Below are 115343 nucleotides of genomic sequence, written 5' to 3'. Positions count from 1 at the left end.
CAACGTGACCGCGCTGCTGGTCGACTACGGCGGCACGGGCACCGGCACCACCCCGGTGATCGTCACCCGCGGCTGGATCGACCCGCAGAACCGCAACAGCCGCGCCACCAGCGAGAAGGTCGTGCAGGGCACGGAGTACACGCTGAACTTCGCCATGCAGCCCAAGGACTACGTGTTCGCGGCCGGTCACCGCATCGGCCTCGTGGTGATCTCCACCGACTACGACTACACGCTGCGCCCGCCAGCCGGGGCCGTGCTGCGGCTCAACCCGGTCGCCAGCACCCTGACGATCGCGCAGACAGGCCTGACCACCGGCACCGAGTACCCGATCTGGGTGTCCCCGGCGGCGGGCGCGACCAACCCGGGCGGCACCCTGACCGCGACCGTCGCCACGGCGGTGACCGGCGGCACCGTGCAGAACGTGGCGCTGTCGGCGTACGGAATGCCACCGGGGTCGACCGTGTACTTCAGCCCGTCGACCGTGCCGTCCGGCGGTAGCTCCACACTGACCCTGACCACCGCCGCGTCGACCCCGCCGGGCACCTACCAGGTCACCATCACCGGCACGCGCGCCGGCACCACCCACACCACGGTCTACACGCTCACCGTCAACGGGAACCCCGCCTGCAAGGCGACCAACCCGACCGATGTGGCGATCCCGGACGCCGGGGCCGCGGTGGAGAGCACGGTCACCATCAGCGGCTGTCCGGGCACGGCATCGGCGACGTCGAAGGCGGAGGTGCACGTCGTCCACCCGTACCGCGGTGACCTGGTGGTCAGCCTGGTCGCACCGGACGGGTCGAGCTACTCGCTGAGCAACCGCTCCGGCGGCAACGCCGACGACATCCACCAGACCTTCACGGTGAACCTGTCCAGCGAGACCGCCAACGGCACGTGGCGGCTGCGCGTACAGGATGCCGCGGCCGTCGACGTCGGCCGGATCGACACCTGGACGCTGACCCTCGACCCGTAGCCGCAGACAGGAAACGGCACTCACCTCAGGTGGCTCGTCGACGGCGAGCCACCTGAGGTGGCGGCCGTTGCTCTGCTCTGGGCTAAGTCGCTGTCAGCAGATTGCCTTGGTGGACCGCACCCTCGGGCGTGATCGTGGAACGCGAACGACCCGAGGGAACAGGAGCACACACATGGCTGTCACCGCCACCCTGGACGACGAACTCAGCAAGAGACTGCTGCACGAGCGGATCATCGTGCTCGGATCCGACGTCGAGGACGAGATCGCCAACCGGATATGCGCCCAGTTGCTGGCGCTGTCCGCCGAGGACCCGCGCCGCGACGTCGCGCTGTACCTGAACTCGCGCGGCGGGTCCGTGCTGGCAGGGCTGGCCGTGTACGACATGATGCAGCTCATCCCCAACGATGTGATCACCGTAGCGATGGGGCTGGCAGGCAGCATGGCACAGTTCCTGCTGTGCGCCGGTACACCGGGCAAGCGGTTCGCGCTGCCCAGCGCACAGGTCCTGATGCACCAGGGGTCGGCCGGTCTCGGCGGCACCGCGGCCGACGTGGAGATCTACGCCGGGCAGCTGGAGCGGCTCAGCAACATGATGAGCGTGTTGACCGCCGGGCACACCGGCCGGCCGGTGGCCGCGATCGTCGAGGACGGGCAGCGCGATCGCTGGTTCAGCGCGCAGGAGGCGCTCGACTACGGGATGGTCGATCACATCGTCACCCACCTCGACGACATCCGCCCGCGCGTGGTCAAGCAGCGGATGGGGGTCTAGGGCCGTGGGCCAGTACACGATTCCCACCGTCGTCGAGCGGACCTCGCGCGGCGAACGCGCCTACGACATCTACTCCCGGCTGCTGTCGGAGCGGATCATCTTCCTCGGCACGGAGATCACCGACGACGTCGCCAACGTGATCATCGCGCAGCTGCTGCATCTGCAGGCCGAGAGCACCGACATGGACATCTCGTTCTACATCAACTCACGGGGCGGCTCCTACAGCGCCCTGACCGCGATCTACGACACGATGCAGTACGTCCGGCCGGACGTCGCCACCATGTGCATCGGGCAGGCGTCCTCGGCGGCAGCCGTGCTGCTGGCGGCGGGCACGGCCGGCAAGCGGGCGGTGCTCCGCCACGCCAAGGTGGTGCTGCACCAGCCGTCGACCGAGGAGGGCTCCTTCGACGTGGCTCAGGGCTCGCTGCCGGACCTCGCGATCCGGGCCCGCGACGTGTCGCGGGTGCGAGCCGAGATGGACGACATTCTGAGCCGTCACACGGGTCATCCCGCGCCGAAGATCCGGCACGACCTCGACCGGCACAAGACTTTCAGCGCCGCCGAGGCCGTCGCGTACGGCTTGGCCGATCAGGTCATCTCCACCGTGAAAACGACGCCGACAGACTAGGCGGCCAGGGCGTAGGCGTCGCCGGCTCGCCGAGTCGGCGGCGCCGCCACCTCGAACCGCCCCACGGCCGTCCGGCGGACCGGAAGCACCGTGACCGCGCCGTTGCTCGCCGAGATGTGAAACGCGACGGCGACGAGCAGGTCCGACAGCTCGATGCCCAGCGCCGCGCACAACGCCGCGAGCACCTCGGAGGAGACCTCCTTGAGGCCGCGCTCGACCTCGGACAGGTAGGGCATCGAGATCCGCGCTGCCAGCGCGACCTCGGCCAGCGTGCGCCCCTGTTCGAGGCGCAGACGCCGCAGTGCTTCGCCCAGCACCGAGCGCAACAGCACTCGACGCGCAGGTGCCTGGGCGTGTGCCCGCTCCGCCGGATTCAGCATGGATCGTTTATAGCCGGGACGGCCACGACCTGACAGGTGAGTTCGCTACCGGCAGAGCGGGCAACCGGCCGAGGTGCTCCAGGGCGCTCCTGATGCCGCAGTCGCCGATCGCCTGCGCGGGCCGCTGCGCAGCCGACAGCGTCTGAGCCGGCCGACGAGTCAGGTGCCGCGCGGCCATATCATGCCGACATGCGGCCGTTCCCCCGTGTCACCGCGATCGTCTTCCTGCTGACCGCAGTACCGAGCCTGCTGCAGTTCGCCTATCCGTCGCTGGAGACGAGCCTGCGGCGCGATCCTGCTCTCATCGCCGACGGTCAGCTCTGGCGGCTGGTCACGTCCTCGCTCGTCCAGGACAGCGGTGTCCCGGGCACCGTCAGCAACCTGGGCTTTCTGCTGGTGCTCGGATGGCTGGCGGAGCGTGCCGTCGGCCCCGGCCGTTGGCTGCTGTACTTCCTCGGCGGTGTCGCCCTGGGCCAAGCCGGCGGGCTGCTGTTCGACACTGTCGGCGCCGGCAGCTCGATCGGGTTGTGCGGCCTGGCCGGCGGCACCGCGGTCGCGGCATGGCACGGCCGCGACCCGCTGCCCGCAGCGATCGGCGCCGTGTACGCCCTCGCCGTCGCCACGTCGGCCGTGGACGCCCTGTGGTCCTACGTGGCACTCGCGGTCCTGGCGGGGTTGCTCATCAGCCGGCGCGGCCGCGCGCCCCGCTGGACATACTGCCTGGTGGCCCTGATCGTGGGGGTGGGCCTGACGATGGCCGCCGACCTGCACGGCACTGCGCTGCTGGGCGGAATCGCCGCCGGCGGCCTCGCCTACCGCTCCCGGCTGCGGCCATCGCCGCAGCTGGGTGCCGACGTACCCGATGCGGTCTGACCGCGCAGTTGACTCTGCGTCCGGCACTCAGCCTGGTGCTGGCAGCTGGTGTGAGGTTGGGCCAGGGGTGTCCTGCTCTGTCGGAGGCAGCGGCCCGCAGGAGATCGAGAAGTGTGCATCCAGGGTAGCCGCGGAATGTCGGGTAAGCGGAACGGTAGTAGCAGCTCCAGTAGCTCACCACCTGCCGTTGAATGCGTGCGAAGAAGGCCGGGTTGTCCATGATGAACTGCCCGTAAGCGAGGTGGCCGCTGGCGCCAGGCGCAACGAGATCACGAATGTCATCGCAGATGGCGACCAGGATTTCCACGACGTACTCGCCGACAAGTTGCACGACGAACGGGATGACCCACGGGTCCGCAGAGCCAACGATCTTCGCGATGTGGCGCTGCCTGACCCTCCCGTCGCAGTGCCGTGAGTACAGGCAGTGCAGAAGCTGTCGTTGGCGCTGCGAGAGCGACGCCTCCACTTCCGTCGGCGGCTCGTCGTTGTAGAGACGCCCGGGGATACAGACCTGCTGACCCTGGACAACGACCACGAACGGTGCATGGAGCGACAAGCGAGACGCAGGCATGATCGCAAGAACCGCCTCGGCGTCGCGAGCAAGCTCGGCCGGGAACGCCTTGACCAGCGGATCGTTGCTGCCAGAAAGCAACTGCACGATTTGATCATAAGCAGGTGCCCGGGACGCATGGCGGGCCTTTTCCGCCCACGGCCACCTGACCCGGTGAAGGTATGCGGTCAGAGCACCAGTTGGGTGACGACAGCCCCGCGGGCGCCCGCGGTGATCACACGATCGCCGTGCGTCCCGTCACTCATACCGGTACTTCAGCGAATCCGCCTCCGCCTGCTCGATGTCAGCGATCGTCAGCTCCGGCATCCGCAGCTGGGCCAGAGTCACCTCGGCCGAGGTCGGCTGGGCGTCCGCCGGCAGCCACTGCTCCGGCTTCCAGGCCCCACTGCGCAGCAGCGCCTTGGGGCAGTGTGGGTAGACCTCCTCGATCCCCACTACCAGCGCACTGGCCGGCGGCTTGCCCACGGCGGTCAGCTGCGACAGCAACTCGGGGCGAGTGGAGACGCAGGCCCGGCCGTTCACCCTGAGCGTCGTGGCGCGCCCCGGGATGACGAACAGCAGCCCGGCCCGCCCGGTGGCGATGACGTTCTGCAGGGTGTCCAGACGCTTGTTGCCGGTCGCGTCCGGTATCGCCACCGTGCGCGCGTCCAGGACGGCGACGAACCCGGCGGGGCCGCCGCGCGGGGTGACGTCACAGTTGCCCTCGGCGTCCACGCTGGCGACCAGGACCAGCGACGAGCAGCCGATCAACCTCCGGGTCTGCTCGGTGAGTTCGGTCATCTGCTTGCGCACGGCGGCGTCGCTGGGGAGTTCGTAGGCCCGGCGCAGCGCCTCCTGGTCGGGCACGGCGTCCAGGCGCAGCGAGTCGAAGGCACTGGCGGCAACGGCAGGCGTCATGCCGCCGACCCTAATGGACCGGCCTGGCTGACGACCAGACCACTTACCTGCCGTTGCCTGGGCCATTTGACCCGAGGCCAAGGTCAACCCGCTGGTGACACCTGCGCTCGCCGTCCGCCGTAACGCCGTCGGCGAACCGTCATGTCGGCCGACCCGGCAACGCATCCCGGTCATGGCATTCGCGGTGAGCGCGAAGCGCGCCGAGAAGCCACTCGAACGCGGGCACGGCCGGTGCACCGGGATCAGTGCCGTTGAGCACGGCGACAAGCTGCCAGTACCTTTCCACCCGGGCATCAGCGACGACTTCCAGCCAGCCGATCAGGGCGGACGTCTCCTCGACGGGCAGGTCTCGGGGCACGATCCGGTCCAGCACCGCCCGGCCCTCCGGTGAACCGGGCGCGATCGAACGCTTGATCGCGTGGCCCGCGAGCTCCATGACAAGCGGCCTGATGTTCAGCCCGAACTCGAGGCGGTTGTCACCCGCACCGTCGAGCACCATGGACCGGATCTTGGACTGGAAGCCCTCGTCGGTGACCAGTTCGGCGAATTCCAACCAGGCGTCCACCTGCGCGGTCGTCGCATCGTCGGGTAGTTCCGCGGGCACGTCGCGCATCCACGCGGCGATCACCGTGCTGTCATCGTCTGCGGTATCGGCGAATACGCTGTCGACGAAGTCGTCGATGATCCGGCGGCGTTCCCCCGCCGACAGCTTGGCCAACTGGTGCATCAGTACCGTCTCCTCTCTGCTGCTGCTCCGGGCGGCGACAGTGCGCAGGACGGCGCGGCGCAGGCGCAGGGTGCGGATCTCGCCGTCGAGGGCTTCGACCTGCGACTGCGCCAACTCGCCGAGGGTCGCCTGTCCGGCCAGCAGCCGTTGGATCGCCTCGAGCCCGAGACCGAGCTCACGCAGCGTCCGCACCAGGTCGAGCCAGGCCACCGCCGCCACGTCGTACAGCCGATATCCGCCGGTGGACCGCTCCACTGGGGGCACCACTCCGCTGTCGGACCAGAATCGGATGGTCCGGACAGGCATGCCGGTGCGGTCGGCGACCTGCCCGATCGTGTAGAGGTCGAGTGCGTCGTCCATGGACTGAGCGTGCACCTTCCACCGGGTGGAACGTCAAGCCGGAGGGGTCGTTTGGGCAGGGAGTTCCAGGCTCCGTGGCCCGGATTACCACACGTAGGGGACAAGCCGGGCGCGGCACGCGGCAAACTGCCGGTAGCGGTCGCCCAACGCGGCGCTCAGAGCGCATTCTTCGATCCGAAGGCGATAAATCAGGGCGATCAGCAACAAGACGAACGAGCCTACGGCACTGACCCAGTTTCCCAGCATCAAGCCGAATCCAGTGAAGGCGAGCAGTAGACCGGTGTAGCTCGGGTGTCGCAGGACCCGGTATGGACCGCGGTCGACGACGGGCTGGTCGTCACTGGTCTTCACCACCACGGTGAAGTACTCCCCCAGGCTCACAAAAGACCACCAGCGCAGCAGCAGCCCAAGCCACCCGATCACCAGCCCGAGCGCGAAGATCCACACACCTCCGCCGATGACAGCGGCCGGGGCGACAGCCCGGCCGGTGGGCAGCAGCAGGATCGCCCCGACGAACATCACCCTGAACACGGCCTCCGCACGCAAATCGACGAGCTGCGCTCCGCGGCGGCCGCGGCCCGCTTGCAGGAGAGTCCGTAGCAGTTCGCCCGCCGACAAGGCGCCGACACTGACGAAAAAGGCAGTACGCGCCACGTTCGACATCTCTATATACGGCACGGGCACACCGCGATTGTCACACGAGGCGTATCGCCGCGAACAGCCGAAACGCCTCCAGAAGGCCACCACGAACCCGTGCTCTCGTGCAGCGTTCCAGGCTATCGGCATCGGTGACGGTTTGGCGCCTGCCCGAGGTAGGCGATGCGCCGGAGCGCATAGCGCGTGGTCCCCGCCTGGTCTCCGTATCGCGTGTCGCCTGGTGCGGTAGAACTACACGATGATCTCCGACCGGTACCCGCAGCCGCCCAGCAGTACCTGATCCGAGACCCTTTCGGCACCGCCCTGATCAATACCGCATCGTGACCCGCGTCGATCCGACCCGAGCGGAACGACCCGGTTGTCGATCCCAGCTCACCAGCCGAAACGAGGTTGGGACACGCTCAGCATGAGGCGAGGCTGCTAGGGTACGCCCGTTCACTCGGGAACCTGGAGCGCTCCGCCATGAAGTACACCGTCTCGATCGAGATCGCCCTGCCGCGGGAGAGGGTGGCGCAGCTGCTCGCCGACCCGGCGCACCTGCCGAAGTGGCTGCGGGGCATGGTGCTGCACGAGCCGCTGAGCGGGGTGCACGGGCAGATCGGCACCAAGTCGCGGGTCGTGCTGCAGATGGGGCAGCAGAGGATCGAGGCCACCGAGACCATCACCCGCCGGGAACCGGCAGACCTGCGCGGGATCCCGAAGGGCAGCGTCGTTCACTTCGACCGCGAGATCGTCAGCAAGGGCATGTGGAGCGCCCAGCGGGACCGGCTGACCGAAGCCGGTCCGGAGACGACGCTCTGGGTGAGCGAGAGCGAATACCGGTTCAGCGGCTTGCTGATGCGGCTGGTGGGGCTCCTGATGCCCGGCGCCTTCCGCAAGCAGTCGCTCCAGCACATGCAGGACTTCAAGGCGTTTGCCGAGCAGGGACAGGACGTCCGCGAAGCGAAGGGCTGATCTGCTTCCGGACAGCTGCCGGCCGATGGGATCAGTCGCCTCCCCGGGTGGGGGCAGACGGTAGCGTGCTGCCGTATGCAGCCAAACGCGATCATCTTCCACGGCACGGGCGGGTCGCCGGAGATTCTCTGGTTTCGATGGTTGGGCGTGCGCCTCGGTGAACGCGGGTATGCCGTCGACATCCCGCACTACCCCGGCATGAACGCCGAGCCTGTAGCCACCTTGTTGCCGAAGGTGCTGGCCGGCCATCGATTCGATGAGCGAACCGTGCTTGTCGGGCATTCGGGCGGTGCGGCATTCCTGCTGGCTCTGCTGGAACACCTCGACGTCACCGTGGCGCAGGCGATACTCGTGGCGGGGTACTCGACCAAGCCCAACGATTCCGAGGAGCCGGTGCTGCAGGCCGAGTACGACTGGGCCGCGATCAGTGCTCATGTGCGCGACATCTATTTCATCAACTCCACCCGCGATCCGTACGGGTGTGACGCCGCGCAGGGTCGCGTCATGTTCGAGCGCCTCGGCGGTACGCAGATCATCCGCGACGACGGACACTTCGGCGACTACAACCAGCAGTACGACACCTTCGAACTGCTCGACCGACTCATCGACTGAGCTACCCCACCGGTTGGCTGACAGCTTGTACGGCGGCGGTCGCGCGATCGCCCGGCCGGGGCTGAGCGGGTTTGAGGATGGGGGCGGCGATTGCTGCGGTCAGGCAGAAGACCACGGGCAGCAGGAATGTGTGGTTGAGCGGCATGAGGTGGGTCAACGCGCCGATGACGGCGGGACCGGCGAGCATGCCGACGTAGCCGAGGCCGACCACGCGGGACATGTTGGTCGCGGCACCGGCCGGGTCGGTGTGACCGGCCGCGCTGAACAGTTGCGGGACCGAGCCCGACAGGCCGATGCCGAACAGGGCCCAGCCGAGGACGGCTCCCGGCACGGTCGGCGAGACGACGATCAGGGTCATGGCGGCGGCGGCGATGACCGATCCGTAGCGGACGATCGAGACCGGGCCGAACCGGGCCGCGACTCGGTCGGTGAGGAACCGGCCGGCGGTCATCGCGGTGGCGAATGCGCCGTACGCGAACGCGGCGGTGGCCGCGGAGGTGCCGAGCACGTCGCGCATCGCCAGCGCGCTCCAGTCGGCGGCGACGCCTTCGCTGAGCATGAGCATGAGGGCGAGCGCGGCGAGCGCCCAGATGCGTCGCGGCACTGGCTGCCGCACGGACGGGCGTGCGGAGTGTTCGGGCGTGGTCGCGGGTTGTTGCGGGGGCAGCAGGCTGCTCGCGGACACGAGCGTGGCGGCGAGGCCGAGGACGCTGACGGCGGTCAGTGTGGTGGCGGGGCTCCATCCCCAGCTGAGGGTTCGGGCGCCCAGCAGCGCGGCCAGTACTCCGCCGACGGAGAACAATGCGTGGAACGCTGACATGACGGGCCGCTGGTAGGCGGCTTCGACCTGGACGGCGTGGGCGTTCATGCTGACGTCGAGGCAGCCGTTGCCTATGCCGAACACCAGCAGTGCGGCTGCCAGCGTCCAGGCGTTCGTCGCCAGAGACGGCAGTATCAGAGATGCGCTCAGTAGTGCGCCGCTGAGGGGGACGACCCGGCGGGCGCCGAAGCGGTCGGTGAGCGGCCCGGCGACCTGCATCCCGGCGAACGCGCCACCGCCGAGCAGCAGGAGCAGCCAGCCGAGGGTGGCGTGGCTGATACCGGCCCGGTGCTCGATTGCTGGAATGTGCACGACCCACAGGCCCAGGACGACACCGTTGAGGGCGAAGTAGGCGAAGGTGGTCATCCGGGCCGAGCGCAACGAACGTAACATGGTTTCGAACATAACAAACAACTTTCATGTTCGAAACTGGCCTGGAGTGCTGCTCATGGTGTTCAATGCCATGGTGAGCGCTGAGCGACACCGAAAGATCGTCACCGCGGTACGCCAGTCCGGACAGCTGACGGTGGCCCAGCTGGCGGAGCTGACCGACGCGTCGGAGATGACCATCCGCCGCGACCTGGACACCCTCGCCGATCAGGGCGCGCTCGAGCGGTACCGGGGCGGGGCAAGAAGCCTGCTCCTGCGCGGAGAGGAACCCCCGTTCGCGGCACGCGCGCACGAGGGCGCCGAGGCCAAACGCCGTATCGCCGCGGCGGTGGCCGACATGATCGCCGATGGCGAGGCGGTGGTCATCGACAGCGGCACGACCTGCCTCGAGGTGGCCCGCGCGCTGGCCCACCGCCGGTTGACCGTCATGCCGCTGTCGCTGCACGCCGCCAACGCGCTGGCCACAGCACCGCAGCTCAGACTGCTGCTGCCCGGCGGCGAGCCACGCCCTGGCGAACTGTCCCTCATCGGCCCCCTCGCGGAGGCGTCCCTGGCCGCACTGCGCTTCGACACGGCCGTCATCGGGTGCTGCGGCCTGACCGCCGCACAAGGCCTGACCGCCTACGACCTCGCCGACGCCGCCGTCAAACGAGCCATGATCGCCTCGGCCAGGCGCGTCATCGCGGTCACCGAGCCCGCAAAGCTGTCCCGCACAGCGCTGGCCTTCGTCGCGCCGGCATCGGCACTGCACGTCGTCGTCACCACCACCGAGGCCGCCGACGAGGAGGTACAGGCGCTCGCGTCGATCGGCGTCGCGGTGGAGCAGGTCTGAGCAGCGCCTGGAGCTCCGGAAGTCGGCCGAACAGGTCGGGGAGGCCGCGCACGCCGTTGCGCACGGACTCGTGCGACAGCGCAAGCTCAGGGCCGGTGCTCGCCTCGACACCGGCGAGGCAGCGGAGGATGTTCCACCTCGTGAACCCCAGCCAGCCGCCGATCATGAACACGAACCAGCTTGGACCCGACGGCGGCAGCGCCCCGCCCCCCGCGGTATAACCGTCGAGGACCGAGCGGAAGATGGCGGGCTCGATGCCGTCGAAGCCAGGCCCCTTCGCGAGGCTCAGCGCGGTCGAGCCGAGCTCACCGGACAGGTCGAGCAGCCCCGAGAGCTCCCAGTCGAGCACCACCGGCCGACCCTCACGAGCGAGCAGGTTCCACGGTTGGATGTCCCTGTGGGTCAGCACGACGGGGCCCGGCCGTTCGCAGGTGTCGACGAAGTGGGCAATCGCGAGGAACGTCTCGACGTGAGAGGCGAGCTCGTCGGCCCACGGCTGTCCGGTCGCCGACGCCCGCGCGGCGAGCTCGGGCCAGTCCCGTGACGTCGGTTCCTCGATCGGCACCTGGGTCCACGCGACGTCGAGCGCGTGGATACGCGCGAGGATCTCACCGATCTCGCACGCGTACGCCGCCGACACCGGTGCTTCAGGCACCTTCTCTCCCTCGACCCATCGGTGGACGAGCGTGTCGTGGCTGACCGAGATCGGCTCTGGCATCGGGATACCGGCGGCGAAGGCCGCCCGCTCGAACCTGAACACGTCCTCGACGCGATATGTCCAGCGGCGGTCGACGAGGTTCAACTCCTTCACCGCGAACGACCCCTGGTCGGTGTCGAGCCGGTACATCCGGTTGCCGAACCCGCCGTAGATCCGGATCATCGGCCCGATCGGTGCGCCGAGATGCGAAAGGTCCACCTCACGCATTCTAGGGGCCGGCAGTTCATCGATCCATCTTCGCGCCCTCCGCCAGAGATGATCTCGCGCGGAGCGGACATCGCGGTCGCCGCCCCTACATCCCTTCTCGTATAGGCGTTACGCATGGGAACAGCTGCCGATTGCTGAGGCGGGCATTGCGTCGCACAGTGCCTCCAGCGTCCCGGTCCAGGCGCTGTCCGACGGTGCCGCGTAGTTGACCACCAGGCCGTCTCGGGGCGGCTGCGGCGAGCGGGCGTCGGGGGCCTGGTGGGCGAACTGCGCCAGGCCGCTGACCGCCAGTCCCCGCCGGGCCGCCCGCTGGATCACCGAGTTCTCGGTGCCGGGTGGCAGGTCGAGTACGGTTTGCAGGCCCGCAGCCATGCCGGCGACCCGGATACCGGGTGCGCGCTGGTGCAGTGCCGCGACCAGTTGCTCGCGTCGGCGCCGGTAGCGCTGCCGCATCGAGCGCACGTGGCGGTCGTACCCGCCCGAGGTGATGAACTCGGCGAGGGTCAGCTGTTCCAGGGTGCTGGTCATGTAGTCGCCGTAGCCCTTGGCCGCCACGATGTCGGGGATCATCTCGGGGGGCGGCACGATCCAGCCCAGCCGTACGCCCGGGGCCAGGGACTTGCTCGCCGAGCCGAAGTACACCACTCGCTCGGGGTCCAGTCCTTGCAGGGCGCCGACCGGCTGGCGGTCGTAGCGGAACTCCCCGTCGTAGTCGTCCTCCAGCAGCAGGCCTCCGGTGGCACGCGCCCAGTCGGCGGCCGCCGCGCGCCGCTGCGGGGACAGCGCGACGCCGGTGGGAAACTGGTGCGCCGGGGTCAGCAGAACCGCGCCTGCCTCAGGCAGCCGGGCCAGGTCGTCGGTGCACGCCCCGTGCTCGTCGACGGCCAGCGGCGGGGTGTCCAGGCCGGCGTTGGTCAGCAGGTCGCGGTACAGGTCCAGGCCGTACGCCTCGACGGCCACCGCGCGGACCTGCCGCTCCTTGAGCACGTGGGCGATCAGTGCGAGGCCGTGATGGAAGCCGGAGCACACGACGATGCGGTCGGCGTCGGCGTACACGCCGCGGGCCCGCGCGAGGTAGTCGGCGAGCGCGGCCCGCAGTTCGACGCGCCCGCGCGGGTCGCCGTAGCCGAAGGCGTCGTTCGGGGCGGCGGCCAGTGCCCGGCGGGCGGCCGCCAGCCACTGGCTGCGGGGGAAGTTCGCGAGATCGGGTATGCCGGTGAGCAGCCCGTATCGGGGCCGGCGCGAGTTGGGTGCGGCGCTGGGGGGCTCGGGCGTGGCCGGGGGCGGTTCGGTGCGGTCGGCGACCCGGGTACCTGAGCCCTGCTGGGCGGTGAGCCAGCCTTCGGCGACCAGCTCGGCGTAGGAGTTGACCACGGTGTTGCGGGAGACACCGAGGTCGGCGGCCAGTGACCGGGATGCGGGCAGCCGGGTGCCCGGCGCCAGGCGGCCGGTGCGTACGGCGTCTCGCAGGGCGGCGGTGAGCCCGGCGCGCAGCCGGGATCCGTGCAGCTCCAGGTGCAGGTCGGCGCCGGTGACGGGCGGCGGCTGGGCAGAATTGGTCTGCGCTTCTGTCACAGGAATGGACCATACTCTGGTACCACTTCCGCCGTACGGTGGTGGGCATGACGATCAACGAAACACATCACGTGACCCGGCTTCCCGAGCACCCCGCCCGCCTGGACTTCGCCAAGCTCGCCCCCGAGGCGTACAAGGCCCTGATCCGCCTGGACGGCGCCGCCGGGCGCGGCCTGGAGCCGGAACTACTGGAGCTGGTCAAGATCCGCGCATCGCAACTCAACCACTGCGCGTTCTGCCTGGACATGCACAGCAAGGACGCGCTGGCCGCCGGCGAGACCTTCGAGCGGATCATGCAGCTGGGCGCGTGGACGGAGTCACGGCACTTCTACACGGCACGGGAGATCGCGGCCATCGAGCTCACCGAGGCGATCACCGTGATCACCGACGGATTCGTCCCCGACGCCGTGTACGCCAGGGCCGCGGAGCAGTTCGACGAGACCGAACTCGCCCACCTCATCGCCGCGATCGTGACGATCAACGCGTTCAACCGCATCGGGGTGACCACCCGGTCGGTGCCCGGCCACTACACACCGGTCAGCTGAACCACAGCCGACAGCCACACCGCGCCCAGGGCCGCACCGGCGGCCCGCCGCTCGACCGAGTGACAGGACGCCCGATCCGGCGGCCACGGACCCGAGGTGTCCCCGCGCAGCGCCCGGTCACCCGCGTCGGCCCGAAGCGCCCGGATCCGAACACCTGGAGATCTACGTGAGCGCCTCCACCGCTGCCGAGCACAGGCAGATTCTGCTGCGTGCCGCCGACGAGTTCCTGCTCGCCACGGTCCTGCTGTTCCTCGCGGTGACAGTTGTGCGATGGCTGCGCGACCCGGCCTCCGCGCTCTACATCGCCGACCTGCGCGTCGCGCTCGTCGTCATCGGCGCCATCAGCGGGACCATCCTCACCGGCCTGATCCTCAGCCCGCCCGGGCGCCGCAGCGGCGGACACACCAACCCCGCCGTGACGGTCGGACTGTGGCTCATGGACGCCTTCCCCGGCCGCCGGGTCCTGCCCTACATACTCGCCCAGCTCGCCGGATCCGTGGCCGGCACGGCCCTGGCCCGCCTGACCTGGGGCCGCGCGGTCTCCCTTCCATCGGTCGCGCACGCGGCGATCAGGCCCTCCCCGGCCTGGCGACCCGACTCGGTGTTCCTCGCCGAGACCACCGGCATGCTCGTCCTGACCCTGCTGATCGGACTGTTCGTGGCCCGCCCGGGGCTCGTGCGCCTGATGCCCTACACCATCGGCGCGGCCGTCGCGCTGGTAATCGCCGTGTTCGGGCCCCTCAGCGGCGGATCGGTGAACCCGGCCCGCCAGTTCGGCCCGGCCTTGCTCTCCGGCCAGTCCACCGATCTGGCGATCTACCTGCTCGCGCCTATCCTGGGCGCGGCCCTCGGCGCCGCGGTCCACCACCTGCTGGTACGCCGCATCCAGCCATACGGTGAACCCGCGTGACCGCCGGCGGCCGACGAACCCGCCCCGACGCCTGAGCCCAAGGAAGGTGACGCCTGGTCAACCAGGCGTCCGGCTCTCCGAAGGAAACAGGCGACTGTCTCGGATGGACAGTCGCCGCATCCCGGAGCTGCCGGCTCGTTTCCATCGCCGACCAGTGCGATCTCCGTGGTGGCCGCGGGAGCCGACGGGGAAGACGCCCCATCAATGTAATGCTCGCTTGTCACAATGTCATGGACGCTTGACTAAATGGAAGGGACGGCTTACCTTCGTGCCATGACGGAACCAGCACAGCAGAACGAAGTGGCGCGTGCGGCCCGCCGTGCCGTCCTCATCGACGGCCTACCGGTGGTCACGCTGGGCTGGGTGGCCCTGGCACTGGGCAGCAGTCCGGAACAGAGCGCGACCCAGAAGGCATGGTGGATTGCCGCCACCGGCGTGTTCGCGCTCGCCATGGCCTGGGCCATGCTGCGGGCGTTCTGGCGTGCGGACGAATACCTCCGCAAGATTCAGCTGGAGAGCATGGCCATCGCGTTCGCGGTAGTCCTCGTGGCACTGCAGGTGGCCGCCGTGCTCGATTCCGCCGGCGTCATCCAGGTCCACCAGCTCACGCAACTGATCATCATCGGCGGCATGATGATCTGGCATGTGACCGCGGACCTGCGCACCCGCTTCAACCGATGAAGGCACCGCACCGATGAAGAACCGGCTACGCGAACTGCGAGCAGCCCGCCGGTGGAGCCAGGCCGACCTCGCCGACCGGTGCAAAGTCTCCCGACAGGCCATCAACGCCATCGAGACCGAGCGGTACGACCCCAGCCTGCCGCTGGCGTTCACGATCGCCGACATCTTCGGCCTGACCATCGAAGAGATCTTCCTGCCCGACCGGGCCGACACGACGACCCAGGCCGCTGAGTGAGCGGCAACAAAGCTTCTGGTCCGACACGATCACGATTGTCTGAGCATCATCGTGTCCGCCGTGGGCGCCGCGTGCCAGTCGGTGGACGCAGACAGTGGTGAGGTGCGGCGCTGGAGCGGCGCGGGGCCGGGCGATGCAGCGATGGGACACCATCCGCATGGTCGTGGGATGTGGGCACAAGGAGCTGGTCGGCACGCAGGGCCCGGATGGCAGCGCGGATGTGCGGCGGCGGATCGGCGATCGTGAGGTGTACGCCTACTCGCAGCGCACTGGACCGGAACAGCATCAGCACGCTGATTCCCGCAGCGTCGATCGCGTCGAGGCCTGCGCAGTCCACGGTGAGCCGGTCGGTGGGATAGCGGTCGAGCGCGACACCGATCGCTCTTCCCAGCTGGTGTGCGGTGGTCGAGTCCAGCCGCCCGCGGGCGGTCAGGTACACGCCCGCCGACGAGGTGTACAGGCGCAGCTCCAGCTTTTCGGTCATCGGCCGCTCGCTCACATCGTCGTGATGGTCGGATTTCGCTGACGTTTCCCCATACGACGCATCGTTAATCCTCGAAATACGTCACGGTTGAGTAACAAGCCGACAGCCGGTGTGCTCGATGTGCCGGGTCGGCACAGCGACCTCGTTCCCGCTGTCGCTGGCCAGCGAGAGCAACGTCATGGACAACCAGGGTGCGGAGAACGTGTTCGTGCACGAGTTCGGGCACACCCTGCACTACATGTCCCTGCAGCACATCGACCCGGCGATCACGCCTGAGCTCGCCAATGCCTGAAACGCCGCTCGCGCGGCGGGCCTGTGGCGCAACACCTACGCGGGCAGCAACATCGGCGAATACTTCGCCGAAGGCATCCAGTCGTACTTCGTCGTCAACCGACGCGGACCGGCCGGCGGCGACGGCGTGCACAACGACATCGCCACCCGGCCGTGTCTCCCCGCACTATCGGCGAATCAGCCGCTTGCCGTGTTGTGCTTGGCAACCAGGCTCGGAAGTTCGTCCAGCGAATCGATGCGAAACAGGCACTGCTCAGACACGGCTGGCATGTCGAGGATGTGACCCCACGGACCGCGCCGGATCAGGCACGTCTGCATACCGGCCTCCATGGCCGGGCGTACATCGTTGTCGGGCCGATCGCCGACGTACAGGATCGAAGACGCATCGCCACCGCCTTCCCGAATGACGCGCTCGAAAAAGGCCGGTGACGGCTTGGCCACGCCCCAACCATGCGACGTGCCGATCACATCCACGGAGAGGTCGAGAGCGCGCAGGATCGTCTCAGCATGAGCCGGCTGATTGCCGGCCAAGCCCACGAACAGGCCCTGATCCTTCAAAGAGCTCAGGCACGATCGCGCGTCAGGGTAGAGATCCTCTTCGCCGAACGACTCCGGCTTGCCGGCAGCTGCCCGGCGCTCGAGCTCGGCCGCGAGATCGAACCCGGGCCGGAAGGTCCGGAACGTCTCCTGCCAGTCCAGACCCCGGGCGACCACCGCACCGAAGACCGCCGAAAGCGTATGCCGCGGAACGCCGAACCAGTCCGCCCAGGTTTCGAACTCGCGGGACTCGTCGAGAATCGTCCCGCCGACATCGAAAAAGATCGCTTCGATCACTTGCGTCCCCCCGTAACGGCCGCGCTGCCAGTGGATCATAGACGGGATCGCCTGGTCCGACCGGGATCCAGCCGTCCCGCACCCGCGCGAGCAGGTCCAGGTGGGTCTCGTCCTCAGCGAGAACCACCGACCCGGCTGGCAGCGCGGCGATGCGGGGCATGCTGCGCGGTGTCTGACCTGGTCGGCGGGCTGCGGAATGAGGCAGGTCAGCACGGCACCTTGGCGAGGACAACGTGATCTTTGCGGGCTTCGCCGACCATGGCGAATTCGGATCGGTCGACATCGCAACAGAAGCGGAGGTTCCCGGAAAGATCAACGCGTTCGGACGCGGGTAGTCGCGCATAGGCATGAGCATGCTCGGCAGCGCCGTGCATTATGCCCGTGACCAGGTCCGCCCATGCCGGCGCCGACCCGTCGAGAAGGTCAGCCAGGTACCTCGCACAGGCCCAGTCCTCAGCGGTCCGCCCGGTGCAGATGAGCGTGCGCGGAATGTCGGCGTGGTTGCTCGCGATCCATCGTGCGGTGGCACCGACATTCAGCGCCGACACCGCGAGCAGCGCCGCCGGATCCGGACACCGGGCGAGCCCGAGCGTGCCGTTCGATGTCGCCTGGATCAAACGTCGGCCGTCGAGCTGCGCCGTCGACATCTCGAACGGCGAGTTCCCGAAGTCGAAATCTGGGGGCTTGAGCCCGTTGGCCTCCCCGACCAGAAGACGATCCGGATGTAGCCGCCGGAGACCTCGGCCGACCTCGACCGACGGCGCGCAGGCAATTTCTGTCACGCCACGCTCAAAGGCGACCGCGGCCGTCGTGAAAGCCCGGATGACATCGATGACGACGACGACTCCGCCAGTCGCGATTTCGGCATCCATACCTACGATCGACACGGCACTGATCGTTCGCCGTGGAAGTCCGACTTGCAAGGACATTCTCGCAGCGTGAGCTGGCGCGCTGTCATCGGCTAGATCCGGACATGTGGTGCGCTCGCCGCTCTGGCCCGATCTTCATGCGGTGGGCGCCCTGTCCGGCGTCTGCGCTACCTGGCCTACTTGACCAGCGGTCATGATCCCCAGGACGCGAGAACCAGTGACCTCCGCTCATCGCTGAGTCGTCGCACACGAGAAGGATCACGTCGCCGTGACCCAAACCCCGATAAGGCCGCCTGCGGCGGCTCACCCTTGGTTGGCGGCTGCGCTGCGCTACGCCGCCAACAACCGGATCTCCGTCGCTGAACCGTATGCGCTTTATGACTTAGTTGGAACTGCGCTGCCTGATCGCGGTCTCCACGCGCATCAACTGCCCAACGATCAAGAGAACACCGCCCGCGATGAGGAACTTCTCCTTGTCGAGGAAGAAGCCCATACAAAACAGGAACATGCCAAGCCCGAAGAAATAGCGGTCCGGCGAGATTTTCGAGAAGTTCGGTGCCGTGTAGTTCACAGCGGGCAGGGTACGCAGCGAGCGCCATCGCCACTGCCCCGCACCGCAGGCTGGGGGTGACCGGCGATGACGCAAGCCGCTGAAGGGACGCCCGCGGCGGCTCACCCCTGACCGAGCTGTCTGGCGGCACCCCACGGCGGGCACTGCCGGCAAGGAAGTCAGCTAGCCTCTTCGGGGTGGCTGTCCTGTCATCACCCTCGTTCAGTGACCGTGCGCGGCTTGTCGTCATGGCGGCCTACCAATCAGCGGCAAGCCGTGGCCATGACACGGTCGGCACGCGGCACCTGCTGCTGGAGTTGCTCCAAGACGACGGCTGCGCCGCGCATGGGGCGTTGACAGTCCAGGGGGTGACTTACCAAGCCGTCGATCAGCGCGTGGAGTACGCCACGATGGAGCTGTGCCCATCGCGACCACGATTTGAACGCGGGACCGAACAGGCGCTGGTTTACGCACTGCGTGAGGCTCGCCGACTGGGACACGACCTCGCCGGGACCGGACACATCCTGCAAGGCGTGCTGCGCGACAAAAGCGGCTCCGGCCCGCACTTGCTGAGGCTGCTCGGGGTGAATCCCATCCAGGCCCAGTCGCAGCCATTGTTCGCTGAGGACCCGGCTCCAGTTCCCTACCCGCTGCCGATCTTCAAGACCTCGATCGGGCAAAGGGATTTGGCCTTCGTTGATCGCCTTCTCGCTCGATGCTCGGACGCCCTCGGCGAGGAGAACGCTGGGTGAATCGTGGCTCAGCGGAGTCGCAATCCAGCCACCGCATGCTCCACGTCGGCACCGCGACCGGCGGGCCTGCCTGAGCTGCTCGCGTGGTGCGGCTGGCTCTGCCCATCGACCCAGCGGGCCAGCATCGCGGATCACTCACTGGTCGGCGGCCACGGCTCGGCGACCGTAGTCGTATCGGTGCCCGTAGTGCTGCACGCGCCGCTTCAGCTGCGCTGACCAGGGTTCGGAATCAATGCCCTGGAGCAAGGCAGCGCCGGCATCGGCGTTGAGCCAGTCGGCGATGTATCGCAGTCCCGGCACCGCAGACTCTGCCCGCGGCTCGACGCCGATATCGAGCGCTGCCTGATCGAAGGCTTCTGGCATGCCAGGTACCGTAGCCGGTTCCGGAAGCTACTCCGCGCAGCCCCGTGAACATGAACGCGCTGCCGCGGTCACGTCGCATCCGACCGAGCACCTTCGCTGGGCGGCACGGTTCTATGCCTGGGTGCGCTGCCAGTGTTGGCTGGTGCGGGTGCCGCAGGTCCACTGGACGGCCTGAGCGCCGTCGGTGGTGGCGGCGTTGACCACGTCCAGGCATTTGTTGCTGTGGCGGGCGACGAGCTGGAGGTAGCCGCCACCAGCGTCCTGGATGCGCCACTGCTGATTGGTGCCGGTGCCGCAGGTCCACTGCACGACGCGGACGCCGTCGCCGGTGGCGCTCGCGCCGCCGTACACATCCAAGCACTTGCCGCTGTTGAGGCTGACGACGTTGTAGTAGCCTCCGCCGGCGTCACGGAACTGCCACCGCTGGTTGGCTTGCCCGTTGGCGACCCACTGCACGACGTTCGCGCCGTCGGCCGTGGCGGCGTTGTAGACGTCCAGCAGCTTGCCGCTGTGCCGCGCGGTCAGCGTGTATGTGGGAGTCGGCGGTGGCGTCGGCGTGGTGGTCTGCGTCGCGACCCGGTAGAGGCCGGCGCCGTGCGCGGGCAGGGAGCGGGTGAAGGTACCGCTTGCCGTGCCGAGGTTCGCGCCCGACCACAGGTCGGTCACGGTGCCCGACCCGACGCCGAGCTCGGCGAGGTTCACCGACACGTTCGCCGCCGCGCCTTCGCGGTTGAACAGGGCCACGTATTTGTGGTTGCCGCCGGGCACGTCGGCGGTCCACACCTGCCGGGTGCCCGCAGTGACCTGGCGATTGTTGGTGCTGTTCTGATCGACCGCCAGCACCGCGGTATTGGTCATCAAGGCCAGCTCGGCGGCGCGGTTCTCGACCAGGTTCCCGCCCCACATCAGCGGGGCCCGGTTGATCACCCACAGTGTCATGAGGGTGCGTTGCTCGTCGGCGGTGAGCCCGGAATAGCGTGGCGAGCCGACCGGCCCGTACTTCGACAACCGCCCGATCGGGATCATGTCCGGGTCGGGCCAGGCACCCGTCGCCCGGTACGGCGTCCAGGCACGCAGCTGCTCGAACAGCGCGTCGAGCGCCGACCAGTTGTCCCACAGGTCGTTGACGATCCGCCACATGTGCGCGTTGGCCTGCACATGCGAGCCGCTGGCGACCGGCGTCGCCCCGGGCGACAGGCTCAGCACCATCGGTCGGCCGCTGCGCTGGATCGCCAGCCGGTAGCCGTCGACCTCCGCCTGCCGGTATGTCGGCGCCGCGATGTCGTCGACCTTCACGAAGTCGACGCCCCAACCGGCCAGCAGCTGGAACACCGAGTCCAGATAGGCCTGCGCACATGTATTGGACATGTTCAGGCCCCACATCAGGTTGAGCCAGGCCGCGGTCGTGCTGTTGTTGATCTGGTTGGCGCGGCAGCTGGTCCCGAGGATCGGCACGTTGTCGGCCACCGCCTGGCGCGGGATGCCGCGCATGAGATGCACGCCGAACTTCAGCCCCTGCGCATGTACGTAGTCGGCAAGCGGCTTGAAGCCGTTGCTGCCCGTCGCCGACGGGAACCGCGTGGTGTCCGGCAGCAGCCGGCCGTTGGCGTCCATCCGCAGCCGGGGTTGCAGGTTCGCGTCCTGGTTGGGGCTGTTGTTGTGCCGACCCGGGAAGTACCACGCCCAGTCGATCACGATGTACTGCCAGCCGTGCTGGCGCAGGTTGTCGCGCATGTAGTCGGCGTTGGCCCGGACGTCGGCCTCGGTGACGCTCCAGTTGAACGAGTCGTAGCTGTTCCAGCCCATCGGCGGGGTGGACGCCACACCGTTGTCCCACGCGGCGGCAGGCGCTTGCGGGCTGACCGCGAGCCCGACGGCGAGCAGCAGCGCCACAATGGTCAGCACTGCGCTGACCATCCGGCGCTCTTCCGCCGGGCGTACCAGGACACGGCTCATCGGACCCTCCCGAGGACATTCACCCATAGGTCCGCATCAGTGTTAGCGGTCACATTGACGCTGTCAAGTAAAGCGATTCCGTACGAGTAGCGCTGCCGCTACGCGGTCATCTCCCGCTCAGGCCTGGCGTGCACCTCAGAGTCCGCTGACGTCATCGCCGTCGCCGGCCTGCCACGGTCAGAATGTGGCGATCGGGTTGACCGGGCTGCCGGACGTACCGGCGAAGCGGACCGGTGCGACTGCGAGGTGGAAGTCCCATTGGCCGAGTTCGGCAGCCGTCGTCGCGCACGCCTCCAGGTCGCAGTTGTCGAGCATCCACAGGCCCATCGCGACGAGGCTCACGGCGTGAACCGGCATCAGGACGTCTGGGTATCCCGACGGCTGAACGTCCTGGGGGGTGTCGGCGCCGATCAGCGCGACCTGCCGTTCATGCAGCCACGGCAGGCAGGACGCGTGCCAGCCCGCCTGCGTGAAACCACCGGCCTCACCGGCCTCGTGCCGGAAGCGGCCGTAACCGGTCCGCAGGAGCACCGCATCGCCGGGCCGCACCCGCACACCCTGACGACGCTCGGCCTCCTCGAGATCGTCGGGAGACACACCCTGCCCCGGTTCCAACCACGGCACATCGCGGACGCCCGCGATGTCCAGCAGGACACCACGCGTGATGATCCCGTTCGCCGCCGCCGTCACCGCCGCCCACGCCGATCCCGTGGCGGCGTCGACCAACGAGTGCGACCGCCCGTTGTACATCATGCCGTCCCAGAAGATGTGGCACGGCGAGTCGATGTGGGTGAGGGTGTTGCCGTGGAACGCGATGCCGAGCCGCTCGGACGAAAAGCCCCAGCGCCGGTCGGCGTGGAATGCGGCCACCGGCATGTTCTCGGCGCCCGGCATGTCGGCGGCGCAGGGGCACGTCGTCGTCGACCGCTCCATGTCTTCCGGTACGGATACCTCCCACGCGCACGACACACTTTTGCCGTGGCGCACGGCCCGCGCCGCCGCCAGCCGGACGTCGTCGGTGATGTGGTTCAGAGTGCCGAGCTCGTCGTCGACGCCCCACCGTCCCCAGTTAGACAGCGTGTTGAAGTACCCGAGCACGTCGTCCTGGGTGGGCATCGGTCGACTTGCCGTCATCCCAGCGACTCCTCCGGTCACGCGGTTCGAGGCACCGCAGGGGGAATCCCGCCCTCTCCCTCGACATGCCATGGCCCGCTCATGAGCTGGCATGACACTACATCGGCGGGCCGACAGCCGGCCCAGCACCAGGAAACGGGCGACGCGATGAGCGCGAGCGCTGCGGCTGAACCCGAGATAGGGTCCCCGTCTATGGACATGCTGAAGGGCGAGAAGATCGCCGAGGCCAACCTGACCGACTGGCGCAAGCTGGCACAGGGACTGCATGCCCGCTACCGGGTCGGCGACTTCGGCACCGGCGCACGGTTCGTCGCCGCGGTGGGCGAGGCGGGCGACGCGCTCGGCCACCACCCGCGCGTGTCGATCGGCAACGGGTACGTCGACCTCAAGCTGATCACCGACGACGCCGTCTACCGCGACGGCGAGGGCACCGAGCACGTCATCGAATGGGTGACCCAGCAGGATGTCGACCTCGCGCGACGGATCACCGAGATCGCCGCCGACCACAAGGTCGACGCCGACCCGGCCTCGGTAAGCATGATCGAGCTCGGCCTCGACACGGCGCACTCCGCGACCATCGCCCCGGTGTGGGCCGCCCTGCTGACCGGGAACCCCGAGGCCCAGGGCCACGGGTCCCCCAGCGACGAGATCCGGGACGCCACGGGCCGGGTGCCGAACCTGTGGTTCGGGGACGCCGCCGAGCACGAGACCCCGCGTCAGCGGTTCCACATCGAGGTCTACGTGGCGCCCGAGGTGGCCGAGCAACGGATCGCCGCCGCCCTCGCCGCGGGTGGGACCGTCGTCGATGACAGCAACGCACCCTCGCTCACCGTGATCGCCGACCAGGACGGCAACAGGGGAATCGTATGCGTCGACGTGTCCGCTGCGAAGAAGGAGTGAACCGCCGACGTTTGGCTGGGCAGGCGGTTCGCCACTGCCCAGCCACAACGTTGGTGCGCTCGCATGTCGAGGGCGGATGTTACTTCTCGTCCACGCCGGGGTTCGCGCTGATGGACTCCTGGTAGACGTCCGCGTAGGTGCGCGAGTCCTTGATCAGGTCGTCGCAGAAGGCGGCGACGTCGGTGCCGATGAGCTCCAGTACTCCCTTGCCGTCGGCGGCGCCTCCTTCGAAGAAGTCGACGATCCCGGGGAGCAGACGCCCATCAGCAAGGTCGATGGGTCCGACCTTGAACAGGTACTTCTGCATCTCCTTGTAGACGATCTGGTAGTCCGGCGGGAGTGCCTTGACCCGAGCCACGTGCGCCCGCCACTGCTTCTTGCCCTCGATGATGTCTTGGATTCCCACGTCAGCCTCCTAGCCGGCCAAGTTTTCTTGCGACGTTCCTGTTCAACTGCTCGCGCCACCGGTCGCGGTAGGTGCGGGACCCCTCCCCGCCGGCCAGCGCCGTGCAGAAGCCTGGGATGTCGTCGCCGAGCACCTCGTGGATGCTCTGCCCGTCGGCCGATGTCTCCTCGAGCAGCCCGAGGGCGGAGTCGAGGATCGGCAACAGGTTGCGACCGGTGAAATCGCCATAGGGGTAGAGGTTGTTCTTGATCTGTTCCCAGGCCGCCTGGTAGTCGGCCGGCAATGCTTGCGCCCGGACCTCGAACGCCTTCCATTCCCTGGTGAGATCGCTGCCTGTGATGGTTTCCCAGAAGTTCACCTGCCGCCCTCCTTGAGGCTGTCGATGCGTGATGAGACGTATTGCCATTTCGCCCAGAACATCGCGAGTTCTTCGCGGCCGGCGTCGTTGAGCGAGTAGAACTTGCGCGGCGGGCCTACCTCGGATGGTCGTTTCGCCACCTGGACGAGTCCGTTCTTCTCCAGTCGCAGCAGGATGGTGTAGACCGTCCCCTCGACGACGTCGGCGAAGCCGAGGTCGTTCAGTCGGCGCGTGATGGCGTACCCATAGGTCTCCTCGCCACCGACAATTTCGAGAACGCAACCCTCGAGCGTGCCCTTCAGCATCTCTGTCAGATTTTCCATAGCGGCCTCTCTTCGCCACCGGGTACCCCGTAACACCGAGTACCACTATACAGTATCACTTAGTACCACGATGGTCTGCGGCTGCTCGCCATGCCGCCACCTCCCCACGCGGTTCGCCACGCTGAGACGATCCGCCCACTGGCAGGAGCCGGGCAACCATCGGTATGCCGGACCGGTCGCCCGGTGGTCATGGGCGGCCGGTCCGGCCAGGTCAGGCGACCGGTCCGGTCAGGTCAGGCGACCTTGCGGCGGTAGACCCGCATCGCGAACGCGTAGGCGATCACGAGGATGGCTGCGCACCAGCCGAGCGCGATCCAGATGTCGGTGCCGACCGGCTGCTGGTCGAACAGCGCCCGGATCGCGTTGACGATCGAGGTGACCGGCTGGTTCTCGGCGAAGGCCCGTACCGGACCCGGCATCGTGGCGGTGGGCACGAACGCCGAGCTGATGAAGGGCAGGAAGATCAGCGGGTACGAGAACGCGGTGGCCCCGTCCGTCGAGGACGCCGCCAGTCCCGCGATCATCGCCAGCCACGTCAGGGCGAGGGTGAACAGGGCCAGGATCGCGGCCACGGCCAGCCATTCCAGCACTCCCGCCGAGGTGCGGAAGCCCATGAGCAGACCGACGGCGATGATGACGACCACGGAGATGGCATTGGACACCAGCGAGGTGAGCACGTGGCCCCACAGGACCGCCGAGCGTGCGATCGGCATCGAGTGGAAGCGTTCGAAGATGCCGCTCTGCATGTCGTTGAACAGCCGGAAGCCGGTGTAGGAGATGCCGCTGGAGATCGCGATGAGCAGGATGCCGGGCATCAGGTAGTTGGTGTAGTTGCCGGAGCCGGTCTGGATGGCGCCGCCGAACACGAAACGGAACAGCAGCATGAACGCGATCGGCATGATCGTGACGGTGATGATGGTGTCCATGCTGCGGGTCACGTGCCGGATGGACCGCCCGAGCATCACTCCGGTGTTGCTGAGCACGTGCGCGCTCATACCCGCGCCTCCTTGTTTCCGATGATGGCGAGGAAGATCTCCTCGAGGGTGGGCTGGCGTTCGACGAGTTCGGCCTTGGCGGCGGGCAGCAGCTGGCGCAGTTCGGCCAGGGTGCCGGACACGATGATCGTGCCCTGGTGCAGGATCGCGATCCGGTCGGCGAGCTTTTCGGCCTCTTCCAGGTACTGGGTGGTCAGCAGCACGGTGACGCCGCTGTCGGCCAGGGCCTGGATCTCCTTCCACACCTCCAGGCGGGCCTCGGGGTCCAGACCGGTGGTCGGCTCGTCGAGGAAGATGACCGGCGGCCCGCCGATCAGGCTCATCGCGATGTCCAGGCGGCGGCGCATACCGCCGGAGTAGGTCGCCACCCGACGGGCCGCGGCGTCGGTCAGGTCGAAGCGTCGCAGCAGGTCGTCGGCGACCTGGCCGGGGTTGCTCACCTGCCGCAGCCTGGCGACCATGATGAGGTTCTCCCGGCCGGTGAGGATCTCATCGACCGCGGCGAACTGGCCGGTCAGGCTGATCGACTCACGGACCCGCCCGGCCTGGGCCACCACGTCGAACCCGGCCACGCTCGCCGTGCCGGCGTCCGGTTTGAGCAGCGTGGACAGGATACGCACGACCGTGGTCTTACCGGCGCCGTTGGAACCCAGCAACGCGAAGATACTGCCCGGGGCGACACTGAAGTCCACACCTTTGAGGACCTCGAGCTTTCCGTACGACTTACGCAATCCCTTGACCTGGATCGCGGGGGGTGGGGTCTGCATGGGGGGTGCCTCTTCTTATTCGACGATGACGTTGGCGGGAGTGAAACCGAAGCCCTTGAGGGCGGCGTAGGTCAGCCTGCCCATAGAACGCCCTCCTTCCGGCTACTCGGCGTTGCTAGGTACCGGTATAAAGTAACACTGACTACCGGTACCTAGCAACACTGAATACCTGGGGCGAGCTGAAACCCGGGCGATGAGTCTGTTGCGTTCACCCCTGACGTGAACGAGGCCGGGCATTGGGCGTATCGGCAACGCGCCATCTCAACGGCTTCGTGGCTTCCGCCGGACCGTGAACGGGGTCACGACGTGTTCGAGGTCCTGCGCGCCGTCGCCGCCCGACACGAGGTCAGCGTGGCGCGGGTGGCGCTGGCCTGGTTGCCGGCACAGCCCGCAGCGTCATCGTCGGCGCGCGCCAGCGGTGCGGGCTGGCTCTGGACTACGGCTTGACGACGTAAGGGAAGGCAGAAGTGCGGAGTTGTTCGTTGGTCGACGGGCCGAGTGCGCCCGGCGTGGCCCGGCCCAGCACGAGGGAGAACATCACCTCGGGGGCGAAGTCGGCGAGGGTGCGGCCGTTGATGCCGGCGAACCCGAACGTCGCCGGGGTGCCGACCTCGTAGTGCAGCACGTCCGGGAACAGCCGCCGGGCGACCGTCCAGCCGTACCCCTGCGGATCGGCCACGTCGCCTTGCGCGGCGAGGACGGCACTGACCTGGTCGGCTAGGTACTTGCCCGCGCCCTCCAGGTCCTCCGAAGGATGGCGGTCGTTGGCCGGATTCGAGAAATCCGTGTCCGTGGGCCAGAAGATCGGCCACATCATCGGGTGGCCCGCCCGGTTGATCTGCCGCCAGCCGCCCGCGTCAGTGGCCAGCTTCGTGGAGCACCACACGCCCACCTGCGCGCCCGGCCGCAGGATCGGATGCTCGTGGGAGACCTCCACCACGATCGCCTGCACAGTGGTGTTCGCGAACGAGTTCTTCGCCTGCTTCGGGTCCCACTTCGCGCTGTCGACCGCGGTGCCCTTGGCGACCGCCGCGTTGATGGTGAACAGCTGGTCGAGATCGATGTAGAAGGGGTCGGCGACACGATCGGTCCACACCCGTACGCCGCCGCCGGAGATCTGCTCACCGGTCGGGCCGCGTACGAGCAGCGTGCCGGTCGCGCTGTCGTCCCGGGCCTCGTCACCGGTGAGGCTGTGCACGGTGATCTGCTGGCGCCCCTGCGCGTCGGGTTCGCCCTCCGCGGCGATCCGCAATGTCAGCGACTCGAACGCCTCGCCGCCGACATGGACCTTGAACTCGTAGCGCGCCTCGGGGTGCAGTCCCGCCTGCACGTCCGGGCCGGTGATGGTCGAGTTGACGTCCATGATGAGGACCGTCGACCCGTCACCCTGAAACACGTAAAGATCGTCTATATAGAGCCGGCCGTTCTGGCGGGCCAGCGGCGTGTCGAGATGGTGAGACATGGCAGCACCTCCGTCCTCAGGCAGACCCTGCGAACCTAACAACGCAGCTCATCCCCCACCTCCGGAACCCGGATATTCCCCACACCATGGCGGGCGAGTGGGCAGGGTGAGTGTCCGGAAGGTCGCTAAATACGGATACGCGTGCAGCCGAGCTGCGCGATCATGACACTGGCGGTCAACGTGCGGTCATGCCACCGTCGATCGCGAGCGCCGCGCCGGTGATGAACTTGGCCTCGTCGCTGAGCAGGAACGCGACGAACGCGGCGATCTCCTCCGGTTGCGCGATCCGTCCGACCGGGTGCATCGCACCGGCGGCCTTGATGGCCTCCTCCGGGTTGGGGCCCATCGCGCCGCGCAGCAGCGGCGTGTCGACTCCGCCGGTCACAAGCGCGTTGATCCGAACCCCCGAAGTGGCCGTGTCGAGCGCAGCCGAACGGGTGAGCCCGACGACGCCGTGCTTGGCGGCGCTGTAGGAGGCCATGCCGGGCGCGCCGGTGACGCCGAGGTTGGACGAGTTGTTCACGATCGAGCCGCCACCGGCCGCCTGGATCGCGGGGATCTCGTACTTGAGTCCGTAGAAGACGCTGTCGAGGTTGAGCGCCTGGTCTGCGCGCCAGGCATCGGCGTCGATGTCGGCGATCGGGCCGTATGCGGTGGCGGCGCCGACGTTGTTGAACGCGCCGTCGAGCCGGCCGTAGCGCTCGACGGCTTGCCGGACCAGTTCGGCGATCTCGGCCGCAACCGTGACGTCGGTGGGCACGAACAGCGCGTCGTGTCCGGCTGCGCGCAACTGCGCGGCGAAGGCGTCTCCGGCGTCCTTGCCGCGGGCGGCCAAGACGACCTTGGCACCCTCGGCGGCGACCCGCTCGGCGACGGCCCGGCCCATGCCGGAGGTGGCGCCGGTGATCAAAATGACTTTGTCAGTGAAGCGTGCGGACACGGTTGTTCCTCTTTCGGATGTGTCTTTCGGATGCGTCGGACTGTTGTCAGAAGGTCAGGACGAACCGCCCGCGTACCCCGCCTGCCTCGAGCCGGCGGTGGGCATCCGATGCCTGGTCTGCGGGCAGCACCTCGGCGATCCGGGGCGTGAGCACGCCCGAGCCGGCCAGGCGGCGGATCTCGTCCAGCTTGTCGGTGCGGCCGTCGTATTCGGGCACGAACGGCGACAGCACCTTGATGCCGCGGGTGCTGTCGGCGGGGTAGCCGCCGGGCTCCTCGGTCTGCCGGAACCGGATGAAGGTGCCGCCGTCGCGGACGGCGCCGAGTAGCCGGGGCCCGAACAGCGCCACGTCGGCGACCGCGTCCACGCCGTCGGGATACCGCGCCCGGATGCTGTCGACGACCTCGGGGCCTCTGGGCACGACCTCGGTCGCGCCGAGGTCGCGGACGAGCTGCTCATCGGCTGGGGCGGCGTCGGCGATCACGGTCAGCCCGGCGTGGGCGGCCAGCTGGACGAGGTATCCGCCGAGCGCCCCGGCGGCCCCGATCACGGCCAGGGTCGAGCCGGGCGGCAGCGCCAGCTGGTCGAAGGCCAGCAGCGCGGTCAGGCCGTTCATCGGCAGCGTCGCCGCGGCCTCGTGGCTGAACCCGTCCGGGGCGCGGACCACCGACTTCGCCGGCAGGACCGCGTACTGGACGTAGCCGCCGCCCCGGTAGGCGACCGATCCGTCGTCGGCGGGAAGGAACGGCAGCAGCATGGCCATCACCGGATCGCCGGTGCGCAGGCTGGTGTCGGTGTCGGGGCCTATCTCGTCGACCACGCCCGCGACGTCCATCCCGGGCACGTACGGCGCGGGCACCCCTTCCAGGGCCCATTCCTGCGTGCCGTTGCGCAGCAGCGTGTCCGCCGGGTTGACGGCGGCAGCGTGCACGCGGACCCGGACTTCGCCTGGGCCGGCGTGCGGTTCGGGCACGTCGACGACCCTCAGCACCTCCGGTCCCCCGAACTCGTGCAGACCGACAGCTTTCATGATCTTCCCCCGATGAGTGGCTCAATGCTCACGTGTGGTTTCCATCACGTACCAGGTACCGGATCCGTACCGTCCTTCGAGTGTGCGCAATCCCGGCAAGAGCGACAAGAAGGCACTTCAAAGTGCCCTGGTATCGCCGGAGGTACCAACTGGGTCGCAGGTCGGCACCTGGTATACGCCATATACTGGTGCTCATGGCACACCCGACCACCTCCATGAGCGAACAGGAACTGGTGCTCTGCGGTCAGGGCCGCGAACTGGTGCGAGACGTCCTGGAACGCATCGGCGACAAGTGGTCCGTGGTGGTCATCTGCCAGCTGGGGCACTCCACGAAGCGCTTCAACGAGCTCCGCCGGCTGAGCGAGCCCATCACCCAACGTATGCTCAGCGCCACCCTGCGCGGCATGGAACGCGACGGGCTGGTCACCCGAACCCTTCACGACACCAAACCCCTGCGCGTCGACTACGCGCTCACCCCGCGCGGCATCAGCCTGCTCGCCGTCGCACGACACCTCGCCCGCTGGGCGGTCGACAACGCCGCCGGCATCCAGCAATCGCGGGAATCCTTCGACGCCTCTTAGCTCGCGCGGCATGGCCGGCCGCAGCGCCGCTTGGCCGACCACGGCGCTGACCGCTTGTTGGAACAGCGCGAAGCCGGCCCGGTCCAAGTCCCTCAGGGGCGGTCGTCACCGGCGAGCGGACTCTGTTCGGCAAGCTCGGCGGCGTCGCCCACCCGCAGGGTCGCCAGCGCGTCGACTGCCGGGCCGATCTGGTCGCAGTCGGTCTGGCAGGCGGGGCAGTGCAGCAGGTGCCCCTCATACGATTGGGTCTGCTCCGCGGGCAGCGCGCCGATCAGATAGAGCCCGGCCATGGACGGGCCGGTGTCCGCGGGGCACGCAGCGCCGCCCGGTCCCGGCGGTTCCGGCACCCGCCGGGAAAGCGGGCGTCGGGACGACCCCCAGCCCGGCCCGGCCCGTCGCGGCACCCTTCGGCCTTCCACAAACCCTCCTCACGCTCGACTGCCCGGCGTACCCGCCAGTAATGTATTACGTCCCGCCGGGTACGTCGGTTCAGCCGATCCGCCTGTTCCCTACGTCGCGGGTGCCAACCGGCCGTCCGCCGGTGCCGGAACCGCCTGCCCGCCGGCGGCCGACACCGCCACCGGTGCCAACTGGAACCAGTAGCTGGCGTAGCCGGGCAGAGCGAGCACGTACGGGTCCTGGTCGACCTGCGGGAACCTGGTGCCGCCGGTCAGCTCCGTCGGGGCCCAGCCGCCGAAGCGGTCCCCCAGCGACAGCCGCACCGGCTGCGGGTACTGCGACAGGTTGTGCACGCACAGCACCACCTCGTCGGTGTCGTCCTCCCGCAGGCGGCGCAGGAACGCCAGCACCGCCGGGTTGGCCGCGTCGATGTCCTCATAGGTGCCCACCGCGAGTGCGGGATGCTGCTTGCGCAGGGCGATCATCCGGCGGGTCCACTGCAGCAGGGAGGCAGGCTGCTCCATCTGCTGCTCGACGTTGATGGCCTGGTAGCCGTAGACGGGACCCATGTTGACGGGCAGGTAGAGCCGCCCGGGGTCGGTTGTGGAGAAGCCGGCGTTTCGGTCGGCGGTCCACTGCATGGGGGTGCGCACGCTGTCGCGGTCACCCAGCCAGATGTTGTCGCCCATGCCGATCTCGTCGCCGTAGTAGACGACCGGGGAGCCGGGCAGCGACAGCAGCAGCGACGTGAACAGCTCGATCTGGTTGCGGTCGTTGCCGACCATCGGCGCCAGGCGGCGGCGGATGCCGGCGTTGAGCCGCATCCGGGGGTCTTTGGCGTATTCGGCGTAGAGGTAGTCGCGTTCCTCGTCGGTGACCATCTCCAGCGTGAGTTCGTCGTGGTTGCGCAGAAACGTGCCCCACTGGCAGCCGGACGGCAGCACCGGGGTCTGCGCGAGGATCTCCGAGATCGGGTGGCGTGATTCGCGGCGCACGGCCATGAAGATGCGCGGCATCAGCGGGAAGTGGAACGCCATGTGGCACTCGTCGCCGCCTGCCGCCGGGTCGCCGAAGTAGTCGATCAGGTCTTCCGGCCACAGGTTGGCTTCGGCGAGCAGGATCCGTCCCGGGTACTGCTCGTCGATCATCGCGCGGATCGCCTTGAGGTAGGCGTGGGTCTGCGGCAGGTTCGCGCAGTCGGTGCCCTCGCGCTCGTAGAGGTAGGTCGCCGCGTCCAGCCGGAATCCGTCGACGCCGAGTTCCAGCCAGAACCGTACGACGGCCAGCATCGCCTCGCGTACGGCCGGGTTGTCGTAGTTGAGGTCGGGCTGGTGGGAGAAGAAGCGGTGCCAGTAGAACTGCTTGCGGACGTGGTCGAAGGTCCAGTTCGACGCCTCGGTGTCGCTGAAGATGACGCGCACGTCGGCGTACTCGGTGTCGGTGTCGCGCCAGACGTAGAAGTCGCCGTACGGCCCGGCGGGGTCCTGCCGCGACCGCTGGAACCAGTCGTGGGTGTCCGAGGTGTGGTTGAGCACCAGATCGGTGACGACGCGGATGCCGCGGCGGTGTGCCTCGTCGACGAACGTCACGAAGTCGTCGAGCGTGCCGTACTCGGGCAGGATGCGGCAGTAGTCGCGGACGTCGTAGCCGCCGTCGCGCTGGGGCGAGTCGTAGAAGGGCGGCAGCCACACGCAGTCGACCCCGAGCCACTGCAAATAGTCGAGTTTGCGGGTCAGTCCGGGCAGGTCGCCGCGGCCGTCGCCGTCGGAGTCGAGTCCGGCCTGCACGAGCATCTCGTAGAAGACGGCGTGCTTGAACCAGTCGCGTTCGACGGGCATCTCCCGGGGGAGCCGGGCCGGCAGGGGTGGGGTGGCGTCGTTTGTCATCAGGCGTTCCAGATGGTGTGGAGGGACGCCGGCCGCGGAGGTGGCGACCGGGAGGCGATGCGGGGCAGGGCAGGGCACCGACCCTGCCCCGCATCGCGGTGGACACGCCGCTGAACGTCCATCCCCGGGGGGTGGGGAGAGGATGGACGCGGGCGCGTCGGCTACGGGCGCCGTCTCATTCGGCGGCGCCGACTATCGCACTCAACGCCCGCAGGGCGTAGTACACGCGTGACTTGACGGTGCCCTCGGGTATGCCCAGTCGCAGCGCCGCCTCGCGGGTGGAGTGCTGGCGCAGGTAGAGCTCGACGAGCACCATGCGGTGTTCGGGATTCAGCCGCGGCAGCGCGCCGCGGATGACCTGCGCCGCCACCACGCTGTCGAACATGTCGGCGGCCACCGGCTCGCGTCCGGTGTCGCTGAAGGCGATCTCGGTCGGGCGCACCTGCCTGGCCCGCGCCGCGTCGATCGCGACGCGGCGGGCGACCGTGTAGAGCCACGGACCCAGGGACTCGACGTCGTCGGGCAGGTTGTCGATGTGCCGCCAGGCCCGCATCAGGGTCTCCTGGAGCAGGTCTTCGGCCAGGTGCTGGCGGCCCTGGCTCAGCCGCTGCAGGAACCGCAGCAGGGGGTCCGCGTAGGCGTGCCAGATCGCCTGCATCCGCACGTCCGCCGGCAGGGGCTGGTCCGGCGCCGCCCTGTCGGCACACGCCGACGGCCGCTCGTTCGTCAAGACAGGCAACACGTACCCCTCTCTACTGGCTTGATCCGGATTGGCCCGGTGGTGCTGCCGCGTGAGCGTGACGCCGTGGGCGGCCGGTCCGGTCCCGGCCGGACGCCCACGGCACGCCGTGTCACTTGACCGAGCCGGCCAGGACACCCTGGACGAAGTACCGCTGGAAGGCGAAGAACACCACCAGTGGCACCACCATCGACAGGAACGCCCCCGGACCGATCACGTCGACGTTGGAGGAGAAGGCACGCATCTGCTCGCGCAGGGTGTACGTGATGGGCGCGTTGTCCGACGTCGCGAAGACCAGCGCCACCAGCAGGTCGTTCCAGACCCACAGGAACTGGAAGATCGCCAGCGAGGCGATCGCGGGCCAGCCGATCGGCAGCACCACGCGGCGGAAGATGGTGAAGTCCCGTCCGCCGTCCATCCGGGCCGCCTCGAGCAGGTCCTTCGGGATGGCCAGGAAGAAGTTGCGCAGCAGGAAGATCGCGAACGGCAGCCCGAACGCCACGTGGAACGCGATCACGGCGGCGATGCTGCCGTAGACGCCCAGCGAGCCGAACAGCTTGGCGTCGGGGATGATCGCCACCTGCACGGGCACCACGATCAGGGCCACGATCAGCACGAACAGCCAGTCCCGGCCGGGGAATTCGATCCAGGCCAGGGCGTACGCGGCCAGCGCGCCGAGCACCACCACCAGCACCGTGGACGGCACGGTGATGAGCACCGTGTTCCACAGCGAGTGCAGCACGCTCTCGTTGCGCATGAGCGCGGCATAGTTGTCCAGGGTCAGCCGGGAGGGTTCGGTCAGCACCGTCCACCAGCCGGTGGAGCTGTTGTCAGCGGTGGTGCGCAGGCTGGCCACGGCGAGCCCGACGACCGGCGCGAGCCAGAACACGCCCAGCACCGCGACCACGACGTTGACCGCCGTGCTGCCCAGCCGGCCGACCAGCCGGGAGACCAGGCTGCGCCGCGGCGGACCGGTCGGGGCCACCCCGGCCGGCACGAGATCGGGGACCCGCGTATCGATGTCGACGCTCACCTCTGCTCCCTCCGCATGCGTCGGATGTTGAACAACATCGCCGGCAGGACCAGCAGGAACAGCAGCACGCCCAGCGCGCTGCCGAGCCCGAAGTCCAGTCCCCCGCCGAACGAGACCCGGTACATCTGCAGGGCGATCACGTTGGCGTCGTCCTGCGACGACTCCGGGGCCAGCACCATCACCAGGTCGAAGATCTTGAGCACGTTGATGGTCAGGGTCACCAGCACCACGACCAGCACCGGGCGCACCAGCGGCACGGTCACCCGCCGGAACACCTGCCACTCGGAGGCGCCGTCGACCCGGGCCGCCTCCAGCGCGTCGCGCGGGATCGCCGACAGGCCCGCCGTGATCAGCACCATGGCGAAGCCCGCCCAGATCCAGATGTAGGCCAGAATGATCGACGGGGTCACCAGCGACGGCCCGAGCCAGGTCACCCCGTTGAACGGGGCGGTGAAGTTGTCCGGGCTCAGCCGCACCGTGTAGCCGCCGTCGGCGAGCCCGGCGAAGGCGAACCTGCCGTCCGGGCCGGTCTGCGTGGTGGCCACCACGGCGCCGTCGCGCAGCGCCTGGACCGTGATGGCCGGCAGTCCGCGCTCGACCGGGTCGATGACCCCGGCGGTGCCTCCGCCGCCGGGGGTGAAGTCCAGCCACACCACCCCGGCCAACCCGCCGCCCGGCGGGGCCGCCGCCGGGACGGCGTCGGCGGGCACCCGGTCCTGCGGCAAGCCCACCAGCGGCATCAGCACGGTCGTGCCCGTGGTCGCGGTGGTCTCGAAGCCGCCCGCGGCCTCGGTCAGCGGCGCGCCGTCGCGGGGCCGTGCGCCGAAGTACTGCGACGGCGGGCTGAAGGCGTCGTGCACCGTCACCACGGCCGCGTTGAGCAGGCCGCGGTCGGGGCTCTCGTCGTAGACCATGCGGAAGGTCACCCCGGCGGCGAGGAACGAGATCGCCATCGGCATGAAGACCACGGCCTTGAACACCGAGGCCAGCCGCACCCGTTCGATCAGCACGGCGAAGACCAGGCCCATCGCGGTCACCAGGGAGGGCGCGACCACGACCCAGACGATGTTGTTGACGATGGCGTGGCGGGTCTCCGGCGCGGTGAACATCCGTACGTAGTTGTCGATGCCGACGAAGGAGGCTCCGTCGGAGCTGTGCAGGCTGAGCCAGACCGTGTAGACGATCGGGTACGCCACCAGGGTCAGCAGGACGATCACGGCGGGGGCGAGGAACCAGACGCTGGTCAGCTTGTCTTTCCAGGGCTGGCCCTCCCGGCGCGCGGACCGCGCGCCGGGCGCGCCCGGCCGGTCGGCGCGGGGCGCCGCCGTCGGGGTCTGGCCGTCGACCGGTGCCTGCGAGCCGTGCACAGCGACCGCTGTGACGACCTCGCCGACCGGCTCGGACGCGCGTGTCATCACTTACCTCCGAAGTCCTTCTTGGCGGCTGCCTCGAGCTTGGCGGCGGTGCCGGCCGGGTCGGCCGGGTTGGTCAGGAAGTCCTGCAGCAGACGCCACATCGAGGCTCCCGTGCCGCCGCCGAAGGTCTGCGGCGTGAGGTCGGACAGGTCGAAGCGCAGCAGGTCTGCCTTGACCACCGACTCCGCGAGCGCGACCGTGGTCGGGTCGGGGTAGGCCTTGGTGTCCAGGTTCTTGTTCGCCGACAGGAACCCGCCCTTGGCCGCCATGATCTTCGCGGCTTCCGGCGAGGCCAGGAAGGCGATCAGCTGCTGGGCCGCCGGGCTGTCCTTGAACGCCACGGCCTGGTCGCCGGCGGTCACGACGGCGGGCTTCGAGCCGTTGACGGCCGGCCAGTCGAAGAACTTGGCGCCCTCACCGACCTTGACCTTGCCCAGCTTGTTGATCTCCGCAGCGACGAAGTCGCCCTCGAACAGCATCGCCGACTGCGGCTTCTCACCGAAGACGTCCGCGATGGACTGGGTGAACTTCAGCTGGACCGCGCCCTTCGCGCCGCCCTGCACCGCCTTGGCGTCGCCCCAGTACTGGCCCAGCAGCTGCAGCGTCTGCACCACGGTGGGGTCGGTCCAGGCAATCTCGTGGCGGGACAGCTTGTCGTAGTTCTCCGAGCCGCCGACCCGCAGGTAGACGTTCTCGAACCAGTCGGTCAGCGTCCAGCCGTCGCCGCCGGGCACCGCCATCGGCGAGATGCCCGCGTCGGCGAGGGTCTTGGTGACCTTGACGAAGTCCTCCCAGGTGGCCGGTGGCTGCACGCCGGCCTCGGCGAACTTGTCGGTGCGGTACCAGACCACCGACTTGTTGGCGACCTTGAAATAGACGCCGTAGAGCTTGCCGTCGACCGAGCCGAGCTGCTGCCAGGCCGGGGAGAAGTTGGCCGCGACCGCGGTGGCGGCCTCGCCGGTCAGCTCCTTGATCGCGCCCTTGCGGGCGAACTCGTTGACGACGCCGGGCTGCGGGATCAGCGCCACGTCCGGCGGCGAGCCGCCGGCCAGCCGGCTGTTGATCAGCGCGGCGAGGTCGTCGCCGCCGGAGGTGTACTTGACCGTCGCGCCGGTCTTGGTGGCGAACGCGTCCAGCACCTGCTGGAAGCTCTCCTGCTCGGTGCCCGACCAGGTGCCGGCCACCTCCAGGGACTGGCCGGCCAGGGGGCCGGCGCCTCCGGTGGTGGTGGGGTCGGCCGTGCCGCTGCACCCGGCGGCGGCCAGGACGGCGACCGAGGCCAGCGCGGCTGCGCGCAGACTGATTCTCATCTAACATTCCCTTCTGGAGAAGAAGCGGTACCTCTGTCCGACTGGTTTCCGGGGGGTAGGAGCCCCGGCAGCCGGAAGTCGATTCAGTGGATGCTGCGACCGGTGTCGGCGTCGAACACGTGCAGTCGCGCGGTGTCGACGGCGACGGAGATCCGGTCACCGGCCCGAGCCGTGGAGCGCGGGCTGAACCGGGCCACGACCGCGGTCCGGTCGGCCCGTTCGTGCTGCGGCTCGGCGCCGGCGTCGCGGGCCAGTTCGCGGGTGTCCTCGCTGACCACCGCGGGCACGGGCAGGCTGAAGTGCACGTACAGGTCCGAGCCCAGCGCCTCGGTCAGTTCGGCCTCGGCGGTCAGGACCGTGTCCTCGTCGGCCCGGTCCAGCGCGGCGTCGCGCAGGTCCTCGGCGCGTACCCCGACCACGACGCGTCGGCCCAGGTAGGCGCGCAGCCCCGGCTTCGTGTGCAGCAGGGCGTCGTCGACCCGTAGGTTCCGTTCGCCCAGCGCGAGCCGCAGCACGCCGCCGTCGTCGGTGAACACGCCCTCGACGAGGTTCATCGGCGGCGAGCCGATGAAGCCCGCGACGAACATGTTCACCGGGTTGTCGTAGAGCTCCTGCGGGGCGGCGACCTGCTGCAGCAGGCCCTTGCGCATGACCGCCACGCGGTCGCCCAGCGTCATCGCCTCGGTCTGGTCGTGGGTGACGTAGACGGTGGTCACGCCGGTGCGCCGGGTGATCCGGCCGATCTCGGCGCGCATCTGCACCCGCAGCTTGGCGTCGAGGTTGGACAGCGGCTCGTCCATCAGGTAGACGGCAGGCTCGCGCACCATCGCGCGGCCCATCGCGACGCGCTGGCGCTGGCCGCCCGACAGCGACGCCGGACGCCGCCGCAGGTGTTCGGTGAGCCCCAGGGTGTCGGCGACCGCGTTGACCCGGGGTGCGATCTCCTTGTCCCGCATGCCCCGCAGCCGCAGCCCGAAGCCGATGTTGTCGTAGACGTCGAGGTGCGGGTAGAGCGCGTAGCTCTGGAACACCATCGCGACGTCTCTGTCGCGGGCCGGCACCCGGTTGACCACGCGGTCACCGATGCGCAGGGTGCCCTCGCTGATGTCCTCGAGTCCGGCGATCATGCGCAGTGCGGTGCTCTTGCCGCAGCCTGACGGGCCGACCAGGACGAGGAACTCGCCGTCGGCGATCTGCAGGCTCAGATTCTCGACCGCCCTGGTGCCGTCTGCGTACCGCTTGCCTATCTCGGCGAGCGCGACCTCAGCCACACGCCTCTCCCGACATGTCAGTGGTGGACCCCGCCGGGATCGATGTCCGTGGCGGGAGTCGTTGTCGCCAGTCAGTGTTCGGGTGGCGCTTCGGTTACGGAACACCTGTGCGCAACGTGAAACGTAACCGCCTTGTTGCTCACCGGACGGGCGGCCGTGCACCGTCCTTTCCCTCGAAACGGACCCATCTCGCCGGGCATAACGGTCAAGAACCATCTATTTGCGACTCGTGGCATGCTCCGTCTGGTGAACGAGCGGAAACATGCCGGAAACATTTCGTCGGCGGTTTGCCCGGGGGCGAAAAACCGGCGGGGCGGCCAATCCGAGCCGCCGCGCGACGCGTATTAAGGAGTGTCCTCAACGCCGCCGGAAGGGTCCCGTGCCGACACGAGCCAGGCAACGCCCGCCAGATCCGCCGCCCGTCGGCGCGCTGGCGGGTTTCGCCGTGGCCGTGATCAGCGAACTGCGCCGCCACCCCATGGCCGCGGACCTGGCGGCCGAGGGCGCCCGGGTCGTCAGCGTGCAGTCCGTGCGCACGCTGGCCCAGCCGGTGGAGGAAACCCTCCAGCGCGCCACCATGGCCTGCCTGACCAGCCCCATCGACCACCTCGTGGTCACCGCCGCGGTCGAGTTCAACTACTGGATGGCCGCCGCGCGCAGCTGGCGGCTGGACGTGCCGCTGCTGGCCAGGTTCGGCCACGCCAGGCTGCTGGCCAGCAATCCCCGCTGCGCCGACGCCTTGCGGGCCCTGGGCTTCACCGACATCTCGTCCGCGGTGGACAACACCACCGACGGCCTGGTCATGCACCTGCGCCACCGGCTGCCACCGGGCCAGACGATCGCGCTGCAGCTGTACACCCCGGCCATGCACGAGCTGGCCCATACGCTCAGCGAGGCCGGGCACGAGGTGGTGGCCGTGCCGACGTTCCAGGTGCTGCCCTCGATCAGCCCGGACACGATGCGCCGCCTGGTCAACCAGATCGTCCGGCGCCACGTCGACGCGATCACGCTGACCAGTGCCGAGGCCGTCCGGAGCCTGCTGTGGCACGCCCGCACCTGCGACCAGTTCGACGAGCTGCGCCAGGCCCTCACCTCCGACGTGGCCACGGTCTGCCTCGGCCCGCTGACCGCCGCACCGCTGCGGGAGCTGAAGATCCCCGTGCAGGTCGCCGCGGCCCCCTACCCGGAGCAGCTCACGGCCGCCGTACGGGACGCGCTGCGGCAGCGGGCGCACCGCCTGGAGGCCGACCGGCACACCCTGGAGATCCGCGGTGAGGCCGTCCTGCTCGACGGCGAGCTGATCACGCTGCAGCAGGGGCCGATGGCCGTGCTGCGCGTGCTGGCCCGCCACCCCGACCGGGTGCTGTCCCCCGCCGAGGTGCGCGGGCAGCTGCCGTTCTGGGCCAGCGCCGACGACCACGCGATCGAGATGGCGGTGTCGCGGCTGCGCCGCGCGCTGCGGGGCGTCGAGCTGGTCCAGACCGTGATGAAGCGCGGGTATCGGCTGGTCGAGCACAGTCCTGCCGGTCACGACGAGGACGAGTTCCCCATGGCGGAACCGCGCCAGCACTGACCGCGCTGACCGAATGGGCCCCGTATGGGCCTCCCCGTCCGCCACTCGGCGGGGGACGATGTCGGCCGAGGAGGCCCTGCGATGAGCGAGTTGACGGCCCGTTGGTACGGGCACACGCTGGTGATCGGCGTGGACGATGGGCTTCCGCGCCACCTGGTCGAGGCGCTGCCGTCCGAGCGTGACCGGCACACGGTGCTGCTCGCCGGGGACGCCCCGCTGTCGCCGGAGCCGGTGGCCCGCCTGATCGGTGCGGAGCTGCCCAGGGCGGCCTCGATCCGGCTCGCCTGCTCCGCGGCCGGGACGGGGCCGATCGCCCAGCAGCTCGCCGACCGGCTGAGCATCGACGTCGTCGCACCGCTGGGACCGACCATGCTCGTCGGTCCGGGCTCCCTGTTCGTCGTCCGGCGGCCCCGCGCCCACTCCTGGCGCCTGCACCGGCCGGGCGAGCGGGCCCGCGACATCGGCGCGCCCCGCCATCCGGCCCCGCAGTGGCAGGTCCCGCTGCCCCGGCAGCCGTTCGGCCGGCTGCACGGCCTGGTCGCGCACGACCTGCCCGCCGGCTTCTGGCTGCACCGCCCCCATCGTCGGCCGCTGCCTCCGGACGACCCCGCGTACGCGATCGAGGTCGACGCCGAACGCGTGGTGGTGCTGGTCGGGCAGCCCGATCGCGAGCCGCCGTCGCCGCGCAAGGTGTACCGCTGGCTCAGCCGCCTGCCGCGCACCGCGCTGGGCGGGCTGGTGCTGATGCCGTACGGCCCCTGGGGTTCGCTGCTCGACACGGTGGCGGGGCGGCTCAGCACGGAGCTGCGCGTCACCGTCGGACGCACGGCCGGGCTGCCGGTGCGCTCGCGCGGCACGACCTACCACGTGCCCGTCGACGCCGCCGGTCGCACCGGGCCCCGGCCCGTCGCACAGACGATGTCCTACCTGGCCGACGAGCCGGCGCCCCGGATCGACTCGTGGATCAGCCCCACCTCGGGACAGCTGGTGACGGGCCGCCCGGTCGAGGACGTGGGCGACCGGTGGCTCGTCGAGGTCGTACGCGGCGGCTACTGGTTGCGCGAGGCGGACGCCCCGCACGGCGACGACGTGCGGCTGCGCCCAGCTGACGGCGGCGCCACCTTCCTCGTCGACGTGACCGGTGCCGAAGCCCACGACCTCGCCCGGCTGCTCGCCGCGCGCCTGCCCGCCGACATCCGCGAGAGCCTGCGCTTCGAGCAGCGCACCGAGGCCACCGCCCCGCAGGCCGACCCGCGATCCGCCCGGCACCGCCAGCAGCCCACGGACCATGACCCGGACGCGACCGCACCGGTGAACTCCGCGATACCCGCCCCGCTGACCGCGCCCGCCGTACCGGCCGTGCCGCCGGTGGTGTCCGCACCCCAGGTGCCCCCGGCTCCGCCGCTGCTGACGGCCCCGCAGGTGGGGTCGGCCCCGGCAGCCGTCGCCGCGCCCGCGACCCTGTCCGCGGCGGCCGTCACCGTGCCACGCGCGTCCGCCGCCGCGCCACCGTCGCAGCCGCAGGCCACCGAGGTGCCGGCACCCCCGCCGCCGGGGCACCGGACGGCGGAACCCGAGCCCGCCCCGCCGAGCACCACACGACGTTCCACCGCCTGGCCGACCGCCCGCGACGCGGCTCCGCCACCGGCGGTGTCCACCGCGCCGACGGCTCCGGCGGCGGCCGCGCTGCCACCGATGCCGCCGCTGCGCCGCCAGCCGGGCGCGGTGCCCGCACCCGCACCCCGCCGCAGCAACGTCCACGAGCAGCGGCGCGTCCGCGAGCACCTGGGCGCCCGGTACGACGTGCACGCCCGTGACGTCGCCCAGTTGCTGGTGCGGCTGCCGGGCATCCGGCCCGGCGTCGACGAATCCGCCGACGCCGTCGTGGCCGACCTGGTCGCCGTCGCGGCGACGCTGCGACCGGACCGGACCGGCACCGAACCCGCGCTGCGTGCCTGCCTGCTCAGCGGCCTGAACCGGCTGCCCACCGCGCTGGGCCCGGTGCGCGCCTGGGCTCCCGCCGACCCGGTCCCGCACCGGGCGGGCGACGTCCTTATCAGCCCCGGCCTGCTGCGGGCGGGCGGGCAGGCTCCGGACGGCGACCGCTACGACGGGTTCACCGTGTACTCGCTCACCGGGCGGCGCCCCGGGGTGCTCTCCGACCGTGACGAGGTCCTGTTCGCACCGGGCACCGTGTTCACGGTGCTCGACACCGCCACCGGCCCCGACGGCGTACGCCGGGTGCTGCTGCGCGAACTCGCGGGTCCCGATGCGGGCGGCCCGTCCACCGAGCAGGTCCTGGAAAGCCTGCGCGCCGACGCGGCCCGCCGCCGCTAGCCCGGCGCGGCCCGCCGGACGACCCTGTCAACCGAACCCGAGGACGACCCGTGACCCACCAGGAAGACGCCGACGACACCCTCGACGTGCCGGAGGGCGCGCCACGCCCGTACCTGCTGGCCGCGATGGACGGCCCCGCCGACCGGCGGGCCGGTGCGTGGAGTCCCAAGCTCGCCCTCGCCGCCGGCCTCGGCGCGGTTCTTGTCACCGCCGCCGCCGTGGTGGCGGCGACCGGAACCGGCAACGGGCCTTCGCTGGCCGATCCGGTGCCGACCCGTTCCACCGCCGGCAACGGACTCGACCTGCCCGGCGCACCGCTGCCTACCGACCCCACCGAGCCCACCGCCACCGCGGGGCCTACCGCCACCCCGGGGCCCGCCGCCTCGCTCGACGCGGGATCACCCGGCAGCTCGCCGGATCCTTCCGCGCCGAGCCGGCCGCCGCAAACGGGTCGTCCGGCCGGAGTTCAGCAGCCCCGCCCGAGCGCCACCGCGAAGCCGCCGACCAACGCCGTGACGGCTCCGCAGCCCAGCGCTTCGGCCAAGCCGGTGGCTCAGCCGCCCCCGCCCCCGCGCCCGTCGCCGTCCCCGGCCGCGCCGAGCGGACGGCCGATCGTCGGCCACGAGTCAGGCAAGTGCCTGCAGGCGGCCGCGCGCGACGGCGCCCCGGTGCAGTTGTGGAGCTGCAACGGCTCCAGCCAGCAGCAGTGGACGATCAAGTCGGACGGCACCATCCGGACCGGTGGCTTCTGCCTGGACGCGGCATGGGCCTCGACCGCCAACGGCACGGTCATCCAGGTGGCCCGCTGCAACGGCGGCAGCGCCCAGCGGTTCACCCTGAACACGGCCCACGACCTCGTCGGGCGCCAGGCCGACAAGTGCGTGGACGTCCGGGACCACGGCACCGCCAACGGCACGGGCACCCAGCTGTGGACGTGCATGGGCAGCAGCAACCAGAAGTGGACGATGCGCTGACCGGGTCCGGGCCGGTGCCCGGCGCGCGACCGCGCCGCTCACCCGGCCCGGTCGCCGTCGGCCGCCTGCTGGATGAGTTCGATCCGCGAGCGCATCTGCAGTTTGCTCAGCACCCTCGACACGTGGGTCTGCACGGTGTTGCGGGACACGAACAGTTCCGCGGCAATGTCCGGATTAGACAAACCCTTGGCCACGAGCCGGGCGACGTGGCGTTCGCTGGGGGTCAGCGCATCCCAGCCGTGCGCGGGGCGGCGGCGGACCGTGCGGGGACCGCGGCGGATGCCGAAGGGACGCAGCCGGGCCTCGGCGCGCCTGGTCTCCCAGGTAGCACCGAGTTCGAGCCAGGTGCCCAGCGCCTCGGTGAAGGCGGCACGGGCACCGGCCTGGTCCCCCCGGCCTGCCAGCAGCACGGCCGCCTCCTCCAGCGCGAACGCGCGACGCGGCAGCCAGCCCCAGTGCTCGTACTCGCCGGCCGTCGCGAGCAGTTCCGCGGGATCGGCGGACAGCATGGCGCGGCAGCAGCGGATCGCCAGCAGACGGTCCGGAGCGGGGTCGGGATCGGCCTCGACCGCCGCGGCGGCCGCGTCGGCGGTCGACCGGTCGCCCAAGGCCAGGGCGGCGCGGACCAGCAGGGTCGCCTCGTCGCTGCGGGCCGCGCGGGCCGGCCCCGGTGGCAGGTCGAGGTAGGACGCGCGCACGGCCAGGCCCGCGGTCAGGTCGCCGCCGGTCTCGGCGTGCATGGCCACGGCCTCGGCGACGACCCCGAAGGCGCCCACCCAGCGACCCTGCGCGGCCGGGTCGAGGAAGCCCGCCGCGTGCAGCCTGGCGTCGGCGGTCGCGTGGTCGTCGCGGTGCATCGCGATGAGCGCCACGATCGCGTGCAGGTAGGACAGCGCGGGCGTGGCCAGCAGTTCCTGGTCGGGCCGGTCGGCGTAGATCACCGCGTCGTCCCAGCGGCCGTATGCGTAGCAGGCCCCGGCCGCCTGGGCGAACATGATCCCCGCGCGGATGCTGCCCACCTGCTCCGCCCGTACGAGCGCCTCCGCGAGCGAGGCCTCGAGCTCGTCGCGCCGTCCGTTGGCCAGCAGCCGGTGCAGGCGGTTGCCGGTCAGCAGCATCTTCAGGTCGGTCGCCTCCACGTCGTCGCCGAGGGCCATTATCGCCGCGTCGATGTGGCGCAGCTGGTCAGCAGCGGGCGCCAGGTAGGCGAGGGTGTTGTGCGCGTACCCGATCGCGAGCGAGTCGCCGCAGGCCAGTGCGCTGTCCATGGCCGCGCTCGCCTCCGCCGCGGCCTCGTCGAGCCGGTCGACGAACGCCAGGATCATCGCCCGCCATGCCTGTAGCCGCGCCTGCCACTGCGGCGGCAGTTGCGTGGCGGGACGGGTCAGCGCGAGGGCGTGTTCGAACCGGCGCATCCGGCCCGCGGCCCGGATCGCCAGGATGCGCAGCCGGGTCTCGCGCGCCGGGTCGGCGGTGCGGTGCAGCACCTGCTCGGCGACCTGGCACGCCTGCTCGTCGCGGCCGAGCCAGAACAGGGCCAGCGCCAGCCGCGTCGACAGGGTGTCGTGCAGTTCGTCGGCGGGCACGGGTGGCGTGGTCGCCCGGACCAGCAGCTCGACGGCGACGTCGGGGGCGGCGTACAGCATGGCTTCGGGCAGCCCGGCCAGCCAGGTCAGCGCCCAGCCGCCGACCGGCCCGGAGGTCGCCAGCAGGTGCGGGGACACCTCGTCCACCCCGGCGCCCAGCTGCGCCAGCGCACGGGCGGCGTGGCGGTGCAGGCCGTGCCGCACCGCCACCGGCAGCTGGTCGGCCAGCACCTGGCGGATGACGTCATGGCGGAACGTCAGCCGCTCCCCCGCCGCGGCGAGCACTCCGGCGGCCACGGCCTCCTCGGTGGCCGCGGCGAGTTCGGTGATGGGCCGGCCGCTGACCTCGCTCCAGTGACCCGCGTCGAACTCGCGGCGCAGCAGCGCGGCCAGCCGCAGCGCGCGGACCGTCGGCTCGCTCAGCGAGTCCAGCCGCCGGGTGATCGCGGCCACCAGCGAGGGTGCGGTGGTGGTGAGGTCGGCGCGCAGTTCGCGTACCGGTCCGTTGCCCTCCAGCGCCTTGTCGCGTACCAGTGCCTCGATCATCTCCCGCAGGTAGAGCGGGTTGCCTCCGGCGCGGGCCAGCTCCGCCCGCAGGCGTGGGCCCGGCAGGCCGCCGGCGAGGCGGGTGGCCAGCGCGGCCGTATCGGCGGCGGTCAGCGGTTCCAGGTCCAGGTGGGCGCCCGGCCGTTCGCGCACCAGCGTGCGCATCCGGGCGGCGGTCGTGCGCGCGGCGACCGGGCGGCTGGTCAGCACCAGCAGCAGCGGGATCTGGTCGACCGCGCGGCTGAGCCGGTGGCACAGCAGCAGGCTCGGCTCGTCGGCCCAGTGCACGTCCTCCAGCACCAGCAGCAGCGGCTGCTCCGCGCAGAGCCGGTCCACCAGGGCCAGCATGCGCTCACCTGCGGCGAGCACCGGGTCGAGGGTGCCGGCCTCCACCGGTTCGCCGCGCAGCAGCCCGGCGATCTGCTGCCGGACCGGATCGGCCGACCCGGCACCGACGTCGAGGGCGTCGGCCATCATCCGCAGCGGGAACGCCCGCATCAGTTCGTCGCCGCTGGCGCGCAGCACCCGGCAACCGACCGCCTGCGCGTCCCGCGTCATCGCGTCGACCAGCGCCGACTTGCCGATGCCCGGCTCGCCTTCGAGCCACGCGACGCCGCCGTGGCCACCGGCCAGCTTCGCCACGACCTCGCGCAGCTGGGCCGCCTCCAGGTCCCGTCCGAACATTCTCGTCACAACTTGCCGCATCCCTAACTGGGCCGAATGAGCCGGCATCGCCGACCGGGCCGGGCCCGGTAAGCGAATGTCACTGATATCAACGATGTCTCGGACACGGCCCGGCAACGAAGGTGTGAAGCTCCGATAACGAGGGGGTGACCACCGTGACGCTGTACTCCGTCCCGAAGGTGCCTGATCTGCCCCGCGAAGACTACGGCCCGTTGCGGATCCGGGTTTTCGTCGCCGACGACAACCTGGTGATGCGGCTCGGCCTGCGTTCCATTCTGGAGACCCACGCCCGGGTCGCGGTCGTCGGCGAGGCCGCCGCCGACCCGGACTCGCTGCACCGGGGGCGGCGGCTCAGCCCCGACGTGATCGTCCTCGGCACCGGCCGCCACCAGCTGGAACAGAGTCTGGCCGGGGTGGCCGCGGCGGCCGCGGTGCTGGTGGTCGCCGACACCGACGAGTCACACCAGGTCCAGCACGCGCTGCGGCTGGGCGTGACGAGCTACCTGGTGCACGGGCAGTTCACCGCCGACGACCTGGTCAGCGCGGTGCTGTGTACGGCACGCCGGGAGCCGTTCCTGTCGCCCGGCGTGCTGAGCGGCATCGTGGGCACGTTCCGTGACGCGGCGCTGCCACAGCCCGCGGTCGTCGCCCCGCCCGCCGACCACCGGCTGTCCCGGCGCGAGGCCGAGCTGATGGAGCTCATCGTGCTGGGCCGGACCAACCGTGAGATCGCCCAGACGCTGTACATCAGTGAGAAGACGGTCAAGAACCACGTCAACCACATCTACGCCAAGCTGGCCGCGCGCAACCGGGCCGAGGTGATCGCGGTGTGGCTGGGGCTGCGTGCCGCGCCGGACCGCTTCGCGGCCTGAACCGTGAGAGGGCTGATCCGGCGTCGCGGGAGGTTCAGTCCTGGCTGAGCAACGACACCTGTCCGATCAGGTCGTCGAGCCGGGCCTCGATGTCGCCGACGGTGTGCGTGGTGCCGGAGGCTCCGGGGTTGAGCAGCCGGGTGGCGTCGGCGAGCAGGGTGGCGATCTCCAGGTTGAGCGTCCGGTCCGCCACGCCGGGGTCGGTTCCGGCGTTGGCCCGGACCGACTCGGCGAGTTCGCGCAGCGTCTGCCGGACCGCGTTGACCCGCACCCGCAGCAGCGAATTCGGCCCCATCCCACTGGCCCCGTGGGCGGGGCTGATCTGCTGGCCCGACAGGAACGCCGCCCAGCGTACGACCGTCTGGCTGGTCCCGGCGAACAGGACGCCGCCGTCGACGCGCCACGGTCCCGCCGCCACCAGGAAGATCGTCTCCGGCTGGCGGTCGGACAGTTCCTGGATCTGTTCACGCAGGTCGCGGGCGGTCTGATCGGCCACGATGAGCACCACCCGGGGTTCCCCGCCCACCGGGGCCGTCGCCGCACCGGTGGCCGCCGCGACCAGCACTGCCGGGTCGAGGCCGGGCGCGGCGAGCAGCACGGTCGTGTCGGCGAGCGGTGTCAGTGCGGCGACCTGGGCGCCGAGATCGCCCGGCACAGCCGGGGCGTCCTGCGGGGGCAGCACCGCCAGCACCGAGGGCCGGTTCGTCGCGTGCCAGGTGTACGCGGTGCGGCCCTGGCCGTCCGGCTCGCCGATCGGCTGGAAGCTGCCGCCGGCGGGTGGGGGCGGCACGGTGAGCAGGATCGTCGGGATCAGCGGTGCGCCCGAGGAACCGGACGACGTCGACGGGACGGCCGGAAGGTCCTCGCTCAGCACGGTGACCACGGGCGAGGAGGCCGGCCTTGGTGGAGTCGGTGACACGCTCGGGGACAGCAGGGTGCCGAGCGTCGACGACGTGGCGGCGACGAGCGCCGTCGTTGGGATCAGCGGCCCGGTCGGCAGCGGCGTGGCCGGGCTGAGCGACGGAGGTGGGATGAGCGGCGCGGGTGGGATGAGCGGCGCGGCAGGGCTGAGTGGCGTGGTCTCGACCGTGGTGTCGGCCGTGGTCACCGTGATCGGCGGGACCACGGCCGAAGTGGTGGTCGTCGACACGACCGGCGGGGGCGGGACCGCCGCGCCGGACCGGGTGAACCGCAGCGGTGGGCGGGGGGCCGCCGGCGGCGGGGGCGGGGGTGCTGCCGGGATGGGCGGCTGGCCGGTGGCGGCCCCCTGGTCGGCGGGCCGGTGACGCCGGGGGTCCGGCGGCAGCGGGGCGAGGTTGAGCCCGTGCCCATGGCCGATCACCGCTGCCGTGTGGATCGCGGCGGCTCGGCCGTCGTCGGCGAGCGCCTCCATGACGTCGATGAGCGGTGCGGGGTCGTTCAGCGCCTGCATGACCTGGTCCCACAGGGGCGCGCTCGGGTCGACGTGGCCGAACCTGGTGGTGATGGCGTCGGTGTCGGTCAGCCCGAGGGTCCACCACCGTACGATCTCAGCGGCTCGGTCGGCGAGCGCCTGGACTCTGTCGCCGTGCTGGTCCTCCAGCCGCTCCATGCGCCGCTGCGCGTCGCGGACGTGGGCGTTGTCGCGCAGCCGTTCACGTACCGCCTGCTCGAACGTCTGCCGCAGGGTCCAGGAGTCGCGGTACAGCCCGGCCAGGTCGTCCGCCGACAACGGGTGCGCTGCCAGTTCGCGGAGCGTGGCCGGGGGCAGCCGGGTGGCGGCCGCGGCGGCCGTCTCGGGCCGACCGTCGGCGTCGGTGCGGTACACCCGGCCGGTCGGGTCGCTGCGGTGCCGGATCACCTGGCCGCCTGCCGCGGTGTGCTCGACCAGGATGTGCCGGCCGAGCTCGCGGGCCAGCTGGCGGGTGGTGTGCACCGGGTTGAGCGCGAGCACCGACGCCCGCGGCGGCAGCGCGGTCGGCCCGACCGCGGTGCGGCCCTCGGGCACCGGCCGGGTGGCGTTGACCCAGTTGATGACCTCGGTGGTACGGGTCCGCCACTGCGTCACCAGGACAGTGTTGTCGGCGCTCGGGTCGACGGTGAAGACGGGCGCGTCGAGCCACTGCCGGTAGGACTCCAGCCAGGTCTCCAGCCGGTCGGCTTCCGCCTGCCGGGTGGGGTCGGCACGCAGCTCGTCGAGCGCGGTCTGCATCCGCTGGGCGAGCGTGTGCTGCCGGGACCAGTCCAGTACCGCGCGGTAGGTCTCGTGGGCGATGTGGGCCGCGCTGCTGGTGAGCACCACGGGGCGGGTGTCGCGGGGGCGGTCGGCGGACACGTGCGAGCCCGGCGGCTGGTGCACCAGGTTGGCCAGGCTGCGGGCGTCGCGGCTGAGCTGGTCGCGCAGCACGCCGGCCACGTTGCCGGGGGCCTGGTCCGCGGGCATCCCGCGGTCGGCCGCGGCGGCCAGCTGCTGGTCGAGGTTGACCCGCGGGGCCCAGGGCGGCAGCGGGGGCCAGGACACGGGGTCGTCGGCCGGCGCGGCCGCCGCTCGGCGCTCGTCCAGCCGCCGCTGCAGTTCGATCATCTCGTCGACGAACAGTTCCATGTAGACGTCGCCGGTCACCGGGTCGCTGTGGAACGTGCCGGTCGGCACCGCGTCGCCGAACAGCTTCTGGTGCGTGCGATGGGCGGTGAACGTGGCCAGGGCCCGCATGCGTACCAGGTAGACCGGGCCCTGCTGCTTGAGGTGCTGCTCGCGGCGGTAGTTGCCGGTGCCGGCGGCGTTCTGCCCCCGGGGCGCCATGCGGGCGGCGCCGGTGCCCTCGTTGACCTTGTTCGTCCCCCAGGCGTCGTCGGCGTGCGCAGAATCGTTGACGCTGACGACGTCCTTCTGGCCGACGCCGCCGTCGAGGGTGGCCGCCCACGCGTCGCTGGACATGCCCGCGGTGGTGCCGGTCTGGTGCTTGGCGTAGCGGCCGGTGCCGGTGGCGTCGACGATCTCTGAGATGATCTCCATGTCGAACACTTCGGCGTGCATGTCCAGGGCGACCTGGTCGCTGGAGTGGCCGGGCAGGAACAGGCCCTCGGCGACGCGGTAGCCCTCCGGCCGCAGCGCCTCGGGCAGGTGGTTGGTCAGGTGCGAGCGCGACAGCAGCACCGGCAGCGCGATGCTGCCCCGGTAGCGGGCACTGTCGGCGCCGCTGCCCAAGGCACGGGCGAGCAGCCGTCGCGCCACGGGCAGGGCGTCGTCGAGCAGCACGGCGGTCAGGTAGGCGTCACCGGGCAGCGGGGGCACCGGCGTCAGGTCGGGCAGCTGCGACGGCCCGGCGATGGGCGGCGTCTCAGCGAGCCCGCGCGGCACCTTGAGCTCGACGGTCCCCGTCCGTTCGGCGGTCACCGGGATGTGGTGCCCGGCCATGCGGCGGTACGACCGCATCGCGATCATGTTGAGGATGCGGCCGACCATGTCGAGGCGGTGCACGTCGACCCGGAGGGTGTACGGGAACCGCACCCGGTAGTGGCCGCTCCAGTCGTACACGGTCTGCTCGGTCGTGCCGACGGTCGAGATGCCGGTCCGGCGGCTGTTGCCCTCGGCCAGGCCGATCGCCGGGCCGCCCGACGTGCCGTGGTCGCCGCTGAAGCCGACCTTGCCCGCCGTGTACGAGCGCGAGCCGGAGCGGCTGGCCCCGCTGCTGTGCTGGACGTAGCCGTGCCCGTAGTTCTCCACCCCGGACTCCGCGATGAACGAGCGCACCTGCGGCGGTCCGTCGATCTCGAACCGCAGGTTGACCGCCACCACGTCGGCGGTGGCCCAGCCCACCGGGTTGAACAGGTAGATCCATACCCCCTCGGTGTGCATCATGTCCTCGTAGAGGGCGTGATCGCGGCCGCCGGCGAGCATGCCCTGCAGGGTGTCGATGCCGCCCTGCAGCCGGCCGATGTTGCGCCCGTTGTCGGTCCACACCTCGGGACGCCGGCCGAGCAGTCCCGGGGCGGCGCGTTCGACGGCCTCGAAGACGGTGGTGAAGACGTCGGTCTGGCGGCCGTCGGGGGTGGGGTCGAGGGTCGCGTCGGCCACCGCGGCGTGGCCGAGCGCGCGCGGGCCGGGGCGGGTCAGGTACTCGGGCACCCCGACGTTGGCGAACGCCTCGGCCGGGTCGTCCAGCTGCAGGTTCATGTTCTCGGTGGTGAACCGCGCCGTGAAGGCGTCGCGCACGCCCTGGTCGACGACGGGGCTGCGCAGCGTGTTGTGCCGGGTCCGCAGGTCCATGGCGAAACCGCGGCGGCGCATGTCCCCGGACGGCGCCGGGGGCGCGGCAGCCGGGGCGGCGGCAGGGGGTGCCGCCGCGGCGGCGGTGCTCTCGCGCTGCCAGCGGGTCAGCACGGCGGCCACGGTGTCGCCGGGCAGCACCAGCTCGCCGCGCTGCCACCTGGTCATCGCGTCGAGCAACTGGGCGTCGTTCAGCGGCACCCGGTTCTCGCCGTAGCGGGCCAGCGCCTCGGGCTCGGAAAGCAGGTAGATCATCCGACGGTGGTCGACGTTCCTGGTGTCGGTGTGGGCCCTGGCGCCGATGACGGGCGTGTTGCCGCCCGCCACGAAGACGATCTTTCCCTGGCGCTCGTACGAGGCGCGCACGGTGAGATCGACCCAGGTCTCGAACGCGTACGCGCGGTGGAAGTCGAGGTCCAGGAACTCCTTGGCGCCGGTGCGCCCGTGGGTCTCCGACTTCGTCCAGCCCCAGCTCTGGCTCGCCGCGAACTCCGGCCCGACGTTGGTGAGCCCGTCGGCCTTGGGGTCGCCGCCGACGCCGAACGCGAACTTCTCCACGTTGACGGAGTGGCTGCTGCTCGAACTCGTGGAGGCCTCCGAGAGCTGCAGCTTGATCAGGCCCAGCACGTACTTGTCGGCGGTGGCGCCGACGAAGGTGCTGTCGCCCATGGTGCCGGACACGGCCAGGCCGCCGTGCTCGTCGGCGACCAGGTGGGCCTTGAACAGCGTGTCGGTCGTGTACAGGTGCTGCATGATCTCCTTGGCGTGGGCGCCCAGGCTGATGGTGCCGCCGAAGTTGGCCACCTCCTCGTCGGTGGCCTGGCCGGGGCCGGTCAGCCGGGGCTGCAGCTCGCGCATCGCCGGCAGCACCCCGGTGGTGTCGAAGTAGGAGATGACGGCCTGGTCCAGCACGCCCGCGTCGGTGGGCTGGGACGCCCCCAGCTCCATGGCCGGCGAGTTGAACGCGGGCGGCAGGTGCACCGTCGCCAGGTGCTCCCGGCGCGGGGCCGGGGTGAACTCCGCGGTGCCGTCGTCGTACTCGACGGTGACCCGGAACCGGCTGGGCAGCCGGAACTCGTCCAGCTGCCCGGGGTATTCCAGCAGCTCGGGACGGTTGGACAGCAGACCTGTACGCGTCCAGAACTCCTTGCCGGCCTTGCCCTCGACTCCGCCGCGCATGAACTGGCCGAGCGGGATGTCCTTGATACCGCCGCCGACCTTGGCGCCGATCACGAAGTCGCGGCCGCCGCCCACGCCCTGGCCGGCGTTGTCCATGCCCATGCCGAGGTTGACCATGTGGTACTCGTCGGTGCGGCGGATGAAGTGGACCGAGGTCCCGTCGGGCTTCGTGGCCCCCGCGTACTGCTCGGCGCTCAGGGTGACCCGCGCGCTGCGCACGTGGCCGCGCTTGTCGCGGTGGCGCAGAGTGAAGCTGACCCCGTCCTGGTGCAGGCTGTTGTAGTGCGAGTCCAGCCCGTTGCCGGAGACCATCTTGTCCACCAGTTCGAGGTTGTCGAGCTGGCTGTCCAGTCCGGCCTTGCGGGTCCACTCGACCGCCTGGTCGCCGGTGTGGAACGGGCGGGCGGCGTCCGGCGGCAGGAAGCCGCGCTCGCGCAGCTCCGGCAGCAGGAAGCCGCGCAGCTCGTCGACGGCCGACTGATCGACCCGGACGAGGCCCTGCCCGATGCCGTGCCCGTCGACCACGTGCCGCGGCAGCGCCACCGCGCGGGGCGCGTTCGGCAGGTGGCCGGTGTTGCGCAGCAGCCCCGGCTGCAGCGGCACGCTGGGCACCGCGGGCACGGCCGGCCCGGTGCCGGCGGCAGCGGCCGCGGCAGCGGCCGTCAGCTGGTCCTGGAGGGCCTGCGGCAGCGCCGCCTGGTCGACCGTGAACCCGTGCGCGAACGCGTCGGGTTCGGGGATGCGCAGCAGCGCGCTGCCGGGCACCCACGGCGTGGGAACCGCCACCACGTCCGGGTTGGCGCGGACCGCCACCCGCGCCCGGAACCGGAACCCGACGTGGTATCCGCCGGTGAAGCCGGTGTAGCGCGCCACGTGCACCCACAGCCCGGCCCGGCCCGCGCTGGCGCTGTCGAAGTTGTGCCAGTTGAAGCCCGCATACAGGCCCGGGCCCAGGGTCAGCCACGGCAGCGGCACCAGGTCGACGTCGAAGGTGCCTTTGATGCTGCTGGAGTTGCGCATGGACTGGCCGCCGCTGTTGCCGGCGATGGCCGTGGCGATCTTCTCGACGTGGGCCTTGTCGCTGCTGCTGCCGACCCGTACCGTGCCGTCGGCCTGCCGCTGGGCGTGCACGGCGACCTCGGCCACCACCCGCCCGCGCTCGTGCAGCGTGAAGCGGTAGCCGGCGGGGTCGTTGACCGCGGTGTCCAGGTGGGCGTCGAGGTTGGACAGCTTCTGCTGCAGCTCCTTGCGGGTGTCACCGCCGATCTCCATGGTGAGGCCACCGGCCCGCAGGTCGCTGGTGATGGTGTCGGCCAGTTCCGGCAGGCCGGTGATGCCGGAGGCGAAGTAGGTGGCCGGAATCCGGGTGAGGTTGCGGTCGAACTCCGCCCGCTGCGGGCTGCCCTGCGGCGGCGGGGCCGCCTGCACCTGCGGGCCGGCGGCCGCCAGGTTGTGGTCGGCGACGGCGAGGATCAGCTGCTCGGCTGACGTGCTGGCGACGTTGTGCACACCGGTCTGCCCCCATGCCTGCGCGGGGTCGGTGCGCACCTGGAAGCTCCAGCCGGGTTCGAGGGCGAGCAGCGTGGAGTCGTCGCGGGTGTCCTCGACGTGCCCGCCCTCGGCGTCCTTGATGTACCCGGTGCTGCGCGTGGTGATGTTGGCCGCGCCCGAGATCGAGAAGCCCAGCTTGGCCACCTGCAGCACGACCGGGTCCAGCCCCAGCGCGAAGCCTGCGGCCAGCGTCAGCCGCAACGCCCCGGCCTGCCCGGACTGCCCCTGCGAGTGGGCTCCGGTCTGGAACACGCCGTTGGTGGCCTGGTTGGCGTGGTAGCGGCCCTTGTCCGGGGCCCGCCCGGCCAGGGTGTCGGTGGAGGTGCCCTGAGCGGGCCGGTCGTACGAGCCGGCCGGGTTGCCCAACCGGCTCGCCTGGCCCAGCGTCAGCCTGACCAGCACCTCGGCCCCGCCGAGCACCACCGGGTACCCGCTCTGGCCGACCACGTAGCGGTAGTTGGACAGCAGCAGCTGCGGCAGTGCGGTCCACTGCGCGGCGGGGACCTCGACCCCGGCCCGTGCCATCGCCTCCTGCAGTGACCGGACCAGGTCGGCCATCAGCGGCAGGCCCGCGCGGGGGATGCCGATCGTGTGCGTCAGCGGGTCCACCGCGACCGGGGTGACCGTCAGCGGCGGTGCGGTGACCACCGGGTCCGGGGGTGGCGGCGGCGGGAGGGTCTCGGGCTGCTTGCCTTTCAGGCCCGACGTCGAGGCGATCTTGTCGTCGGGGATGAGCCCGTCCGGTCCGGACACGGGCGGCACCTGCGGAACCGGTGGCGGGAGCGGAGTCAGCGGGTCCGGGACGGTGGAGTCCGGCTCCAGGACCGGCAACGGCACGTCGAGGTCCGGCAGCGACGCCGGCAGCGGCACCGGCGACGGTGGCAGGGACGGCGCCTGGAACGGCACGTACGGCGGCGGGGACGGCGTGCGGAACGGGACCGGCGGCGGAGTGGACGGCGCACGGAACGGGACCGGCGGCGGTGGCGGCGTCGGAATCCGCGGCGGCGTGGGCGATAGTGGCGGCGTGGGCGGCAACTGCGGGGACGGCGGCAACTGCGGTGAAGGCAGCTGTGGCGTGGGCGGCAGCGGCACGGCCGCGTTCGCGGTGGTCTCGTCGGTGTCCGGAACCGGCGGAACCAGCGGAACCGGCGGAACCGTGGCCGGGTCCGACGGGGTCGGCTCGGCCTTGGCGGGGGCCGGTCGCACGACCTGGCCCGACAGGTCCGGGGCCACCGGCACCGTCGCCATGGTGTGCCCGCCCGCGGTCACGACCAGGTGCACGGTGGGCAGCGTCGCGGGGTCCATCCCGGCGGGGACGAACTCCTGCACCGTCGCGGGCTGCACCAGCATCACGCGCACGCCGAACAGCTCGGCGAGGCTGTTGACCATGCCCTCGGCGACCAGCGGCGGCGGGGCCTGGCCGACCGTGCCCAGCTGCTCCACCCAGGACACCAGCAGGTCGATCCGCTCGCGCAGCGCGGACGGGTCGGCGTTCATCAGCGGCCAGGCGTTGCCGCTGGTGGCGAGGTCGGCCAGCAGCAGCGCGGCGAACGCCGACCGCAGCCGCTCCGGGTCGGACCGCACGAGCCCCGCCAGGCGGCCGTCACCGTACGCGCCCTGCTGCCGCAGCGCCTCGAAGAACGAGGCCGGTCCCGCCTGGTTCGCCACGGCGGCGAGCCCGAGGTCGGTCAGCGCCTGCTGCTGCCGGTCCGTCAGCGCGTCCGGGCTGGTCGGGTCCGCCGTCGGCGGGGCGGGAGTCCACTGCGGCGGCGCGACCGCCGGGTCACGCATCGGTGGCGGCAGCTGTGTGACCGCGTCCCGCACGGTCTGCAGCACCGGTGCCATACCCGGGCCGGTGGTCGCCTGCCGACCGGGCAGCAGCACGTCGCGCAGCCGGTCGGACAGCTGCGTGGACGGCGGCAGCACCGGATCCGGCCGGCCGGTCAGGTCGCGCAGCACATGGTCGAGGTCGGTGAACGCCAGCTCGTCGGCGAACAGGCCACCGGGCAGGCCCGGTTCGAGCAGCCGGGAGCCGCCGTTGGCGGCGAACACGGCCGGCGCCGCGTCGAACGGCACCGTGGCCAGCAGGTCGCCATCGCGGTCCTCGACGACCACGACGGGCCGGGAGCCGTCCGCGGCCGACGGTCCGAACGGGGTCCGGCCCCCGTCGGCCCTGACGAGATCGACGGGCCGGCCGAGCAGGTGGCCCATCAGGTCAAGGATGATGTGGTCCCGGGGGCGGCCGGACAGCGCGGCGGGCATCCGCTGCGCCGGCAGGCCGTCGGCGAGCCACTGCACGACCTCGCCCAGGACCACCTCGTCCGGCTCGGTCAGGCCCAGGGTGGGTATCGCGCCGCCGGCCCGCGCGGCGTCGGCGAGCACCATGCCGGTGATCGCCTGGATCCAGTCGGCGGGCGCGTGGCCGAGCACCGGCAGCAGGCCGGTGGCTCCACGGAAGACCGCCGCGTTGGCCACGACGGCGAACGGGTGCCCGGCGGTCAGCGGGAGCGCGGCGTGCAGGCCGAGGTCGTCGAGCTGCGCGTGGGCCTGCGGGGTGAGCACGGCGGCGGCTGGCTGCGCCTGCCAGAGCAGCCTCGTGGTGACCGGCGGCAGGTCGCTGTCGCCTGCCGGGTGCGCGGACGGCGGGTTCAGCGGTTCCGGCGTGGTGGCGGCGGCCCCGTCGGTCTGCGGCGCGGGTGCGGTCAGCCGCTGCCATACCCGCTGCGTGCTGGGCAGCGAGGTCGCCGGGACACCGCGCACGGCGTAAAGGAACTCGTGGAAGGCGTCGACGGCCGCGAAGCCCGCCGACGGTTCGAGCAGCCCGCCGAGCGGCGGGGTCGGCGGCGGGACGGGGTCGGCGGCGGGCAGGTCCGCCGTCCTGCGCCCCAGTTCGGCCATCCGGTCGAGGCGGGTGGCGGCCTCGGCGCCCCCGGCTTCGCGGTGCTGCCCGACGGTCAGCGGCAGGCCGCCGGGCAGGCTCGGGTCGTTGATGGCGGCGTGCACCGCGGCGGTCTCCTGCGCGGTCAGTTCGGCCGCGGCGTCGTCGGCGAGCCGCTGTTGCAGGTCGACGAGCAGCGCCACCCTGGCCTGCCCGGCGGCGGCCGCGGCGGCCAGCTGCTCGGGGGTGAGGGTGACCGGTGCGAGTCCTTGGCGGCGCAGCGCCGCGTTCACTGCGGCCTGGGTACCGGTGGCGGTGAGCCGGCCCTGCACACCCGCCGCGAAGGTCTCGGTGAGGGCCAGCTCGACCTGCTCACGCACCGTCAGATTCGCGGCGGGCGGGGCGGTCAGCGTCGCGGTCAGCGCGCCGTCCACGGCGGCCTGCCGTTCGGCCCTGCTGAGCACCGAGCCGGGCCGCAGGCGCGCCTGCTGCCGGAGCTGGACCAGCTCCCGGGCCTCGGTGCGGGCCCAGACCCGCTGGTTGCGGATCATGTTGACACGCTGAGACACCGGTGTCCGGGTGTCCCCGGCGATCCGCTGCTCGCCCGGGGTCAGCGGGCCGAGGTCGTCGAGTGCCGCGTCGTCCTTGCGCTGGCGGGTGTAGTCGCGCGGCAGCGTCACCGGCGGCGGATGCTGCTCGCGGGTCAGGACGGTGTCGCGCTGCACCTGGGTCCGCGAGCCGTCGTTCGGCCGGGCGGCGGTCTGGTTCGCGCCGCCGGGCCGGGCGCCCCCGGGGCGGCCACCGCTGGGTCGGCCGCCGGATGGCCCACCTGAGCCGCCGTCGGTCAGCGTCTCGCGCATGATGAGCTGCCCGGTCTCCGGGTCGTGGGTGAGTGCGTCGAGGTCGATGCGCTGCGGGGTGGTCAGGTGCGTCCCGTCCTCGGTGAGGGCGAGCTGCTCCTCGCGTTCGGTGACGGGCGCGAACGTGGCAACCCGCACGTTGCCGTCGCCGAGGTCCACCTCCACGACGTCCAGGTGGTCGCCGCGCACCGGCAGCGCCGACAGGGACGGCCCGGTGCCGGTCGTGTCGGGGTCGGCGTCGGCCGGGTGGCCGGGGTCGAAACGGAAGTAGGACACCGGCGGTTGCGGGTCCGGGCGGGTCACCACGGGTTGCGGCGCCGCGCCGGGGGCTTTGACGGTGAAGGCCGGCATGGCGGCGGACGGGTCGGGGCTCTTGGCGGGGACGACCTGGTAGAGGCCGGTGTCGGGGTCGCGGGCGAGCACCGCCGTACGGATGCCGTCACCGCCGAGCGGATGCACCCTGATGTCGCCGACCGGGCTGCCCTCGTGCCAGGCGGAGCCGTCCTCGCCGACCCGGCGGTAGGTGTTGCCGTCCGGTTCGGCGCTGAACTCCGGCGCGTGGGTGAACGTCACCAGGGCGACGCCGCCGTGGGGATCACGGCGCAGCAGCTGGCGGCCCGGACCGCCGTCCGTCTCGGGCAGCGGCAGCCCGGAGTCCCGGTCGACGCTGATCACGGTCCAGCGGCCGGTCGCCCCGTCGTGGACGAGCACCCGTTCGCCGACGGAGGCCCGGCCGGTGTCCGGACCCGAGGCGGGCCGCGTCGCGTGCACGACCTCGACCGGGTCGAGGCGCACCGGTGTGAGCTCCAGGGTGACCGGGTCGAGCTCGAAGTGGGTGAAGCGGTCGGGCGGGCGCGACTCGGTGTCCTGCGGCGTTGTCGCGGCGGCGGACCCCGTGGTGCCCGGTGCCGCCAGGGCGGCGCCGGCGAGGTCCTGTCCGGTGGTCGTGACCGGAGCGCCGCCGAGGCGGTGCCCGGTTCCGGGGAAGGCGGGCGCGCTGCGGGCGGCGAGGGTGACCAGGTGCAGGCGTCCGGTGGCGGTGTCGTACTGGAAGACCTGCCGTCCGGGTTCCGTGCGCGGCGGGCGCGTCACCGGTGGCGGCGGCAGGGCCGCGGAGCGGGACGCGGCGGTCGTCGTGGAAGACGTGGTCGAGGGCACGGGCGAGGGTGTCCGCGCGGGCGGGGTGACCCCGAGCCCGGTGTGGGTGTGGCTCTGGTCCTGGTCGAGCAGTTCGACGGTGAGCCGGGCCCGCTGGTCGCGTGGCAGCTGCCCGGTGATGGTCGCCAGCTGGTCGGTGACGGCTTGCGGGACGGGCACCCCGGGCACACCGACGGCGAGGCGTACCCCGCCGGGCGCGGCGTAGCGGGTGGTGACGTCGGTGGTGGGCGCGCCGGTGAGGTCGGCGGGGCGGGCCCACAGGCCGCCGGGCAGCACCTGCAGCACCCAGCCGTCGGCGAGGGCGTACGTGTCCGGATCGCTCGCGCGCGGCAGATTCCCGGGAGCGGTCCGGACCGGCCTCGGCGCGCCCGGCCCGCGCACGTCGAAGAACGCCGCGTACGGCGCGAAGGCGAGCCGCCCGTCCGGCCCCACCGGCACGGTGGTGGACGGGTCGGGTCGGGTGCCGCCCAGCAGCGCGGCGTCCACCCGCACGGGCACGCCCACGGCCGCGGCCAGCGCCTGGGCGTCGGCGAACGTGTGGTCGGGCTGAGCCACCCGCAGGTCGAGCACAACGCGCTGGCGCACCTGCGGGGGCAGGCCCTGAACGTACGCGGTGAGGGTGTCGGGGTCGGCGAAGCCCGGGTCGGGAATCAGCCGCAGCACGTTCCCGGCTCGGGGCAGCCCGGCCAGTTGCCGCTGTACGTCCGCGGGCACGGCCGGATCGCCGGTCAGGAACACCCCGGCGGGCACCCGCACCGCGCGGCCGGGGCCGGCGGGCTGGACCGCGGTGTCGGTCAGCCACAGCTGCCAGCCGGGCATCCCGTGCGCGAGCACGTCCGGGCGGGCCGCGGGCGGCAGTGCCGCCAGCAGCGCGGTGACCCGCTCGCGCACCACGTCGGGCACGGTCGTGCCGGGCAGGCCGACGGTTAGCTGCGGCACCCCGCCGGGTGCCCGTTCGGACGGCAGGCGCGGCATGGTGATGCCGGGCGGCAGCTGCTCGGGGCGCACCCATACGCCGTCGGTGGTCTGCTCGGCCACCCAGCCGTCGGCCAGCGGGTACCGCCACACCCGGTCTCCGGTCCGCAGGCCCTGCGGCGGGCGCTGCGCGGGCGGCGGCCGGTCCGCCGGGTAGACGAGGAACTCGGTGGCGAACTCCGCGAACGTGGGGCGCCGGCGGGCGTCGAGCGGCACGACGCGGTCGGTGGCGTCGCGGCGGCCGGGCAGCATCGACGCCGGCAGCACCAGCGGTCCGCGGCGGCCGCCGAGCACGGTCGTGGCCAGCCGTACCGCCTGGTCGGTGGTCATTCCCGCACCGGTGGTGTAGCGGACGATCATCCGGTCGGTGAGCGTGGCCGGCAGCGCGGCGAGGGTCCGGGCCACCGCGTCGCGCGTGACGCCCGGCCCGACGACGAGGGTAGTGCGGTTCGGGGCCGCGGGAGCGAATTCGGCGTCCATCCGCGCCGCCCGGGTCTCGTCGGCCCGGTAGAGCGCGATGCCCGCCGGGACCGGGCGCAGCAGGTGCGTTGACGGCAGATCGATCGCGTCCAGGTCGACGCCCTGCGGCCCGCGGTCGAGCCGGTACGGCTCCGGCTCGTGCCACGGGGTGGGCACCTGGTGGGTGGCGTCGTCGGTGAGGAAGACCAGCCCGTCCTCGGTGACGCGGGTGAGGATGGCAGTGTCGCCGCGCAGCCCCCGCGCGTCCGGGTCGAGCGGCGAAAGCTGCCCGTCGAGGGCGAGGACGACGCCGTCGCCGGTGTGGGTGAAGACGTCCCCTACCAGCTGCCAACCCGTCTCGGGGTAACCCTGCTCGCCCAGGCGTGCCGAGCCGTCGGTCCGGCTGCCGGAGGTGGCGGTCGTCGGCGTCGTCGCCGGGTTCGTGCTCAGCGCGGTGGCCACCTCCACGGCCAGTTCCGCGGCCCGCGCGGGCTGGTTCTGGTGCAGCGCCTGCGCGACCGCGGCGACCGCGGGGCGGTGGGCGTCCAGCGGGGCCGGCGCGGGCAGGTACTGCTGGACCAGGTCCTCGGCCCGCCTGATCACCAGTGCGGCGTCCGCGGGTTTGAGTTTGCCGATGGTGACCTCGGGGTCGACCCGCACCGGACCGTCCGCGTCCTCGTCGGGGTCGGACTGCGGCGAGTCTTCGCGGCTCGGTTGGCGGCCACCGGGCGGCCCGCTCGGCGGCCCGCCGGGACCGCTGGGCGCGGTCATCATGAAGACGAACGGATTCTGCGTGGTCACGGCCGGGTGCAGCAGCTGGCTGTACGGCGACATCGGGTCGGGCGGCAGCCCCAGCAGCGCGCGCAGTTCGTCCTTCGTGGTCGGCATGAACAGGTCGCTGGTCGCGTCGAACTTCACACCGGCGTCGAACTTCGCCCCGGTGTCGAACTTGTCGCCGTCCACGCTGGTCAGCTCGGTCCGCACGCTGTCGCCGTCGGTGCTGCTGTCGGTGTCACCGAACAGCGACCCAGCCTCGAAGGTGGTGGTCGAGTAGCTGCCGGTGGTGTCCGGTGACGGTGGCGCGACCAGGTCCACCACCGCGTGGTCCTGCCAGGCGACCACCGGCGGCGCGGCCGCACTGGTGACCGTCTCAGGCGTGGTATCCGCAGGCGGGGTGGACGGGTTCGGGCCGCCGGGCGGCGGCAGGACCGTCGGGCCGGTGACCGTCCGCACCTGCGCCGCGACGGGGCCGCCGGCCGGGACGGAGCCGGGCCGCTGCGGTGACGGCGTGCTGGTGGTCGTGGTCGTGGTGGGGCGGGTCTGCGTCGACGTGCCGGACTCGCCCCCGGGCTGGCCGGTCGTGCTGCCCGGTGCGGGGGTGAACGTGCCGGACAGGTGGAAGTCGCCGTCGAAGCGGCCGCTGCCCTGCACCTCGCCGACGATGACCTGGTCGCGTACGCCGATCGTGGCCTTGTCGAACAGCCCGTCGAAGGTGCCCTGGAACCCGCCGGTGCCGGTGAACGTGCCCGTGCGCGGCTGCCCGCCGGGCGGGGTCAGGGTGCCGTCGAAGGTGATGGTGCCGATGAACGTCTTCGGATCGGGGAAGATGCCCTTGAACGTGAAGTCGCCGTCGACGACGGCCGGGCCGTCGAACCCGTGCGGGCCGCCGTCGAACTCGATGGGGTTGCCGTCCAGCCCCGGGATGTCGATGTTGCCGACGTCGCCGTCCAGGCCGACCATCGTGCCGCCGCCCTTGGTCCGGTGCCCGATCCAGTCCAGCACGCCTTCGACCGCGCCGGCCGACGCCGACGCCCACTCGTTCTCCTTCTGCTCGCGGCGTCCGGTCAGGATCAGGTCCGCGATCTGCTCGGTGCTCCACTCGTGCAGCGCGCCGATGCCCGCGAACCCGACGATGGAGGTGACGAACTTCTGCCCGAAGATCTTCCCGAAGCCGGCGAACAGGATCGGCCCGAGCACCCCGCCGATCGCCCCGGCCAGCGCCGCGCCGCTGGTGCGCTTGGTGTCCCACTGGGTACGCGTGTGCGTGATGAACAGCTGCGTGAACTGGATCGCCACGTCGAGGCCGACCTGCAGCACGATCCCGAACACGACCGACATGATCAGACGGCGGAGGAACGTCTGGGACATGTACCGCCCGAACGTGATCAGCGCCGAGATCCACCCCGACGCCCACGCCGACGTCGGCGGGAACGACACCCACGGCAGCAGCATGACGATCTGCGCCGTGAGGATGGCCAGCTGGCCCAGGATGGACGCCTTGGTGTACTCGACGTTGGTGCCCGCCCCGTCGGCGAAGCGTCCCAGCTTGCCGGCCGCCTCCACCAGGGTGTGCAGGGCGCCGCCGTCGACCAGCTCGGTGAGCTTGTCGCGCATGGCCGACGCCGCGTCACCCTGCCAGCCCGCCCCCGCCACCGCGGCGCGGATGTCGACGATCTCCGCCTCGGCCGTGACCATCGTGGCCTCGAACGCGAGCCAGACCTTCGCCAGCGCCCAGAGCTGGTCCTCGTCGGCCTGCGGCCACGACTCGCCGGTCACCACGAGGAAGAACTTGCCCACCCAGTCGGGCACGTGCATACCCACGGCTCACACCCCGCGGCACGGTCGTACGGCGGGCATCGTCAGCTGTCCTCGACCGAGCCGAACGAGCGGCCGGACCGGCGGATGTGCTCGCCCATGTTCTTGAGCAGGGTCGCGAGGTTCGCCGACCCCTCGACGACCTCGTCGCGGCCCGTGCCGTACTCGGCCACGAACTTGCGGGCGAACTCGTCGTCGCGGCCCCAGGGCTGACCGAGCGCGTTCATGCCGCTCACCAGCTTCTCCCGGGCGCCGGCGACCTCGTCACCGACGGCGACCAGGCGTGCCGACACGCCGCTGATCACCCCGCCGTCGACCTTCAGCTGCCGCGCCATTGCGGCCGTCCTCTCCTGTGGCAGGTCAGGCCGTACGGCCCGGCAGGTTGAATCCCGAGATGTCGAGCTGCTCGGGCAGCACCCGGTCCCAGTCGATGCGGCCGGCCATCATGTCGCGCACGCTCATCCCGGCGATCCCGGTGCCCGGCAGGGCGCCCACCATCTGCTGCAGGGCGCTCTCGCGGGCGCGGCCGACGGTCTCCACGAGGATCCGGGACAGTTCGGCGGGCGCCATCTTGCGGTAGTCCTGCGAGTTGAACGTCAGCGAGCGCAGCTCGCCCTGACCGCCGACCGTCGCCGTGACCAGCCCTTGCGGGGAGGTGACGGTGGCCGAGACCTCGGCGACCCGTTGCGTCGACTCGACTGCCGCGGCGCGGTGCCGGGCGTAGTCGGCCGCGATCTGCTCAAGGGTGCGGTCCTGGTCCATAGTCGTCTCCTCGCCGGATCATCGTCCGTGTTGCTGGGTACCCCCGGTGGTGCTCTGGCCGGGGCGTGGTCGGGTGGGCGTGTACAGCGGGACGTCGGTGGTGCCGGTGCCCTGCGTGCCGTCTTCGGTCTGGGCCGGGTCGCCGCCGCGGATGACTCCGGGCGCAACGTCGCCGGCGACGTTCCAGATGTCGCGGTCCTCCTGCAGCCACGTGGTGCGTTCGCGTTCCTTCTTGTCGTCCTTGCCGGCGCCTGCGCCCATGCCGCCCATCGGGGGCATGAACGGCGCACCGCTGCCCGACCGGGAGCCGACCGGCGCGTGCAGGCCGTCGGTGACCAGGCCACCGCGGCTCAGCCCACCCGCTCCGCCGACTCCGGCTGCACCGGCCGTGCCGGGTGGGGCGGTGCCGGCGTGGGGGAACGCCGACCGGACCGGTGGTGCGGACGAACCGGGCGGAGCGCCGCCGGGGCCTGCGCCGGAACCCGGACCGGAGCCCGGCAGGCCGGGCGGTCGGACTCCACCCGAACCCGGCTTGCCGGGACCGGAACCCAGTGGCGGAGCACCGGGCAGGATCGGCGGACGCACGACGGGACCGCCGGGACCGGAACCCGGACCGCCGCCCAGTGGCGGTGGCGAGCCTCCGCCGATCGGTGGTGGCGAACCTCCCCCGAGCGGTGGTGGCGAGCCTCCGCCGAGCGGTGGCGGTGAACCTCCGCCCAGCGGCGGCGCCGAACCTCCCCCGAGCGGTGGCGGCGAACCTCCCCCGAGCGGTGGCGGTGAACCTCCGCCCAGCGGCGGCGGCGATCCGCCTCCGCCGGGTGGGGGCGCGCCGCCGCCCGGTGGGGGCGGGCCGCCCCCGGTCGTCGGTGGTGGTGGACCGTCCCCTCCCGGGGGAGGCGCACCGCCGCCGGGCGGCGGTGGGCCTCCCCCGCCGGGGGGCGGTGGCGGGTCGTCGGTCGGCGGGATCGGCGCGGGCAGTGCGGTGATCGGCTTGAGCTGCCCGAGGCCGACCTCGACGTCGTGGTAGACGTTGGCCAGCGTGTCGAGCAGTTCGCGGGCCTTGCGGCTGATGTCCTGGTCGATGTCGGGATAGGACGACGGCGTGTAGATCGTGTCGCCCGCGCTGTTGACAAACCACGGCCGATGCGGTTCGGGTATCGACCAGTGCCCGATGTAACTGGGCGGCGTGACGATCCAGGTGGCCGTCTGCCGCCAGCGCTCGTACAGCTCGTTGTAGCGGTCGTGGGTGCGCTGGGCGCTCTCGTGGTTGAGCGCGATCATGTCGTTGATCGCCTTGTTCAGGCCGATGCCGGCCCGGTTGAGTTCCTGGATCCAGTTCTCGCCGCCGTTGATCAGCCGCTGGTTCTGGGTGATCATGCGGCGGATGCTGCCGATGATCGCGTCGAACGCGCGCGAGGCGTCGCCGGTCCAGGCGCCGTCGGCGATCAGCTTCTTGCGCTGCTGCATGACGGACATGTACACGGAGTTCAGCGCCAGGCCCGCGTTGACGACCTTCTGTCCCATGTCGAAGAGGTGCTGCGGATTGGTCGCACCCTTGTCGTTGACGTGCGTGTAGCCGTCGCGGCTGACGTCACCGACCAGCAGGGCCTGGACCTTGCGCCAATCCCAGTCGCTCCACTCCGGCATGGTCGGCGCCTAACTCACGATCGAGTTGATGTCGTCGAGCACGAACGGGTCGTTGCTCTCGTCGGAGTCCTTGAGCAGCGTGGCCGCGCTGACCAGGACGCCGTCGCAGTCGACGAACACGTTGCTCAGCGTGGCGAGCACCGTCTCCCAGTCCTTGGCGCCCGTCTCGATGACGGTCTTGAGGTTCTTGCCCGGCTCGAAGTCGCCGATGGACAGCACGACCGGGTAGAAGTCGCGCTGGGGGCCGTCCAGGGTCGCCGGCAGGCCCCGGAACGCCGCCGCGGCGGCGTTCATGGCCGCCGGGTCGACCTTCAGCTCTTTGCCCATGGCCTGATCCCTCCCGTCGCGGGCCGTGTCAGATCTTCGAGGCCCGGTTGTCGGCGTCCTGGTAGCTCTCGACCTTCTGCAGCAGGCGCTTGATGCTGGCCTCCATGTCGCTGTGCATGACGGTGGCCTGGCTCTTCCAGGTCGCCGCGACACTGACGTAGGTGCCCTCGCTCTGCGCGCTCCAGTTGGCGAAGTTGTTGCGGGCCGTCGACTCCATGCGGTCGACGATGCCGTTGAGGCGGGTGTTCTCGGCGCGAAGCCGGTCGGCCGCTTGCAGTACGGCCTCGTAGGTGATGCCGAAAGCCATGATTGTCTCCTTGGGACGGTGGTGTCGGGTCGGACGGCGGCGTCAGCTGTTCTGCGCCTCGACGTCCTCCATGATCACGATCATCTGCTGGAACCAGTTGGTCAGCTGCGTCATGGGCTGGGCGACCATCCGCTGGTAGTCGGCCAGCCAGTTGTCGATCTCGGCGTTGTACGCGGTGCGGGCCTGGCCGTACCAGCTGTTGCCGATGCCGCGCACGCCGCCGTCGACCGCGTTGCGCACCTGCTCGGCCTCCTGCTCGAGCTCGCGGAACTGCTGCAGTGCGGCGCGCAGCTCCGCGACGGGGATGTCAAGGGTGTTGGCCATGTCCACTCACCTTCCAGGTTCGACAGCGACCGATCGCGCTGACCGTAACGGCGTGGTAACCGCTCTCACAGACCCAATCCGGGGATAGGTCCCCGGGCCCAGTACCTGGCCCGACGCGTCGTGCGCTAGCCGGCCGCAGCCGCCACGGGGTCGAGCACCGGCCCCGACGGCACCAGTGCCAGCAGCGTCGCGGGCACGTCCACCGCGACGACGCCCCCGTAGCCGAGCGCCGGGACCGCCGCATCGGACAGCGGGTAGCGCACGCCGACGTCGGTGATCAGCCAGCGGGCGCTGCCCGGACGGCCCGGCGCGGTCTCCGGCCGCACCAGCACCCCCGCTCCGGCGGCGACCGCGACCAGGGTCGCCGAGCGCTGGTCCACCGCACCCGGCGGCGGCGTGGCGGCCCGCAGGTGCCCGACCCGCGCGGTCACCAGGGCCAGGCTCGCGTCGGCGCCGAAGGTGGCCCGCGCGCACGGCACCTGGTCGCCCAGTTCGTTGGGGTCCAGCAGCAGCGGGGGCCGGGCCGGCAGGCCGCCGTCGCCGATCGGCCGGGCGGCGACCGGGGCCGACACCACGCCTGCGGAGCTGACCGGCACCGCCCGGGGGCTGCCGTCGTAGGCGGCGCGGCTGCGCGGGTCGGCGAGGATCAGTTCGGCCATCGTCGGGGTCAGTGAGGCCAGGCCGTCGGCGAGCACCAGCCGGAAGCCGGCGCTGTCGTCGTCGGCGCCGGACACGCGCAGCACCTGCCCGATCCGGGTGGGCTTGCCGTCCACGGGCGGTCCTGCCGCGCCGACGTCGGCGACGGGTGGCGGGGCCAGGTCCGGCCCGGCGGGGAAACCGTTGAGCCAGGTGTCGGCCACCGGTGTCGGTCGCACACCGTCGAGTGCCAGGGCGACCGAGGCGGCCGGGTCGGCCACCCGCATGCGGCGGTTTCCCCAGATGAGATAGCGGGTGCCGTCGGGGATCGCGACCAGCATCGCGCGATCGACCGGGGTGGCGGCGACGTCGGCGGGGGCGCCGATGGCCAGCAGCACCGTCGGCCGGGACTGGCCGGTGACCTCGGGCGCGCTGGTGGCGCAGACCAGCCACGGGTCGCGGCTGAGCCGGGCGGTGGCGGGCAGTGAGTCGGGTGCTCCGGTGATGCCCACGGGCAGGCCGTGCGGCACGCCTTCCAGCGACTTGACCGACACCGAGCGCACGACGGAGTCCGGTCCGGTCAGCAGCAGTGCGGAGGCGCGGTTGCGGACGGGGCGCAGCACGCCGGCGGTGCTGTCGTAGACGTAGGCGGTGCCGGTCTCCTTCTCGACGACGATGGTGCCGGGTTCGCGCCAGGAGGTGCTGCCGCCGGGGAAGAAGAAGCCGTACGCCCCGCAGCCGGCCACGATGAGCGCGCCGATGATCAGCCCGGCGAACGCCCCGACGCTGAACCGGCGGGTCGGGGTCTCCAGCGCGTCGGGCTCGCCGGTCAGCAGGGCCGAGCGCAGCCGCCCGACGACGAAGTTGTGGGCCTGGAGCTGGTCGCGTTTGGTCTGCACGGTCAGCCGGCCAGGCCCCGGACGTAGCCGTACACCCCGAGCACCGCCAGCAGCAGCGGGATCAGCGCGACGGCGAGGGTGGTCTCGAACAGCTCGGCGGCTCGTCCCCAGTACGGTCGCGGCCGGCGGCTCTCCGGGGTGCGCACGGCGGCCAGCAGGCCGAGTCCGAGCACGAGCGCGGTCGCGGGCAGGCCGTACAGCTGGAACGCCGGCCCGGTCAGCCGCAGGGCCAGCAGCAGCAGGCCCCATCCGGCGGCGGCGGTCAGCGCCCAGCGGGCCCAGGCCCCGGTGAGGATGCGGGTGCGCAGCAGGAGCAGCACGCACACCGCCCCGGCCAGGGTCGGCGGCGACCAGCCGGCCCGGTCGGCGAGCAGCCACAGCCCGGCGGCGGCGACCAGCGCGATGGCGATGTGCCCGGCGGTCACGTAGCGGTCGACGACGACCGTGCGCTCGTGCAGGGTCGCGTCGGGCACCGGTTCCACGTCGCGGGTGATGTCGTCGGGGGTGGTGGGCAGGTCGGGCAGCCGCAGCCCGCCCAGCCGGAAGGCCAGCGAGGGCAGCTGCGGGCTGATCAGCAGCGCGAGCACGGTGACCACGGCCGCGGCGGCCACGGGCGTCAGCAGGCCGCTGGCGGCCAGCAGCGCGCCTGCGGTCACCGCCGCGCTGGTGGCCACCACGACGAACACCATGGGGCGCAGGTCGCCGACGGCCACGGCGACGGCGACGCTCACCGCGGCGGCCATGGCGACGGCGGCGGCCAGGCGGGCGGCGAACTGGGGTGGCGCTTGCCCGGCCGCCGTTGCGGCGCCGGTCAGGGCGGGTGCCAGCAGGCCTGCCGCCGCGGCGTAGAGGACGGCGCTGCCGCCCAGCACGAGCGCGGCGGGCCGGTCGGCCAGCGCGCGGGCGGCCAGGGCGGCGGCCAGCAGCAGTACGGCGGACATGCCTGCGGCGGCGAGCGCGTGCGCCCAGCCGGCCCCCGGTGACAGCGGCGCGGCCAGTCCCGCGGCCAGGGCGGCGGCGGCCGCCACGCGCAGGGTGGTCCGGGCGCGTTCGGTGGTCCACCGGCCGGGGCGCTGTCGGACGCCCGCGGCCACGCCTTCGATGAGGTCGTCGTGGGCGTAGGTCGGGGTGGGGTTGTCGCGGGCGTTGAGGTAGACGACGTCGCCGTCGCGCAGCCCGAGGGCGGCCGCGGTCTGCTCCTCGTCGAGGGGATTGCCGCCGAGTTTCTGCAGTACGGCGCCCCGGCCGGCCATCTCCCGGGCGGTCTCCTCGCCGAGCAGGTCCACGATGGCCGGGGTCACGTCCGCGAGCGTCAGCGTGGCGGGCACGGCCAGGTCGATGCTGCCGTGGGGCCCGATGATCGTGAGCCGGCAACGCTCTGCGGAGGTGCTGACGTTCACATTCACTCTCCCCTGCCACGGCGTGGCGACGAGAGCAGGTTAGCGGCGGCCACCGGGCCGAACATGGGCCTGCGGACCCAAGCCGCCTGCCGCCGCGGCACGCAGAATGAACGCGTTCTGCCGCCCGCCCCCTGGGAGAGTCCCATGACCACGGTGATCTTCCGCCGGCCCGTGCGCCAGCCGGGCCCCCCACTCCCCCGGGGCGAGATGATCCTGCAGGAGCCGCCCACGCTGCCGGAGCTGAGCGGCGTCGACATGTCGTCGATGCTGACGTACCTGCCGATGGCGCTGGGCACCGGCGCGATGGCGCTGATCTTCATTCAGCCGGGCTCGTCGTCGCTGACCTATGTGGCCGGCGGCCTGATGGGTGTGTCGGGTCTGGGCATGCTGGTCAGCCAGCTGGGTCGCGGGGGCGGCGAGCGCAAGCAGCGGCTGCGCGGCGAGCGCCGTGACTACCTGCGTTACCTGGGGCAGATGCGCCGGCAGGTGCGGCAGCTGTCGGAGAAGCAGGCGGCGGCGCTGTTCTGGAACCATCCGGATCCCGAGGTGCTGTGGTCGCTGGCGGGCAACCGGCGGATGTGGGAGCGCCGTCCGACCGGTGGCGACTTCGCCGAGATCCGGCTCGGGTTGGGCAGCCAGCGGCTGACCGTGACGCTGACCCCGCCGCAGACCAAGCCGGTGGAGGATCTGGAGCCGCTGTCGGCGCGGGCGCTGCGCCGGTTCCTGCAGGCGCACTGGACCGTGCCCGGCACGCCGATCGCCGTGCAGTTGCGTGGTTTCGCGCGAGTGCTGGTGCAGTCCACCGACGAGCCCGCGGCGCCGCAGGAGGAGCGGCCCGCGGCGCCGCGGCCGCCGTCCGGTGAACCCGGGCTGGACCTGGTGCGGGCGATGCTGGGTCAGCTGGTGACCTTCCACAGCCCCGACGATCTGCGCATCGTGGTGTGCGCGCCGGCCGAGCGCCACGGGCGCTGGGACTGGGTGAAGTGGCTGCCGCACGCGCAGCACCCCGGGCAGAGCGACGGTGCGGGCGCGGCGCGGCAGGTGGCGGAGTCGTTCGCCGACCTGGAGCGGCTGCTCGGGCCGACCTTCGCCGACCGGCCGCGGTTCGACGACCCGGCGCTGCCGAGCCGGGAGGAGCCGTACACGGTGATCGTCGTCGACGGGGTGCCGATCCCGCCGACGTCGCGGTTCGCGATGAGCAGCGTGCGCAACTGCACGATGATCGACCTCGGCGACTCGCTGCGCTGGGCGGTCGATCCGGTCACGCTGCGGCTGCTGGTGCGGCCCGACGTGATCGAGATGATCGGCGCCGACCCGCAGGGCCGCGACAGCGCGACCGCGCTGAGCACCCCGGACCGCCTGGGCCCGGACCACGCCCGGGTGCTGAGCCGCAGGCTGTCGCCGTACCGGCTGGGCTCCTCGGCGGAGACGGTCGACTCGCTGACCGTCGACCTGGACCTGACCGTGCTGCTGGGGCTCGGCGACGCCGAGACGTTCGACCCGGCGGCGGCGCGCACCGGCCGCTCGCGCTGGGACCACATGCGGGTGCCGATCGGGATCTCCGCCAACGGGACCCCGGTGGAGCTGGACCTCAAGGAGGCCGCGCAGGGCGGCATGGGCCCGCACGGAATGATCATCGGGGCCACCGGTTCGGGCAAGAGCGAGCTGCTGCGCACCCTCGTGCTGGCGCTGGCGGTGACGCACAGTTCCGAGGTGCTCAACGTGATCCTGGTCGACTTCAAGGGCGGGGCCACGTTCCTGGGGCTGGAGACGCTGCCGCACACCTCGGCGCTGATCACCAACCTGGCCGACGAGCTGCCGCTGGTCGACCGGATGCAGGAGGCGCTGCAGGGCGAGCTGGTGCGGCGCCAGGAGCTGCTGCGCCAGGCCGGGCACAGTTCACTGCGCGACTACGAGAAGGCCCGCGCGGGCGGAGCGCCGCTGGCGCCGCTGCCCACGCTGCTGGTGGTGGTGGACGAGTTCAGCGAGCTGCTGGCGACCAAACGCGAGTTCCTGGACACCTTCGTCATGATCGGGCGGCTGGGCCGCAGCCTCGGCGTGCACCTGCTGCTCGCCTCGCAGCGCCTGGACGAGGGCCGCATTCACCAGCTGGAGTCGCACCTGTCCTACCGCATCGGCCTGCGCACGTTCTCGGCCGGGGAGAGCCGCAGCGTGATCGGGGTGCCCGACGCGTACACCCTGCCGACCGCGCCGGGCAACGGCTACCTGCGCATCGACACCAACACCCTGGTCCGGTTCAAGGCCGCGTACGTGTCGGCGCCGCTGAAGCGGGCCGAGCGGCAGCAGCGCCAGGAACGGGCCCGGCTGGATCTGACCAGGTACGTGGTCGGGCATGTGCCGATGCCGGAGCACGCCGCCGCACCGGCGGCCCCGGTCGAGGCCGCCGACGGCGAGGACGCGCAGGCGAGCGGGCCGCGTCTGCTCGACGTGATCGCGGGTCGGCTGCTCGGGCACGGCCCGCAGGCGCACCAGGTGTGGCTGCCGCCGCTGCAGGAGCCGCCGACGCTGGACCAGCTGCTTCCCCCGGTACGGATCACCGCGGAGCGGGGCCTGGGTGTCGTCCCGGAGCAGGGCCTCGACGAGCAGCAGCGCGGTGCCGCGGGCCGGCTGCGGGTGCCGGTCGGTGTCGTCGACCGGCCGTCGGAGCAGCGCCGGGACCTGCTCATCGCCGACCTGACCGGGGCCGGTGGCCATGTCGGTGTGGGCGGCGCGCCGCAGAGCGGCAAGAGCACCCTGATCCGGACGCTGATCACCGGGTTGGCCCTCACCCACACGCCGGCCGAGGTGCAGTTCTACTGCCTCGACTTCGGTGGTGGCAGCCTGGCCGGACTGGCCGGGCTGCCGCACGTCGGCGGTGTCGTCGGCCGGCTGGACCGGGAGCGGGTCACCCGCACCATCGCCGAGGTCACCGACCTGCTGCTGCGCCGCGAGCAGCGTTTCTCCGCCCTGGGCCTGGACAGCATCACCGAGTACCGGCAGCGCCGTGAGCAGGGCACGCTGCCGGTGGGGGCCGACGACGGCTACGGCGACGTGTTCCTGGTCGTGGACGGCTGGTCGACGCTGCACCAGGACTTCGACACGCTGGAGGCGTCGTTCTCGGACCTGGCCACGCGGGGGCTCAACTACGGCATCCACCTGATCGTCACCGCCTCGCGCTGGTCGGAGATCCGGCCGTGGCTGCGGGACCTGCTCGGCACCCGGTTCGAGCTGCACCTGGGCGACCCGGTCGACTCCGAGATCGGGATGCGCCAGGCGGCCAACGTGCCGGCCATCCCCGGCCGCGGCCTGACGCGCGACGCCCTGCACTTCCTGGCGGCGCTGCCCCGCATCGACGGGATGGCGCGTACGGGCGACCTGAACGAGACCGCCCGCGAGCTGGCCGAGCACAGTGCGCGGGCCTGGCCGGGTCCGCGGGCGCCGAAGGTGCGCCTGCTGCCGACGCTGCTGCCGGCCGCCGAGCTGCCCGCACCCGACGCACCCCGGCGGGTGGCGCTGGGGCTGGACGAGGCGCAGCTCGACACGGTCTGGCACGACTTCGACCAGCAGCCCCACCTGATGATCTTCGGGGAGTCCGAGTCGGGCAAGACGAACCTGCTGCGGCTGATCGCCCGTAGCATCGTGCGCAACAACTCGGCGGACCAGGCGCGCATCCTGCTGGCCGACACCCGCCGCCACCTCTACGACGCGGTGCCGCCCGACATCCAGGTCGGCTACGCGGTCTCCACCGCGGCGCTGACCGATCTGGTCAAGCAGGCCGTGGAGGCGGTCACCCCGCGCCTGCCCGGACCCGACATCACGCCGGACCGGCTGGCCCGCCGGGACTGGTGGGCCGGCCCGCACCTGTTCGTGCTGATCGACGACTACGACCTGCTCGCCGGCGGCTACAGCAGCCCGCTGGAGCCGCTGCTGGAGGCGCTGCCCCAGGGCTCCGAGGTCGGTCTGCACCTGGTGCTGGCCCGCACGACCTCGGGAGCGTCGCGGGCGATGATGTCCGATCCGGCGCTGCGGCGGCTGTGGGACCTGGGCACCAGTGCCCTGCTGTTCTCCTACGACAAGTCCGAGGGCGTGTTCCTGGGCGAGGCCAAGCCGCTGCGGCTGCCGCCCGGCCGGGCGCAGCTGGTCAGCCGGCGACTCGCCCCGACGCTGATCCACACCGCGCTGCAGCCGGCCGGGTCGGACTGACCCATGGCAGACGTCGACGGGATGGGCTCAGCGCGTACGGGCGCGCCTGCGGCGGATCCGCGGCACGGCCAGCGCCACGGCCGCCATCAGCACGGTCAGGCCGCCCGCCGCGGCGGCGACGGCCACCGCGACGCGGAAGGCGCGGTCGTCGACCGGCTGTGGGCGGGCGATGTCGGCGGGCGGGACCGGCACGCTCGGCACGGCCGCGCCGCGCTCGGCGGGCAGCACCGCGGTGACGGCGGCGTACAGGTCGAGCGCTCCGTAGCCGAGCTGCGGGTCGGGTACCTGCCGGGGCACCCGGTCGCCGGTCGCCAGCAGCCGCTGCTTGACCTGCGCGGCGGTCAGCTTCGGGTGGTGTGCCCGCACCAGCGCGGCGGCCCCGGCGACGTATGCCGCCGCGTAGGCGTTGCCGCCGGCGACCACGTGCCCGGAGCCGCGGGGGCCGAGGCTGAGCACCCCGGCACCGGGCGCCATCAGGTCGACCGGGGCCGCGGTGCCCGACACCAGGCCGCCGTCGGGGTCGAAGCCGCCGACCGACAGGATCCGCTCGCTGACCCACGGGTCCACCGGCACCTCTCGCTCGGTGGATCCCCAGGAGGCGGCGACGACCAGGGCGTCCCGGGCCTGGGCCTCCTCGATCGCGGCGCGCAGCTGCGTCCCGGCCCGCACCATGGGCGTGCCGACCACGATCACTCGCGCGCCGCGCTGCGCGGCCGTACGGATCGCCGTGGCCAGCGCCGTTTCCGGCGGCGGCTGGTCGTCGTCGGCGGCGACCCGCAGCGGCAGTATCCGTGCCTGTGGGGCGAGCCCGGCGAAGCCGACCTCCGGCTCGTTGCCCGCGGCCACGATGCCCGCGACGAACGTGCCGTGGCCCAGGCAGTCGTCGTCGGCGCGGCCACCGGCGAGCACGTCCAGCCCGGGTTCGACCCTTCCGCGCAGCTGGCGCACCTGCGCGTCGACGCCGGAGTCCAGGACCGCCACGGTGATGCCCGCGCCCTGGGTCAGCGGCCAGATCCGCTGCGGGCGCAGCCACTGCTGGGCCCAGGGCAGGTCCGGGACGACGGTGCGGGCCGGCGGGGCGCAGTCAGCTGCCGCCGCGGCCGCCGGCACCGGCGTCACGGCGAAGGCCAGCACCGCCGCCAGGCCCAGCCAGCCCGGCCGTGTCACGCGTCGCATCCGTACTCCCTGTCGAAGCTGCTGCTCGGGCTGCCGACGGCAAGCGTCGGCTGGCGGCACTGTACGAACCGCAGGCGGTCCGGGCATGGGCCCGCAGACCCGGCCTGGGCCCGACTCGGGCGCTTGTCCTCCCCGTATGGAAAGGTCCCCCGGTGAACCACCGCGTCCTCACCGTCTCCGCCACCGCCCCGGACTCCTACCGCACCATCAGCGCGGCGCTGCAGGCGGTCCGGCCCGGCTGGATCGTCAGCGTCCTGCCCGGCACCTATGCCGAGTCGCTGAACCTGCACGTGCCCTGCACCATCACCAGCGAGGAGGGGCCGGGCACGGTCGTCATCGCGGCCCCGGCGGGCAGCGCCGTCGTGATGGAGGCCGAGGAGGCGACCCTGAGCGGGCTGACCCTGGCCTGCTCCGATCTCGACCTGTCCGCGATCGACATCCCGTCCGGGCGGCTGCTGCTGGAGGAGTGCGAGATCCGGGCGCAGGCCGGTGCGGCGATCTACGCGAGGGCGTCGGGCGACCTGACGGTGTCACGCTGCCACATCCGCAACACCGCCGGCGCCGGGATCATCGCCGTCGACCATGCCACGGTGCTGGTCCAGGAGACCACGCTCAGCCAGGTGCGCACCTCGGCCGTGGTGGTGCGGGCGTCGGCGTCGCTGGTGATGCGCGACAGCATCGTGGCCGACGTCGGCGGCAACGCCATCTGCGGCACCGAGCAGTCCCGGCTCACGGTCGAGCGCTGCACCGTGTCCCGCGCGACGGGGCCGGCGATCGCCGTCGAGGGCGACTGCGAGGCCGTGCTGCGGGCCAGCGCCGTGACCGACACCCAGGAGGCGGGCCTGCTGGTGACCGGCCAGGCCCGGCCGCTGGTGGAGGACTGCCGGTTCACCGCCACCGCGGGTGCGGGCATCGTCGTGGACGGCGGTGCCGATCCCCGGGTGACCGGCACGTCGATCGCCTCCGCCGCGACCCACGGCATGGTCGTCACCGGCGGCGCGACCGGCACCTACCTGGACCTGGCCATCGCCGACTGCGGCGCGGGGCTGGCCGTGGTCGGCGGCGCCGACCCGCTGCTGCAGCGGCTGTCGGTGACCGGCAGCCGCGGCCACGGCATCACCGTCTCGGCGGACGGGCGCGGACGGCTGGAGGACTGCACGGTGTCCGGTTCGCTGGGCGCCGCGCTGTACACCGCCGACGGCGGCACGCCCGTGCTGCGCGGCAGCCGGTTGACCGGCTCCGGCGAGGCCGGTGTGCTCGTCGGCGAGCGGGGTGCCGGCACGCTGCGCGAATGCCAGATTGAGGAGTCCGCCGGGCACGGTGTGCAGATCACGGCCGGTGGCGAGCTGGTGCTGGAGGAGTGCTCGATCTCGGCGAGCCGCGGCGCGGGTGTGCTGGTCGACGACGACGGCGCCGTGTGGATCACCCGCTGCGAGGTCTCGGGCAACACCGCCGACGGTGTACGGGTCGGCCAGGTCCGGTCGTCGTCGATCAAGGGCTGCGCCCTGCACCACAACGGCGGCAGCGGCCTGCACCAGGGCAGCGGCGACGTGGACCTGGCCGTGGCCGATCTGGACAGCCGCGACAACGGGCACCCCGACCACCGGCTCGCCCCCGGCGACCCGGTCGAGACCGCCGACGAACGCCCGGTCCCGGCGGGAGAGTCGCGCCGCGCCGCACCGCCGCCCGCGCTGGAGGGCCTGCTGGCCGAGCTGGACGGCCTGGTCGGGCTGACCGGGGTGAAGCAGGAGGTGAACATGCTCGTCGACCTGCAGCTGCTGGCCGGCCGCCGCGCCGCGGTGGGGCTGCCGCCGCCGCCGATGAGCCGCCACCTGGTCTTCGCCGGTCCGCCCGGCACCGGCAAGACCACCATCGCCCGGCTGTACGGGCAGATCCTGCAGGCGCTGGGCACCCTGCGCAAGGGACACGTGGTCGAGGTGGCCCGCGCCGACCTCGTCGCGCAGATCATCGGCGGCACCGCCATCAAGACCACGGAGAAGTTCGAGTCGGCGCTGGGCGGCCTGCTGTTCATCGACGAGGCGTACGCGTTGACCGACGAGGGCGGCGGCACCGGGCCCTCGTTCGGCCAGGAGGCCATCGACACCCTCGTCAAGCTGATGGAGGACCACCGCGAGGACATCGTGGTCGTCGCGGCCGGCTACTCACCGCAGATGCGCTCGTTCCTGTCGTCCAATCCCGGCCTGGCCTCGCGCTTCACCCGGACCATCGAGTTCGAGAGCTACTCCGACGACGAGCTGGTCACCATCGTCGAGAACTTCTGCAAGCGCCACCGCTACACCCTCGACTACGGCACCGGTCACGCGCTGAAGAACCTGTTCGCGCTCATCCCGCGCGACGGCAACTTCGGCAACGGCCGCACCGCGCGCAAGGTGTTCGAAGACGCCATCGGGCGGCAGGCGCAGCGGCTGTCGCGGGCCGAGGTGGTCTCCGCTCCGGAGCTGACCCGGCTGCGTCCGGAGGACATCGGGCCGCCGCCGACCGGCGGCATCCGCCTGGGCGGCGCCGTCGAGCGCCCCGACCTGGCGCAGCTGCGAGCCAAACTAGCGGCCCTGGTCGGCCTGGAGGAGGTCAAGCGCGAGGTCAACGACACCGTCAACCTCCTGGCGACCTCGCGCAAACGGGCCGAGGCGGGGCTGCCGGTGCCCGCGCTGGGCCGGCACCTGGTCTTCTCCGGCAGGCCCGGCACCGGCAAGACCACCGTCGCGCGCCTGTACGGGCAGGTGCTGACCGCGCTGGGCGTGCTGGCCAGCGGGCAACTGGTCGAGGTCAGCCGGGCCGACCTGGTCGCCGAGTACATCGGCCAGACCGCACAGCGCACCAGGGAGAAGTTCGAGCAGGCCCGGGGCGGGGTGCTGTTCATCGACGAGGCGTACACCCTCGCGCCGACCGAACGTTCCGGCGGAGCCGACTTCGGCCGGGAAGCCGTCGACATGCTGATCAAACTCATGGAGGACCACCGCGACGACGTGGTCGTGATCGCCGCCGGGTACGACGAGGAGATGGCCGCGTTCCTGAAGGCGTATCCCGGGCTCGGCTCGCGGTTCGCCCACACCGTCCACTTCGCCGACTACACGCCGCAGCAGCTGGTCACCATCGTGGAACAGCACTCGGCCGCCTCCGGGTACGAGCTGACGCTGGAGGCGCGGTCGGCGCTTCGCAAGCACTTCACCGCGGTCCCGCGCGAGCACGGGTTCGGCAACGGCCGCTTCGCCCGGCAGGTGCTCGACGCGATGATCGTGCGCCAGTCGGGACGGATCAGCAAGATAGCCGAGCCCACCCGCGAGGACCTCGTCACGCTCCTGCCGCAGGACATCGACAGGCGCTGACCACCTTCGGCTCGGTCATCGGCAGCGGATGCCGGTGAACGGCGGCCAAACCCCTGCCGTCGAAACACCTGCCCGTGGGCATCGTCGCGGTACGCCTGCTCCCGCACCGGGCAGGCGTACCGCTGGGGGCCCTTGTGCATATCGCCTCGTCAGCGGTCCCGATGAGTTCCCAGGCCCACGTTCACCGTGGTGTGACCGGCGCGTCGCTCCGGGTGCCTTTAGGCCTTAGGAGAACCGGCCGAACTGGTTACGTTCGGCTTCGCAGCGGCCCCGTGCGGCGACGACGCCAGAGGTGAACGGCCTCGGCGACGCCGGACGGTGTGCCGGCCGCTGCAGGCGATCCAGGGGGTGCGGGGCATGACGCAGGTGCAGCCGTGTGCTGACGAAGACGCTTTCGCGGTATCCCACCGGCTGCTGCTGGTGGCACAGGTGGTGCGCGACGCCCACGCCGCGCTGCGGTCGGGCCTCGACGCGGCCGACGGCTGCTGGGGCGGTACCGGCGAGCTGGCCACCTGGTCGGCCGAAGCTCATGCCCCAGCGTGCGGCACGGTGCTGGCCGGCACGGACGGCGTCGCGGCGCTGCTGTCCGGCCTCAGCCGGCAGGCCGACGGAATCGCCCTGGCCGCGGCATCGGGCACCGTCCTCGGCAGCCCCGACGCGCTCGTCCCGAGCACGTGAGCCCGGAGCCGGCAGGAGGACGACGATGGCCCGACAGTTGAAGGTCGACCCGGGCGCCGTGGACGGCATCGGGCACCGCCTGCTCATGGCTGGCAGCCAGGTCGACCTCCACCGGCAGGACCTGGAGCGCGGACTGGGCGCGAACGCGAACGCGTGGGGCCGCGACGACGAGTTCGCGCGCAAGTTCGCCGAGCAGTACCGGCCCGGCCACGACGAGGTGCTCGAAGGCACGCGCAACCTCGCCCAACTCCTGACGGACATGGGCCACCATGTGCGGACGACCCGCAGATTCCTCGGCGCGGTCGAGCACGACAACACTTGATCGCGGCCTCACATGATCGCGGCGTCTTCGGGTCGGGTGTGACCCATGGGCATGCACGTGCCGGAGTGGGTGAGCCGGTTCTTCCTCGTCGTCACCGGTGAATCCTGGCCGCAGGCCGACGAGGACCAGCTCTGGGCGATGGCCGACGCGTGGGCTGCCTTCGAGACGAACATGGCCGCCATCGAGACCGAGATCGCGGAACTGTCGCGGGTGCTGCAGAGCGGCGACTGGGAGGGCGACGCCGCCACGGCCGTGCGCGGCCGGTTGGCGGAGCTGGCCGACAGCGGAAGCCTGCGGAAGCTGGTAGAGGCGGCGGGCAAGCTGTCGCGGTTCGCCGACGGCGCGGGCACCAACGTCGAGTACACCAAGGCGTCGATCATCGGGCAGTTGCTCATCCTGACCGTACAGATCATCATGCTGCTGCCCTGGGTGTCCTTTCCACCGACGTCGGCGTGGGCGTCGGGCTGGATCTCCTCCCTGATCACCTTCGGGCGCTACATGTCGGCCACCTTCTTCCGGCGGCTGATCACGTCCATCCTCTTCGGCATCGTGCTGCAGGTCGGCCTGGACGTGGCGATCCAGTTCACGCAACTGTTCATCACCGGCACCCGGGACAAGTGGGACGGCAAGCGCACCGGCGGCGCCGCCCTGGCCGGAGCGGTGGGCGGCGTGCTCGGCCCGATCCTGTCCAGCGGCTTCGGCAGGATCTTCGGGCAGAAGTTCGTCACCTCGATCGTGGGCTTCGCCGGCATCGGCGCATTGCACGAGTGGAGCACCGAGGCGCTGGCCGACCTGATCCTCACCGGCCGGCGCGAGCAGAACGACAACGAGTGGGCCTCGGCCTCAGCCGGTGCGGTAGAGGGCGTGCTGGACTGGATCGGTCACCGCGGCGGCAGGAACTCGGCCGGTGCGGGCCTCGACAGCGGTGTCGGCGACCTCGACATCCCCGGACTGGACGGCAACCCGTTCGATTTCGACCCCGGCCCCGACCGGTTCGACGGCCCGGCGGTCGCCGACGGCGACTTCACGTTCACCGGGATCTTCCCCGATCCGAAGACGTTCATCGGCAACATCACCTTCACCGGCACGCTGAACCCGCCGGGGGCACCGCCGCAGAAGAGCACGTTCACCGGGTCGGGGGCGTTCCAGGGCGACTTCGACGGCGCCTTCGACCGGTCCCGGCTCGGCAGCCGCAACGACATGATCGTCGGCCAGGTCACCGGCAGCGGCAGCCTGGCCGGGGACTTCCACCTGTCGGGCTCCTTCACCCCCGTACCCGGCGCGGGCACGGTCGGCGAGCACACCCCGCCGCAGGCCCGGCCGGGCCCGGGCGCCCAACCACAATCCTCCGCGACGCGCCCGGGCTCCGCGCCGGCCTCGCCACTGACCAGCGGTATCACCGTCAACAGCCCGCCCACGCCGCCGCCGACGCCGCCGACGTCTGCCGGCACACCGTCGCAGGCATCGCCGACGTCTGCCGGCACACCGCCGACCCCGCTCGTTGCGGCCACCGACGCGACGCCACCGGCCCATGCACCGGCCGTCTTCGCCGAACCCGACACGTCCACGTCGGCCACAGACACGGACACGGACACGGACACGGACACGACGCCACCGGCCCACGCACCGGCCGTCTTCACCGAACCCGACACGTCCACGTCGGCCACGGCCCTACCCGACGACGCGCAGCACGCCGAGGCACCGGGCCGCGACGTCGTGCCGCACCCCGCCGCGCTAGGCGGCAGCCCCACTACCGGGGACGCCAAGCCGGGCGGCGGCGATCGCATGGTCGTCGTACGCGACCGGCCGGTGCCCTCCGCGGGCTGGCACACGGTTCCCGGCGGCTTCGCCCACCCGGCCGAACGCGTACTGGTCACCACCGACGGCCGCTGGCAGACCCTGCCGCCGTCGATGCCGGGCACGGGCCGCCCGGGCGCCTCACTGATGCGTGCCGACCTGTTCGGACTCTACTTCGCCACGGCCGACGACAATGTGCTGCACGTGCCGCTGCGCGCGGACCAGGTGACAACCGCCGACACCGTCGGCGCGTCCATGACCGCCACCCCCGCACCCGCCGCCGACGCCATGACGGCCCGGGACAGCACGACCGCCCTGGACACGGTCATCGACCAGACGCCGCTGACGGCGCAGACAGCAGCTGCACTGGCCGCACTCGCCGTGACGGACGACGGCAAGGTGCTGTTCCCCGGACCGTACGGCGGTGCCGACGTGGCCGCCGCACGATGGGTCCCGACGGGCCCGGGTTCGACCCGGGTGATCGTGCACGCCCAGCACGGCCTGGTCCGCGTCGGCAACAGCCAGCTCACGCCGCAGCAGTTCGCGCAGGTGCTGTCCGCGCTGCCACCGGGCACACTGCGCGGCACCGTCGAGCTGATCAGCTGCAACACCACGCCCACCGCCGGCACCCTCGCCGGGTCGCTGGCCGTGGCGCTGGACCGTCCGGTGGTCGGTGCGACGACGCCCGTGTGGACCGCCGTCGGTCCCGGCGCGCCGTCGTGGGCGCGGGCGATCGCCGCGACCGTGGACCCGTCCGGCCGGCTGCGGCCGCGCCTGAACCCGGACGGCACTCCCGACGGGCGTTTCGTGCGGCACGCCCCCGACGGTGCGGGCGGTCTGCGCACCGAGAACCTCGGCGCCACCCTCGATCCGGCCACCGCCGACGCCGTCGACGTGACCGACGACGCCGCGCTCCTGCCCCGGCAGTCCAGCCCGCAGCCCGCCGGTGCGATCAGCTGGCACCAGTGGGTCTCCCCCGCCGGCACCTTCGGGCCCGCGCGCAACACCCCGGCACTGCTGCGGGAACCGGGCATCATCGGCGGGCAGAACGTGCCGATCCACGACGTCGTCGACACCAACGGTGCGCTGCGGGCGCACATCGTGGCCCAACTGACCGCGCTCGCACCGCGCGGCTGGAACCAGCAGCAGCTCACCGACGCCGTCAACGCCCAGCTGCCCGACACCGAACTCACCGGACGCGGCAGGTCCCTGTTCGACGGCTCGGGGTTGCGCGTCACCCTGGGCAAGGGCCGCGACGCGATCGAGGTACGCCTGACCGCGGTGGCGGGAGCGCAGTCCCGGGCGGCTCCGCTGCGCGGTTCGGACGCCTCAGCCGCGCAGGTGTCCTCGGGCACCAGTCCCGACCGGCGTACCCCGCAGCGCACCGCCGTCGACAACACCCGCAGCGAGAGCAGCGCGGGCAGCCTCACCGCCGCGCTCGGCTACTCGGCGGTGGGCATGTCCGACGTGCCGATCCCGGCCGTGCGGGCGGTCCCACTCGGCTCGGTGTCGGTGCAGGGCACCAGCACCACCGTGCTGAGCCAGTCCGCGCAAACGCGGCTGCGCACCAACGAGGAGATCACGCAGCCCGCTGCCGGCACCGCGGCGACCCAGGCACAGGCCTGGCAGACCACGGCGGCGGTGACCGTGGAGGTCACCCGGCGCGGCCACGGCACCCAAACGCTGCCGGGCGGCCACCTGGAGGTGACCGTCTCCGCGCTGAACGCCATGACGGCCCTGCCCGCGGCGCCCGCGCCGGGCAACCAGCAGCCGCAGTCGCCGCAGCGGGGCTGGCTGCTGCCGCCCAACGCGGTGCTGGAGACGACGTCGGTGCCCGGCGACCTGTTCGATTCGCTCGTCAATCACGGCCAGATCCCGCCCGGCTTCCGCAAGCCCGGCAGCGACCACCGTGCCGCGCTGGCCGAACTGACCGACGCGCAAACGCTGGGTCTGAACCGCCACGGCCTGATCGTGCCGCCCGGCCAGGTCGCGCCCACCAACGCGGGCGCTCCGGCCACCACCGGCCTGACCACCGACAAGATCACATCTCGGCGGGGCGAGGACACCCCGGCCTGGCAGCGGCCGTTCACGGCCACGCAGCGCGGTTTCACGACCCTGACTGCCGTGGCCGGCACGCCGGTGCTCATGTTCAACCCGCTGACCCTGCCCGGACGTGCCGAGTCCGCGATCCGGGCCGGCGCCTCCGGCAGCAGCTCCACCAGCCACGACACCACGGTACGGCTGCAGGGCACCGTCGGTGTGGGCGTCTCGTTCGGGGAGGACATCGCCGACCCGCTCCACTTCGGCACCTTCGCGGCGTCCGGCATCCTCGGCGTGGAGCGCGGCTCGGGCTCCAGCAGCTCGACGGAGTTCTCCACGCAGATCGAGGCCAAGAGCAAGGTCACCGGAGACATGTTGCTCTACCGCGTCCCGCTGACCGTGTACGCGCACGACCACGTCGGCCACGACGCCTCGCCCGCCCGGCAGATCGGCACCGGCCCGGCGCACGTCTACCTGTGGGTGACCCCGCTGGACGCCCACCGCCTGGGCTACCCGGGCGCGCCCGTGCCCACACCGGTGCCCGCGCAGGCGACCGCACCCGCCTCGCCGCTGCCCCCGGTCGTCGGCAACTGGCAGCCGATGGCGCTGCCCGACGTACGCGACATCCGCACCACCGCCGACAACGGCACCAGGCTGTGGGACCGGGTCGTCGCCACGGTCAACGCGGTCGATCCCGATCTGCTGCCACGCCAGGGCGGCACACCCGACCGGGCCCGGCTGCGCAACCTACAGGCACTGCAGAACGCCGTCACCCAGTCCCACCTGCGCGGCAACTGGCGCACCCTGCTGGAGTCCGGGATCCGGGTATCGCTGGAACGGCCCTCCGACATCGTCCACGACACCATGCGGGCCTCGCAGCACGTCTCCATCGTGATCAGCGCCGCGCTCACCTCACCGCTCACCGCCGACAACGCCCTCATCCCCGGCACGCAGATCGAGGAGACGACCCGGGCCGGCCAGGCACACACCGACGGACGCTCGGTCAGCCTCGGCGCGCGCGCCGGAGCGCAGGCGCAGCTGGGCATGAGCACCGGCCGGGCGAGCACCGCCGCCAGCAAGGTCCGGGCGTTCTTCATCCGGTTCGGGGCCGTCATGTCGTGGCGGCACCAGCGGTCGCTGTCCGGCGGCACCGCCCCCGCCACCGGCCACCTGACCAAGGTCGACCGCCCGCTGCGCGCGCACAGCGCCGACCTGGCGTTCTCGGTACGCGCCGAGTACGCCGACCGGCCACGCACCCTCAACGCCGTCGCCAACCCCGTACCGGGAAGATTCCACCAGGTCACCGTGCCCGGCCCCGCACTGACCGTGACCAACGGGTTCCGGGCCGGGCTGCCCGAATTCGACCAGGTGCATCCACTCGCACCGGCCGGCACCCCGCCCCGGGTGGAGATCGTCGACACCGCGGCCGCACCGCACCCGGGGACGGTCAGCATTCAGGGCCCGCACCAGTTCCTCGACGCGCACGTCGCCGGCGACGCCCTGTTCACCGCCGCGGACATCGCCCTCGGCGAGGCCATCACCCGCGAGCAGCCGGGACCCGGACCGCGCTCGGCACGCGGCCGCGTCGGCCGGCTGTGGAGCGGCTGGCGCAGCACCGCGGGTGTGCGGTCGACCAGCGGGCAGACCTACACCTACGAGTCCACGGCGGTGACCGAGCCGGGCTCGCCCGCCGAGCTGGCCGTCCGCAACCGGCTCACCCCGGACGCGATCCGCTCCGCGCTCGACGTGTACGAACGAGGCGGCGGCCCTGCGACCGTACTGCGCGGCGGCACCTTCACCGACATGGTCGGCGACCTCACCATGACCGTGCAGCTGGCCAACCCCCGGCGCGCGCTGACCGCCAACACCGGCTACAGCATCTACGACTCCGCGGAGCTCACCGACAAGACCGAATCAGGCCGCCGCGGGGAGAGCGGCTGGGACGTCACCGCCGCCGTGCAGATGAACAGTGAGGCAGCCCCCAGCAGCACCACCGACCCCCGCGGCGTGCACCGGGTCACCGCCATGCCGCAGGTCGGTCACAGCAGCCGCACGGGCGAGCGCAACGAGACCGAGAACGTGCACGGCATCGCCCGCCGCGAGGTGGTGGAGAACGAGGTCAGCACCGCGATGCTCGCCGACCTGGTCGTCACGTTCACCGGCGGCCTGTCCGCGCGGAACGTCATCGCCTCGTCGCACACCCCTGACGTGACCGTGCGCGTCACCGCGCCGGACTCGTTGCTGTTCCTGGTGACCGAGGCCGAAGCGGCCCGGCTGGTGGCGGTCGCGAACCAGCAGCCCGCACCGGCCGCGCCCGCAGCGGCGCCGGCGGCGACCCGGATGCCGCCGTTCCTGCGCCGGATGCTGGGGCTGGGTGTGGTGCACCGGGCGGTGCCGCCGCACGACCCGGTGCCGCCACCTCCGAACTCCCCGCCCGGCACCCCGCCGCAGCCGTCGCTGCGCGACCGGTTCGCCGACTCGCTGCCCCAGGACGTGCCGGCGCGTATCCGCGAGCGGGCTGCCGACGTGGCGGCGGATCTCATCACCCTGCAGCGGCTCAAACCGGCCATCGACGGCCTCTACGACGCGGGTGTGTCGGACACGTTCACCATCGACGGCGTGCTGTACCGCGACGAGGTCAAGGTCGTGGTCCAGGCGGCCGCGAGCAACCACCGCCCGGCCGCCGAACAGGTCCCCGGCGCGCTGCGCGCGTCGCTGTTCAGTTCCGCGGCCACCGGCACCAGGTGGCAGCGGTTCCGCCAGCGGGTGACCGGGCTGAGCGTGCCCGCCTTCTACGGCGGCGGCACCCGGCTCACCACCGGCGAAGGCACCAGCACCGGCCTGCAGTCGCTGCCGGTGGGCCTGACCGCGGCCGTCAACAAGGTGCGCCACTGGTCACGGCTGAAGGCCGCCAGCCGCAACACCTCCGGCTACGTGGAGAAGTCCGGCCCGCTGACCGGCGTCGACGCCGACCATGCGTACACGGTGACCGTCACCCGCCAGCGCGTCTCGACGAAACTGGGCGTGGCCACGGTCGCGGTCGGTGCCGCGACGCATCTGCTCGAACGCGTACGCCGCCAGGTTTGGCCCGGCACCCCGGTCGTGCAGCACAACGCGGTCACCCTCGCCGTGCCGGTCACCTCGACCGACCGTCCCCCGGAGCTCGGCGGCAGGCTCGGCACCATCGGCCAGGCCACACCCGGCCACGACACCGCGCCCGCGCTGACGCACACACCCGGCGGGGACGGCACCACAGCGGCCTGGGCCCTGCCGCCCGGGACCTCGTACTCGCTGGAGGGGGTGGTCGCGGGCGCGGCGCTGCGCGACGCGGTCACGCGGGCGTTCACCCCGGCCGGAGCCCGCACGCCGCGCCTGCTTACCGACTATGTCACCGATCTTGTCCTGGACCGCATCACGGGCGGTGAGACGATGCTGCCGCGGGTGCGCACCATGCTCGACGGCGAGCTGCGTTCGGGTGACCTGTTCGACGACTCCGGGCTCGTCGTCCGGCTCGGCGGTTTCCGGGTCACCGCACGGCTGCACGGCAGACCGCTGCTGCTGTCCACCAGCACCACGGTGGAGCAGGAGGCGCAGCACGAGGTCGGCGAGATCGAACGCGAGTCCGGCTCGTCGGGCCTGGACGTCAACGCCGGCGCCGCCGGGGTGCGCGGCGGTGCGGTCGTCGGCGGCCAGCCCGACACCGACGCCGCCCGGCGGGCGTTCGACTGGCAGCCCAACGAGCTGCTGGGCGACATCGCACCCGGTTCCGGCGGCCGCGACAGCGCCTCGTCCGGTGACGGCCTCAGCGGCGGCACGAAGATCAAACAAAAGAACCGATCCTGGGTGTACGGCGTCGACCTGGCCCTCTACGTCGAACCCGACCGGATCGACGGCCGCCTGCCCGTGGTCGAGGGGCGGCTGCCGGTGGCCCCGGCGTCGGTGGTCGTCGACTGGGGCGCCCAGCTGCGTCTGTGGGCCGGCGACGTCGAAGCGATGGGCATGTTCGGCTGGCGTGAACGCCTCGGCGACCCCGCGGACCTCACCGGCGTCGCCGTCGACCCCGGCACCCACCTGGCGGTCGTCAACGGACAACTGCACCTGGCGCCGGGTGCCGGGGCGCCGGTCGGGGACATCACCGCCCTGCCCTCGGACTCCGGCGCGGTCCTGGTCGTCGACGCCGGGGTGACCGACGCGCAGGCAGCCGCGTTCGTGACCGCGCTTGCGACCCCGTCGCGGCCGCCGGCGATCCGCGCGGACGGCCATACCCCCGCGCAGGCGGCGACCCTGGCGGCCGCGACCGGCGTGCCGGTCGTCGTGGCCAACGGTGTACGTGCCCTCGCCCCGAACCCGGGCGTGACCGTCCCCGCCGGAGCCGACCGGGCACGCGACCCCGGCTGGCCGGCCCTCGTCGAGGAGATCCGCCACACGCCCCACCACAACGGACCTGTCACGACCGCGCCGACGAGCGTGCGCCCGGTCGGCGCCTGGACGCGGCCCGGCCACGGCCTCACCCCGGTGCCGGGCAACCCCACCGTGTTCGCACTGTCGGCACACCCCGGCGTCCTGGTCGAGGCGACCGCCTCGGGCCTGTGGATCCGCCCCGCGGCCGAGCCCGCCGCCGACATCCGCACCGCGCACGACGCCCCGGCCGTCCCCGCCGGCCCCGTGCTGCGGGTGCAGGCAGACACCCAGGCCCTGCGCGACGCCACCGACCACGTGCTGGCCCACCTCGACCCGGACCTGGCCCGGCAGGCGATGGTCCACCGGCCGAACCCCCCAGCGGGCACCGGCCGGCTCGTCCCCGCCGCGGCATGGACCGACCGCGACCACCTCGACGCCCGCCACCGGGCCGCCGCGGACCTCGATCACCCCGGCCGGGCCGGCGGGCGTACCCCCCGCCAGCTCGCCACCGCCGCCGCCGCGACCGCCGCCGCCGTACGCGACTGGCTCACCGCACCCGCACCCGGCCAGCCCACTCCGCGCGACGTCGCCGACACCGCGATCGCCGCCTACGCCGCCGAGATGCGCCGACGCCGCCAGGACTGGGACACCGCCGTCGCCGCGCTCGCACCGCAGGCCACCTCCGCCCGGCTGCAGGCCGTCCGCGACGCCGCCGCGCGACTGGACCCCGACCAGCCCGCCAACGCGGCCCTGCGCAGGCTGCGAGACACCGCCCAGGCGGCCGTCGACAACCTGGCCGCACTGCGCGACCAGGCCCGCGGGCACAGCCAGACCCTCGCCGGTCATCAGGGCGCCGTCGCGGGCATCCAGCGCCAGTTGGCCGCCTACCAGCAGGCCGCCACGGCCGCGGTCGATTCCGTGACCGCGGCGGTCAACGCCGGGCACCCACCCGGCACCCCACCGGCGCAGCGCGCCACCGACCTGATCACCGAGGCCGGCACCGCACAGGCGGAGGCGGACAGGTTCATGGCGACCGCCACCGACCTGGCTGTCCAGCGCCGTGCCGCCGACGCCGCCGCGCTCGGCCACGCCAACGCGCACACCGCGACCGCCGCCGCGATGGCAGGAGTCGCTCCCGTCGACGCCGCCGCACTCCTGTCCGCCCACCACGGCCTGCTCGACGTCGCCGACACCGCCAGCCGGGACGCCTACCAGCGCACCCAGGAGAACCTCGACGCGGCGACCGCCCGGCGCGACGGCCTCAACGGCGCACAGGCCGAACAGCGGGACACCGTCAACCAGGCATCCGCCGCCTGGGCAGCTCAGGTCACCGCGTTCACCACCGCCGCCCCGGGTCACGACACCGCCCGCACCGAGGTCGGCACGACACTCGACGGGCTGCGCGACCGCATCCGCGACTACGACGCCGCAAACCTGGGCGGCTCCCGGCTGACCACCGCCGGCACCACCACCGCGGGCCTCGACCGGGTCGCCGACCAACTCGCCGACAGGCTGGCCGAACGCGACACCGCCTGGCGGCAACTGCACGACGCCCTCACCGCCGCGAACCTCGACGTCGACGCCGTCAACTCCGCACTCGCCGCCGTGGCCGGCGCACGCCGACACGTCGAGACCGCGGCCGCCGCACTCACCACGGCCGTACGGAACGTGCCCGGCTGGACGGGACAGGCGCCCGGCAGCATCGCCCAGCGCAACCAGGCCGTCCTCGCCCTGAGCCGGGCCGCCGACACCCTCGACCGGCAGGCGCGGGCACTGGTCGACGGGCAGCCCGCCCCGGCGCTCAGCACCACGCTGGACGCCCTCGACCAGGCACGCCGGACACTCGCGGAGATCACGCGCCGCCTCGAACAAGCGCAACGGGACTTCCTCGCCGCCGCCGAACGCCACCGCGGTGACCGCCGCCGCACCGCGCTCGCCGCCTGGCAGCGCGCCCTGACCGACCTGAACCGGCTGCTGGCCCCACTGGCCCGCTGAAATCGAACGGAGACAACCTTGCCCACCGAAGCCGACCCGGCGGCGTGGCACCGCCTACTGCTGCTGCTGTCCGGCCGGATCCCCGACGGGCCGCTGGTCGAGGCCCGCAGCCTGCTCGCCCACGAACGTCACGACGAACTCGCCCGACAGGTCGGCGCCTGGGTCTCCGCCTGGGAACCGGCGCTGCCCGCCGACGCCGCCGCACTGCTCGGGGACACCGCGTCCGGTCACCTCGCCGACGAGGTCCTGCCGCCGTACGGGCTGGCCCCGGTCGGCCCGTGGCTGCTGGCCGCACACGGCGACCGGGTGCCGCAGACCATGGACCTCTGCGTCCCCGGCGACCCGCACGACGAGATCCGCGAACTCGACGCGCTGGACCACACCGCCAAGACCGCAGCCGCGTCACTGCCCCGGACCGCCGGCCTGTGGCGGACGTGGCGATACCCCACGGCCGCCACACCGTGGGCCCGGCCCAAACGGGTGTACGTCGTCGAGCTGACCGCCGGCTCGCCGACCGCACTCCCCCAGGCCACACTGGCCGTGCAGGACGCACTCGCGGCCGCCGGCGAGTCCGATCCGCTGGTGGAGACCTACGCCGACGGCATGACGCTGCCTCCGTTCCAGCGCCATGCCCGGGCCTACGGAGCGCTGCTCTGGTCGGCGAGCGCCGCCGAGCCGATCGCCCTCGCCCGGGTGTACGACGGCGCCGATCCGGCCACCGGGCCCTACTTCGATCCGGCGCATCCCCTGGTGCTCGACGACGCCGAACGCGCCCGACTGCTGGCATACCTGACCGGCGGCGTCGCCCTGCTCGCGACCGGATCGCTGATGGTCGACGCCGTCGACCCGCAGCACGGCGACGTGGTGCCGATGACGTTCCGCACCGACGGCCGCTGGATCTGGACCGAGGCGACCGCGTACTACCTGGACCGGCACCGGCTGGCCCCCGACCCGGAGTTCGCGGCCTGGATCCGCGCGAACGGATTCCGGCATCCCCACGTGGACGGGGTGGCCCTGCACCGGGCGAACGCGGCACTGCTCGCCGCGTGAGCGCCCGGCGTACCGTCGGTGTGCGGGTCAGCGCGGCGTGGTCGGCTGGTCGGCCAGACCCAGCCAGATGGCGATCACCTCGGCACGGGTGCGGGCACCGAGCTTGGTGTAGATGTGGTTGATGTGGTTCTTGACAGTCTTCTCCGTGACATAGAGCCGGGCGGCGATCTCACGGTTGGTGCGACCGCAGACGATGTGCTCCATCAGCTCCGCCTCGCGCCGTGACACCCGGGCCCGCGGGCTCGGCTCCGGTTCGGGCTCAGGCTCGGGCTGGGGTTCCGGAATGGACTGGGTGCGGAACGACTCCACCATCGCCGCGACCGCGCCCGGGGAAAGGTAAGGCCGCCGGGCCGCCGTGGCGACCACCGCGGCCACCAGGTCGGCGGCGACGAACTGCCCGTGGATCAGGTAGCTGGTGGCGCCGTTGCGGAACGCGTGCTCGACCAGGTGCCGCTCCTGGCTGTGGGACACCACCAGCACCAGGGCTTGGTCGGGCAGCGCCGGCGCGGCCTCGTCGTCGGTGGCCAGCGCGCCATGACTCGCCACGATGACGTCCGGCGACAGGCTCCTGGCCCGGCTGACCGTCTCGGTCCGGTCGCCCGCCTCCCCGATCACCGAGACCATGTCACTGCCCTCGAGTACCGCACGTATGCCCAGCCTGACCAGCAGATTGTCGTCACTGATCAGGGCGCGCACGCGGGTCGCCGAACTGCTGTGGGCCTGCGTGATCATGAGTCCTCCTTGGTCCGGGGAGGGCGGTGCGGGGGTGACCCGTGCCTTCCCGTCAGCAACCTAGGCGGGCCTACGGAAACGCGGATGGCGCACCGGTGAACGGTTGCCCTGCTCCACATAGCCATCAAACGCGCGCCGCAGGCCGCGCAGGTACGTCCGCCCCATGCCGACAGCGCCTCTTCAGTGGGCCCGGGCCCAAAGCGATCGGTAAAACGCACTCACCGATCGGGCTGCCCGACGCCACCGCGCCCGCTGACGGCGGCGAGTCTCCCCGCATCAGACGATCGTGTATCGAGTGTTCGGCCAGTGACAGGTTCCACTCGGCCTCCGCGAATCCTTGGTGCCCGACGCGCGCACCGGGGCGCCCGCCGCGATACAGGTCGCAGACCGATGGCACCTCTGGCACAACCTCTGCGAAGCCGTCCACCGCACCGTCGTGCATCACCGAACCTGCCTGCCCGAACCCGACACAGGACGTGATCCGACGGCGCTACGAGGATGGGCTAGGACGGAGACGCATGACGTGTGGTCCCCGCCTGGTCCACCTGCGTCCGGCATTTCGGGCCGGCGCGACTCGCGGCATGAGCGGACGTACGACGGTCAACAGCGCTGGCGCGTCACTGCGGAGTCCGGACGTCCGCCAACCGCAATAGTCGATATCCTGGCCGGCATGCCCATCGCTCGCCTGCCCCTCATCGCTATCGACTGTCCCGATCCTGGTGCGCTCGCCAGGTTCTACGGCGCGATGCTGGATTGGAAAATCGAGGAATCCGCCGACCGGGCTTCGGTCTGCCCGGAGGACGGCCAGTGCATCGCGTTCCATCGGTTGGCTGATTACACGCCGCCGACGTGGCCGACCCAGGAGCGACCCAAGCAGATGCACCTCGACATGCTCGTCGACGACCTCGACGCCGCCGAGGCAGCGGTGATCGATCTCGGTGCGACCAAACACCCGGACCAGCCCGGTACGTCCTACAGGGTCTTCCTGGACCCTGCAGGTCACCCCTTCTGCCTTTGTCTGGAATGATCCAGACCGGAGCCCTCGGCGTGGCGTTCGCGCTCATCGGCATGACCGTGTGCCGGCGGCTCGCCGTGATCAACGCGCGGTCTGCGGCAGATCCGGATAGCAAGGCTCTCAGGTGCTTTCGGACCTTGTCCGCCTGCTTGGAACATCGTCGATGATCACGAAACCGCGAGGGACATGGCCGCCAACGGGATCGTCGTACTCTCGGGTCCTCCGTCCTCGGGTAAGACCACGGCTCGAAAGGTGCTGGCTGAGGAGCGGACCGCCTCAGGTCACGGTCGGATCCACCTGGAGGTCGACACCCTGTTCGAGCTCTTGTTCCCTGAATCCGATCGAAATCGTGACGACCGCATGCACGCGTACGACGCTGCGCATCTCCTCGCCCGAATGTTCGTCGATCGTGGACAGACCCTGGTCCTCGAGTGCACCTACGCTCGCCGTGACCAGCGAGCCAGTCTGCTGGAAGCGTTGGCCGGCTCCGCTGCGCCGCTCTGGGTCGTCGAGTTCTTCGTGACGCCCGACGAGGCCGTGAGCCGATTCCGGCAACGCCTCCAAGCCACGGATCTCGACGAAGCGCTCGTCCGCGAGCGCGCTGAGGCGTTCCCCTATTTCGACGGGGCTCTCCGCGTGGGGTCGTCCTCGGGGACACCCGAGGAACACGCACAGAGCATCATCACGTGGCTGCGACAAGGTCCTCGACCGGTGGACCAGGACGCGTGGGCTCGGGCCGGAAGAGGCTGGAACTGAGGGCCGCCCGTTTGTCAGCCGCGAAACCGGGTCAGCTCGACCTGGTAGTCCGGGCCGTGCAGCAACAGGGTCTCTCCCGCGCAGCTGTACCTGTCTGGGGAGACGGTGGCCGCGAGGTCGGCGGTGCGTAGGACCGCGCCGTCGAGGCGCAGCACGACGGTGCCGTGCGGGGTCCACTCAGGGTAGGTGATCGTCGACTCGTCCATCCGGTAGGAGCCTGTCGCACCACCCTGGATCGTGATCTCCAGCAGATGACCGGCCGACGTTGCGCGCAATGGTGTGGCCTGAGCGTAATCGATCGTGATCGTGCCGTCGGCGCGGAAGGTCTGCCGGGTGCCGCTACCCGTGAACCGCACCTTTCCGAAGTCGGCGATGTCCAGGTCGAGGGTGTCGTTGGTTTCGGTCCAGGCGCCCACCAGGCACGGCTGGGCGGTGATCGCGGTCTGCTCGCTGTCCACCGGGTCCCAGTAACCGATGTTGTGCGGCACGGCGATGACCGCCGCAGCGAGCAGCGTGGCGGCGAGCAGCGCCATCGTGGCCAGCACCGGCCGACGCGCGGCGTGCGCTGGGCCGGGACTTCGCAGCCGGCGGCCGATCAATGCGCCCAGCAGCACCGCGGGGATCGCCACGGCGAGCCCTTTGACGAGCAGGGTGTGCACGTAGCCGGCGAGTTCGGTGGCCGAGATGTCCGGCGGGGCGCAGCGGCCGCTGCCGCCGGACAGCTGGATGCAGCGGGTCACCGTGTAGGTGGCGATCAGGCCGAGGCTGGCGACGACGGCCACGACGGTCGTGGCCAGCGCGCCCAGCGCGGGCCGGGTGGCGCGGCTGCGGGCGGTGACGACGGCGGCGGCTACCCCGGCGGCGATCACCGCGACGGCCCAGTAGGTGTTGAGGAAGACGAGCCCGAAGAACGGCGGCATGTCGGCGGTGATCGGCGGGGTGGCCCGTACCTGCGCCGGCAGGATGGCTCGGGCGGTGAACGCGGCGGCGATACCGAGGGTGACGACGGCCAGTCCTGCCACGGCGCCTACGCGCAGGGCGGTGCCGAATGCCGGCTCGCCGGCAGCCTCGCTGTCACCGGTCGGGCTGCCGCTCATCGCGGTGCCGATTGTCAGGGTGTCGGCGCTTCCTGGGTCAGCGGGCCGCGCCGCCCGGTGCGGGCTGATCAGCGCCGGGACCGCCCACAGGGCGATGAGCGCGACGCTGATCAGCGGATTCTCGATCACGTACAGCAGCGGCAGGTATTGGATGCCGGTGACCTGCGACAGTGTGGCGAACCAGCCGATGCCGCCGCCAGGCTCGGGGATGCCACCGGCCAGGACCGCCGTCATCAGGCCGCCCTGCAGGAAAGCGTGCCACAGGGCGAACAGTGGCGCGCCGAGGGCGACCGACGCGGTCACCACGGCCGCCTGTGCCCGGCCGCGCCGTGCCGCGCGCAGCCCGGACCGGGCGACCGAGTGCGTCCACGCCGCCAGTGCCGCGCCGCCGACGAATAGCAGGACCAGACCGATCAGCAGGCCGGGACGGTCCAGTGCCGCGCCACGGGTCGTGGCCGACAGCAGCGTCAGCGGCAGCGCGGCGGCGTAGCCGGCGACCAGCGCGGCCGGCGGACCGAGCCAGGCGCCTGCTCTGGGCGGGCGGTCCGGGTCTGCGACGGCGGCCCGCCACATTGCGGCGGCCAGCACACCGGCCGCCAGGACGCCCGCAGGCAGTCCGCTGAGCGTGAAGCCGAGCACCGCGTTCGGTGAAACGCTCGCGGCGAGCAGGCTGGCGTTCAGCGCGGCGAGTGCGGCGGTGAACCCGACGCCGATCATCTCCCATACGCCGGTGCGCAGCAGTCTGTCCGGGGATTCGATCGCGGCCAGTCGAGCCGCCGGCGACGGATGGGTGCCGAGTCGAGAAGCCAGCCGTCGCCACGCACCGGCCGGTTCGGGCAGGCCGGCGATCACGGCGCGTAGCGCCGTGGCGGGTGCGCCGGCGGCAGCCCGTGCGTCGGCGTGCAGCTCACGGGTGCGCAGGATCGCGTTGCGGGTCAGGTAGACCACGAGCGTCAGCGCGGCGACCGCGCCCACCTGGTAGGCGATCTCGGCGTTGTGCCCGTCGAACCGGTCGGCGGACCAGCGCAGCGGTGTGTAGAACAGAGCGGGGTGGATGAGCAGCGCCGCGAACGGCAGCAAGCCGACGAGCACGAACGCGCGCCACAACGCGATGCTGAAGTAGGTGCGGGCGACGTCCCGGTTGCCGAGGTGGGCCAACTCGTGTCGCACGACGGCGCGCACCGCGTCCGGGTCGGCGCCATAACGCATGATCAGCCCGGCGTCGAGGGCGACGGCGGGTCGCCATGGCAGGCCGAATGCCTGGCCACCTGCGGTCGCGGCACGGGGGTCCAGCAGCCAGCGCGGCGCGCGGACGAGGCCGACCTGCGCGGGCAGTCGATCCAGGTCGGCGATGAGCTCAGCGCTGTCGGGACCGGCCAGCGGCAGCAGGCCGCGGCTGCGCTCGATCCACCACGGGTGCAGCAGGTACAACAGGGTGGCGAGCAGGAACACCAGCGCGACACCGGCACCGATCCACGCTGCCTGGTCGAGGTACAGCGGCTGCGTACAGCGCCTCAACCGGCCGGCGGCTGGGACCAGCCGGTCGGTGAAGTCCGCGACCGTGACGACGGGCCGGTCGAACCCCTGCTGCTCGGCACCGAAACAGGCGGTCAGCACGGTTTGGAACAGGCGGGCCTTCGCCGGCACCGCCAGATACACCCAACTGAACACCGATACGCTGGAGGCAAGCACCGCTGCCACCAGCAGCAGGAACCGGGTTGAAGTCCCGGCCGGCGCTCGGGCGCCGGTCGCGACAGTCATCGGCCGCTTCCTCGCAGCACACCCTCGCCGACTACGGCGACCGCGAGCCGGTCGGCCCGCTCTGGCGCCATCCTCGTGTGCCGGACCAGCACCGACTCGACGATCCGGGCGACCTCGGCCCACTGCGCCGCGGTCAGCGACAGCTCATCGCTCTGCGGCTCGGTCGGCAACGATCCCTCCGTCTGGGCGTCTGCCCGCGCCGGCCCGTCCACGCCGGCCGGACCACCTGCGCCGGCCGGGTCGCTCGACGGCTGCTTCTTTCCGAACAGCCGGCGCACGACAGCCGTCGACGCGGCCGCGCCGCGCAGCATCGCCTGCCCGCCGAGGTAGCCGAGGACCTCGACGGACGCCTCCATCAACACCGGCACGAGAAGCAGCTCCAACCCCGTGAGGCCGAACTGCAGCGGCCGGCCCTTGGCGTCCTGCCCGGCGAGCGCCCGGACCGGGTGGTCGAGGTAGGACCGCGCCTGCTGGGCGAAGATCAGCCGGGCCGGGGACTGCTCGGGCTCCACCTCCACGATGCGCTCGAACATCAACCGCGCCAGTTCTGCGGCAAGCTGCCCGTCCGCCGAGGAAGTTCCGCCCATGCCGCATCGTCCCCTATCACCGCAGTGCTGCTGACGGGCGTCAGTGTAGAGAGGATGCACACAGACCGATGGCTGTCGACCAAGGCTCAACCCGGTCGGACAACTGATCCATCTCGATGTGGAGGCGACGCCATCGGGTGGACGACCACGAGCGCGCGACGGACGACCCGCGCATCACAATGGACGAACATATTCCACCAAACTACGTACCTCGTGCGAGTGCGCCGAGCCGTCACCGACGGCTACCCCCGGGCGGGGTCCGCACAGCCGATCTCGCAGGCAGGATAGCGTGTGTAGTGCCCACATCCTTCCACGATCGGCAGTCCCGCATGAGCCAGCTCGAAGACATCGCGCAACAGGACGGCTGGCGCTGCTGGGTGTGCGACGAACCCGTCGACCCGGCCACATCGGTGAACGACCCGCGCGGTCCCAGCGTGGACAGCAGGACGACGAACGCACGGTCGGCGAAGAAGAGCGCGCCGGACTTCGCCGGCGGAGAACGGCTGGCCCACCGCGGCTGCAACACCAAAAAAGGCGCCGTCACCCCGGTCATTCCGTGGCCGGCGCACCTCGTCCTCATGGATCCCGCACCATTGATCGCGGTCGCTGAGCGCCTGGACCGCAAAGGCGGCCGAGAGGTCGTGGTCCGGTGCGCCGACCGAGCCGATGCCCGGCAGGTGGCGGACTGGCTTGTCGACCGCTTCTCACGGCTCGCCCCCGCGCTGCAGGTCGACGCGAATATCGATCCCGGCGGTGGCCAATTCGTAGTCGCATTGACCGCCGCCCGACGCCGCTGAACGCGGTCACCACGGCGGTGCCGCCTACGAAGGCGCCGACCGTGGTCGGCTCAGTCCACCGCCACGCCATTTCCGCCGCGCGAAGACCGAGGCGGTGCCGGACCCAGGCACCATACATGACGATACTTCACTACATTCGACCATGAACCTGGGAACAGTTCACAACCCCGTAGCGTGCCGACACCGGATCCGGCTGGCGGCGGGCCACGGGGCGCCGGTCAGACCGTGACGGTCTGCACGTGGTGGTCCTCGTTGTAGAGGAAGGTGACTCCACCGGTGGCGAAGTTCGGCACGTCGTCGACCGCAGCCTGGCCCTCGGGGCTGGCGAGGATCGCCTCGAGGTCTGCGCGGGTGTCGGCGTAGAGCCCGACGATGAGGTGGTACGGCGGGGTCTGGCGGCGACGGCGGCCTCGCAGTGCCCGATCGTCCACTGCTTAAGGCCGCGCATCCGCCGGGTCATGCGTTGAGGTAGGCCAGGACAGCCAGCACGCGCCGGTGGGAGTCGTCGGACGGCGGCAGGCCGAGCTTGGCGAAGATGTTGCCGATGTGCTTCTCGACCGACACCGGCGCCACGTGCAGTGCGGCACAGATCGCCGAGTTGGACATGCCCTGGGCGACCAGCCCGATCACTTCGCGCTCCCGTGGGGTGAGCGAGGCGACGCCCTGGTTCTGGGCGTTGCGGGCGAACAGCTGGTGCACGACCTCGGGGTCCATCGCGGTGCCGCCCGCGGCGACGCGTTCGACCGCGTCGAGGAAGTCGTCCAGTGCGGTGACCCGGTCTTTGAGCAGGTAACCGACGGCGCCTTTGCCGTCGGCGAGCAGTTCGGCGGCGTAGGTGCGCTCGACGTACTGGGACAGGATCAGGACCGGCGCGGGGCGGAGTTTCAGTGCGGCGCGGATGCCCTCGTCGCGATACGAGGGCGGTAGGCGCACGTCGACGATGGACAGGTCCGGCTGGTGCTCGGTCACGGCGTCGAGCAGCGCGTCGGCGTTGTCGACGGCGGCGACGACGTCGTGGCCGGTGGCGGTCAGGATGTGGACCAGGCCGTCGCGCAGCAGCAGCAGGTCCTCGGCGATCACGATGCGCATGGCACCTCCGCGGTGAGGCGGGTCGGCCCGCCGGGGGGACTGGAGACGGTGAGCGTGCCGTCCAGGGCTTCGATGCGGCGGCGCAGCCCGTCGAGACCGGAACCGGCGGGATCGGCCCCTCCGGAGCCGTCGTCGGCGACCTCGACGACCAGGCGCTGGCCGCGGGTCACGGTCACGGTGCAGGACTGCGCGGACGCGTGTTTGACGGCGTTGGCCAGGCCTTCGGCGACGACGAAGTACGCGGCGGACTCTACTGCCGGGGTGAGCCGATCGGGCACGGTGACCGTGACGGTCACCGGGACGGGGCAGTCTGCGGCCAGCGCGCTCAGTGCCGCGGCCAGCCCGCGGTCGGTGAGGATCGGCGGGTGGATGCCGCGGACGAGGCGGCGCAGGTCGGCCAGGGCCTCGTCGAGTTGGCGGCGGGCTGTGGACAGGTCGTCCAGCACGGCGGCGCCGGTGCGGGCGCGGCGTTCGGCCAGGGCCAGGGTCATCCCGGCTGCGACGATCCTGGCCTGTGCGCCGTCGTGCAGGTCCCGTTCGATCCGGCGCAGTTCGGCCGCCTGCGCGTCGACGACCCGGGCCCTGGTGGCGGCCAGTTGCTCGGCGCGCCGGATCAGGCGCCCGTGCTCGCCCGGGGCGAGCAGCAGTTGCGCGACCTGGACTTGCACCGACGCCAGCCGACGCACCAGCCACGAGGCGACCGGGATCAGGGCGATCGCGGCGACCGCGATCAGCAGCCGGCCGCCGGGGGTGCCCATGGCCTGCTGGACGAGAGGGTGGGCACGGCGTTGCGGAACGGACCAGGCCCACGCCGGTGCCGTCAGGGCTGCGGCGGTGACCACGGTGCTGACCACCGCCGCGACGCCGAGGGTCAGGCCGAGCGGGAGGAGCACGAGGAACCAGGCCATGTCACGCCACGTGGCGGGCTGCGCGGCGATCTGGCGGACCCGCGCGTGGACAGGTCCGCTGATCGGCAGGTACGGCGAGGGGATCGGCGCGCCGAGCACCCATGCCGCCCGTCGCCGCTCCAGATCCGCCAGGCACCGGTCGAGCCAGGTGACGCCGACGAAAACCGGCGCACCCAGCGCGGTGATGGCGCCGACCGCCGTCAGCACGGTGGTGAGCAGCGTCCAGACGAACCCGGCCGGGCCGGCGACCAGGCTGGTCACGAGATAGGCCAGGGACTTCGCGGTACGCACCATGCGGAGTGTAACGGCGGTCGGCGACGCCATGATCAGCGCTCGCCGACCGGTCGGACCGAGCGCAGCACCAGCCGGGCGGGCAGGGTGCCGGCGGCCAGGCCCAGGACGCCCACCGCGGCGAGCAGCCTCGCGTAGGCGGCCGGGTCGACGATCAGCCGCAGCGTGCCGTCCTGCGCGGTGCTGAAGGCGGCGACGACGACCGTGGTGACGGTGATCCCGAGCAGCAGCCCGACGGTGGTCGCGACGACCGCCTCGCGGGCGGTCATCCGGCGCAGCTGCCGCGGGGTCGCCCCGAGCAGCCGTAGCTGGGCCAGTTGCGAGCGGCGGGCGGCGGCCGCGACGGCGAACGTGTTGAGCACCGCGATGGCGGTGAACCCGAGCGACACCGCGATCATGATCTCCCAGGCGCCCTGGCGTTCGTCGGCGTCCCCGGCGAGTTGCGCCTGGGCGGGCGTGACGCGCATTCCCGGGATCGTCAGATCGCCCTGGTAGGCGATGCTGGTGACCACTCCGCGGGGGTCGTGTTCGGCGACCAGCCGGGCCGGGGCGATCAGGTCGCCGAAGCCGCGGCTGTACTCGAAGATCCCGGTCAGCGGCAGCTGCGTCGCGTACCCGTCGGGTAGCCACACGTCGACGGCGTCGCCGACCTGCCAGCCGTTGGCACGGGCCAGGTAGGCGCTGGCGGCCAGGCCCTCGCCTTGCCAGTCCCCCGCGCTGAAACCCAGGTCGAGTACGGTCCGGACACCGATTTGCATGCCGTACGCGGCGTAGTCCTCGGGTTTGCCGCCCTCGTCCACGATCAGCCGGGTCGGCAGTGTGGCCGAATAGTCGCCGCTCAGTTGCCGCAGGGCCGACAGCGGCAGAGCGCCGGTGGCGACCGACGTGGCGGCTGCGGTGCGAGCCCGTTCCTGCTCTTTGGCCAGTTCGCCGGACAGGGCGCTGTTGAGCAGCATCGGTGCGTTGATCGCGACCATCAGTGCCAGCGGGACGGCGACCGAGGTGACTCTGCGGTTCTCGGCCCGGGTGAACGCCCCGGCCAGCCATCCGGTGATGCCGGTCAGTCCGGCCGCCCGTGACAGCAGCCCGCCGAGCAGGCGCACCAGCAGCGGGCCGGCCGCCGCGACGGCGCACAGCAGCAGGGCGCTGGAGATGAACGTCATGCCCATCCCGAAGGGGCCGTCCAGCGGTACGACCGCCAGGATCACGATGGCGCCGAGGGTCGCCGTCAGCGCGAGTACCGTGCGGACGAACCAGCCTGTCCGGGCTTCGACGACGGTGTCCTGCAGCGCCTGGGCCGGGGCGATGCGGATCGCTCGCCGTGCCGCCAGCCGGGCGCTGGCCAGGGCGACCAGTAGCGTCACGGCGGTGGCTGCGAGCAGCACCGCAACGTTGACGCGTACGGCGAACGGGGCGGGCACCGCACCCAGTTCCCGGAACCGGGCGGCGATAACCTGGGCCACCACGACGGCCAGCGGCGCGCCGGGCACCGCGGCGGCCAGGGCGACCAGCAGTGTCTCGACGCCCAGCAGTCGCCACAGCTGGCGGGGCGTCGCGCCGGTGGCCCGCAGCAGCGCCAGTTCACGCAGCCGCTGCCGTACCGTCAGCGCGACTGTGCCGGTCAGCACGAACACCGTCGCGAACGTGGTGATGCCGATGACGAACCCGAAGATGGAGATGGCCCCGATGTAGTCCGGCAGCGCCGACGGCAGATCGGCGTTGACCTTGTCCGGGCCGGTGTAGACGGTGTCGATCCCGAGCGCCTGCGCGATCGTGGTCTTCGACGCTGTCCCGCGTACCCCGTATGCGGTCGGGCCGGGTAGCCCGGAGAGCGCCGCGACGTCGGCGTCGGCGACGAACACTGCCTGCTGCTCGGCCAGCCGCTGCGCCAGCACACCGGAGACGACCATGTCCCGGTCACCGGTGCGTGTCACCACCTGCACGCGGTCGCCGGCGCGCAGGCCGAGTGAGGGGTCGACGGCGAGCTGCCCGGCCGCCGGGACCGCGCCGGTCGCGACGGTGAACGGCATCAGCGCGGCCGACGCCCACCCGTGTCCGACGGCCGCGGCGGTGCGCCCGTCTGCGGTGACCATGGTGAGCGGGAAGCTGTGGTCCGGCGTCACCTGCGTGACGCCGTCCACCTTCGCCAGGGCGGAGGCCCACGACGGGGGCAGTGCGGGAGCGCCTGCGAGGCGTTCGGTCTTGGTCTTGGTCTTCTGCTTGCCCTTGCCCTTGTCCTTGACGGTCGTGAGGCTGATCTGCCGGTCACCGCCGACCATCACGTCGGCCGCGTCGAACCGGTGGGTCGTCGGGGCGGCGGTCAACACGGAGAACAGCAGCAGCGCGGCGCCGCCGATCAACGCCACCGCGAGCAGGGCTGCGACGAAGGTGCCGACAAAAGCGGCCAGGCGGCTGCGGACAGTGGCCAACGCGAGGCCGGTCATCGCTTGGTCACCGCCGTCATCTCCTTCGCGACCAGCTCGGCCGTCGGCGCGTCCAGATCTCGCACGATCCGCCCGTCGGCCAGGATCACCGCACGGTCTGCCCACGCCGCCGCTGCCGGATCGTGCGTCACCATGATCACTGCCGTTGCGAACTCGTCGACAGCGCGCCGCAGCAGCGCCAATACTTCCCGGCCCGACTGGATGTCCAGCGCGCCGGTCGGCTCATCAGCGAAGATCACCGCCGGGCGGCCGGCCAGTGCCCGCGCCAGCGCGACCCGTTGCCGCTGCCCACCGGACAGCTGGCCGGGCCGCGCGCTCCCGCGCCCACCCAGGCCCACCTCGGACAGCACCTGCCGGGCCCAGGCCCGGTCCGGCCGCACCCCGGCCAGGCGCTGCGGCAGCAGCACGTTCTGCTCCACCGTCAGCGCGTCGATCAGGTTGTACGCCTGGAAGACGAACCCGACATGCCGGCGGCGTACCACCGTCAGCTTCGGCTCGCGCAGCCGGCCGAGGTCCTGCCCGGCCAGGGCGATCCGGCCGCCGTCGGCCCGGTCGAGTCCGGCCGCGCACTGCAGCAGCGTCGACTTGCCGGAACCCGACGGGCCCATGACCGCGGTGAACGTGGCCGCTGCGAAGGACAGCGACACGCCGTCCAGGGCGGAGATCGTCGTGTCGCCGCTGCGGTACGTACGCCGCACATCCGCCAGCTCCACGACCGGAGTAGTGATCATCATGCGATTGATCCTGCTGGGCGCAGGCCGGCCGGCCGACACGGTGCGCTGTGATCTTCAGGGTATGGCTGGCCATACCATGCCTCGGGTGTCCGAGGTCGCCGCAGCTGCGGACCGGTCAACCACAGAACTGGCCTCGATCACGGAAAGCCGATGACCAGAGATCGGTAGACTGCCGCGGTGGGCATTGAGGACGTGAAGCGCGCGGCTCTGGCCCAAGACGTTCCGGGGTTCGTCGATACGCTCGCGGCACTATCGTGCGCCGATGTCTATTGGGGACGCCAGCTGGATGCGGTACGCCACGCCATCGAGCTCGAGAAGCTGCCGTTCCGAGTCCCGGCCGCGGTCGCCCTGTCGGAGAAGCTCTTCTCGGTGGCGGGCGAGGATGCCAGGTGCCTGCTCGACTATGTGATCGACTACCTGCTGCTCGAAGAGGGCCGCCGGACGGATCTACCGGACGCGCTGGCGATTCTCGGGGTCGCCGCGAAGTATTGGGAGTTCACCTCCTACGTCGCGATGGAAGAGCTGGCCGCGACCGTGCTCGAGGCGGGCGGCACACCCCCGGCGAGGTCGTGGCGGTCATGCGGCGGACCGCCACAATCGAAGGACATCGGTCCTTGAAAAAGTTCGTGGCCGGCCTCGATCAGCCCTTGCTGAATCGAGGCGACGCATGGGCGGACCGGGCGTTGGCCGATCTGTCGGCAGGTGACGCCGACTGGCACGAACTGGTAGCTCACGCGGCTGACGTGACCTGGGACGCTCTCCCGCCCACGTGGGCAGCCCCCACCCCCGAGTGGGAGCAGGAGGGCCACCGGCTGCTGGTGACGATCGGCCCGGACAGGGCACGTGAGGTCATCCTCGGCTGGCTGACGCTGGCCCACCTGCCGCGCGCAGTTTCGCTTCGCGACCGGACGGGATACGGCCGCGAGCAGCGTGGCGACCTGTACAACTCCATGGTGTTGCGCCGGCTGGTGTGGCTGCTGGGCTTGTTGCCGCCCGACGAGCAGCTGACCCGCGGCCTTGCCGACGCCGTGGAAGCCAACTTGCGCAAGGTTCCCGGCGGGCCGCGCAACCGGCCGGTGGCCGAGGGCGCCGTCCACGCACTGTCCCGCCTTACCGGCACCGAGGCAGGTGTGGAGGCCGTGGCCCAGTTGGTGCGCCTCGCGGCGCGGGTCACCCACAAGCCCACCGCGCAGCAGATCACCGCGGCGATCGACGCCAAAGCGTCGGCACTGCAAGCAACCCGCGAGCAGGTGCTGGAGTTCGCGGTGCCCTCCTTCGGCCTGACCGAGGTCGGCCGGCGTGTGCAGCGTTTCGGCGAGGACCCCGGCGACACCGGCATCCTGCGAATCGAGGGCACCAGCGCGGCCGTCGAGTGGCGCAACGGCGCCGGCACGTCCATCGGGTCGCCGCCCACGGCGGTGAAACAGGGCCTTCCGGAGCAGCTCAAGCAGTTCCGCGAGTCGGCCAAGGAGCTGGGCAGGACGTTGCCCGCCCTCACTTCGGCTCTGCAACGCCAGCTCAGCGCCCGGCAACCCTGGCGCTATGGCACCTGGCGCGTCCTGGTGCTGGACCATGTCGTCGTCGGCGCCCTGGCCCGTGGCCTGCTCTGGCGGGTCGACGGCCGCCTTTGCGGCTACGCGGGCGGCGAACTTCACCCCGTCGACGACGCGGTGACGCCACCGCGGGTCGGCGGCGGGGAGCTGGTGCGGCTCTGGGACCCGGCGTCAAGCCCGCCCGGCGAGGTGGCCGCGGCGCGGGAATGGCTCGCGCGCCACGGCGTCACCCAGCCGTTCCCACAGGCGGCATGGTGAGTACCGCCTCGTGACAGGCCGGATGCCATACGGCCCGCCGGTTCTAGGGGCCGGGCACGCCGAGCCGGACGACCCACGGCGGGTACCGCCCGTCGTTGACCCAGCGGACCATGTCGTCGGCCAGCCGACGCAGCCGATGCGGATCGAACTGCTCGACCGGCGCGCCGGGCGCCGAGTCGGCGATCGTGAACACGCGCGACAGGACGCCCGTGCCGCCGTGGCGGACCATCGCCAGCTCCCCGTCCCCGGCGACACCCCACACCGTGCGCGGCGCCTGCCGGATGACGACCAGGCCGAGGTATGCGGTGACCAGCTCCACCGCCACCCGGCGCCACGGCTCGAACGCCGCCCTGCCGGACTGGATGTCGATGCACGTCCGAAACCCGTAGAACGACGCTGCGAGTAACGGCGTGGCACCGGCGAACGTCGCTTGCAGACGGTCCGGCGGCTGCCTCAGCCAGGCCCAGAGCTCGTCGAGCGACCGCCGGGATCCGTTCAGACGAGTGCCGGTCACCTCCCGCAGCCGGCTGCTCACCGTGGCCGTGTGCGCCTGCCATGCGGCCAGTGTCGCCTCCTCGGCGACGGTCAGGTGCGGGCTGCTCGCCGTGGTCAGCGGTGGCACACCGAGCCGTTCGACGAGCCGCAGCAGGTGCGGGCGCTGCATCGGCTGGCTGCATTCGAAGTCCTCCTGGTACACCTGCCGCGCCTCGTCGAGCCGGCCGCGGGAGGCCAGCACGCGGGCGTGCAGCCGCCCCTCGTCCATCCAGTACGGTCGGCGGCCGCTCTCGTGGATCGAGCTCTTGACCTGCCACTGGTCCAACATCGCGTCGACGGTGGGCACGGCGTCCAGTGCCGGGATGACGCGATCGGTGACGGCGCTGGTCAGCGCGGCCAGGTCAGCGAGTCCGCCGGTGTAGGACACGACGGTGAAATGCTGCCGGTCAGGCACACACAGCATGACGTCGGCGGTGAGCGCGATCGCATGGTCGTCCCGGCCGCGGCCGAAGTGATGCTCGACGGTGATGACGTGGGTGAGCTCTGCGCCCAGCCCTCGGGTCAGCTGCCGACCGCACCGCTGGTAGCCGTGCGCGGCGACGAGTTCGTAAACCGTCTCGACGGCCTGGTCGGTGGCTGCCATCCACGGACGCCGCTCCGCCGCGGCCACGTCCCACCAGCGCCGTAGCGCCTGGGACAACCGCGCGGCCGGCACTCCGCGGGCGTCGAACTCGATGACCTCCCGCTCGACGTGCTCGACCTTGGTGACACCGGGCAGTGTCGCGAGGAACCCCACCGCGTCGGCCACCAGATCCGCACGGTCGGAGGCGACGCATTCATCGAACACCAGCACGTGCGACATCGAGCCGCCACGGCCGGCCTCGCCGACACTCCAGTCCTCGTCCACGGACGAAGGTTACGCGCGCGACACGACGACCGGCCGGCCGTGCAACCCTGACCGCCGATGTATCAACCTTTGCCAGACCCGCTCGACCGCGGCCCGCACGTCCACGGCGCCCAGCGCTCCGGCGCGGGACGACGTCGTCGACGCGACCGCGGGATTTACGTTCCTCCGCAACCGGCCCCACCGAATGGATCATCCGGATGGTCTTCACCGGCATGAGAACCATCACGACCGCCACCCGCGGTCTTGTCGTCGCCATCCTGATCGCCGTCGTCACGGGATGCGGCGCGGGCACGCCGTCGACGGCGCCGCTCGATCCGAGCGAGGCGGCCCGCCAGCGCGTGATCGACACCGCTGACCTCGACTGCCTGGACGACACCAGCCCGCTGGTCGCGATCACCGACGCCGAGCAGGACATGACGGCCGCGATCCAGGTCGGCACGGGCGACACCGCCGTCGTCCTGCTGCACCAGCTCGACGGCACCGCCTGCCAGTGGTATCCGTTCGCGCTGATCCTGGCGCAGCGCGGCTACCGGGCCCTGGCGCCGGACATCACCTCCCGCGACGCCGTCGACGTCGCCCAGGCCGGCATCGCGCACCTGCGCGCCGGCGGAGCCAAGCGCGTCTTCGTCATCGGGGCCTCGCGCGGCGGCACCGTCGCCCTGGCCGCGTCGGCGGCCACCACCCCACCGGTCGACGGGGTGATCGCCCTGTCCGCCCCCACCGTGTACGACGCCGACGCGCTGACCGCCGTCACGAAACTGGAGGCGCCGACCATTCTCATCGCGGGTGACCTGGACGGCACCTTCGCCGAGCACGCCAGGGAGCTGTACGGCCTGTCGGTCGCCAAGCACAAGAAGCTGCTCATCCGCTCCAGCGTGAGCCACGGCGTGACCCTGCTGAGCGGCGACATCGAGGACACCGTCATGGCGTTCCTCACCGATCCGGCAACCACCGCCGACGCCCCGGATCCCGCGTAGCGGCGCATCCGCCAGCTGGCCGACGCCGGCTCACTGCCCGAGTGGGCCCCGGACGCGGCAATCCTCAACACAGCGGAACCACACGTTCTCCCGCGGTCCACCGGCCGTCGCCCGGAAACGCGCTCGGCGGGCGACGCCGTCTTTGACGAGGCGTCGCACCGAAGCCGACCGCGATGAAAACGTGCCCGCAAGCAGCCTTAGGAGAGCGGCTCATTTGGTCGATGGCGATCTGTAGCCAGGTGGCCGGGAAGTTTTCGTCAGCAGCGCTGTCAGGACCAAGCCGGTCACCAGGCCGGTACCGTGGGAGTCGCCCAGCGTGGCCAGCAGGACTGCGCCGGCCGCCACGAGCGCGACGATGACGCCGCGCGCCAGCCGGGTGTTGCTCACCCGATGCGTCACCATCACCAGCGCGACCGCCGCCGCGCCGGCCATGGTCGCCGCGATCACCCCGGCCACCGCGAAAGCCGCCAGATACAGCGCGAAATGCACGGCGTACAGGAAGGCGGGCAGCGGCGGCGTCCAGCCGCTGCGCCACGTCATGACGGCAAGAGCACCGACCAGGCCGGCGACCGCGTCGGAGGAACCGCCGCCGGTGTCGGCCGGGTGCAGGACCAGCATCAGAATCAAACCGGCCAGGCCGGCCGCGAGGTACAGCACGAGCCAGCGGAACCGGCCGAGCCCGCGTTCCACGGCCATGCCGACCAGTACCAGGCCGAGGGTGTTGTAAGCGAACTGGCCCCACCCCGATGGCTGAACCAGCAGCGCCCCCACCAGCCGCCACCACTGCCCGTCGCGCATGATGCCGGGACCACGCTGCAGCGCGTCGACCACCCCCGGTGCCGTGAGCTGTGCGACGAAGACCAGCGTGGTCAGCGCGGCGACGCCGACGGTGAGGTGGGCGGCGCGGAGCGCCCGCAGTGCCCGCGCCGCCGCGCCGTGCGGCACCGCGTCGGCCGATGACGTCGAGGGCGGGGCGGTCATGGCGCCCATCGTGCCGCATCGCCGCCAGCCGGGGCGTCCATCCGCATCCACTCAGGACGGGCGGCGGGGCGCGACGATGTGATCACCGCGGTCGCGTGGGCCGGTTCGCGAGAAGGCGAGGCGGGGCTTCTGCCCGACCAAGTCTGGGCAGGTGCGACGGGCGCATCGTCTCCATCGCGATGGGACCGACGCCCGCACCATCTGTTTCGGATGGCCGGGCATACGCAGCCGTGCTCGACGTGGTCAATGACGGGGTCGACGCGGCACCCGGCCGTGCCGGCGGCCTACACGGCGCCGACGCCACGGGAAGTGGCGTGTTCGGGATGCGCGAACGGGCGCAAGCGCTGGGCGGCGAACTGTCCGCCGGACCGGACGGCGAGGCGGGGTTCCGGGTGCACGTCCGGCTGCCGTGGCAGGCCGCGTCGTGATCCGGGTCTTGCTCGCCGACGACCAGATGCTGGTGCGGGCCGGATTGCGGGCCATCCTCGACGGGCCGGACATCGAGGTGGTCGCCGAGGCGGGCACCGGCGACGAGGCCGTCTCGCTGACCGCCGGGCTGCTGCTGTGGTGGATCGGCCCGCTGTTCCCGCTCACACTATTCGCACTCGGCGCAGGGCTGATCCGGTCACGTCAACTGCCGGTGGTCGTCGGCCTGTTGATGTGTGCCGGCGCGATCCTGTTCCCCGCCAGCCGCATCCCCCGCATCGAGTGGATCGCCCACATCGTCGACCTGCTGCTTCTGGTGCCGTTCGCGATCGCCGCCCTGCACCGTCGGCCTGCGTCCACTGTTTGACGGGTCGGCGCGGTGGCTTCGAGACCGTCAACCAAGATCGTGCCTACGTCCGCGGCATGGCCCTAACACCGCTGACATCCCAGCCCTCCCCCGTTATGTTCGTGTCCAGCTTAGGCAAGTCGCCTGCCAGCGCCGCCGCCACCTCTGCGGCCGCCGGAGAGCAGACGGCGGCTTGCGGTGGGGTCAGCCCCACCGTGCCGGGTCGGTCCAGCACCATCGATCGTGCTCGAACCTATGCCTAGCGTCGCTGGCATGGCTGATGACACACCCGCCCTGGCAGTCCAGGGCCTCACCAAGCGACACGGCAGCGGGGCCGGTGCCGTCGACGCCCTCGTCGGCATCGACCTCGCCTTCGCGCGCGGCACCTTCACCGCCGTCATGGGCCCGTCCGGCTCCGGCAAGTCGACCTTCCTCGCCTGCGTGGCCGGGCTGGAGCGGCCGACATCCGGCCAGGTCCTGATCGAGGGCACCGACGTCACTCACTGGACCGAGGCCAGGCGGACGCGGATGCGCCGCGACCGCATCGGCTTCGTGTTCCAGGACTTCAGCCTCATCCCCTACCTGACCGCGGCGGAAAATGTGGCGCTGCCGGCGCGCCTGTCCGGCCGGCGGGCCCAGCCGGAAGCCATCAGGACAGCGCTGGCCCGGGTGGGGCTCGAGAACCGGGCAGGGCACCTGCCGGGCGCCCTTTCGGGAGGCCAGCAGCAGCGCGTCGCCGTCGCCCGGGCGCTCGTCACCGGACCCACCGTGCTGCTGGCCGACGAGCCGACGGGTGCACTGGACAGCGCGACCGCGCGCAAGGTGCTGCAGCTGCTGCGGGCTGCCGTCGACGACCTGGGACAGACGACGGTGATGGTCACCCACGATCCGGTCGCGGCGTCGTATGCCGACGATGTCGTCTTCCTGGTCGACGGCCGGGTGGGCGGCCGGATGGCCGCGCCGAGCGTCGACGCCGTCGCCGCGCAGCTGGCCCACCTCGACCAGCTCACCGGAGTGGCACGATGACGGCTCTTGCGCTGCGCTCGCTACGGCACCGTCCCGCGGCCGCCGTCGCGACGTTCATGGCCGCCCTGCTCGGCACCGCGCTGATGGCGTCGTTCGCCACCCTGGTCGAGTCGGCCCTCAGCGCGCACGACGACGACCGCGAGCTGCTCATCATCATGGGTGGCATTGTCGGCGGCTGGGCCGCGCTGATCGTCTTGTTCTCGGTGGCGTCGACGGTCGGCATCGTCGCCGGGCAGCGGACCCGCGAGGCCGGCCTGCTGCGGACCATCGGCGCGACGCCGCGGCAGGTGCGGGCGCTGATCGTGTACGAGGCCGGCGTGGTGGCGCTGCTCGCGGCGTCGGCCGGGGCCGTCGTCGCGTCGATCGGCGGGCCTGCCCTGTTCGCCGCCCTGCAGCGGGGCGATCTCATCACGGCGGCTTCGGAGTATGCGGGCGGGCCTGCGTCGCTCTCGACCGCTGCGGGCGCGGTGGTGCTGGTAGGCACGGTCGCGGCCGGGATCGCGTCCCGCCGCGCCACCGGCGGCCCCGCGGCGTTCTCCCCGCGGCAGGCGGAGGTGTCGGCGCTTCCCCTGCGCCGGTGGCGGATCCTGGTCGGCGGCCTACTGGTCGCGGTCGGCCTGGCCTCGGCCGTCGTCACCGTCACCGTCACCGGCAAGGCCGGCGACGCCTACGCCGCGATGCAGACGTCAGGATCGGCGTCGATCGTGGTAGGCGTCGGTCTGGCCACGCTGGCGCCAGGGCTTCTGCGGCTGCTCGCGACACCGTTGCGCCCGCTGCTGGCCCGGTCCGGCAGCGGCCACCTGGCGGCGGCGAACACGACACGGCGGGCCCACCTGCTCGCCGGTACGCTCGCCCCGGTCATCGTGCTCGTCTCCACCGCTGTCGGCACCCTGCTGATGATCGGCATCGACGACCGTACGCTCACCGCTGCGGGAGATCCCGAGGGTGTCGGTGGCACCATCACGATGATCAACTCTGTGGTCATCGGAATGATCTGCCTGTTCGCCGCCATCATGGTGGTGAATGCGGCTGTCGCCGTCGTCGCTCACCGTCGCACCGAGCTGGACCGGCTCTGGCGGCTCGGCGCCACGGCGGGCCAGCTGCGCAGCAGCATCGTCCTGGAGGCGGCGGTCGTGGCGTTCGTCGGGATCCTGCTGGGACTGCTGGGGTCGACGGCGACGGCGGTGCCGTACGCGATCGTTCGGCAGGAAGGGGTCGTGCCCGACGGTCAGCTGTGGCTGCCGCCGCTCATCGCACTCGTCGCGGCGGCGCTGACGATCGGTGCCGCCTGGGGCGCGCAGCGCCGATCAGCCCGGTGAAATACGCTGCCGCTGTGGAGGCACCGAGGACCTGGCTGGCGCCGCTGCTCGCGGCGCCCGCCGGCCTCGGCCGGTCCGGTGTCGTCGAGCGCCTGCGCCTCACGGTGCTGTCGGCCGGCCACGCGGCAGCGGGGATCGCGGCGCTGGTGCTGGCGCTGCTCATGACCGGTTCGTTCCCAGCCCTGCTGTCCGTGACCGGCCTGCTGATCCTGTGGCTGGCCGTCCCGCTGGCAGCCCACCTGACGCAAGCGCACCGGTCCGTCGCGGCGCGGCTGCTGGACGAACCCGTCATCGCCCGGTACGCCGACACCACCGGCAAGAACCCGGTCACCGCCATGACCGTGTGGATCCGGGACCCGGCGCGGTGGCGGGACTTCGCCTTCTGCTGGTTCTCCGGCACGGGTGGCCTGCTCATGTCACTCGTGCCGGTGGTGTTCCTCGCAGGACCGCCGGTCCACGTCATCATCGGCCTCGCGCAGGGCGACTGGCTCTGGTTCACCGCCGCCGCCGCCATGTGCGGACCGTCGTTGCTCGTCTGGTGGCTGCTCACCGTGCCGATGGTGCGCGCACGCCTGCACGCGGACCGGGCCATCCTCGACCACTCACGCGGCGAGAGGCTGCGGGAGCGGGTCGACCAGGTCGTCAGGTCCCGCTCCGCGACGGTCGACCACAACGAGGCCGAACTGCGCCGGATCGAGCGCGACCTGCACGACGGCGCGCAGGCCAGGATCGTCGCCGCGGGCATGAACGTGGGACTGGCCGAGAAACTGGTGCACACCGATCCCGACACGGCCGTCGCGCTGCTGCGGGAGGCGCAGGACACCACCATCAGCGCGCTGGAGGATCTGCGCACACTCGTACGCGGCATCCACCCGCCGATCCTCGCCGACCGCGGACTCGTCTCGGGTATCGAGGCGCTGGCCATCCCGATACCCATCCCGGTCACCGTCGCGCTGCGACTGCCCCGGCTCGCCCCACCGGTCGAGTCGGCGGCCTACTTCGCCGTGGCCGAGTGCCTCGCGAACGTCGCCAAGCACGCGCACGCAACCCGGGCCTGGGTCGTCGGCGACCACGACGGCGACACCCTGCGGCTGACGGTCGGCGACGACGGCCGGGCCGGCGCCGACCCCGGTGGAACCGGACTGGCCGGAGTGGCCCGCCGGGTGGCCGCCTTCGACGGGACCCTGACCGTGACGAGCCCCGCGAGCGGCGGGACCGAGGTGCGTATGGAGGTGCGGTGCCGGGCGATCTGAAGGCACTTGTCGCGGAGGACCAGATGCTGCTGCGCGTGGGTCTGACCAGGATCCTGGAGGCCGGCGGCGTCACGGTCGTCGCGGCGGTCGGCACGGCCGACGCCCTCGCCGAGGCATTGGGGCGCGACGACGTGGACATCGCGATCGTGGACGTGCGGCTGCCCCCGACGTTCACGACCGAGGGCCTCAAGGCGGTCGTCACGGCGCGCTCGGCACGACCCGGCCTGCCCGTCGTCGTGTTGAGCCAGTACGTGGAGCCGCTGTACGCACGCGAGTTGCTGGCCGCGGGCACCGGATCGGTGGGCTACCTGCTCAAGGACCGGGTCGTCGACGTAGACGGCTTCGTGGCGGCCGTACGCCAGGTCGCCGCCGGCGGCACCGTCCTCGACCCGGAGGTGGTGGCCGGACTGCTCAGCGCCCGCCCGCTCGACCGCCTCACCGACCGGGAGCGGGAGGTGCTCACGCTCATCGCCGAGGGCAGGTCGAACGCCGCCGTCGCCACCCGCCTCTACGTCACCGAGAAGGCAGTCGACAAACACATCAACAACATCTTCACCAAGCTCGATCTCCCGCCGGCCCCCGACGACAACCGCCGGGTCCTCGCCGTGCTCGCCTGGCTCAACGCCGCGTGACCGCGCACGGCCGGCCCGACCGCAGATCAATGCCTGGTTCAGCGGTGGACACGAAGTTCTCCGGACATGGCGTGCAGCAGCGACCCAACGGCGCGAGTCAGGTCCGTCCTGCTTTCGGCCGTGCCGGGCGGCGGGGCGGTGATCGCACCCGCTCCCGCGAGGCGGTCGAACAGCAACCCGTCGACGCAGGCGACGAAGTGGTCGCCGGCCCGGTCGGGATCGCGGGCTCCGGCTGCCGCGAGCAGTGCGCGGGCCTGGGTGCGGGAGGCGGCGCCGTGGCCGAGGATGTCGCGCAGCTCGGGGTGGTGGGTGGCTTCGAGCAGGCACGCGTACCGGGCCAGGGAACGGTCGCGGCCGGTGGTGAGCCAGGTGGAGCGGGCTCCACAGTTCCGCGAGGTCGGTGCGGGCATCACCCTGATGGCCAACGGCCTGCGCGGGCTCGACGCGCTCGGCGCCGGCGACGCGGTCCGTGCCGCCGGTTCGACCGACGCACTCGGCGGCACCCGCGACGCCGACGGACGCTGGATCTCACGTGTCGACGGCGACGCGATGACCCGCCTGCTGGGCACCACCACACTCGGCATCCACCGCGCAGACCTGCACGCGGCCCTATGCACCCAGCTGCCGGCCGACTGCCTCATGACCGGCGCCGAGGCGGTGGAGCTGACACCGGGCCCACGGCCACGGGTGGCCTACCGCCACCGGAACGAACTGGTCACCCGCGACGCCGCCCTGATCGTCGGCACCGACGGCCTGTACAGCGGCGTGCGCACCCCGCTGTTCCCCGGCCATCCCGGACCCGTCTACTGCGGTTCGACCGCCTGGCGCGGCGTCACCACCCCGCCCTGGAACGGCGAGCGCGCAGCCGCGATCACGTGGGGACCGGGCGCGGAATTCGGCATGGTGCCGCTCGGCGGCGGCCGCGTCTACTGGTACGCCGCGATCAACGCCCCCGAGAACCAGCACGTCGACAACGAGGCCGCCGCGGTGCGGGCACGGTTCGGCGGCTGGCACGCGCCGATCCCCGCACTGCTCGACGCCACCGATCCCGCCGCGGTGATCCGCACCGACCTGCGCCACCTCGCCACGCCGCTGCCGTCGTACGCGCACGGGGCGGTCGCGCTGCTCGGCGACGCCGCGCACGCCATGACGCCGTTCCTCGGCCAAGGGGCGAACCAGGCCATCGAGGACGCCGCGGTGCTCGCCGCGGTCTGCGGGCCCGGCGACCACGTGCCGACAGCTCTCGCCGAGTACGACCGGCTGCGCCGCCCGCGCTCGCAGCAGGTCGCCCACGCCGCGGCGCAGATCGGGCGGATCGGTCAGCAGCTGAGCAATCCGCTGGCCGTGGGGCTGCGCAACACGCTGATGCGGCTCACACCGCCGCAGATGGCACTGCGGTCGATGGCCCGCTGGGCCGACTGGCACCCGCCCTCGTCTCGGCCATCGGCTGGTCGTTCCGTGTGACGGCCAGCCGGCCAGCCGACCGACTCTTGCCGTGTGGGTTGCCATGGGTGCCGCCGCTTCACGCCGGCCCCTTTTCCTGCATGCGACCACAGAGCAATCGATGCCATAACTCCTTCCACGACAATTCTTTGCGGATCGCAACGAATTCAGCAAACGAAATGTGTTATCAGGCCCCGTCATAAACGGTCGCAGTCAACACTGTCTGCATTAGGAGAAGTCAGCGAGCATCCACAAGAAATCCGTATGACCTCGAACAACTGCTGCCTCATCTCGATTTCGGCCGACGGATCGGCATTAGATCGACGCTCGTCCTTGTCCATTTGGGAGCGCTCCCGTAACATATCCGACACGATTGTCAGCGGTCACCGATCATTGTTCCCAGAATGCGCTGGCCGACTACTCGTCAGGAGTGCGCCAATGGCAAAACCGAGATCAATCATTGTCAGTCTGGTATCGGCCGGTGTCGCGTTGCTGACGTCGGTGACGGTCCTCGTGGCGTTGCCCGCCGGTGCCGCAGCCGCGGGCTGTTCGGTGAACTACGCCGTGTCGTCGCAGTGGCAGGGCGGATTCGGCGCCAACGTGTCGGTCACCAACCTCGGCGATCCGCTCACCGCATGGACGTTGACGTGGTCATTCAGCGCCGGGCAGACGGTCACGCAGGCGTGGAACACGTCGCTGACGCAGAGCGGCTCGGCGGTGACCGCGAACAACATGAGTTACAACGGGTCCGTCCCGACCAACGCCATGGTGTCGTTCGGGTTCAACGGATCCTGGACGGGCAGCAATCCGGCGCCGTCGAGCTTCGCCATGAACGGCGTGACGTGCACCGGCGGCGTGACGCCGACGACTTCGCCGACCGCGTCGCCGTCCGCCAACCCGTCGGCGCCGCCGTCGCCGTCGCCGTCAGCATCGCCGTCGCCTTCGACATCGCCGTCGCCGCCCAGCACGTGCACGCTTCCGTCGAGCTACCGCTGGACGTCGACGGGTGTGCTGGCGACCCCGAAGTCGGGCTGGGTCTCGCTCAAGGACTTCACCACCGCCCCCTACAACGGCAGGCAACTCGTCTACGCCACCACCCACGACAACGGATCGACCTGGGGCTCGATGAACTTCAGCCTGCTCACCAACTGGTCCGACATGGCCTCGGCCAGCCAGAACACCATGTCGTCCGCCACCGTCGCACCGTCGCTGTTCTACTTCGCCCCCCGCAACCTCTGGGTCCTCGCCTACCAGTGGGGCGGACCCGCCTTCTCCTACCGCACCTCCAGCGACCCCACCAACCCCAACGGCTGGTCCTCCCCGCAGACCCTGTTCTCCGGCACCATCTCCGGCTCCGGCACCGGACC

The 115343-nt window shown here is 71.8% G+C and carries 88 protein-coding genes and 2 pseudogenes (1 of these 90 running past the window's edge); 39 read left to right on the top strand and 51 right to left on the bottom strand.

Features of this window, described 5'->3' with window-relative positions:
* The 3 genes from F9C41_RS00445 to F9C41_RS00435 form a co-directional block, all read left to right on the top strand.
* Positions 1 to 973, top strand: partial view of a Xaa-Pro dipeptidyl-peptidase gene (locus tag F9C41_RS00445; protein WP_155384578.1) — the final stretch only. 1445 nt of this gene lie to the left of the window's left edge; the window shows 973 of its 2418 coding nt (coding positions 1446-2418); the start codon falls outside the window, past its left edge; it ends in the stop codon at positions 971 to 973.
* A 172-nt stretch (positions 974 to 1145) separates the two neighbouring features.
* Positions 1146 to 1742, top strand: a complete 597-nt coding sequence (locus tag F9C41_RS00440) for a ClpP family protease (protein WP_155384577.1) — start codon at positions 1146 to 1148, stop codon at positions 1740 to 1742.
* A 4-nt stretch (positions 1743 to 1746) separates the two neighbouring features.
* A complete protein-coding gene (locus F9C41_RS00435) occupies positions 1747 to 2370 on the top strand; it encodes an ATP-dependent Clp protease proteolytic subunit (protein WP_155384576.1) in 624 nt (207 codons plus the stop codon).
* 134 nt (positions 2371 to 2504) lie between these two features.
* Here F9C41_RS00435 and F9C41_RS41010 read toward each other — a convergent pair.
* Positions 2505 to 2750 (bottom strand): annotated as a pseudogene (locus F9C41_RS41010) (helix-turn-helix domain-containing protein); the annotation flags it as partial.
* 189 nt (positions 2751 to 2939) lie between these two features.
* Here F9C41_RS41010 and F9C41_RS00425 point away from each other — a divergent pair.
* Entirely contained in the window at positions 2940 to 3623 is a 684-nt protein-coding gene (locus tag F9C41_RS00425; protein WP_155384574.1) for a rhomboid family intramembrane serine protease, read from the top strand.
* Positions 3624 to 4431: 808 nt separating this feature from the next.
* Here F9C41_RS00425 and F9C41_RS00420 read toward each other — a convergent pair.
* The 3 genes from F9C41_RS00420 to F9C41_RS00410 all read right to left on the bottom strand — a co-directional run bounded on the left by F9C41_RS00420 (position 4432) and on the right by F9C41_RS00410 (position 6862).
* Positions 4432 to 5091, bottom strand: coding sequence for an MSMEG_1061 family FMN-dependent PPOX-type flavoprotein (locus F9C41_RS00420; RefSeq protein ID WP_155384573.1), 660 nt, complete (start codon positions 5089 to 5091; stop codon positions 4432 to 4434).
* Between the two features lie 139 nt (positions 5092 to 5230).
* Positions 5231 to 6178, bottom strand: a complete 948-nt coding sequence (locus F9C41_RS00415) for a MerR family transcriptional regulator (RefSeq protein WP_155384572.1) — start codon at positions 6176 to 6178, stop codon at positions 5231 to 5233.
* Positions 6179 to 6262: 84 nt separating this feature from the next.
* Entirely contained in the window at positions 6263 to 6862 is a 600-nt protein-coding gene (locus F9C41_RS00410; protein WP_230689171.1) for a methyltransferase family protein, read from the bottom strand.
* Positions 6863 to 7297: 435 nt separating this feature from the next.
* Between F9C41_RS00410 and F9C41_RS00405 the strand changes: the two genes are divergently transcribed.
* Together F9C41_RS00405 and F9C41_RS00400 are read left to right on the top strand one after the other, a co-directional pair.
* Positions 7298 to 7789, top strand: a complete 492-nt coding sequence (locus F9C41_RS00405; RefSeq protein ID WP_155384571.1) for an SRPBCC family protein — start codon at positions 7298 to 7300, stop codon at positions 7787 to 7789.
* Positions 7790 to 7864: 75 nt separating this feature from the next.
* A complete protein-coding gene (locus F9C41_RS00400; protein ID WP_155384570.1) occupies positions 7865 to 8401 on the top strand; it encodes an RBBP9/YdeN family alpha/beta hydrolase in 537 nt (178 codons plus the stop codon).
* A gap of 1 nt (position 8402) precedes the next feature.
* Here F9C41_RS00400 and F9C41_RS00395 read toward each other — a convergent pair whose 3' ends face one another.
* On the bottom strand, positions 8403 to 9626 hold the full coding sequence (locus F9C41_RS00395) for an MFS transporter (RefSeq protein ID WP_407924655.1): 1224 nt from the start codon (positions 9624 to 9626) through the stop codon (positions 8403 to 8405).
* Positions 9627 to 9684: 58 nt separating this feature from the next.
* On the opposite strand from F9C41_RS00395, the gene F9C41_RS00390 reads away from it, so the two are divergent.
* Positions 9685 to 10443 carry a DeoR/GlpR family DNA-binding transcription regulator gene (locus F9C41_RS00390; protein ID WP_155385348.1) on the top strand — a complete coding sequence of 253 codons (759 nt, stop codon included), beginning with the start codon at positions 9685 to 9687 and terminating at the stop codon, positions 10441 to 10443.
* Here the strand turns inward: F9C41_RS00390 and F9C41_RS00385 are convergent.
* Both F9C41_RS00385 and pdxR read right to left on the bottom strand, forming a co-directional pair.
* A complete protein-coding gene (locus F9C41_RS00385) occupies positions 10370 to 11323 on the bottom strand; it encodes a phosphotransferase family protein (RefSeq protein WP_269058897.1) in 954 nt (317 codons plus the stop codon). The genes F9C41_RS00390 and F9C41_RS00385 overlap by 74 nt on opposite strands.
* A gap of 153 nt (positions 11324 to 11476) precedes the next feature.
* A complete protein-coding gene (gene pdxR, locus F9C41_RS00380) occupies positions 11477 to 12943 on the bottom strand; it encodes a MocR-like pyridoxine biosynthesis transcription factor PdxR (RefSeq protein ID WP_155384567.1) in 1467 nt (488 codons plus the stop codon).
* 47 nt (positions 12944 to 12990) lie between these two features.
* Between pdxR and F9C41_RS00375 the strand changes: the two genes are divergently transcribed.
* The 4 genes from F9C41_RS00375 (at position 12991) to F9C41_RS00360 (ending at position 15314) form a co-directional block, all read left to right on the top strand.
* Positions 12991 to 13488: a carboxymuconolactone decarboxylase family protein gene (locus F9C41_RS00375; protein ID WP_155384566.1), complete on the top strand. Its 498-nt coding sequence runs from the start codon at positions 12991 to 12993 to the stop codon at positions 13486 to 13488.
* Between the two features lie 166 nt (positions 13489 to 13654).
* Positions 13655 to 14398, top strand: a complete 744-nt coding sequence (locus F9C41_RS00370) for an MIP/aquaporin family protein (protein ID WP_230689169.1) — start codon at positions 13655 to 13657, stop codon at positions 14396 to 14398.
* A gap of 273 nt (positions 14399 to 14671) precedes the next feature.
* Positions 14672 to 15079 (top strand): hypothetical protein, encoded by a 408-nt coding sequence (locus F9C41_RS00365; RefSeq protein WP_155385346.1) that lies wholly within the window; start codon positions 14672 to 14674, stop codon positions 15077 to 15079.
* Positions 15080 to 15092: 13 nt separating this feature from the next.
* Positions 15093 to 15314, top strand: a complete 222-nt coding sequence (locus F9C41_RS00360; protein ID WP_155384565.1) for a helix-turn-helix transcriptional regulator — start codon at positions 15093 to 15095, stop codon at positions 15312 to 15314.
* Between the two features lie 46 nt (positions 15315 to 15360).
* Here the strand turns inward: F9C41_RS00360 and F9C41_RS00355 are convergent, their stop codons facing one another.
* On the bottom strand, positions 15361 to 15798 hold the full coding sequence (locus F9C41_RS00355; RefSeq protein ID WP_155384564.1) for an STAS domain-containing protein: 438 nt from the start codon (positions 15796 to 15798) through the stop codon (positions 15361 to 15363).
* A 130-nt stretch (positions 15799 to 15928) separates the two neighbouring features.
* Here F9C41_RS00355 and F9C41_RS00350 point away from each other — a divergent pair.
* Positions 15929 to 16372, top strand: a pseudogene (locus tag F9C41_RS00350) (hypothetical protein); the annotation flags it as partial.
* Here the strand turns inward: F9C41_RS00350 and F9C41_RS00345 are convergent.
* From F9C41_RS00345 to F9C41_RS00335, 3 genes are all read right to left on the bottom strand, one after another.
* Positions 16267 to 16923: an HAD family hydrolase gene (locus F9C41_RS00345; RefSeq protein ID WP_155384563.1), complete on the bottom strand. Its 657-nt coding sequence runs from the start codon at positions 16921 to 16923 to the stop codon at positions 16267 to 16269. The pseudogene F9C41_RS00350 and the gene F9C41_RS00345 sit on opposite strands and share 106 nt — an antisense overlap.
* Positions 16924 to 17129: 206 nt before the next feature.
* Positions 17130 to 17810, bottom strand: a complete 681-nt coding sequence (locus F9C41_RS00340; protein WP_196279556.1) for a 2-phosphosulfolactate phosphatase — start codon at positions 17808 to 17810, stop codon at positions 17130 to 17132.
* Positions 17811 to 18174: 364 nt separating this feature from the next.
* Entirely contained in the window at positions 18175 to 18363 is a 189-nt protein-coding gene (locus F9C41_RS00335) for a hypothetical protein (protein ID WP_155384561.1), read from the bottom strand.
* 176 nt (positions 18364 to 18539) lie between these two features.
* On the opposite strand from F9C41_RS00335, the gene F9C41_RS00330 reads away from it, so the two are divergent.
* On the top strand, positions 18540 to 19094 hold the full coding sequence (locus F9C41_RS00330; RefSeq protein ID WP_155384560.1) for a Clp protease N-terminal domain-containing protein: 555 nt from the start codon (positions 18540 to 18542) through the stop codon (positions 19092 to 19094).
* A gap of 135 nt (positions 19095 to 19229) precedes the next feature.
* Here the strand turns inward: F9C41_RS00330 and F9C41_RS00325 are convergent, their stop codons facing one another.
* The 3 genes from F9C41_RS00325 to F9C41_RS00315 form a co-directional block, all read right to left on the bottom strand.
* The gene (locus F9C41_RS00325; RefSeq protein WP_196279555.1) at positions 19230 to 19457 is read right to left on the bottom strand and encodes a hypothetical protein; all 228 of its coding nucleotides are present in this window, start codon (positions 19455 to 19457) and stop codon (positions 19230 to 19232) included.
* Between the two features lie 111 nt (positions 19458 to 19568).
* Positions 19569 to 21413: an alpha-galactosidase gene (locus F9C41_RS00320; protein WP_196279554.1), complete on the bottom strand. Its 1845-nt coding sequence runs from the start codon at positions 21411 to 21413 to the stop codon at positions 19569 to 19571.
* Between the two features lie 177 nt (positions 21414 to 21590).
* A complete protein-coding gene (locus F9C41_RS00315; RefSeq protein WP_230689168.1) occupies positions 21591 to 22547 on the bottom strand; it encodes a cyclase family protein in 957 nt (318 codons plus the stop codon).
* Between the two features lie 192 nt (positions 22548 to 22739).
* On the opposite strand from F9C41_RS00315, the gene F9C41_RS00310 reads away from it, so the two are divergent.
* A complete protein-coding gene (locus F9C41_RS00310; RefSeq protein WP_155384557.1) occupies positions 22740 to 23447 on the top strand; it encodes a VOC family protein in 708 nt (235 codons plus the stop codon).
* 79 nt (positions 23448 to 23526) lie between these two features.
* Here F9C41_RS00310 and F9C41_RS00305 read toward each other — a convergent pair whose 3' ends face one another.
* The 8 genes from F9C41_RS00305 to F9C41_RS00270 all read right to left on the bottom strand — a co-directional run bounded on the left by F9C41_RS00305 (position 23527) and on the right by F9C41_RS00270 (position 29728).
* On the bottom strand, positions 23527 to 23853 hold the full coding sequence (locus F9C41_RS00305; RefSeq protein ID WP_155384556.1) for a DUF1048 domain-containing protein: 327 nt from the start codon (positions 23851 to 23853) through the stop codon (positions 23527 to 23529).
* A gap of 1 nt (position 23854) precedes the next feature.
* Positions 23855 to 24211 (bottom strand): DUF1048 domain-containing protein, encoded by a 357-nt coding sequence (locus tag F9C41_RS00300; RefSeq protein ID WP_155384555.1) that lies wholly within the window; start codon positions 24209 to 24211, stop codon positions 23855 to 23857.
* Complete coding sequence (locus tag F9C41_RS00295; RefSeq protein ID WP_155384554.1) at positions 24208 to 24534, bottom strand: PadR family transcriptional regulator; 327 nt, start codon at positions 24532 to 24534, stop codon at positions 24208 to 24210. Before F9C41_RS00295 ends, F9C41_RS00300 begins: the two co-directional genes overlap by 4 nt.
* Before the next feature lie 233 nt (positions 24535 to 24767).
* The gene (locus F9C41_RS00290) at positions 24768 to 25529 is read right to left on the bottom strand and encodes an ABC transporter permease (protein WP_155384553.1); all 762 of its coding nucleotides are present in this window, start codon (positions 25527 to 25529) and stop codon (positions 24768 to 24770) included.
* Positions 25526 to 26296, bottom strand: a complete 771-nt coding sequence (locus F9C41_RS00285) for an ABC transporter ATP-binding protein (RefSeq protein ID WP_155384552.1) — start codon at positions 26294 to 26296, stop codon at positions 25526 to 25528. Before F9C41_RS00285 ends, F9C41_RS00290 begins: the two co-directional genes overlap by 4 nt.
* 436 nt (positions 26297 to 26732) lie before the next feature.
* Positions 26733 to 27758, bottom strand: coding sequence for a DUF4331 family protein (locus F9C41_RS00280; RefSeq protein WP_155384551.1), 1026 nt, complete (start codon positions 27756 to 27758; stop codon positions 26733 to 26735).
* Positions 27759 to 27933: 175 nt separating this feature from the next.
* Entirely contained in the window at positions 27934 to 28698 is a 765-nt protein-coding gene (locus F9C41_RS00275; RefSeq protein ID WP_155384550.1) for an SDR family NAD(P)-dependent oxidoreductase, read from the bottom strand.
* A gap of 46 nt (positions 28699 to 28744) precedes the next feature.
* Positions 28745 to 29728, bottom strand: a complete 984-nt coding sequence (locus F9C41_RS00270; RefSeq protein WP_155384549.1) for an NADP-dependent oxidoreductase — start codon at positions 29726 to 29728, stop codon at positions 28745 to 28747.
* A 194-nt stretch (positions 29729 to 29922) separates the two neighbouring features.
* On the opposite strand from F9C41_RS00270, the gene F9C41_RS00265 reads away from it, so the two are divergent.
* Positions 29923 to 30309 (top strand): winged helix-turn-helix transcriptional regulator, encoded by a 387-nt coding sequence (locus F9C41_RS00265; protein WP_230689167.1) that lies wholly within the window; start codon positions 29923 to 29925, stop codon positions 30307 to 30309.
* A 92-nt stretch (positions 30310 to 30401) separates the two neighbouring features.
* On the opposite strand, the gene F9C41_RS00260 is transcribed toward F9C41_RS00265, so the two are convergent.
* The 7 genes from F9C41_RS00260 to F9C41_RS00230 all read right to left on the bottom strand — a co-directional run bounded on the left by F9C41_RS00260 (position 30402) and on the right by F9C41_RS00230 (position 38362).
* Complete coding sequence (locus F9C41_RS00260; RefSeq protein ID WP_155384548.1) at positions 30402 to 30599, bottom strand: hypothetical protein; 198 nt, start codon at positions 30597 to 30599, stop codon at positions 30402 to 30404.
* A gap of 219 nt (positions 30600 to 30818) precedes the next feature.
* Entirely contained in the window at positions 30819 to 32594 is a 1776-nt protein-coding gene (gene treS, locus F9C41_RS00255; protein ID WP_155384547.1) for a maltose alpha-D-glucosyltransferase, read from the bottom strand.
* 175 nt (positions 32595 to 32769) lie between these two features.
* Positions 32770 to 33252 carry a sigma-70 family RNA polymerase sigma factor gene (locus F9C41_RS00250; protein ID WP_196279553.1) on the bottom strand — a complete coding sequence of 161 codons (483 nt, stop codon included), beginning with the start codon at positions 33250 to 33252 and terminating at the stop codon, positions 32770 to 32772.
* A 193-nt stretch (positions 33253 to 33445) separates the two neighbouring features.
* The gene (locus F9C41_RS00245; RefSeq protein ID WP_230689166.1) at positions 33446 to 34366 is read right to left on the bottom strand and encodes a carbohydrate ABC transporter permease; all 921 of its coding nucleotides are present in this window, start codon (positions 34364 to 34366) and stop codon (positions 33446 to 33448) included.
* Positions 34363 to 35781, bottom strand: coding sequence for an ABC transporter permease (locus F9C41_RS00240; protein ID WP_155384545.1), 1419 nt, complete (start codon positions 35779 to 35781; stop codon positions 34363 to 34365). The genes F9C41_RS00245 and F9C41_RS00240 overlap by 4 nt, the downstream gene beginning before the upstream one ends.
* A complete protein-coding gene (locus F9C41_RS00235) occupies positions 35781 to 37091 on the bottom strand; it encodes an ABC transporter substrate-binding protein (protein WP_155384544.1) in 1311 nt (436 codons plus the stop codon). The genes F9C41_RS00240 and F9C41_RS00235 overlap by 1 nt, the downstream gene beginning before the upstream one ends.
* Positions 37092 to 37174: 83 nt before the next feature.
* Positions 37175 to 38362: an ABC transporter ATP-binding protein gene (locus tag F9C41_RS00230; RefSeq protein WP_230689165.1), complete on the bottom strand. Its 1188-nt coding sequence runs from the start codon at positions 38360 to 38362 to the stop codon at positions 37175 to 37177.
* A 262-nt stretch (positions 38363 to 38624) separates the two neighbouring features.
* Here F9C41_RS00230 and F9C41_RS00225 point away from each other — a divergent pair, with 262 nt between their 5' ends.
* The 3 genes from F9C41_RS00225 to F9C41_RS41730 all read left to right on the top strand — a co-directional run bounded on the left by F9C41_RS00225 (position 38625) and on the right by F9C41_RS41730 (position 43246).
* Positions 38625 to 39935 carry a uroporphyrinogen-III synthase gene (locus F9C41_RS00225; RefSeq protein WP_155384542.1) on the top strand — a complete coding sequence of 437 codons (1311 nt, stop codon included), beginning with the start codon at positions 38625 to 38627 and terminating at the stop codon, positions 39933 to 39935.
* 81 nt (positions 39936 to 40016) lie between these two features.
* A complete protein-coding gene (locus tag F9C41_RS00220) occupies positions 40017 to 42272 on the top strand; it encodes a hypothetical protein (protein ID WP_155384541.1) in 2256 nt (751 codons plus the stop codon).
* 50 nt (positions 42273 to 42322) lie between these two features.
* Entirely contained in the window at positions 42323 to 43246 is a 924-nt protein-coding gene (locus F9C41_RS41730; protein WP_155384540.1) for a ricin-type beta-trefoil lectin domain protein, read from the top strand.
* Positions 43247 to 43284: 38 nt separating this feature from the next.
* On the opposite strand, the gene F9C41_RS00210 is transcribed toward F9C41_RS41730, so the two are convergent.
* A complete protein-coding gene (locus tag F9C41_RS00210; RefSeq protein ID WP_196279551.1) occupies positions 43285 to 46062 on the bottom strand; it encodes a helix-turn-helix transcriptional regulator in 2778 nt (925 codons plus the stop codon).
* A 155-nt stretch (positions 46063 to 46217) separates the two neighbouring features.
* Here F9C41_RS00210 and F9C41_RS00205 point away from each other — a divergent pair, with 155 nt between their 5' ends.
* Positions 46218 to 46934, top strand: coding sequence for a response regulator transcription factor (locus F9C41_RS00205; RefSeq protein ID WP_230689164.1), 717 nt, complete (start codon positions 46218 to 46220; stop codon positions 46932 to 46934).
* A 34-nt stretch (positions 46935 to 46968) separates the two neighbouring features.
* Here F9C41_RS00205 and F9C41_RS40545 read toward each other — a convergent pair whose 3' ends face one another.
* The 9 genes from F9C41_RS40545 to eccD form a co-directional block, all read right to left on the bottom strand.
* Complete coding sequence (locus tag F9C41_RS40545) at positions 46969 to 62838, bottom strand: WXG100-like domain-containing protein (RefSeq protein WP_456236814.1); 15870 nt, start codon at positions 62836 to 62838, stop codon at positions 46969 to 46971.
* Positions 62839 to 62882: 44 nt separating this feature from the next.
* The gene (locus F9C41_RS00200) at positions 62883 to 63173 is read right to left on the bottom strand and encodes a hypothetical protein (protein ID WP_155384538.1); all 291 of its coding nucleotides are present in this window, start codon (positions 63171 to 63173) and stop codon (positions 62883 to 62885) included.
* A 25-nt stretch (positions 63174 to 63198) separates the two neighbouring features.
* Complete coding sequence (locus F9C41_RS00195; RefSeq protein ID WP_155384537.1) at positions 63199 to 63600, bottom strand: YbaB/EbfC family nucleoid-associated protein; 402 nt, start codon at positions 63598 to 63600, stop codon at positions 63199 to 63201.
* Positions 63601 to 63618: 18 nt separating this feature from the next.
* Entirely contained in the window at positions 63619 to 65247 is a 1629-nt protein-coding gene (locus F9C41_RS00190; protein ID WP_155384536.1) for a hypothetical protein, read from the bottom strand.
* Positions 65248 to 65256: 9 nt separating this feature from the next.
* Complete coding sequence (locus F9C41_RS00185; RefSeq protein WP_120314802.1) at positions 65257 to 65574, bottom strand: hypothetical protein; 318 nt, start codon at positions 65572 to 65574, stop codon at positions 65257 to 65259.
* Between the two features lie 28 nt (positions 65575 to 65602).
* Positions 65603 to 65881 carry a WXG100 family type VII secretion target gene (locus F9C41_RS00180; RefSeq protein ID WP_155384535.1) on the bottom strand — a complete coding sequence of 93 codons (279 nt, stop codon included), beginning with the start codon at positions 65879 to 65881 and terminating at the stop codon, positions 65603 to 65605.
* Positions 65882 to 65923: 42 nt separating this feature from the next.
* Positions 65924 to 66205, bottom strand: coding sequence for a WXG100 family type VII secretion target (locus F9C41_RS00175; RefSeq protein ID WP_147432637.1), 282 nt, complete (start codon positions 66203 to 66205; stop codon positions 65924 to 65926).
* A gap of 125 nt (positions 66206 to 66330) precedes the next feature.
* Entirely contained in the window at positions 66331 to 67740 is a 1410-nt protein-coding gene (eccB, locus tag F9C41_RS00170; RefSeq protein ID WP_196279549.1) for a type VII secretion protein EccB, read from the bottom strand.
* Between the two features lie 2 nt (positions 67741 to 67742).
* Positions 67743 to 69140 (bottom strand): type VII secretion integral membrane protein EccD, encoded by a 1398-nt coding sequence (gene eccD, locus F9C41_RS00165; protein WP_196279548.1) that lies wholly within the window; start codon positions 69138 to 69140, stop codon positions 67743 to 67745.
* Positions 69141 to 69284: 144 nt separating this feature from the next.
* Here eccD and eccCa point away from each other — a divergent pair, with 144 nt between their 5' ends.
* Entirely contained in the window at positions 69285 to 73343 is a 4059-nt protein-coding gene (eccCa, locus tag F9C41_RS00160; RefSeq protein ID WP_155384532.1) for a type VII secretion protein EccCa, read from the top strand.
* A gap of 27 nt (positions 73344 to 73370) precedes the next feature.
* Here the strand turns inward: eccCa and F9C41_RS00155 are convergent, their stop codons facing one another.
* Positions 73371 to 74519 carry a S8 family serine peptidase gene (locus F9C41_RS00155; RefSeq protein ID WP_196279547.1) on the bottom strand — a complete coding sequence of 383 codons (1149 nt, stop codon included), beginning with the start codon at positions 74517 to 74519 and terminating at the stop codon, positions 73371 to 73373.
* Positions 74520 to 74671: 152 nt separating this feature from the next.
* Between F9C41_RS00155 and F9C41_RS00150 the strand changes: the two genes are divergently transcribed.
* From F9C41_RS00150 to F9C41_RS00130, 5 genes are all read left to right on the top strand, one after another.
* Entirely contained in the window at positions 74672 to 77866 is a 3195-nt protein-coding gene (locus F9C41_RS00150) for a right-handed parallel beta-helix repeat-containing protein (protein ID WP_155384530.1), read from the top strand.
* A gap of 357 nt (positions 77867 to 78223) precedes the next feature.
* Positions 78224 to 78544 carry a hypothetical protein gene (locus F9C41_RS00145; RefSeq protein WP_155384529.1) on the top strand — a complete coding sequence of 107 codons (321 nt, stop codon included), beginning with the start codon at positions 78224 to 78226 and terminating at the stop codon, positions 78542 to 78544.
* A gap of 25 nt (positions 78545 to 78569) precedes the next feature.
* Complete coding sequence (locus F9C41_RS00140) at positions 78570 to 78866, top strand: hypothetical protein (protein WP_155384528.1); 297 nt, start codon at positions 78570 to 78572, stop codon at positions 78864 to 78866.
* A gap of 45 nt (positions 78867 to 78911) precedes the next feature.
* A complete protein-coding gene (locus F9C41_RS00135) occupies positions 78912 to 89099 on the top strand; it encodes a WXG100 family type VII secretion target (protein WP_155384527.1) in 10188 nt (3395 codons plus the stop codon).
* Positions 89100 to 89117: 18 nt separating this feature from the next.
* Positions 89118 to 90149, top strand: coding sequence for a hypothetical protein (locus F9C41_RS00130; protein WP_155384526.1), 1032 nt, complete (start codon positions 89118 to 89120; stop codon positions 90147 to 90149).
* Positions 90150 to 90176: 27 nt separating this feature from the next.
* Here F9C41_RS00130 and F9C41_RS00125 read toward each other — a convergent pair whose 3' ends face one another.
* Positions 90177 to 90881, bottom strand: coding sequence for a response regulator transcription factor (locus F9C41_RS00125; RefSeq protein WP_155384525.1), 705 nt, complete (start codon positions 90879 to 90881; stop codon positions 90177 to 90179).
* A 670-nt stretch (positions 90882 to 91551) separates the two neighbouring features.
* Here F9C41_RS00125 and F9C41_RS00120 point away from each other — a divergent pair.
* Entirely contained in the window at positions 91552 to 91908 is a 357-nt protein-coding gene (locus F9C41_RS00120) for a VOC family protein (RefSeq protein WP_155384524.1), read from the top strand.
* 174 nt (positions 91909 to 92082) lie between these two features.
* On the top strand, positions 92083 to 92652 hold the full coding sequence (locus F9C41_RS42110) for a P-loop nucleotide/nucleoside kinase family protein (RefSeq protein WP_155384523.1): 570 nt from the start codon (positions 92083 to 92085) through the stop codon (positions 92650 to 92652).
* 14 nt (positions 92653 to 92666) lie between these two features.
* Here F9C41_RS42110 and F9C41_RS00110 read toward each other — a convergent pair whose 3' ends face one another.
* Both F9C41_RS00110 and F9C41_RS00105 read right to left on the bottom strand, forming a co-directional pair.
* Positions 92667 to 95510 (bottom strand): M48 family metalloprotease, encoded by a 2844-nt coding sequence (locus F9C41_RS00110; RefSeq protein WP_155384522.1) that lies wholly within the window; start codon positions 95508 to 95510, stop codon positions 92667 to 92669.
* Positions 95507 to 96097 (bottom strand): hypothetical protein, encoded by a 591-nt coding sequence (locus F9C41_RS00105; RefSeq protein WP_155384521.1) that lies wholly within the window; start codon positions 96095 to 96097, stop codon positions 95507 to 95509. Before F9C41_RS00105 ends, F9C41_RS00110 begins: the two co-directional genes overlap by 4 nt.
* Before the next feature lie 329 nt (positions 96098 to 96426).
* Between F9C41_RS00105 and F9C41_RS00100 the strand changes: the two genes are divergently transcribed.
* Positions 96427 to 96894 carry a hypothetical protein gene (locus F9C41_RS00100; RefSeq protein ID WP_155384520.1) on the top strand — a complete coding sequence of 156 codons (468 nt, stop codon included), beginning with the start codon at positions 96427 to 96429 and terminating at the stop codon, positions 96892 to 96894.
* A gap of 218 nt (positions 96895 to 97112) precedes the next feature.
* On the opposite strand, the gene F9C41_RS00095 is transcribed toward F9C41_RS00100, so the two are convergent.
* Genes F9C41_RS00095 through F9C41_RS00075 form a run of 5 tightly spaced genes read right to left on the bottom strand, consistent with a single transcriptional unit; the run spans position 97113 to position 102357 of the window.
* Positions 97113 to 97325 (bottom strand): EthD family reductase, encoded by a 213-nt coding sequence (locus F9C41_RS00095; RefSeq protein ID WP_155384519.1) that lies wholly within the window; start codon positions 97323 to 97325, stop codon positions 97113 to 97115.
* A 25-nt stretch (positions 97326 to 97350) separates the two neighbouring features.
* Positions 97351 to 97983, bottom strand: coding sequence for a response regulator transcription factor (locus F9C41_RS00090; protein ID WP_155384518.1), 633 nt, complete (start codon positions 97981 to 97983; stop codon positions 97351 to 97353).
* On the bottom strand, positions 97971 to 99185 hold the full coding sequence (locus F9C41_RS00085; RefSeq protein ID WP_155384517.1) for a sensor histidine kinase: 1215 nt from the start codon (positions 99183 to 99185) through the stop codon (positions 97971 to 97973). Before F9C41_RS00085 ends, F9C41_RS00090 begins: the two co-directional genes overlap by 13 nt.
* Before the next feature lie 32 nt (positions 99186 to 99217).
* Positions 99218 to 101626 carry an ABC transporter permease gene (locus F9C41_RS00080; RefSeq protein ID WP_155384516.1) on the bottom strand — a complete coding sequence of 803 codons (2409 nt, stop codon included), beginning with the start codon at positions 101624 to 101626 and terminating at the stop codon, positions 99218 to 99220.
* Positions 101623 to 102357 (bottom strand): ABC transporter ATP-binding protein, encoded by a 735-nt coding sequence (locus F9C41_RS00075; RefSeq protein ID WP_155385342.1) that lies wholly within the window; start codon positions 102355 to 102357, stop codon positions 101623 to 101625. The genes F9C41_RS00080 and F9C41_RS00075 overlap by 4 nt, the downstream gene beginning before the upstream one ends.
* Before the next feature lie 180 nt (positions 102358 to 102537).
* Here F9C41_RS00075 and F9C41_RS00070 point away from each other — a divergent pair, with 180 nt between their 5' ends.
* Both F9C41_RS00070 and F9C41_RS00065 read left to right on the top strand, forming a co-directional pair.
* Positions 102538 to 102978: a hypothetical protein gene (locus tag F9C41_RS00070; protein ID WP_155384515.1), complete on the top strand. Its 441-nt coding sequence runs from the start codon at positions 102538 to 102540 to the stop codon at positions 102976 to 102978.
* Positions 102975 to 104171 carry a DUF4132 domain-containing protein gene (locus F9C41_RS00065; RefSeq protein WP_155384514.1) on the top strand — a complete coding sequence of 399 codons (1197 nt, stop codon included), beginning with the start codon at positions 102975 to 102977 and terminating at the stop codon, positions 104169 to 104171. The genes F9C41_RS00070 and F9C41_RS00065 overlap by 4 nt, the downstream gene beginning before the upstream one ends.
* A gap of 43 nt (positions 104172 to 104214) precedes the next feature.
* On the opposite strand, the gene F9C41_RS00060 is transcribed toward F9C41_RS00065, so the two are convergent.
* Positions 104215 to 105573: a hypothetical protein gene (locus F9C41_RS00060; RefSeq protein WP_155384513.1), complete on the bottom strand. Its 1359-nt coding sequence runs from the start codon at positions 105571 to 105573 to the stop codon at positions 104215 to 104217.
* Positions 105574 to 105785: 212 nt separating this feature from the next.
* Between F9C41_RS00060 and F9C41_RS00055 the strand changes: the two genes are divergently transcribed.
* Positions 105786 to 106550, top strand: coding sequence for an alpha/beta hydrolase family protein (locus F9C41_RS00055; protein WP_155384512.1), 765 nt, complete (start codon positions 105786 to 105788; stop codon positions 106548 to 106550).
* A gap of 210 nt (positions 106551 to 106760) precedes the next feature.
* Here F9C41_RS00055 and F9C41_RS00050 read toward each other — a convergent pair whose 3' ends face one another.
* Positions 106761 to 107531: a rhomboid family intramembrane serine protease gene (locus F9C41_RS00050; RefSeq protein WP_155384511.1), complete on the bottom strand. Its 771-nt coding sequence runs from the start codon at positions 107529 to 107531 to the stop codon at positions 106761 to 106763.
* 230 nt (positions 107532 to 107761) lie between these two features.
* On the opposite strand from F9C41_RS00050, the gene F9C41_RS00045 reads away from it, so the two are divergent.
* The 6 genes from F9C41_RS00045 (at position 107762) to F9C41_RS00020 (ending at position 112533) form a co-directional block, all read left to right on the top strand.
* Entirely contained in the window at positions 107762 to 107959 is a 198-nt protein-coding gene (locus F9C41_RS00045) for a sensor histidine kinase (protein ID WP_155384510.1), read from the top strand.
* Positions 107956 to 108324, top strand: coding sequence for a response regulator transcription factor (locus tag F9C41_RS42105; protein WP_407924654.1), 369 nt, complete (start codon positions 107956 to 107958; stop codon positions 108322 to 108324). The genes F9C41_RS00045 and F9C41_RS42105 overlap by 4 nt, the downstream gene beginning before the upstream one ends.
* 252 nt (positions 108325 to 108576) lie before the next feature.
* Positions 108577 to 109329: an ABC transporter ATP-binding protein gene (locus F9C41_RS00035; protein WP_155384509.1), complete on the top strand. Its 753-nt coding sequence runs from the start codon at positions 108577 to 108579 to the stop codon at positions 109327 to 109329.
* Positions 109326 to 110648, top strand: a complete 1323-nt coding sequence (locus F9C41_RS00030; protein ID WP_155384508.1) for an FtsX-like permease family protein — start codon at positions 109326 to 109328, stop codon at positions 110646 to 110648. The genes F9C41_RS00035 and F9C41_RS00030 overlap by 4 nt, the downstream gene beginning before the upstream one ends.
* Before the next feature lie 14 nt (positions 110649 to 110662).
* Positions 110663 to 111901, top strand: a complete 1239-nt coding sequence (locus tag F9C41_RS00025; RefSeq protein ID WP_230689161.1) for a sensor histidine kinase — start codon at positions 110663 to 110665, stop codon at positions 111899 to 111901.
* A complete protein-coding gene (locus F9C41_RS00020; protein WP_155385340.1) occupies positions 111898 to 112533 on the top strand; it encodes a LuxR C-terminal-related transcriptional regulator in 636 nt (211 codons plus the stop codon). Before F9C41_RS00025 ends, F9C41_RS00020 begins: the two co-directional genes overlap by 4 nt.
* A gap of 38 nt (positions 112534 to 112571) precedes the next feature.
* Here F9C41_RS00020 and F9C41_RS40995 read toward each other — a convergent pair whose 3' ends face one another.
* The gene (locus F9C41_RS40995; RefSeq protein ID WP_230689160.1) at positions 112572 to 112943 is read right to left on the bottom strand and encodes a hypothetical protein; all 372 of its coding nucleotides are present in this window, start codon (positions 112941 to 112943) and stop codon (positions 112572 to 112574) included.
* Here F9C41_RS40995 and F9C41_RS00010 point away from each other — a divergent pair.
* Positions 112903 to 113997 (top strand): FAD-dependent monooxygenase, encoded by a 1095-nt coding sequence (locus F9C41_RS00010; protein WP_230689159.1) that lies wholly within the window; start codon positions 112903 to 112905, stop codon positions 113995 to 113997. The two genes, F9C41_RS40995 and F9C41_RS00010, sit on opposite strands and share 41 nt — an antisense overlap.
* Before the next feature lie 417 nt (positions 113998 to 114414).
* Positions 114415 to 115343 (top strand): non-reducing end alpha-L-arabinofuranosidase family hydrolase (locus F9C41_RS00005; RefSeq protein ID WP_196279544.1); only part of this gene is annotated, 929 nt, incomplete at its 3' end.

It is taken from the genome of Catellatospora paridis, from assembly GCF_009720365.1.
Lineage (GTDB): Bacteria > Actinomycetota > Actinomycetes > Mycobacteriales > Micromonosporaceae > Catellatospora > Catellatospora paridis.
The sequence above is the reverse complement of the archived record's forward strand: the minus strand, read 5'-3'. Positions and strand labels throughout refer to the sequence as shown.

Excerpts from the sequence above, each read along its gene's own strand:
- F9C41_RS00440 (WP_155384577.1), top strand. The coding sequence starts at position 1,146 with ATGGCTGTCACCGCCACCCTGGACGACGAACTCAGCAAGAGACTGCTG.
- F9C41_RS00425 (WP_155384574.1), top strand. The coding sequence starts at position 2,940 with ATGCGGCCGTTCCCCCGTGTCACCGCGATCGTCTTCCTGCTGACCGCA.
- F9C41_RS00420 (WP_155384573.1), bottom strand. The coding sequence starts at position 5,091 with ATGACGCCTGCCGTTGCCGCCAGTGCCTTCGACTCGCTGCGCCTGGAC.
- F9C41_RS00415 (WP_155384572.1), bottom strand. The coding sequence starts at position 6,178 with ATGGACGACGCACTCGACCTCTACACGATCGGGCAGGTCGCCGACCGC.
- F9C41_RS00405 (WP_155384571.1), top strand. The coding sequence starts at position 7,298 with ATGAAGTACACCGTCTCGATCGAGATCGCCCTGCCGCGGGAGAGGGTG.
- F9C41_RS00400 (WP_155384570.1), top strand. The coding sequence starts at position 7,865 with ATGCAGCCAAACGCGATCATCTTCCACGGCACGGGCGGGTCGCCGGAG.
- F9C41_RS00395 (WP_407924655.1), bottom strand. The coding sequence starts at position 9,626 with ATGTTCGAAACCATGTTACGTTCGTTGCGCTCGGCCCGGATGACCACC.
- F9C41_RS00390 (WP_155385348.1), top strand. The coding sequence starts at position 9,685 with ATGGTGAGCGCTGAGCGACACCGAAAGATCGTCACCGCGGTACGCCAG.
- F9C41_RS00385 (WP_269058897.1), bottom strand. The coding sequence starts at position 11,323 with ATGATCCGGATCTACGGCGGGTTCGGCAACCGGATGTACCGGCTCGAC.
- F9C41_RS00375 (WP_155384566.1), top strand. The coding sequence starts at position 12,991 with ATGACGATCAACGAAACACATCACGTGACCCGGCTTCCCGAGCACCCC.
- F9C41_RS00365 (WP_155385346.1), top strand. The coding sequence starts at position 14,672 with ATGACGGAACCAGCACAGCAGAACGAAGTGGCGCGTGCGGCCCGCCGT.
- F9C41_RS00360 (WP_155384565.1), top strand. The coding sequence starts at position 15,093 with ATGAAGAACCGGCTACGCGAACTGCGAGCAGCCCGCCGGTGGAGCCAG.
- F9C41_RS00355 (WP_155384564.1), bottom strand. The coding sequence starts at position 15,798 with ATGACCGAAAAGCTGGAGCTGCGCCTGTACACCTCGTCGGCGGGCGTG.
- F9C41_RS00325 (WP_196279555.1), bottom strand. The coding sequence starts at position 19,457 with ATGCCAGAAGCCTTCGATCAGGCAGCGCTCGATATCGGCGTCGAGCCG.
- F9C41_RS00320 (WP_196279554.1), bottom strand. The coding sequence starts at position 21,413 with ATGAGCCGTGTCCTGGTACGCCCGGCGGAAGAGCGCCGGATGGTCAGC.
- F9C41_RS00315 (WP_230689168.1), bottom strand. The coding sequence starts at position 22,547 with ATGACGGCAAGTCGACCGATGCCCACCCAGGACGACGTGCTCGGGTAC.
- F9C41_RS00310 (WP_155384557.1), top strand. The coding sequence starts at position 22,740 with ATGGACATGCTGAAGGGCGAGAAGATCGCCGAGGCCAACCTGACCGAC.
- F9C41_RS00295 (WP_155384554.1), bottom strand. The coding sequence starts at position 24,534 with ATGGAAAATCTGACAGAGATGCTGAAGGGCACGCTCGAGGGTTGCGTT.
- F9C41_RS00290 (WP_155384553.1), bottom strand. The coding sequence starts at position 25,529 with ATGAGCGCGCACGTGCTCAGCAACACCGGAGTGATGCTCGGGCGGTCC.
- F9C41_RS00285 (WP_155384552.1), bottom strand. The coding sequence starts at position 26,296 with ATGCAGACCCCACCCCCCGCGATCCAGGTCAAGGGATTGCGTAAGTCG.
- F9C41_RS00280 (WP_155384551.1), bottom strand. The coding sequence starts at position 27,758 with ATGTCTCACCATCTCGACACGCCGCTGGCCCGCCAGAACGGCCGGCTC.
- F9C41_RS00270 (WP_155384549.1), bottom strand. The coding sequence starts at position 29,728 with ATGAAAGCTGTCGGTCTGCACGAGTTCGGGGGACCGGAGGTGCTGAGG.
- F9C41_RS00265 (WP_230689167.1), top strand. The coding sequence starts at position 29,923 with ATGGCACACCCGACCACCTCCATGAGCGAACAGGAACTGGTGCTCTGC.
- F9C41_RS00260 (WP_155384548.1), bottom strand. The coding sequence starts at position 30,599 with ATGGCCGGGCTCTATCTGATCGGCGCGCTGCCCGCGGAGCAGACCCAA.
- treS (WP_155384547.1), bottom strand. The coding sequence starts at position 32,594 with ATGACAAACGACGCCACCCCACCCCTGCCGGCCCGGCTCCCCCGGGAG.
- F9C41_RS00250 (WP_196279553.1), bottom strand. The coding sequence starts at position 33,252 with ATGCAGGCGATCTGGCACGCCTACGCGGACCCCCTGCTGCGGTTCCTG.
- F9C41_RS00240 (WP_155384545.1), bottom strand. The coding sequence starts at position 35,781 with ATGACACGCGCGTCCGAGCCGGTCGGCGAGGTCGTCACAGCGGTCGCT.
- F9C41_RS00235 (WP_155384544.1), bottom strand. The coding sequence starts at position 37,091 with ATGAGAATCAGTCTGCGCGCAGCCGCGCTGGCCTCGGTCGCCGTCCTG.
- F9C41_RS00225 (WP_155384542.1), top strand. The coding sequence starts at position 38,625 with ATGCCGGAAACATTTCGTCGGCGGTTTGCCCGGGGGCGAAAAACCGGC.
- F9C41_RS00220 (WP_155384541.1), top strand. The coding sequence starts at position 40,017 with ATGAGCGAGTTGACGGCCCGTTGGTACGGGCACACGCTGGTGATCGGC.
- F9C41_RS00210 (WP_196279551.1), bottom strand. The coding sequence starts at position 46,062 with ATGTTCGGACGGGACCTGGAGGCGGCCCAGCTGCGCGAGGTCGTGGCG.
- F9C41_RS40545 (WP_456236814.1), bottom strand. The coding sequence starts at position 62,838 with ATGCACGTGCCCGACTGGGTGGGCAAGTTCTTCCTCGTGGTGACCGGC.
- F9C41_RS00200 (WP_155384538.1), bottom strand. The coding sequence starts at position 63,173 with ATGGCGCGGCAGCTGAAGGTCGACGGCGGGGTGATCAGCGGCGTGTCG.
- F9C41_RS00195 (WP_155384537.1), bottom strand. The coding sequence starts at position 63,600 with ATGGACCAGGACCGCACCCTTGAGCAGATCGCGGCCGACTACGCCCGG.
- F9C41_RS00190 (WP_155384536.1), bottom strand. The coding sequence starts at position 65,247 with ATGCCGGAGTGGAGCGACTGGGATTGGCGCAAGGTCCAGGCCCTGCTG.
- F9C41_RS00185 (WP_120314802.1), bottom strand. The coding sequence starts at position 65,574 with ATGGGCAAAGAGCTGAAGGTCGACCCGGCGGCCATGAACGCCGCCGCG.
- F9C41_RS00180 (WP_155384535.1), bottom strand. The coding sequence starts at position 65,881 with ATGGCTTTCGGCATCACCTACGAGGCCGTACTGCAAGCGGCCGACCGG.
- F9C41_RS00175 (WP_147432637.1), bottom strand. The coding sequence starts at position 66,205 with ATGGCCAACACCCTTGACATCCCCGTCGCGGAGCTGCGCGCCGCACTG.
- eccCa (WP_155384532.1), top strand. The coding sequence starts at position 69,285 with ATGACCACGGTGATCTTCCGCCGGCCCGTGCGCCAGCCGGGCCCCCCA.
- F9C41_RS00155 (WP_196279547.1), bottom strand. The coding sequence starts at position 74,519 with ATGCGACGCGTGACACGGCCGGGCTGGCTGGGCCTGGCGGCGGTGCTG.
- F9C41_RS00145 (WP_155384529.1), top strand. The coding sequence starts at position 78,224 with ATGACGCAGGTGCAGCCGTGTGCTGACGAAGACGCTTTCGCGGTATCC.
- F9C41_RS00140 (WP_155384528.1), top strand. The coding sequence starts at position 78,570 with ATGGCCCGACAGTTGAAGGTCGACCCGGGCGCCGTGGACGGCATCGGG.
- F9C41_RS00135 (WP_155384527.1), top strand. The coding sequence starts at position 78,912 with ATGGGCATGCACGTGCCGGAGTGGGTGAGCCGGTTCTTCCTCGTCGTC.
- F9C41_RS00125 (WP_155384525.1), bottom strand. The coding sequence starts at position 90,881 with ATGATCACGCAGGCCCACAGCAGTTCGGCGACCCGCGTGCGCGCCCTG.
- F9C41_RS00120 (WP_155384524.1), top strand. The coding sequence starts at position 91,552 with ATGCCCATCGCTCGCCTGCCCCTCATCGCTATCGACTGTCCCGATCCT.
- F9C41_RS42110 (WP_155384523.1), top strand. The coding sequence starts at position 92,083 with ATGGCCGCCAACGGGATCGTCGTACTCTCGGGTCCTCCGTCCTCGGGT.
- F9C41_RS00110 (WP_155384522.1), bottom strand. The coding sequence starts at position 95,510 with ATGACTGTCGCGACCGGCGCCCGAGCGCCGGCCGGGACTTCAACCCGG.
- F9C41_RS00105 (WP_155384521.1), bottom strand. The coding sequence starts at position 96,097 with ATGGGCGGAACTTCCTCGGCGGACGGGCAGCTTGCCGCAGAACTGGCG.
- F9C41_RS00100 (WP_155384520.1), top strand. The coding sequence starts at position 96,427 with ATGAGCCAGCTCGAAGACATCGCGCAACAGGACGGCTGGCGCTGCTGG.
- F9C41_RS00090 (WP_155384518.1), bottom strand. The coding sequence starts at position 97,983 with ATGCGCATCGTGATCGCCGAGGACCTGCTGCTGCTGCGCGACGGCCTG.
- F9C41_RS00085 (WP_155384517.1), bottom strand. The coding sequence starts at position 99,185 with ATGGTGCGTACCGCGAAGTCCCTGGCCTATCTCGTGACCAGCCTGGTC.
- F9C41_RS00080 (WP_155384516.1), bottom strand. The coding sequence starts at position 101,626 with ATGACCGGCCTCGCGTTGGCCACTGTCCGCAGCCGCCTGGCCGCTTTT.
- F9C41_RS00075 (WP_155385342.1), bottom strand. The coding sequence starts at position 102,357 with ATGATCACTACTCCGGTCGTGGAGCTGGCGGATGTGCGGCGTACGTAC.
- F9C41_RS00055 (WP_155384512.1), top strand. The coding sequence starts at position 105,786 with ATGAGAACCATCACGACCGCCACCCGCGGTCTTGTCGTCGCCATCCTG.
- F9C41_RS00050 (WP_155384511.1), bottom strand. The coding sequence starts at position 107,531 with ATGACCGCCCCGCCCTCGACGTCATCGGCCGACGCGGTGCCGCACGGC.
- F9C41_RS00035 (WP_155384509.1), top strand. The coding sequence starts at position 108,577 with ATGGCTGATGACACACCCGCCCTGGCAGTCCAGGGCCTCACCAAGCGA.
- F9C41_RS00030 (WP_155384508.1), top strand. The coding sequence starts at position 109,326 with ATGACGGCTCTTGCGCTGCGCTCGCTACGGCACCGTCCCGCGGCCGCC.
- F9C41_RS40995 (WP_230689160.1), bottom strand. The coding sequence starts at position 112,943 with ATGCCCGCACCGACCTCGCGGAACTGTGGAGCCCGCTCCACCTGGCTC.